The following is a 115,343-nucleotide window of genomic DNA, read 5'->3' as shown; positions in this document are numbered from 1 at the left end:
GCTCACGTAAAGAGGGTAACTTGGTGTGTGGCTGCCAAGAACCATTTTCAATAAGCAGTTTCAAGTTATGTGCTAATTGTTCTGATTTATACATAAAATAAAGTAAATCCGTATTGATGGAATAGCCCTCATCTAAAAGCTATTCCACCCATTTTTTAATAAGCAAACATCAAGAGTAATCTAAATAGACCTGCAATGATGGCGAGTGCAAAAAATCCGACTAACCATAAGATTATAAACCATTGGGTTTGATTTAAATGCAGCGATTTTATTTTCATGTCAAGCTCCTAGTGATAGCCTTTATCACCAATACGGACTTTATCCCGAAATACCCAGTACGACAGGATGGTATAGGCAATAATGATTGGAATTAAAATCACAGCACCGATTAAGGCAAATTTTTGACTTGAGTAGGGTGCTGCTGCTTCCCAAATTGTGACTGAGGGTGGAATGATATTCGGCCAAAGACTGATCACAAAACCTGTAAAAGCTAAAAACACCAAAGCTAAAGTATAGATAAAGGGTTTGAAATCTTGCCGTTGTTTACATGCTTTTAAAATAAGGAATGTAAATAATAAGACCAAGATGGGTACAGGACTAAAATAAAGAAGATTCGGCAAAGCAAACCAACGTGCTGCAATTTCAGGATGGGTGAGTGGCGTGTATAAACTGACGCCTGCAAATATTATGAACAATACAATAATCAACTTAGGCATCAAACGATACATTTTGTTTTGTAGTTCATGATCTGTTTTCATGATTAACCAACCACAGCCGAGTGCTGCATACATCGCAACTACGCCTAAACCTGTAAAAAGTGCGAAAGGTGTGAACCAATCCAAACCTGAACCTGAGAAAATACCATGAGTGGTTTGGATTCCTTGAATATAAGCACCTAAAATTACCCCTTGTAGGAAACTAGATAGAATTGAACCCCAGATAAAGGCTTGATCCCACAGGTATTTGGTACGATTGGCTTTAAAGCGAAATTCAAAAGCAACTCCACGGAAAATCAATGCAGTTACCATTAGGATAATCGGCATATATAACGCAGACAGTACGGTTGAATAAACTAAAGGAAAGGCTGCAAATAACCCTGCGCCACCCAGTACCATCCAAGTTTCATTGCCATCCCACACAGGTGCGACAGTATTCATCATCACATCACGTTCTTCACTGCTTTGAATGAAGGGGAATAGAATACCAATCCCGAGATCAAAACCATCCAAAATGACATAGATCAGGACACCAAGTCCGATGATGCTGACCCAAATCAGAGATAAATCAATCATGGTGTTTCTCCTTGTTTGAGTCTTGTTGATCAATGCTTTCATCGACTGCACTGAGTGGGCGCATCGGTGTTTTGAAATGTCCATGACCTGCGGGTTCTAGATCAATCGCTTCAATAAATTCAGGGCCTTTTTTTAGTAATTTCAACATGTAATAAATGCCGCTACCAAACACGATGGTATAGACCAGTACGAAGATAATTAAACTGATTCCGACTTGATCGGCTGTCACTGCATGGGATAAACCATCTTTAGTTCGCATCACGCCGTAAATCACCCACGGTTGACGACCGACTTCAGTCGTAACCCAACCTGTAAGCAATGCGATATAACCTGTTGGCCCCATCACCAAAGCGAATTTATGGAACCAAGATGAACCATAAAGTTTACCTGTCTTGCGTAGCCATAAAGCAAATAAAGACAGCATAACCATCAACATCCCCAGAGCAACCATGACACGGAAACTCCAAAACACAATGGTGGCATTTGGGCGGTCTTCAGGCGCAAAGTCTTTTAAACCTGTGACTTTACCTTCCATAGAATGGGTGAGTATTAGACTGCCGAGATGAGGAATTCCGACTTCATAGAGATTTTCTTCTTTATCCATGTTCGGAATGGCGAACAGCAGGAGTGGCATACCTTCATCGTGATTGGTTTTCCAATGACCTTCTATGGCTGCTAATTTTGCAGGTTGATGTTTTAAGGTATTCAAACCGTGATGATCACCAATCACCACTTGTAAACATGAAGTGGCGAGTACCATCCAAAGCCCCATTGAAAAAGATTTTTTAATGAGTTCGTCACGGCGACCTTTGATCAAATGCCATGCCGCGGTACCCACCACTAATAATGAGGAGACTAAAAATGCGGCAACTGCCATATGCGCAAAGCGATAAGGGAAGGATGGGTTAAACACGATCGCCCACCAATCAGTTGGGATGATAATGCCATTTTCGACACTGAAGCCTTGCGGCGTCTGCATCCAACTGTTGGAGGATAGAATCCAGAACATGGAAATACAGGTGCCGATTGCAACCATCAATGTGGCAAAAAAGTGTGCCTTGGGGCTGACACGCCCCCAACCGAACAACATGATGCCGAGAAATCCAGCTTCTAAAAAGAATGCACTTAAAACTTCATAGGTCAGCAAAGGGCCAGTAATACTTCCTGCAACACGGGAAAATTCACTCCAATTAGTGCCAAACTGGTAACTCATCACCACGCCAGAGACGACCCCCATCCCAAAGGCAACAGCAAAGATTTTGATCCAAAATTTGAATAAATCTTTGTAAATCGGATTTTGACTACGTAACCATTTCCATTCCAGCATGGCAAGAAAACAGGCGAGACCAATTGAGGTGGCAGGAAAGATAATGTGAAATGAAACAGTAAATGCAAACTGTATTCGAGCTAATTCTAAAGCAGTGAGACCAAGATCCATATATCCTCTCCTATAACAGACGAGCAGAAGCAGTCGCTAGGAAAATGTGAAAAATAGACTTAAATAATTGAAGGTAAATAAAATGGTGAGCTCTATCCACATCTGATCTAAAAACTATCTAAGCTAAGCAGGATTCATGATCGAATTTTATTTTGTATATGAGTAGATACAATTTCTTATTGTTTTTTTATAACAGATTGATAGAAATGAAATGATCTGTTATATGTTTTTAGCCAAACTCTGTAGCTATTCAGCTGTCTATACCTCATCCAAAATAACAGCATCAAGCAAGTGTTTCGAATCAAAACACTTGTAAATCGTTTTGCATAGAAAGATTTTGACTGGATGGCGTATGACAATGTTTGTAACCAAAGAACTTAATGCGATGACACGTCTGTTTCAAGACAGAGAGCCATCGCAATCGGTACAGGAACAACTACGTCTTGAATATGTCAATCTGGAAGCCACTTTATTAAGGGGCAAGGTTTTAAGAGATTTTTCTAAAGATAGCGTTGCTTATATTGCACAGTCTTCGATTGGCGAAAATGATAATAATCTGGGGTATTTATTTGTGCCATTTATTATTGCCAATTTGAATCAGTCAGTGATTTATACAACACCTGTCGTGCCGTCAGTATTAGCAATTCTGAATCCCTATTTTCAGGCAGAAAAAAGTGTCAATCTCAAAATTGAACAAGTGCTGCATAGCCTAAAGCTTTATATTGATCTGGTTGATTCCCCAAAGACAGAAGAAGATTTTCTGTTTCGTTGTCTAGTCAAGGCTTTGTGCCGAACTGATATCTTTCATATCTTTTTAGTCACACATTTGCCGATTGATCTGACACAGGTAAAGATATTAGAAGATTATTTTGATGTAAAAATTAATGTCATTCACGCTGATAAGACTGAAAGTATGCTGAATGATGAGTTAATCAATACACGAAAATTGTTATTTAAACACAAAGATGAGTGGCATAAAAAACTCTGTATTTTATTTGCTCAGTTGAATGCTCCACTCATCGCAGAAATTGGTCAATTTAGCCAAGCCCAAGCGGCGCATTTAATTGAGGATATGTTTTATTCAGAGCATATTTTTGAAAAGTTATCGGTCTATGCCGAATACATGCAAACCCGTATTCAAAATGGCGCCAGTTTTAAAATCTTGTCCACGATGTGATTGTATCGAATTGAATTTTAATATTTGAATAGGAGCAGACTCATGTCTCAGCAACAATCGAAATTCCCATACCTTGCAGTAGGAATCAGTATTCTATTAGGCTGTTTATTTCTTGTCTTTTTCTTTCTTGCTGTGAGCAATCAGCCTGATTATATGCCATCACAACAGAAACAGAATGCTTCGCAAGTTCAGTCATCCACAGCACCCCATAAATAATGAGCCATTATGGAAAAATATCACTTTTTTCTTACTGGTGATTAGAGCATTCACCAGTAAGTTTTTTACTTTCCATGATTATAATATTTGCGTTTAAGTGTCATAACGTCGAGGTGTAGTTGACGTCCAACGTTTGAATGCCCGAGAGAAGTTTTTAGTATTGCTATAGCCCAGATGATCTGCAATATTTTCGAGGGATAAATTGGGATTTTTCAGGAGCTGAATGGCTTTTTCACATCTGACTTTTTCGACAAGTTCCCGAAAATTTGTGCCTTCACTTTCTAGTTTTCTCTGTAAAGCACGTTCAGACATTTGTAGCTTCTTTAAAATTTCAGTTAAGGGACTAATACCCATTGCTTCGTCATAGATTAAATCTTGTACGGTGCGATTAAAACTATTTTGTTCTAATAACTTACGCAGTTGAGATTTACATTCCTCTCGTGCAAAACGTTCTGCGATCGCGTCCGAATGAAGCAAAGGAAGATCTAAAATTTCTTTTTTAAACTCCAAACGAGTAATCGGACGATTAAATCTAACTTCTCCAGGAATTAAGGGGAGTAATTTATCAAAATAATCGGGTTTGCTAAATTGAACATCTGCATAGCCTGTTAATTCATGTCCTGATATATTTTTCCCCATTTTGGCAAAGCCTAATAAAAGTGCAATTTGGATGATCTCATCTAAATAATAAGCTTCAGTCTGTTCAAATAAGATAACAGCATATTGATCTTGAATATCAAGTTTGATGGTGTGAATACTGGATTGAAGCGAAATGAATTCTTGAGCGATATTTAGTGCTTGTCTGACATTTGCAGCTAACATTGCTGCCATCCCCATCAAGCCATGACAGGTAATGGTCATTTGCATACCCAGATAAAAACCAAACTCTAAAGGTGGTACGTGGGTGAGTTCAAGTGCCCGTTTCAAAATGTTCATCACGATTTTAGCATCAGCACGCCATAAGGGCTGTACAAGTTGATCAGGATCAAGACCTGAATCCTTTAATAATTCATTCGCAGAAATATTCCAACGTGAAACCACATCAACGATGAGGGCGATATACGTACCTGGAACGGTCTTTTCTACTTCTTTTTTCATCATAATTATGCTGTCGGAAAATGATACTAAAATGGCTTGCGAAGAACTATTACAGCATTTTTTTTTATTTAAAAATAGCCGCATCAGACATCTAGCTTTGCAGTTGATAATTCTATCGTTACTGCTATTTGATATGTCTCAATAAATTAAAAAAACGGCATTAGGATTAGTATGAAAAAAGGGATTTTGATTACAGCCTTTATCTCAGTATTTTCAACTGCTGCACAAGCGAAAGTTGATATTTGTGTATTCGATTTACTGGGTAAGGCGGGCGAGTCTTATAAAATTGTAGAAGAATGGGCTTTAGCTGCAAAAATATGGAATGCAGAGCTTAATCTTATTCCTTATCAAGATGAAGCCAAAGCACAAAACGATTTTGAAGCAGGGAAATGCGATGGCGTATCCATGACTTCAATGCGCGCACGTAAATACAATAAATTCGCAGGTTCAATTGATGCATTAGGCGCGATTAATAGTAATTCAATTGCACAGAAAGCGATTAGCTATGTATTAGACCCTCGCAATAAACACAGATTAGTGACAACTGTAGCTGGAGATCAATTCGAAGTGGCTGCAATCGCTCAAATTGGTTTGGCTTATGTATTTGTCAAAGATAAAAGTATTAACACTATAGAAAAAGGCAAAGGCAAAAGATTTGCTTATTTACACTATGATCAAGCGCAAAAAATGATAGTCGATCGACTAGATTTGGTGGGCGTGCCTTCAGAAATTTCAGATTTTGCGAAGAAGTTTAATAATAACCAAGTCGATGTAATTGCAGCCCCAGCATATGCTTACAAGCCTTTAGAAATTAGTAAAGGTCTGGGAAGTAATGGCGCTATGTTTGATTTTCCCGTCATTAATTTAACAGGTGACATCATTATTCGACCTGAAAAATTTCCAGCAGGATTTGGATTGAAATCAAGAGCTTGGGCAACGAAGCAGTTATCTAAAAACTTTGCCACCATTTCCCGTTTAGAAGCTGAAATTCCAGCGAAGTATAAACAAAGTCTTTCCAGTGAAGATAAACGCCGTTATCAACAAATGTTGCGTGATGGACGAATGGAGCTGACCAAACTTGGAGTGTATGACCCAGTCATGATGGGGGTTTTAAAACGTGCACGTTGTACGGTTGAACGCACCAATTTTGAATGTTCATTGAGTGGTGAATAGCTCAAAGATTTGTTTAAACATTGAAAATGCTACAAAGAAAAGCTGAGGTTCATATGAATGCGCACACGCAGCATCACAAACTGGTTGCACGATCTGTAAAGTTTGATTTTTCCAACTCTCCAGTACAATGGATTCCAAATGATGCAATCTGTTCACACTTGATCAATGGAATTAATTTAATCTTACCTGCGGGGGAGTTTTGGTTCTGCCGTGTTTATAACAAAGCCTTACCTTATGTAAAAGATCCTATTTTAACAGATGATGTAAAAGGATTTATTCGACAAGAAGCGACCCATGCACGTGCACATCAAAGTGCTCAGGAGTTTTTGAAACATCATAACTATGATTTAGAGCCTTCATTTAAAAAAATTAATTGGATTTTTAGTGTGCTACTCGGAGAAATTCCATTAGGGATTAAGGCATTAGATATTCAAGCTTTGGCACACTTTTGGTTAATTACGCGTGTGGGCGTAGTTGCAGCGATTGAACATTTCACAGGCGCACTTGGGCAATGGTGTATGGATAACACATCATGGGACGAGGCTGATCCGGTCATTGCAGATATGTTCCGTTGGCATTTGGCTGAAGAAGTGGAACATCGTTGTGTTGCATTTGATTTATTTAAGGAAATTCTACCAAATCCTGTACTTTTTTATCTTTATCGTCAGTTTTTAATGCTGCTGGTTTTCCCTATTTTTATTTATTTGCTAGCCGATATTGCACGTGACTTAGGTAAACAAGATCCAGACATCAGTATTCGAAAAATTTTTAATCGAAATTTTTGGAGATTATTGCCGATTTATCAAAAACAGGCGAAAGCAACCGACAATGGCCCCACATTGACATTTTTAACTCAAGCAACGATGCGTTGGATTTCCCCTCGATTTCACCCAGAAACAGAAGGCGATACACAACAAGCTTTAGATTATTTAGCACGTTCAGCGGCTGTTCAGGCACTGAAATAATCGTGTTTAAGGTGGCTAAATAACCACTTCATTTAATGTTTTATAAGGAAACGAACGTATAGTTTGTTGAAGGATGGAAAAATGAAAAAGATTGTACTTGCAATCACAACTGCTTCAATTTTAAGTGTGTCAGCCTCAACCCAAGCTGCAATTGATGTCTGTGTTTTTGATATCTTAGGGAAATCAGGTGAAGCTTATAAAATGATGCAAGATTGGGCATTGGCAGCCAAAGGCTGGGGCGCTGATGTTAACCTGCTTGCCATTACGGATGAACAGGTTGCAGACAATAACTTTAAAGCAGGAAAATGCGCGGGTGTTGCAATGACCGCTATGCGTGCTCGTCCTTATAATAAATTTGTAGGTTCTATTGATTCTCTGGGTGGTGTACCAAGTGATGAGATTGCGAAACGTGCCATTACTTTTGTTTCAGATCCACGAAATGCTGCGAAAATGACGACTAATCTTGGGGGTAATAAATATGAAGTGGTCGGCATTTCGCCACTAGGTTCTGCTTACATTTTTGTCCGAGATAAAAGTATTAATTCAATTGAAAAAGCGGCAGGTAAGAAGTTTGCTGTATTGGGGTATGACGATGCACAAAAATTAATTGTACAACGTGTTGGAGCGCAAGCCGTACTTTCAGATATTTCTAACTTTGCTGCGAAATTTAACAATGGTCAGGTGGATATGATCGGCGCACCTGCTTATGCCTATAAACCATTAGAGTTGAGTAAAGGCTTAGGCACTAATGGAGTCATGTACAATTTTCCTGTACTTCAGGTGACGGCAAATCTAGTGATTCGTCCTGAAAAATTCCCAGCAGGTTTTGGTCAAAAATCTCGTGATTGGTCGGTTAAGCAACTACCTAAAATCTTTGCAACGATTAAACGTTTAGAGTCAGAGATACCAGCAAATTATAAAATGAATTTAACAGCAGAAGATAAGTTGAAATATCAAAAAATGATGCGTGATGGTCGTATTGAATTAACTCAGCGTGGCATTTACGATGCGAGCATGATGTCAGTTTTAAAGAAAGCACGTTGCTCAGTGGATAAAGCAAATTTTGAGTGCGCTTTAGCGGGTGAATGAATCTACTCATTTTAATTAATGATAAATAAAGCTTAGATCACTCTAAGCTTTATTTTTTTGTATATAAGAAAAGCTATAAAACAAATCAAGAATAGAAAAGAAATACAATTCATGTTAATTCTATTTATAGATCAAAGGTTAAAAAGTTCAGATAAAGGCAATACGATGGATAACTCAGAACAAACCATTCATAAGCAAGAAAATACCAGTTTTGCACGAATTGAACCTTATACCCAACCTGCCGGTGGATGGGGGGCATTGTTAAGTGTTGCCCGTAATCTAAAAAGGCAGGATATTTTAAAAAAAGGTTCAATTACTTTACTGAATATTAATCAACCTACAGGTTTTGATTGTCCAGGCTGTGCATGGCCTGAGAAAAAGGATGCACATGCTTTTAACTTTTGTGAGAATGGTGCCAAAGCAGTTGCTTTCGAAGCAACCAGTAAAACGGTAAGACCTGAATTTTTTGCTCAACATACGGTTAGCTGGTTATCCGAGCAGAGTGATTTTTATTTGGAAGACCTTGGACGTTTAACCGATCCAATGCGTTACGATCCTGTGACAGATAAATATGTGCCGATTTCTTGGGATGAAGCTTTCCAGTTGATTGCCAAACATCTTCAAGCACTCGATCATCCTGATCAAGCGGCATTTTATACGTCTGGTCGTGCCAGTAATGAAGCGGCTTTTTTATATCAACTTTTTGTGAGAAGCTTCGGAACCAATAACTTTCCTGATTGTTCCAATATGTGCCATGAAACTACTAGTGTCGGCTTAAAAGACGCTATTGGTTTAGGCAAAGGTACGGTTATTTTGGATGACTTCGATCAGGCTGATGCTATCTTTAGTTTCGGGCATAATCCAGGCACAAACCATCCACGTATGTTAGCAACTTTGAGAGAGGTCTCAAGACGAGGTGGTAACATTGTTGCGATTAACCCGATCAAAGAACGCGGTTTAGAGCGCTTCCAAGATCCGCAAGCACCATTGGAAATGATGACCAATGGTAGTACGCCAATCAGCCGTTACTATTTCCAACCTAAAATTGGTGGTGACTATGCATTGATGTTTGGGGTGATGAAGCATTTATTGGAATGGGATAGAAAGGCACTGGCTAAAGGAAAATCAAGTGTTTTTGATCGTAGCTTCATTGAAATGAATACGATTGGTTTTGATGAAATGTTGGCTGAGATTGATAGTACGGCATGGTCTGAAATTCATAAACATACGGGGCTTTCACCTGAGCATTTAGAGTCAATTGCCAAGATGTATTTGGAGGCAAAAACCGTCATTTTCTGTTGGGGTATGGGAATTACCCAACACAGGCATGGTACAGCCAATATTCATATGCTGGCGAATCTTATGTTAGCAAGAGGACATATCGGACGGCCAGGTTCGGGGCTTTGTCCAGTTCGTGGACATAGTAATGTGCAGGGCGACCGTACTATGGGTATCAATGAAAACCCAAGTGATAAGCTACTCGATAGTATTGATCGCGTATTTGGCATCAAGTCGCCGCGTAAACATGGTTTTGGCGTGGTCGATACCATCAAGGCGATGTACGAAGGCGATGTCAAAGTCTTTATTGGTTTAGGAGGCAACTTTGCGGTCGCAACGCCTGATACACCTTATACCCAAGAAGCTTTACGTCGTTGTAATTTAACGGTCAATATTACCACCAAGCTGAATCGTAGCCATCTGGTGTGTGGTCAAGATGCATTGATGTTACCTTGTTTAGGTCGTACCGAAGTGGATATGCAAGTGCATGGACCACAAGCGATTTCAGTAGAAGATTCGATGAGTAATGTGCATCTTTCAGCGGGACGTAATCCACCGATCTCTGAAAATATCTTGTCTGAACCCGATATTGTGGCACGTATGGCGGAAGCAGCATTGCCTGAGAGTCATGTGAAATGGCGCTGGTATATTGAAAGTTATGACCGTATTCGTGACTCGATTGCCGAGGTTTTTGATGAGTTTCATGACTTCAATCAACGGGTTTATCAACCGAGTGGTTTCCATTTAGAGCATCCAGCCAATCAGCACGTCTGGAACACACCAAGCGGCAAAGCACAATTTTTGATTACGCCATTGGCCGAAGTATATGAAGACAAAGAAAATCAGTATGCTGCAGCTTATAGTGAGCAACAAGTTTATACCTTGATGACGACACGTTCGCATGACCAATATAACACTACATTATATGGTTTGGATGACCGCTATCGTGGTGTATTCGGGCAACGTCGAGTGTTATTTATGAATCAAGCAGATATCGATGCAGCAGGCTTTGAGGCTGATCAGTGGGTCGATATCCAAAGTGTCTTCTCGGATGGGGTTAAACGGATTGTCCATAGTTTCCGTATCGTACCTTATAACATCCCGCAAGGCAGTCTGGCGGCTTATTATCCTGAAACCAATCCATTGGTAGCATTGGGCAGTCATGATAAATACGCCAAAATTCCGGCATCAAAAAGCATCCCTGTAATCCTGCATGCGGGTCAGGCGCCTGAACATTTTAACTTAGCGATTGCAGTTGATCCTGAACACGCTAATGAACGCGTTAGTGGCGCATAGTTGCACGGATAGCGAAGAGGTCAATTTTGGATACCAAAACACGTGGCTATGAAACAGTGCAAGTGCATCGTTTTCATCAGGATCATTCTGAAGATGAAATGGATTATATCGTTCAGGAGTATCCTGTTGCGCTGATTTATAATGGAATTTCTCATGCGGTCATGATGGCAACGCCATCAGACCTTGAGGTGTTTGCCAAAGGTTTTAGTCTTTCGGAAGGGATATTACATAGTCTAAGTGAGCTATATTCACTTGAGATTCGTCACAATGCATTAGGGGTTGAAGTCGATATGACGATTTCCTCTCGTGCATTTATAGCGCTCAAAGAGCATCGCCGAATGATGGTGGGACGTACAGGTTGTGGTTTATGTGGGATTGAGAGTTTAAAACAACTCTATTCCAAGCTCCCGTTGGTGAGTAGTAAAGTTTCATCTGTGTGGCTTAATCAAATTCCAAGTGCGATTGCTCAACTGAAAGCCAGACAAAAAATTAGTGAACTCACTGGTGGCGCACATGCCGCGGCTTGGGTAGTGAAAGGACAAATTGTGGCGCTCTTTGAGGATGTCGGGCGACACAATGCTTTAGATAAATTACTCGGCCATCTGGCAGAGCAAAAGTTGAATGTTGCGGAGGGTTTTGTGGTGATGACCAGCCGTGCCAGTTATGAGCTGATTCGCAAATGCGTACAATACAATATTGGACTATTGGCGACAATTTCTGCACCGACCAGTATGGCGATTGAGATGGCCAAAAAATTAAATCTGACCTTGGCCAGTTTTTGCCGTGGAGATAGCTTTGTTTTATACACGCAATAATAGTAAAAATTTGTGATTTGCTTGATTTCTAATGCATTGATTTGTGTAGGATATGAGCATTAAGTTTTTTTATTCCCAAATATTATGAATACACCTTTAAGACCTCAACCTGTGATCAACAATCTTTCAGGTGAAAATGCTTTATTTATCGTACTTGGAATCAATACCAATCCTGATCATTCAGGGGTGATAGATTTTCTCGCTAATTTCTCAGCGTTGGTCCGCAGTCTAACCAATCGTTTTCCAAACAGTAATTTTAGTGCTTCGGTGGGGATCGGCTCAAATGCTTGGGATTTGCTGTTCCCAGATTTAAATAAGCCGAAAGAACTGGCACCATTTCAAGAGATCAAAGGGCCAAGACATACTGCGGTCGCGACAACAGGCGATTTATTCTTTCATATTCGTGCCAATCAAATGGCGATTTGTTATGAACTTGCCTCAATTTTGCATGAGCAATTAAAAGAGGATACCTATCCAATTAGTGAGACCAAAGGTTTTAGATACTTTGATGGTCGCGCGATTATTGGCTTTGTGGATGGGACAGAGAACCCTGAGCATGAAATTGCCAAAGAGATTGCTTATGTCGGTCAAGAAGATGCCGAGTTTCTGGGCGGTAGTTATGTGTTTATTCAAAAGTATTTACATAACATGGAAATGTGGAAAGGCCTAAGTACTGAAGAACAAGAAAAGGTGATTGGTCGAAAGAAATATGATGACGTCGAGCTTGGCGATGATATCAAACCACAAAGCGCACATAATGTCGCAAGTAAGGCACATGATGCTGACGGGAACGAGCTTAAAATCTTAAGAGCCAATATGCCATTTTCCAATCCAACAGAAGGAGAATATGGCACGTTCTTTATCGGATATTCACGTTCTTTTAATATCACCAAAACCATGCTGGAGAATATGTTCTTGGGCAAGGAAACGGGGCATATCGATCGTTTACTCGATTTTAGTACCGCAGTTTCTGGCAGCTTATTCTTCGTTCCAACCTTTGATTTTCTCGAAGATTTAGGCGAGTAAGCTTGATCCGCTGAAATGAATACGTTTATTTCAGCGGGAAATATTTATTGGTTAATTAGATATTGTTGTAACTGAACACGGAATGGATCTGGGATACGACCTGATTTTTGCGTGCTGAAATCGAAATACACCTGAACCGCTTTGCCACGCGCAACGCAATGCTCATTTTGCCAAGCTTCATGTGCAACAACGAATGAAGAATTGCCGATATGCTCAATCCAAGTTTTGATTTCGATATCAGCGCCGTAATAGATTTGGGCAACAAAATCGACTTCAACCCGTGCCAGAATCAAAGGCAGATTTTTGATTTCCATGCTTGGGTTAAATAGACGGAAAACTGGTTCACGCGCAGTTTCAAACCAACCTGTGATGACAGTATTGTTGATATGTCCGAAAGCATCGGTTTCATAGAATCTGGGTGTAATCGAAAGTGTAAACATAGATCAATGATTATTTCCTCATTTAAACCCAAATACTATAAGGGCTGAGTGAGTAAAAATCAGCCCAAATAATCGACTTAAGCGTTTACGAAGCCCGAGATAAGCCACCACCTAAAGCTTTATAGAGTTCGATCTGGTTATTTAATTTGGTTTGTTCCAGCATCAATAGACCTTGCTGAGCTGCATAAGCAGAACGTTGCGCATCCAACACGGTCAGATAACTGTCAATGCCTGCTCTAAAGCGAGCCGTAGATAATTTATAGGTAGTATCGGTTGCTGAAACCAAACGGCGTTGAGCACTCAAGCGATCTTCAATATGGGCACGGGCAGCAAAGGCATCATTAACCTCTCGGAAAGCAGATTGAATGGCTTTTTCATAATCTGCCAGTGCAATTTGTTGCTCTGTTTCAGAAATTTTAATATTGGCTTTACGCGTTCCCCAATCAAAAATCGGAAGATCAATACTTGGCCCAACTGACCAAGAGAAACCTCCTGATTTAAATAAATCTTTGAGATCTGTCGACGCATATCCTGCTGAACCTGTCAGACTGATGGTCGGGAACATGCGTGCTTTCGCTGCACCAATATTTGCCCCAGCAGCAAGCAGCTGATATTCAGCAGCTTTTAGGTCTGGACGATTATTGAGTAAATCACTGCTTAAGCCTGTTGTAAAAGTGCTTTCAGCACTAATACTTTTCACGGCATGATTCGGTAGGAGATTTTGGGGAATAGCTTGACCAGCCAATAGATCCAGTAGGTTTTGTGCTTGTGACACTTGGGTCTTATAGGTCGCTACATCATTTCGGGCTGTTTCAACCGAAATCTGCGCCTGACGTAAAGGAACTTCACTATCAATCCCTACATCAAAGCGTTTTTTGTTGAGGTTATAGGAATCGAGTTGTGCTTTTAAGGTCTGCTCAGCCAGATTTAAATTGGCCTTTGCATAGGCATAATTCAACCATGCTTGGCTGACCTGACTCACTAAACTAATTTGAGTGGCATCTCTGGCACTTTGGGTGGCGAGGTAATTATTCAGCGCTGCGTCTTTTAAATTTTGTACACGGCCCCAAAAGTTTAACTCATAAGCAGTTACGCCAAGTCCCACCTGAAAGGTGGAATAAGGATTATTTGGATTCACAGTATGGTTGACTTGTCGTACGGCACTGCCAGTTGCTCCGATGGTCGGTAACTGGTCATTCTTGCTGATTTGATATTGTTGTTGTGCACGTTGGATATTCAGTGTTGCAGTACGTAAATCACGATTGTGATTTAAACTGATTTCGATCACTTTTAATAAACGTGAGTCAGAAAAAAATTGTTGATAACCCTGATTGGCAATCGAAGTCCCAACCGTGGTTTGAGAAAAATTTTGTGGAATATCGGATTTAATCACAGGTTTTGGTGCCTGCATATTCATACACGCTGTCAAGGCAATTGAAAGCGTAGAGACAAGTAGGCCACGAGATAAGACAGTCACATTAGACATGGTCTTCTCCAAATAAGATAAGAATGAACGCAGAGGAGGAGTTAGAGGAAATCCATTGATTCCCTCTGCTCAATGTCATTTAAGATGGTTTTTTTTGCTTCGAAGAAAACAGTTTTTCAACTGCACCCAGAATGAAAATGAAGAAGACTGGGACAAAGAAGACCGCCAGAATTGTTGCTGAAATCATGCCACCAAATACACCTGTACCTAAGGCATGCTGTGTTTCTGAACTGGCACCAGAAGCGATCACCAAAGGAATCACACCACAGGTAAATGCAAGCGAAGTCATCAAGATCGGGCGTAAACGCAGTTTAGCTGCGGCAACAGTGGCCTCGACTAAACTCATGCCTTCTTCTTTCAGCATCTTGGCAAATTCGACAATCAGAATCGCGTTCTTGGCTGATAAACCAATAATGGTAATCAGGCCAATTTTAAAGAACACATCATTCATCAAGCCTCGAGACATAATCGCAACCACTGCACCAAAGATACCCAAAGGCACGACCAGCATCACCGAAAGCGGAATTGCCCAACTTTCATAAAGTGCAGCCAGAACAAGGAATACCACCAGCATGGAAAGGGCAAGTAAGAACGCCATCTGAGATTCAGATTGCTTTTCCTGTAAGGAAATACCCGTCCATTCATAACCGATGCCTTTTGGTAATTTGGCAATCAGGTTTTCCATTTCACGCATGGCATCGCCAGATGACGTATCAAAGTTCGGGATACCTGCAATACTCAACGATGGGCGACCGTTATAGCGGTTATATTGCTGTGGTGCTTTATTCCATTGCGGTGTGACCACTTCCGATAAAGAGACCAATTGCCCATTTGAACCCATGACTTTCAGATTCAGAATATCTTTTAATTGCATCCGCGATTTGGCGTCGACCTGTACAATCACTTGTTGCATACGTCCCTGATTCGGGAAGTCATTGATATACATTGAGCCCATTGACGTTGAAATGATGTCAGAAACATCTGCGAACTTCACACCAAGAACATTCAATTTTGCACGGTCAATTTTTAAAGAAATATTGTCGCCTTGCGGTAGACCCTCATTCCAGACCATATAGAACTTTTTATTCTTGGCTGCCATTTCCATTAACTGGTCTTGTGCAGCTAAAAGTGCAGGCATCCCTAGGTTGGCACGGTCTTGTAAGCGTAAGCTGAAACCTGAAAAAGTCCCAAGTTCATCAATGGCAGGCGGAAGCACAGCCATGGTTGCGCCTTCTTTACTATGTGTCATCGTTTCATTGACAGCATTCGTCATTTCGCTTGCACTTGAAGTACGTTCTTTAAAATCTTTGAGCGTGGTAAAGGCAATACCTACGTTTTGACCTGCACCACTGAAACCCCAGCCCATAATGGTGGTGTTACTTTTGACATCCGGATTGTCTTTTAAACTGTTTTCAAACTCATTGACCACGCCTCGCGTCCTTTCGGCAGTGGCATCAGAAGGTAACTGGAACGAAGTCAAGAACCAACCTTGATCTTCCTCGGGCATAAAGGCTGTAGGCCAATACTTCATGCCTGCAAACGTAAGGCCTGTAATGACCACAAAGATCGCCATCATTGGAATGCTGTGTTTGATCACTTTCAGTAGGATCAATTCATACTTTTTGGTGACTTTATCGAAGCTACGGTCAAACCATGCAAAGAAACCTTTCTTTTGATGATGTCCATCAATCGGTTTGAGGATGGTGGCACATAGTGCGGGAGTCAAAATCAATGCCAATAATGCCGAGAACAGAATCGACACTGACATGGTTAAGGTAAATTGTTGATAGATAATGCCGACCGAACCACTGGCAAATGCCATCGGCAAGAATACTGCGGCCAAAACCAAGGTAATACCAATAATCGGGCTGGTGATTTCCTTCATCGCCTTGGAGGTTGCTTCTTTCGGTGGCAGGCCCTCAGTTGCCATAATCCGCTCGACGTTTTCCACCACCACAATCGCATCATCGACGATAATCCCAATCGCGAGCACCATACCAAACATGGTCAGTACATTAATCGAGAAGCCTGCAAGCAACATCACCGAAAAAGTACCCAACAGCGCAATTGGTGCAACAATGGCTGGAATTAAGGTATAGCGAACATTATGCAAGAATAAATACATCACAATGAACACCAGAACCATGGCTTCAAGTAAGGTATGAATTACTTTTTCGATTGAAATTTTAACGAAAGGTGCAGTGTCATAAGGAATACTAAATTGCATGCCTTCAGGTAAATTGAGTTTTAATTCTTCAATTTTGGCTCGAACACCTTCAGCCGTTTTCACCGCATTGGCACCCGGGCTGAGCTGAATTGCAGCAGCCGTTGCAGGTTTGCCATCTTCTAAAATCGCAAAGTTATAGGCCTGTGAACCCATTTCTACATTGGCAACGTCAGATAGTTTAATGACACTACCACTAGTCTTACTTTTGAGACTGATATTTTTAAATTGTTCAACATCGCCCAACTGACCTTCAGCAGACAGGGGGATTGTGATTAATTGACCTTTGGCAGCAGGCAAATCACCAAGTCGACCGGGTGCAATCTCGACGTTATTTTCGCGGATCGCATTATTGACATCACTAATCGACAGACCGTAAGATACCAGTTTGTTTGGGTCGACCCAGATACGCATGGCTTTTTCTGCACCGAAGGATTGAACTTTACCTACGCCTTCAACACGTTTCAGTTCTTCGACCACGTTACGGACCAGATAATCACTCAAGTCAACTTCAGAATATTGTCCATTTGGTGAGTTGATTCCAACCAGCATCAGGAAGCCTGATGAAGAGGTTTCAACCTGTAAGCCTTGCTGGCGAACCACTTGAGGTAGACGTGCTTCAACAGCCTTGATCTTGTTTTGTACATCAACCTGAGCCATTTCAACATCTGTACCTGGTTTAAAGGTCGCAGAAATCTGGGCTGTACCTGAGGTATCTGTAGTCGCGCTATAGTAAAGCAGGTTTTTAACTCCAGATAATTCTCGTTCGATCAAAGTCACAACACTGTCATTGATTGTCTTTGGAGTCGCACCTGGATATACCGCGCTAATGTTGACTTGAGGCGGCGCCACACTTGGAAAGCGGGCAATCGGTAATTTGGGAATACTCAGTAGCCCAAATAAAATAATGAAAATCGCAATCACCCAAGCGAACACAGGGCGGCGAATGAAGAATTGTGACATCATCATTGAGCTCCTTGTATTGCAGGGACTTTCCAGTTGCTGATTTCAAGTTTTTGATTCGGCTGAATACGGTCTACACCTTCTACAACCACTTTATCGCCTGTTTTAAGGCCTTTATTGGCGAGGTAGAACTGATCATATTGTTGTCCCAACTCAATTGGGCGAATCTCTGCTGCACCTTTGCTATTGATCACATACACTTGTGGCTCGCCATTGATGTTACGTTGTACCGCTTGTGCTGGAATCAAGAGAGCTTGTGGAACAGAAGCACGGTCAATATTGACACGTACGTACATACCGGGAAGTAACTTTCTTTCAGGGTTTTGAACTTCGATACGAATGGTGACATCGCCAGTTTCTGGATCGACATTAATGTCTTCAAATAGCATTTTGGCAGTGACGTTATACGCCTGACCATGGCTATTTGAAATACGCACCGTTTTTTCATTATTGGCGGATAGCTCACCACTTTGTAGCGCAGCTTGTAAACGTTCGTATTCACTAATTGACTGTTTTACATCGACATAGACTTTATCAATTTGTTGTACGGTTGCCATGGTATTGGCATCACCTTGGCTGACCAATGCACCTTCAGTGACAAACGATTGTCCGATCCGACCCGAGATCGGGGCACGTACCGTGGCATATTGCAGATTTAGGTTTTGACGTGTAAGTAAGGCTTTCATCTGGGCAACATCAGCTAAGGCCTGACGATATTCGGCTTGGGCATTACTGACTTCTTGCTTACTGATCGCATTGCTTGGCAATAGTTGTTCATAACGTTCTAACTGAACTTTTAAACGCGTTACTTCAGCCTCAGCCTTATTCAGAGAGGCACGATTACTGTTCACATCTGCTTGGAAGGTTTCAGCATTAATTTTATACAGCGCTTGGTCAGCTTTGACTTCACTGCCTTGTCGGAATAACACTTTTTCAATAATACCGCCGACCTGTGGGCGAATCTCGGCAGTTCTGAAAGCCTGTACACGGGCTGGCAAGTTTTCACTAAAGTTGACCGCTTGCGGTTGAAGATTTAAAACACTCACTTTCGCAGGGGGCGTTTCAGCTGGCTTTGCCTCATCAGAACCACAGCCTTGTAATACAAGCCCGATGGATAAAAATAATGGAAGTAATAGATGCTTTTGCATTCTGTCCAAACCTTGGGAGTTTTTGATGCTGGCATTATTTTCCAGCTTTGTGTAACCAACATCGGGGAAGTGTGGAAAAAGTGTGGAGATAAACAGATAAATCAGCGTATGATGAATCGATTGTTTTATTGATCTAGATCGTTATGTTTGAGCATTCCTTTTCTTTCGATTGTCACGACAAACTTATTCTTGTGGTAGAGGATGAGTATGATATTGGAGATATTATTGAGCACTATCTCAAGCGTGAAGGGATGCGTGTCATTCGGGCAATGAATGGCAAACAGGCGATTGAAATCCATGCCGCACAAACAATCGATCTCATTGTGTTGGATATAAAATTGCCTGAACTGAATGGCTGGGACGTACTCAGCAAAATTCGTCAAAAGGCGCAAACCCCCGTCATTATGCTTACGGCATTAGATCAGGAAATTGATAAGGTCATGGCATTAAGAATTGGTGCGGATGATTTTGTAGTCAAACCCTTTAATCCGAATGAAGTGGTGGCTCGTGTTCAAGCAGTGCTTCGACGAACACAGCAGAGTCAGCAGGTACTTAATAGAAATCTAAGTTATAAAAATATTGAAATTAATACCGATATTCATAGTGTTTATATTCATCAGCAACATAAAAAAGTAATGCTAAATTTAACCTTAACTGAATATAAAATCTTACTGCAAATGATTGATCACCCTCATAAAGTATTTACTCGTAGTGAGCTTTTAAATCATTGTCTGCCTGATAGTGATGCATTAGAACGTACAGTAGATAGTCATGTCAGTAAATTAAGAAAAAAATTAGAGGAGCATGGATTGCAGCAGATGTTGATCAATGTTCGTGGTGTCGGTTACCGACTAGATCATCCACAAGAAATATAGTGTAGTCAAATGATCAACAGGCAAGTTATTTGGAAAAAATGTTATGAAAAGTCACTCAGGAATCAGTAAACAGCTCTTTATTGCCTTAAGTATTGTGAACTTAAGTGTGACACTTTTTTCAGTTTTTCTGGGCTATTTCATTTATAACTATGCCATCGATGCGGGATGGATTACTTTAAGTTCATTACAAGAAGATTGGACGGAATTCCATTTTGTCGATTGGATTTGGCTATCTACGGTAATTTTTTGTGGCGGTGTCATTTCTATCATTATTGGAATGCATCTTGCCCAACGTTTTATTAAGCCAATCAATTTCTTGGCAGATGCAGCAAAAAAAATTAGTCAGGGCGATTTATCCGCGCGGGCTGATGACAGTCAAATTCATTCTACTGAAATAGCTGAGTTGATGCATAACTTTAATAGTATGGCAAAACAATTAGAAAGTTCTGTTAAAAATGCCCAACTTTGGAATGCTGCAATTGCGCATGAGTTAAGAACCCCTATTACGATTTTGCAAGGACGTTTACAAGGTGTTTTAGATGGTGTTTTTAAACCTGATGAAATCTTATTTAAAAGTCTATTAAATCAAGTTGAGGGTTTGTCTCATCTTGTTGAAGATCTTCGTACACTGAGCCTTGTTGAAAATCAACAGCTACGATTAAATCATGAATGGGTCAATATTCAGGACAGCGTTGAAAAAGTATTAAAAATATTTGAACAAAGATTCACTACAGCAAATTTAACTGCTGAACTGCGAGTAGCGACGACTCTTATTTTTTGTGACCGACGACGTATTGAACAAATATTAATTGCTTTATTTGATAATGCTGTTCGATACACAAATGCAGGCACAATTAAAATTTCTTCAAGTAGCACTGCTAAAGAATGGATTTTAAACATTGAAGATGAAGGGCCGGGCATTCCTCAAGAATATCAACAAGATTTGTTCAATCCTTTTTTTAGATTGGAACAGTCAAGGAATAAAGAATTTGGCGGTACAGGTTTAGGTTTAGCTGTTGTATATGCGATTGTAATTGCGCATAAAGGTTCAATTGAATACAGCAATCCAAATCAGAATAGTGTGTTTATCATTAAGTTACCGATAGAAAAAGATCATATATAAATTTTTTGAAAGTTTAAAATTTAGTTTGTAATTTTTCTTAATCTAAGTTGTTGATATAATTTGTATTTTACTAATGGTGAAAATGAAAATTAGAAATGAAAAAAATTTAATCAATCTTTAATCATTACCAGATTATTATTTAGACATAACATTGATCTAGAAGTTTTTTTACCACTTGGTAAAACCAAATAAAAAAATCACGTTTTTGTCAATTTATGTGTTCAAGTCGATATTTTTGTAGTATTCTTTTGTGAAAATTGTCAATAAATTCGTACAATTTGTCAATAAGAAATCTATCTTTACATTTTTTGTGGGTTCTGAAACATGATAAGCCGATTCAAGAAAAGTGCTGTCTCAAAAACTTCATTTATCGCTTTATTTGGCTTATTTGTTGGATTTCATAGTTCTATTGCATTTGCTCAACCTAAAGCAGGAAGTAGTATCACAAATATTGCAAGTGGTGACTTCTATGATGAACAAGGTAATTTGCAAGTTATTAATTCAAATGCAGTTATTTTAACTGTTCAACCAATTTACTCTTTAACTTTACAAAGTAATCAACAAAATATCGGGACTATTGGAAGCAAAGTTAACTTCCCGCATGTTTTAACCAACACTGGTAACATTGTAGACGACTATAAATTAAGCCTTACTCAGTTAACGAATGATCAATTTAATTTAGATAATGTAGCCGTTTACATCGATCGGGATCAGAATGGCGAGCCTGATGATAATAATAATTTACTGAATTCAACCACAAGTTTTCGTTTAGAAGCTGGCGAGTTTGCCTCATTAGTTGTAGTTGGAAGTATTCCAACCAACGTAACTGCAAATAACGTCGCTAATTTTACTTTAACAGCTACAAGCCAGCATGATAATGCGATCGCTATGACTGTAAGTGATACAGCAAAAGTTGTGGATGATGCTGTAATTCAAGTGACGAAATCACAAAATATCAGCACAGGTAAAACTGGCACGGAAATTACTTATACCTTAGCTTATACAAACACGGGTACTGCGGCAGCAAGACTCGTATTAAGAGATATCTTAGCTACAGATGTAACATATAAATCGGGTAGTGGTAGTTGGGGGAATGGTTCAGGATCGTTAACTGATGCTGATGATGTTGAGACGGGTGCAAATGCGCCAATAAAATATAAAGTGAGTAATGGGCAAGTAGATGTAGAGCTTGCAAGTGTGGCAGCTTTAAGTAAAGGCACAGTAAGTTTTAAAGTCACTGTGAATGCGAATGCTGCCGAAAAAGTTGCCAATACCGCCGACTATCAACAATACAATGCATCAAATGCTATTCTGAAAAATACGCTAACGAATACTGTAATTTTTAACGTTCAGCAAACCTTAGGTGTGGTACTTAACTATAGCCCAAGTAACGCGAATGATGATGGCGAGCCAAACGGTGGTTTGAATAACTTACAAATCCAAAATAATACTTTTGGTGGCGTAGCAAAAGAAGTCCAGTTTGATAATTATGTTTGGAATACAGGACAGGCGACTGATACTTATAATTTAAGCTTCGTTAAAAGTAACGTACCAAGTTGTGCTGTAGTTCGTTTATATCATGCAGATGGTCGTACATTGCTGACAGATACTAATGGCGATGGTGTAATTGATACAGGCGGATTGGCTTACGGCACTTCAAAAAGAATTAAATTAGGGGTTTATTTCCCAGCGAATTGTACTTCTACAAGTACAATGGATTTCGACATTACCGCAACTTCCGTAACAGATACTAGTGTAAAAAATAGTACGCGTGATCGATTAGTCAATACAGTTGCTGTGGGCGAAAGCGATTTGTATAACAGTAACAATTCAGGTGTGGGAGTTGGAAACGTTACTGGTTCAGGTGGGCAAGCTTTATTGGTGAAAAATGCTGTAAAAGGTGCAACAGCTGTTTTCCCACTTGTTATTCGAAATAATAGCACGGCCTCAAATAATTATAATTTGTATGCATCGAGTACAACGATTGACATTAATAGTATCAATACGACGTTACCAACAGATTGGGTAGTGAAGTTCTATAATGGTGATGCAACATGTCAAACGTTACAGGGAGAAATTACCAGTACTGGCAACATGGCGGCTGGAACAACTAAACAGTATTGTGCTGTTGTCACTGTTCCTGCGAATACGACTTTGACAAGTTTACCAATTTGGTTCGCTATGAAATCACCGATGAATGCTCAAGGTGACAGTATTAAAGATCAAGTTGATGTGGCTGTACGCAAGTTGACTTTAGCAAATGATCAACAAGGGCGGATTAATGTCGGCGGTACGGTTGTATATCTGCATACATTAAAAAATATGGGTACATTTGTTGAAGGTGATACAAGCGGAAAAGTAAGTCTTAGCGTAGTCCCTCAAAACATTAATGATGGTTTCACTTATACTTTGTATTACGATGCCAATAATAATGGTGTATTAGATACTACAGATCCGATCGCTACTGATTTGTCTATAACAGGTGGATTAAACCCTCAAAGTTCAGTTCAACTAATTTTAAAAGTTCAAGCTCCATTAACTGCAGTAAATGGTATTTCTAGTGCAGCAAATATCGTCGTCTCTGCCACGAATACAATCCAAGGTTTAACACTTACAACAATTCAAAATACAGATTTAACAACAGTTGATCCTACGCAACTTCGTCTGACCAAAGAACAGTCTAAAGATGAAGCATGTGCACTTATGAATGTTGCCACTGCGACCTATGCAAGTAACCCATTGACGATTAAGCCAAATCAATGCGTTACCTATCGTTTAACAATTAAAAATGATGGTTCAACACCAGCAGCGAATGTTGTGATTAATGACGTTGTACCTGCTTATAGTATTTTGCGAAATGCATTGCCGCCGTCAGTGAGTAAGGGTTCTGTAGCTGTGAGTGGAGATCAAATATCTGGAAATATTGGAGCACTTGCACCACAGGAGCAAGCAGCGTTGTATTTTTCTATTCAGGTTACACCTTAAGTTGGTCGGATGCTAAAAGATGAATATAATCAATACATTAGAAAATATCCGCAACAGCAAGATCACTTTAGGGATTTTGTTGGTTACTTTGTTGGGAGTGCATCAGTCTAGCTCTGCTGCTGTTCCTACACGCCAAATCATTAGTAATATGGCGATCGGTGAATACACTGAAGAAGGTTCAACCGTTGTCCAAGTCAGCCGTTCGAATTTAGTTCAAACAACGATTCTTCCAGTTTATTCTGTTAATTTAACGGCAAATAATACTAAAAATGTCGTAGCGGGTCAGACTGTATATTTTAACCATACTTTGACTAACACGGGTAATGAAGTCGACCAGTATACCTTTGCAGTGACAAATAATACTGGAGATAGCTATGACTACAGTAATCTATCTGTATTTTTAGATAAAGATAATGATGGCGTGCCTGATGGTGCAGCGATTACTTCTTATTCTTTAAGTGCGGGCGAGTCAGTTGGTCTTATTGTGGCGGCAAATGTACCGAGTGGAGCAACGGTTAGTCAAAATGGATCATTAACATTAACTGTAAATTCTTTAAATAGTGCATCTGAAACAAAGACCAATGTCGATACAGCAACTGTTACGAATCAGTCTGCTTTAGTTGTTCGTAAAAAGTTTTCTCAAACAAGCGTGGCAAATGGAGACGTTGTTACCGTTCGTTTAGATTATCAAAATTTAGGTAGTACAGCGACAGGCTCTGTAACTTTAACAGATACACTCAATTCAAATTTGGTTTATCAACTAAATGCTGGTGAGAATTGGAACGGTACAACTGTAAATCCAAGTACTGGGAGTAACGATCCAGCAGGAATCAATTACAGTGTGACATCAAATACTGTAACTGCAGTCATTAGCTCAGTACCAGCAAATACAACTGGCTATATTGAATTTAAAGTTAAAGTAAATAAAACAACTGCTGGACCAATTAATAATACCGTTAATTTTGGGTATGATCATGATAATAATACAACAACAGCAAATATATCTGATCTCAGTAACATAGCTGTACTTAATGTTGCTTCAATTTATGATGTCAAAATTAATGGTAGTGCAACTGATGTAAACAATAGTGCTACGGTTGTTGCTTCTGCTGCGGCTCAAGGTGGGGAGCTTAGCTTTAATAACTATGTTTGGAATAATGGTAATAATACTGATGTATTTAATGTAACAATGACAGGTAGTACATTTCCGACAGGTAGCCAAATTGAATTTTATCGTGCAGATGGCGTAACCCCATTATTAGATAGCAATGGAGATGGTATTCCTGATACAGGTTTATTATCCGCAGGTGTAAATTTACCAATCGTTGTTAAAGTACGTTTACCTAGTAGTTATGCTGTAACGACTGATACGACATTCGAAGTTTCACCTCAAGCTCAGTCTTTAGGTGATATTAGCAAAACGAGTTCGATTAAAGATCAGGGTAATTTACTTGCCACAACGGTAGCACGTTTAGTTGATTTGACGAATAGTCCTGAAAACAATGGTTTGGGTAATGGGAATGTTGATAACGCTGGTAATCCGTGGAAAATCGTGATTGCCGCAACAAGTACTAATCCTGTTGCGGGTGGGCAAGCAATATTTCCATTAAAAGTGAGCCATACTGGTATTGGAACTGAATATTTACTTAGTGCGAACTCGACGAGTAATTTTACAAGCTTAACTTTGCCTAATGGCGTGAACCGTGTTCGTTTTTATGTTTCTGGAAATGGTTCAAACTGTAATGTCATGGGTAGCGAAACAGGTAAAACCATCTATCTGAATAATGGTGAGAGTCAGTTAATCTGTGCTGTTGTTGAAGTGGATCAATTGAACAGTAGTGTAACTACACCGATCTATTTCCGCGCTCTTTCTACAAGTTTTGTAAGTGGTAATAATAGTAGTAATCCGAGCCAAGATATTATTATGGATGCGATTACTATTCAAAGTGTCAATTCTGTAGCTAAAGTAGAATTCACGCCAAATTTTCGTGGACAAGTCTCGCCATTAGGCACCGTCATTTATAGTCATCTTTTAATCAATAATACTGATGTTGATTATACAGGGAACTATAGTTTTCTTTCGAATAACGATCAGGTTGAGTTTAACAGCACTCTTTTCTATGACGTAAATGGAAATGGTGTTTTTGATGCTGGGGATTTGGTGATGAGAAGTTTAGCTGACTTGCCGGGTGGAAAATTAGCAGCACATACACAAGTCAAATTATTGCTTCAGGTTAAAAATCTTGTAGCAAATAATATTGCCCAAGCGAATACCACCACGATTAATTTAACGAATAATGCGAATGGTCAAGTTTTGGCATCAATTACTGATGTAACTACAGTGAATCAGAGACAATTGAAGTTGAGTAAGTTGCAAGCACGTGATTTTAATTGTGATGGCACAGCTGATGAGTCCTATACAACAAATAGTCTCAATATCGGTAAACAAGCAAATGGTCAAGGTCAGTGTGTTTTGTATAAGGTGATTTTAACCAATACAAGTGCTACTGCTATGAGTACTGCATTTACCTTTAGAGACATGACGCCTGCCTATACAGTTTTATCTCAATCGCCTATCTGCACATCATGTAGTAGTATGACGGCTCCTACAGTCGGTAATGCTGGTGCGGTTTCAGGAACATTAAATAGTGTAGCTGCAAACCAAAGTTATGAATTTAATTTCGGGGTGCGCTATGTGGGGCAGTAAGCAAAAAATGAAAAAAAATATCTCTAATTACAGCATGATGAATCATAAAGTTAGTTATATATATATTTTGGTTTTGTTTATCTTAACTTGTTTGATGTGTAGTCAAGCTGTATTGGCTGCTCCACCAACTATTGAGATTTATTCAGGCTCTGGTACAGGGCAACAAGGACCAAGAGCAGATACAACACCACATACGTTTTTGCTTAATAGAAATAACCCTTCAGATAACGTAAGTGAGGCTTATACGCCGACAACAACCGTTAGCTATACTATTACAAATTCCGTTTATAATACAGCAACTTATTCTGGTCAATCTGGGGCGAATAAACCAGAGTTAACGATGGGTGCAGCTGGAGATGCTACAAATGTAACAGCAGCAGATATTCTTAGACCACTGAATGCAATTGGTGGTGGTCAAGATCAAATGTTTGCCGCAAGCTTACAAAATGCGCCAAGTGGTTGTGTAAATGGGTCAGCCTGTTCAAGTACGAATGGCGGGATTAGTGCTGCGAATAATTATGGTGTAGCTATGTTTCTAATGACTAGAGGGCTTAGACTTGCGAGTGCCTCTAGTAATAGTAGAATAAAAATGGGAACTATCCAGGTAACTTTTAATAGACCTGTTACAAATCCTATTTTGCAAGCTGCGGGGATGGGGGCAACAGTAGGTAGTCTAGGCTTTGCTGCGGAGTTTACGTTAACAGGAAGTAATCTTTCGACATTACCTGTAATGAGTCGTTTGGCTGGGAGTAAAGAGTTAACTGTAAGTGGGAATGATATTGTTAATAATGCATCCAAAATTACAGCTACCAGTGGAAGTGGTGGGGCTAGTGGCAGTGTTTATATCAAAGGTAAAGGAATTACCTCATTAACATTTGATATTTATGTGCGTGGGGATGGTGGTGGAGCATGGGCCAACAATGGTGCAGATGCTTTCTTTTTTGGCCTCTCAAGTATGGATGCTGATAGTGATATTTCAATTGTTAAGAGTCAGCGCGTTGGGACATCAGGAACATTTGTACAGACCCAATTAAACAATGTTCCTGTTAATTCAATTATGCAATATCAATTAACTATCACCAATAATACGCCATCAGGTGCAACATTGGGTGGGACAGTAGCAAACTTACCTTTTAATGACACACTTCCAGTCAGTTTAAAAAATGTTTCTCTTGTTGGAACACCTATTACGACACAGGGTACAGGGGGAACAAGTCCATCGGCTACATCTTGTACACCAAGTTTGACTGGTAATGACAATACAGGTTGGACAGTTTCGGGACTGTTTACGGGTGCAACAACAGCAACCTGTATAATCACGATTCAGGGTACAGCAACCGCAGCAGGTACGTTAACCAATACAGCAACAATAGAGTCAACCTCATCAAATACGCTAGTGAGTAGTTCTGTTAATGCCGTGATCGTTAACCCAACAGCAATTACTGGACGAGTATTTGTTGATAATAGCGGAACAACGCTAGATGCGAGTAAAGCATATAATGGCATACAAGATGCAGGTGAAGTTGGGATTGCAAATAGTACAATTCGTTTGATTGACTGTAATACTACTACACAACTAGCTTCAACAGTGACAAGTGCAAATGGTGATTATGCTTTCTCAATTGTACCAAGCTTGTTGCCATCATTATTTTGTATTGTTCAGCAGAATTTACCTGAATATATTTCTGTCAGTGGCACAACGGGCTACACCCGTTCATCAGATACAATTGCTTTAACCAAGACAAGTGCGACAAGCTATGCAGCAAATAATTTTGGTGATGTGATTATTAATGTTGTGTTGAATGAAGATGGGCAGCATACAGTTATTGCTGGAGATGTCACGGACTATCCTCACCGTTTAAGCACACAAATTCCAGTTCAACTCACTCAATTAGTACAGACTCAGACTCAGCGACCAAATGCTAGCGCCGATCAACCTTGGCAAGCATTGGTTTATCGAGATACGAACTGTAATGGTCAGGTAGATATGGGTGAAGTTGTATTTAACCCAACTGCTGCAAGTACTGTTCTATTACAGCCAAGTGCTGATATTTGTTTAGTACAGCGAGTTCATGTACCAACTAATGTTGCTGCTGGCGCACAACATATTGGAACTCTTCAAGCAAGTTACCAATTTGCTCTGACAAATCCGTCACAAACGATTTTAGGGCAAACGCTTAAACGTCAGGATGTGACACTTATTGGTAGTGCTGGTTTAACACTGACAAAAAAAGTTCGTGCAGTCGCAAGCTGTCCTTCGACTTCTTCCGATACAAATGCATTTGTAACGACTAATCAGGCTGCTAAGCAAGATTATTTAGAGTATGAAATTACCTATAAAAATAACAGTACCAAGAAATTACAGAACGTAAAAGTGAAAGATAGTTTACCAATTGGTACTAATTTTGGCAGTGTGAGTTGTAGCCTAACACCAAGTGGAAATACTTGTAATACAAGCCATTCTGGTGATTATCTTGAATGGAGCTTGACTGGATTATTAAATCCATCAGCTTCAGGTACTCTGAGATTTTGTGTGTCGCAATAGTAAATAATAGATAGAGTATGCCGAAAATATTATTTATTTGGCATACTTTGTGCGAATAGTTGGTATAGAAGTTGCTATTATTTGAACCAGTAGATGTTTTTTTTACAAAAAAGTGATTTTTTTCAACAAAAGTACATAAAAATGCTGTATTTTTGTAATGGTAAAAATTATTTGAACTTTGAGTTAAAAAACTGTTCAGAAATTTAGGATGTTGAGTTTGGAAACAATAAAGATGCATTTAAAAGATAATTGGAAAAAAGGTTTACTTGGTGCAGCTAGTTTGATTTTGGCGGTTAGTGTCTCTGCTGAAACTAAAGTTGCAAAAGATCCTGTATCTGTAGAATTAAAAACGTATCTCATTAGTGTAAGCACAGATGGGAAACCAGTAGCTAAGTTAGTGAATAAAGTGAAGCCAAACGATGTAATCGAGTATCGTGCAACGTATACAAATAATACATCAGGAAAAATTAAAAACTTAGCTGCTACGTTACCAATACCCGTAGAAACTTTATTTTTGGCTAAATCTGAGCCAGAAAACGCACAAGCAAGTACAGACGGTACAAATTTTGCCCCGATGCCTTTAAAACGCAAAGAGGGTAATCAAATGGTGAATGTTCCACTGAAAGATTATCGTGCATTACGTTGGACGATTGCAGAACTTCCTGCTGGGAAATCTGTAACGGTATCAGCACAAACGCGTATTAACAGTGACAAAACCAAAAATTAAACAAACTGACATTGAATATTCAACAGGGGTAAGTTCCGAATGTCAAATCAAACTCAACGTTTAAAACTAACGCAATTAGCAGCTTCGATTGCATTTGTTGCAGGTGGTGCAGCTTTCCTTTCTTCAGCACACGCAGCAGCTCCTAGTGCGGGCACAAACATTAGTAACATTGCATCTGCAAGCTATACTGATAGCAATGGTTCTAATAAAACTGTGACATCAAACGTAGTTACTACGACTGTATTGCAAGTAGCAAGTTTCACGTTGATCGCTGATCAAACTAAAACTGCTAACGCGAATGGTCAAGTATCTTTATCTCACACATTAACAAATACTGGTAATGGTAGCGATACCTTTAACGTAGCTGTTGCAAATAATGATACACGTGATAACACGACAGATAATTACGATTTCAGTGGTTTAAAAGTTTATCTTGATGCCAACAAAGATGGTGTTCCAGATAGCCAAACTCCTGTAACAAGCGTAACTTTAGCAGCAGGCGAATCTGTTAACTTAATCGTACAAGCAACAACAGCAAGCAACAACGTTACTGCTGGTGATCTTGGTAAGTTAACGGTTTCAGCAATCAGTGGTTTTGATGCAAGTGTAACTGCTAAAAACGTTGATACAGTTAAGATTACCAATGGCGCTGTAATTAGTCTATTAAAATCTGCTAGCGTTAGTAATGTAGATGCAACTTTATCAAACCCTGCGGCACGTGAAGTTGAATATGCTTTAGCTTATCAGAACACTGGTAACACGACTGCAACTAACGTTACAATTACAGACGTACTTCCAGCTGGTTTAACTTATGTTGCTGGTTCTGCTACTGTAAATGGTACTGCTGTAAACGATGGTACTGCTGATTCTGATGGATATAACTTCACTTCAGGAACGGCTACATTAGTTATTCCTACAGTTGTTGCAAACAGCAGTGGTGTATTGAAATTCAAAGTTCGAGTAAACCAAAATACTCCAGCTGGTATCATTACAAACATCGCTGAAGTGGATCCAGATGGTCCAGGTACAGAAGGTAAAACACCATCTAACCCGAACGATGTAACAGTGTTAGGTGTTAAAAAAGGTACAATTAACGACAGTACGACAGATGCCTTTGCTGATGGACAAGCTTCTACGGCTCCAGCTGATGACGTAATTACTAAGTCAACAACTCAAGGTACTCCAGTTACCTTTGGTGTTACTGCGGGTGGTGGTGAGCCAATCGTTGTACATAACACTGGTAATGTTACAGAAGCATTCAACATCACTGTAAACAAAAACTCTTTACCAGCTGGTAGCATTGTTGAATTATTCAAAGCTGATGGTGTAACGCCATTAACTGATACGAATGGTGATGGTGTTGCAGACACTGGTCCAATCGCAAGCGGCGCTACATACCAAGTTGTTGCTAAGGTAACTCTACCTTCTGGCTATTCTTCTACGACGCCAATCAGCACGATCTTAACTTCAACACCTGTTACTAATTCTACTGGTACAGATACAATTACTTTAGTCATTGATAAAGTCGTTGCATCTACAGTTGACTTACACAATGGTGATGCAACAAATAGTACTGGTACTGTTGTTGGCGCGTCAGGTAAAGATACTGGTCAATTTATTGATACTAAATCAACTAAACCTGGTCAAGCAACTAACTTCCCATTAACTATTGATAATAAAGGTGCAACTGGAGATAACTATAATTTATCTACATCACCTACATTACCAACGGGTTGGACAGTACAATATTACTTAGCTGATGGTGCAGGTAATCCAACAGGTGCTCCAATCACGAATACAGGTAATGTACCAAGTGGTGGTAGTGTTCAACTTGTTGCAGTTGTAACGCCTCCTGCAAATGCTCCAGCTGGTGATCAAGAAGTTATCTTTAAAGTTGCTTCTCCTGCTACTGGCTTAACAGATGTAATGTCTGATCGTGTAACAGTTGAAACTAATCGTATCCTTAGCTTGCAAAATGACCGTACTGGTCAAGTTGCACCAGGCGGTACGGTTGTTTACAAGCATACCTTAACCAACAACGGTAACATTGTTGAAGGTGCTACAGCTGGTAGCTTACCGTTTACACTTACGAATGACCAAGCTGCAAATGGTTGGGTAACAAGCTTATTCGTTGACTTAAACAACGATGGCGTGGCTGATGCTAATGAGTTAGTTACAGGTAATGATCTTGCTGCAGTATCTGGAAGTATCGCTCGTGGTGCATCTGTTAACTTACTCATCAAAGTTCAAGCTCCAACAAATGCAACTGCTGGAACACCAAGTGCAGTTGTATTGACGATCAAACCAACTGTTGTTGGTGGTCAGTCTGTTGCTGATCTAGTGAATACTGACTTAACGACTGTTACAAGTGGTCAAGTACGTTTAGTGAAAGAGCAATCTTTAGCAAACTGTTCAACAGGTGTTGCTGGTACTTATACTCAAAATACAGTTTCTGCTAAACCAGGCGAATGTGTGAAGTATAGAATTACTGCAACGAATGAAGGTAATGCTGACGTAACTAATGTTGTGATTAGCGATGCTACACCTGCATATACAACATTGAAAGTGATTGCAAGTGCATCTCCAGTAGCTACAAATGCGACATTGAGTACTTCAACTGCTGCATTAACTGATGGTTCAACAGGTACTATCGCTGCTGAGAAAACACCTCTTGTACCTAATACAAGTGCGGTATTAGAGTTTGTAATCAAAGTAAATAATTAATATTCATTAAGCAATTTCGATTGCTCAAAATGAACTGATTAAATATGTGGGCATTTGCGCAAAGCAGGTGTCCACAACAATAATTTTAAAGTTTTTTTATTTAGACTATTTAGTTGAAGGGTAGAGCGCTGTGCTACAACAGAAGCAAATTCGTGTAAGTCGAAACATGTCTTTCATGTTATCAACGTTGACAATATCGATATTGTCTGCGCAGTATGGTCACGCCGCGAATATTCCTGAAGTTGGTAGTACAATCCAAAACGTTGCTTACGCAACTTTTACAGCAGCAAATGGTAAAGAACAACAATCAGTTTCTAATACAGTCGAAGTTCATGTTTCAGCTTTATATGCTATTACTTTAACTACGCCACCAGTACTCGATGTCGAACCTAGTGTGCGAGTAATATGGGCTAATACTTTATCGAATAATAGTAATGCACCTGTTAATGTTCAGCTAGAAGCATTAACAATTAATGAATTAAACAATGTTAAAATCTACATAGATAGCAACAAAGATGGTCAATTTGATACAAATGATCAACAATTAACAACTAATGTAGCTTTACAAATTGGCCAAAGTGTCAATTTGTGGGTAGTTGCTACCACAAGTTCAAATTTAACCGAAGGTCAGCAATTTAATTTACCAATTAAAGCAACAGTTGTTGAAGATACAACAGCAATTGCAACCGCTACAGATAGTGCAATTAGCTATGGTGCAAAATTAGTTGCAACTAAAGAAGTACAACAAAAAACTTTTGAGCCTTCTGCAAGTGCAAATTATGACTTAAATTACACGCTCAATATTAGCAACGAAGGTAAAAAGCCAGCTAGACCAACCGATGTCATGGTGGATGGTCAAACACAAAAGATGGTTTTGTTGGTTGATGATTTACCGCCAAATACAACATTTAAATCTGCTTTAGTAAAAAATACTCAAGCCAAAATTTTATACAAGCTTGCCAATAATAGTTATAGCACTATTGCTCCAAGTGACGTTACACAGATCAACCAGCTTGTTGTCGGTTTCCCACAAATTGCTGCAAATACATCTGAGCAAGTTGATCTTGTTGTTAGTATGAACCGCAATATTGCAAAAACCACAGTAAAAAATACTTATAAAGTTTCATATGCTGTTACTGATAGTCAAAAAGATGTGTTATCAAACGTTGCATCTACTTTAGTTAGTGGCTCAGCAGATATTACAAATAATTCAAGTGATTTTAAGAGTATTTTGGCAACTGGTAGTGTAAATAAACCACTGAATATAGAAGCTAAGAATGCAAGTTGTAATGCTGATCGTTATAGTGCAGATCGTGTAAAAATTCGAATTAAATCAGCAAAAACAGGTGATTTAGAAGAAGTCATTGGTATTGAAACGGGACCAAATACAGGTGTATTTCGCTATACATTACCAACAACTCTTTCAGATAAAGGCATTCCATATGATGCAGTTTTGCAAACGCTTAAACGTGATAAAGTTGATATCAGTCTAACAGATTGTTTGGATGCGCAAGGCCAATCGACTGGAACGATTACCGACATTAATACAAGTGTGTTAATGGATCCGTATGGTACAGTATTTGATGCTAAAACTGGTTTACCTGTAGCCGGTGCTACAGTTACTTTATTGGATCAAAATGGTCAACCAATTGCTGATAATGTAGCATTTGAAATTGATCCTCAAACTGGTGATAAGATTTCTATTCCTGCAAAACAAGTTACTAATAGTGCTGGTGAATTTATCTACCCACTGGTGAAAGCAGGTACATATAGTTTTATTGTTGACACAAAGACTATTCCGGGTGACAAACATTATACTTTTATTAGTGATCGCAAGGTATATTCAAGTTTCCCAGCAGATAAAGCGGTTGATTTAAAGTGGTCTTATGCAGGACAGTTCACATTAAATAATGGTGACCCTGCACTCAATATTGATATTCCAATTGACCCTGAAGTGGATAATACGAATTCATCTTTATTTGTAAAAAAAGTTGCTTCAAATAAAACTGCTGAAATTGGTGAATTCGAAGAATATACAGTTAATGTTGCAAATCGTGGAACGGCAGATTCAACGAATGTTTCAATTACAGATACACTTCCTCGAGGCTTTATTTATGTTCAAGGCTCAATGCGTGTTGATGGTAAAAAGGTAAAAGATCCATTAGGTGGTAAGGGACCTTATTTAACACTTGGACTAGGTACACTCACTCCAAATAAAGAAGTTAAAGTACAGTATCGCGTTTATATTGGACCAAATGCACTCAATGGTGATGGTGTAAACCGTGTTCGTGCCAAAGATGCGAAAGGTATTGAGTCTAATGAAGCATCAGCGAAAGTAGAAGTCACACCTGGTATGATGATTTCTGACGGTTTTATTGTTGGTAAAATATTTACTGACTGTAATCGGAATGGTGTCCAAGATGCTGGTGAGATAGGTGTTCCTGGTGTTCGTATTTATCTTGAAGATGGTAGTTATGTTATTACTGATAGCGAAGGTAAGTATGATTTCTATGGAATTAGTGCAAAAACGCATGTTTTAAAAGTCGATCGTACAAGTTTACCAATTGGTTCTGAATTAGTATTAATAAATAATCGCCAAGCAGGTGATCCAAATAGCCGTTTTGTCGATTTAAAACGTGGTGAATTGCATCGTGCCGATTTTGCGATAGCTGAAGGTGTTGGTCAATGTTCAGAATCTTTAATTGAACGGGTGCTAGAGCGTAAAAAACGTATTGAACAAGATAATACAAATTTAGAGCAAATATTACGTTCTGATTTAACGATTGATCCAATTTTTTCTAAAGTTACGGATGTTCGTGGACAGCCATCTAGTGGCTGTATTTCAGCAGTTGGAGTTCAGGCGAATTGTAATCTTGATTTTTCAAAAGAACAAATTAAAGAAATCAAGCAAATACAATTTGAGCCAGAAAAGTCTGGTGTTCAACCATCTGTCGCTTTACCGAGTTCTTCAACTCTTGCTCTGCCAAATGAAGAGTCTGTAGATACTGTTAATCCTGCGAAAATGATTAATCTTGAAGCAGCTTTAGAAACGGCTGTGAATAATCAACTAGAAATTTTAAATCTTAAAGATGGGCAAGTATTGCCTTATCCTCAGACCTCTATTCAGGTTAAAGGTGCAGCAGGTACTCTGCTTGAGCTTTGGGTAAATGGAACTCGTGTTCCTGAAAAGCGCATTGGTAAACGTGCTGTATTGCCGAACATGCAGGTTTCAGGTTTAGACTTTATTGGTGTTGATTTAAGTACAGGTCACAACACCATCGAAGTACGTCAAGTGGATATGATGGGCAATACTCGAGACATTAAACGTATTAATGTTATTGCACCTGATCAGTTAGATAAGTTGCAACTTGAGCCGAGTAAAACGATTCCACAGGCAAATGGACGTGATCGTTTTAATGTTAATTTAAAAATTGTCGATCGACATGGTACGCTTGTCTCGAACCGTACACCTATCACCTTAGATAGTTCAATCGGTAAGATTGACTTAATAGACTTAGATCCAAAACAGCCGGGTATTCAAGTATTCGTTGAAGGTGGAACTTTACTTGTTCCAATTCAAGCGCCAATTGAAGCTGGTGAAGGAACATTATCGGTTGAAAGTGGTATCTTCCATTCAAGCACACCTATTCGTTTCTTACCTGATTTAAGACCGATTATCGCTGTAGGTATGGTTGAAGGTTCTTTTAATTTCAAAAAGTTTGACCCTAAAGAACTGAGTGGCATTAATTCAAATGATGGTTTTGAAGAAGAATTAAATGAGATTTCAGCTTCAAAAGATGGAAAGCGCAATATAACGGGTCGTGCTGCATTATTTTTGAAAGGTAAGGTAAAAGGTGAATACCTGCTTACACTTGCATATGATTCAGATAAAGATAAAAACCAAAGATTATTCCGTGATATTCGTCCTGATGAATACTATCCAGTTTACGGTGATTCTGCCGCCAAAGGCTTTGATGCTCAATCTACTAGTAAATTGTATGTTCGTGTCGATAAAGGACGTTCATATGCAATGTATGGTGACTACGTAACACGTACTGAAAATGATGAGGGCTTATCTTTAGGTCAATACAACCGTTCATTGACAGGTGTTCGTAGTACAGTAGAAGCTGATAAATATAAAGTTACTGCGTTTGCTGCACAGACAAATACACAACAAGTTGTGAATGAACAACGTGCTATGGGTATTTCAGGTCCTTATAGTTTAGGTAGTAGTGTTAATGCGCAAGACGTGCGTGAAAACAGTGAAAAAGTAGAAGTTATTACGCGTGATCGTAATAATTCGGGTTTAATTATTGCACGTACAAGTTTGACTCGTTTTACTGATTATGAGATTGATACTTTCAGTAATAGTATTTATTTGAAAGATCCAGTTCCAAGTGTTGATGCTGACTTAAACCCAGTATATTTACGAATTACAGTTGAATCTGATCAAGGTGGTGAAGAATATACGGTTGGTGGTGTGTCTGGTTCTGTAAAAGTCACCGATAAAGCTAAAGTCGGTGGTTCTTATGTGAAAAGTAATAACCCACTAACTCAAGATCAGTTAGCAAGTGTGAATACTGTCGTTAAATTTGCCAATGATAAAGGTAAATTCATTGCTGAGTTTGCTCGTTCAGAGAATATTAATGATGACTTAAATTCATCGACGTCAGATAATGTGAAACCAGATGCAACTGGTAAGTTATCGGGTGATGCTGCACGAGTTGAATTAAACTATTCTTATAAAGACTTGGAAATGAAAGTTTATCATAACCAAGCTGATAGAGAATTTTATAATACAGCGGCACCTATTACTGCTGGTCGTAAAGAGAGTGGCATTAAGGGACGTGTACAATTAAATAAAATCGGCTTAGCTAAGCTTGAAGCGATTCGCACAGAAGATCAGTTAAGTGGCGTAAATCAAGGTGTATCAGCAAGTATTGAACGGGCAATTAACCGTATTTTGGCTGTAGAACTTGGTTTAAAGTATTATGATGAGTCATCTAATCCAGCAACACTGAATACAACACAAGTTGCACCGTATCATGGTGTCACAGTTCGCTCTAAATTAATCAGTCAACTACCTTGGCAAGGTTCGAATGTCTTTGCTGAATATGAACAAGACATTTCTGAAGCGGATCGTCGTATTTTTGCGTTGGGTGCAAATTATCAAATTAATTCCAAACTCCGTGCTTACGCGCGTCACGAATTAGTTTCAAGTATTAACGGTCTTTATGATCTGAATAGTAATCAACGCCGAAATGTAACGGTATTTGGTTTAGATAGTAAATATAACAATAATGGAACAGCTTTCAGTGAATATCGTGTTCGGGATGGTATTAGTGCGAGAGAGGCTGAGGCAGCAATTGGTTTACGTAATCGTTGGGAACTTGAAAAAGGTTTTTATGCCAATACGAGTTTTGAGCAAACTAAATCATTATCAAATGCCAATAACTCAAATTCTGATAGCACAGCAGCATCTTTAGGTATTGAATATTTAAAGAACCCTAACTGGAAAGCAGTTGCTCGAATTGAAGCACGTTGGACAGATCAATCAGATACGATATTGAACAATTTAGGCGCTGCTTATAAATATTCGGATGATGTGACATTATTGGCAAAAAATGTCGTTAGCCTAACAGATAGTAAAAGTAATAGTGGAGGTGATCGTTTAGTAGATCGCTTCCAATTAGGATTGGCTTATCGTGATACAGAACACAATCGTTTTGATGCACTAGCTAAAGTTGAATATCGTTATGATGATAATAAAACTGATTTAAACAATCCGTATCTTAAACATGTTTATATTTTCTCGAACCATTTAAATTATCATCCAACGCGTGATCTTACATTGTCGGGTCAATATGCGGTGAAAAATGTGCAGGCTACATTCTCTGGTTTAGAGTCTACAGGTATGACACATATGTTCAGTGCAAGAGCTATGTATGACATCAATGAAAGATGGGATGCAGGAGTACACACAGGTGTATTATGGTCTGATATGAGTTCAGGGCGTCGAGTTCTCGTTGGTGGTGAGGTTGGGTATCTTGTTGCAGCAAACTTATGGTTGTCAGGTGGCTATAACTTCTCAGGTTATAAAGATGATGATCTGGTAGATAGTGATACTACAATTCAGGGCGCTTATGTTCGTTTTAGATTCAAGTTCGATGAGAATCTATTTGCTGGTAATAACGCTGGAATAAATTCTTCGAGAGAACCATAAACATGAAATATCTTCACAATAATTTATATAAAATGTGTTCTTATTTTTATATAGGGGTTTCTGCTAGTTTGCTTGCAGTAAGCACTTCTGTATTTGCTGAGTCTGCATCTGAGCAAATTATTGTTGGAGAGCAATCTAGTTCTTTGGTACAAGATGTCAATCAACAGAAGCCTTATAATCCTAAAGATAAGCAAGTTGCGGCATTACAAACACGTCTGATACCTTATTTAAAACCATCAGAAAATATTGCATATTATCAAGCGATAAAAGCCTTATCGTGGTTAAGTTACGCTGCTCACGAAGGAAGTGAAAAGAGTCCAAGTTCTGCGAGAATTGAAGCGCTGCAACAAGCAAAAATTATTATTGAGGCCTTAGAACAAGGACAAATTGAAAAATTTACGCTGACAACAGCTATTCTTTCTCAATCAAGTGTCATGCGCAGAGACCTTTGGGCAAATGCTGAATTATTAAAGCAAACCGAAGGTTTTTCATGTGCTCAGGCTGAGATTGCTCAAGCAGAAGTGATGTTGGTTTGGGCAGCAGCAGAACATTGTGAACTTGGATGGCGACATTCAAGAGAACTTTTTCTATCCGCTCAAAGTTTAATTGATCAATCAAATCTCAAAGCATCTGCGTGTAAGTCTGCAACAGTATTAGAATTACCTAAAATTAATTATCCATCTTTACAAGAATTGAATGGTGATGCTAAAGGTTGTCATGGAGTTAAAGGCAAGTGGCCAATTTGGTCGCCTGAACAGAAAGTTGTTACTGAACCATTGATAGTTAAAGTTCCATCAAATGCGCCAAATGTCGTTCACTTTGCTTTAGATCAATCAAACTTGTCAAAAGAATCGATTGATGTGTTAAATCAAGTTGTAACGTTCTTAAAAGACAATCCAACCTACACCTTGACTCTGTACGGTTTTACTGATGCTCGTGCAAGCGAACAGTATAATTTGAAACTTTCCATGAGACGAGCGCAGAGTGTGCTTGCATACCTTCAACAACAAGGGATTCATTTAGATCGAGTTGCTGTTGAGGCAAAAGGTAAAAATCAAACAATTAACGATGAAAATCAGAAATTTGGTCATGCATTAAGTCGTAGAGTCGAATTAGTCTATGTTGATCCAGAAGGTAAAGAGGTATCAACTTTCAAGCAACGTCAGGATCTTCAAGTAGAAAAATAACTCTCTATTGAACAATGAAAGTGCGTTAAAAAGAGAGCTATAAAGCTCTTTTTTAACGTTCAGCTTTAGCTAATTCTGCATCAATATAGCTAATAATCATCGTACTTAAGCCTTTGACCATTTCATCGAAACTAATTTGTGGATTAGGCAAAATGAGATGTCGTGCCACATTAAAAATACTACTATTGATACTGATATAGGCTGTAACACTCAAATTGCTCACTTTCAAATATTTAGGGTGGCGCATCATGTATTTCATTAGAACTTCCATCAATGCCATTTCAATTTGTCCAATATAGCGTTCATATTTAAGTTCAGTTGCATATCGTAGACAGATGAGATAGCGATCATTAGCACGGGTAAGTAAGTCACGGAAAGTATAGAAAATCATTTCAAATAATGGTTCTAACTCCATTTCGACAATAATAGGTGTCAGTTCTTTAACCATGTCTAGAACTTCTTTGACAAATGATTTTGCCATTGCATCGTAGATTTCTTCTTTATTTTTAAAATATTCGTATAAAGAGCCGACGCTGACGCCAGCAATATCGGCGATGTGACGTGTTGTGGTTCCACTCGTACCATTTGTTGCAACAGCGATAAAGCCTGCTTCAATAATCGTATCTACTGTTACTTTTGATCGAGTTTGACGTGGTTTTCGAGTAGCCATAAATATTGTTATATAAATCCGAACATAATGTCAGATTAGCATGCTCCACATGGAAGTAAAAGATCAGCCTACATAATCCGAACAAATAAAATTACATACTTTTAAATATCAAGTTATGTAGTGTAATAAAAATAATAATTTCTTTTATATCAGTAAAAAATATAGATTACTTAAAGTATTTTAAATAAAATAAATAATTGATATATATTATATTATTTTTATTTCAGTCCATTTTATTTTTAAATTTTAAATAAAAATGTCTAACTTTTTGTGTTGATCATTGCGTTATTAAATTGATTGTTTTACCCGAATTGAATCCGAACATAAGATCGGTTTACATTGTTTCTAGTAGGAAATTAGGTTCACAAAAATCTCCCGAATGTTTTTTCGTAACTCAAAGAATATGTAGCTATACGAAAAGAGATGAACCTGATTCAAAGAATGTAAAGGGCAAGTGACGCTCAAGTGAAGTAGGTAGGTGTAGCCATGATTAGCAACACATTAAAGAAAGGTTTAAGTTTATTTAAATCTAACCCGATAACTGAGCAAATTGATTTTGCAAGTAAAAAAAGTATTCCGATTCGACATTTGGCAATTGGTTTTGAAGGCAAACAAGTCGATTTATCATTTTATATGAACAATCAATTCGCGACCATTTTCTTTGCTACGCTATCTGTATTTTTGACCTATGGTGAAGACTTAGTTATTGAAACTGCACGTCACCATCGTGATTTATTAAAAGATCCTATTTTAAGACAGCGTGTAACGTCATTGATTGGTCAGGAGGCGATTCACTCAAAACTTCATAATGAGTTTAACGATGCAATTGTTGAGCTTGGCTATCCAGTGAGACTTTATCGTTTCTTGGGCGAGCAATTTTTTGATCATATTTTCTTAAAATTTCCACAACCATTAAAACTTTCTTTAATGGCAGGGATTGAGCATTTTACGGCTGTATTAGCTGAATACATGATGGCACATGAGCAAAACTTCTATTTCTCTGATGACGCTAAAACACGTGCGCTTTGGATGTGGCATATGTTAGAGGAGTCTGAGCATAAAGATGTCGCTTACGATGTTTATCAAACATTAAATGGTAATTATGCACTCCGGGTTTCTGGCTTTTTCCTCGCGTATTTTACCATTCTTGGTTTAATTCCATTTGCGACAACATTTGTTCCTGTATTGCGTAAGCCTCAAGAGATGTTAACTGCAAAATTTTGGAAAGATGCAAAGCGTGGAGTCAAACTCGTTTTTAGTCCTAAAGATGGCGTTTTTGGTAGTACTCAAAGCCGTATTTTTGATTATCTACGTACTGATTTTCATCCTAATGACCATGATGCATCTGCGTATTTTGAATATTACGAAAAGAAATTATTGTCTGAAGGTGGTGCATTACATCCTTTCTTTCTTAAGGAATTTACACCTAAAGTTCAAGCTGCTTAATTTTGTTGGATAACTGATTGGTGCACAGCAATAGTGATGATATGAGTTGGCATAAAAGCTCAGATTCTTATGAGCGATTTGGTTCTTGTTGCCCATATTTTGCTCGTGCACTATGCAAACAAGTTTTTCAGGAAATATCAATTTCAAAATTTTCTGAGATAAAAAAGAGTTTTCATTGAACTTAAGTGTTTAACAATTGAAGTGTTAAATGTTGCAGAAATAATTTTATAGACAACTTTATCGTTTTAATTGCTATGTAACTCTTTGATTTTTTATTTACTCTCGTCATGGGGATCACATTATGGTCGCTCAAGTTATTCGAAGTGTCTTTTCAGACAAATTAAGTACTAAATATCAGGGAATTATTCAGAACTTTGCGAATAAATCACCGATTCCTATTCGCCATTTTGATTTTAAATTTAACCCAAGTGAATTAGATGAAAAATTTTTCTTAAACAAAGAATTGGCTACATCTTATTTTCATGCTTTATCAATTTTTCTAACTTTTGGTGAAGATGTCGTAATTGAAACAGCGCGTCATCACCGTGACTTTATTCATGATCCAATTTTGAAGCAAAGACTCACTTCTTTGATTGGGCAGGAAGCGATTCATTCAAAAATTCATAATCAGTTCAATGATGAAGTTTTGAAAGAGAATGGTTATCCCGTTCAGCTGCTTCGTGCAATTGCCGCAAAAGTTTTTGATTACGGTATTTACAAATTACCACAGTCATTACAACTGTCATTGATGGCAGGAATTGAACATTACACGGCAGTGCTTGCTGAATTCATGATGCAGCATGAAGACTATTTACTTGGCTCACAGGATGAAAGACAACGTGCTATGTGGATGTGGCACATGTTGGAAGAGTCTGAACACAAAGATATTGCCTATGATGTATTCCTTGAATTATCGGGGGATTATTGGCTCAGAATTACGGGTTTTCTTTTAGCTAGTTTGACAATTTTAGGTGGTGTATCACTTGGTGGTTATTTGATGCCATTCTTACGTAAGCCAAGCAATTTGGTCAATCCACGCTATATGAAAGATGTATTAGAAAGTACCGCATTATTGTTTGGTAGTGAGCGTGGCGTGTTTGGTAGTAGCTTTATGCATATCTTGGAATACTTACGTCCAAGCTTTCATCCAAATGACCACGATACTACTGCGTATATGGCGTATTACAAAGAGCGGTTACTTAATCCTGAAACGGGATTATTGTCACCATATTTCCTTAAAGAATTTGTACCACCTGTACGTGCAACTCACGCATAACTTGGGCCAAGTAAATACGAAATTACTGGAAAAACAAATATGAAATTATTTGGTAAAAAGGTCAAACCGAGCCAAAAAGCATTTGCTGTGGTGACTGGTGCGGGAAGTGGAATTGGTCGTAGTTTTGCACTTGAATTGGCAAAGCGGGGCGGCACAATTGTGTGTTCTGACATCAATCTTGATGCGGCAAAAGAAACCGTAGCTTTAGTTGAGGCGCTAGGTGCAAAAGCCTTTGCGGTACAATGTGATGTTGCGAAAGAAGAGCAGGTTAATCAATTGGCTGAGCAAGCTGAACAATTGATGCAGAGCGCTGTTACTTTGGTGATTAATAATGCAGGTATTGGTCTTGGTGGTAAGTTCGATGAAATGTCATCAGAAGACTGGAAGTGGTGTATGGACATCAATCTATGGGGTGTGATCTATGGTTGTCGTGCTTTTGTACCGAAGTTCAAACAATTAGGTCATGGTGCAATCATTAATGTTGCTTCAGCAGCATCTTTTACCGCAGCACCAGAGATGACTGTTTATAACGTTTCTAAAGCGGGTGTACGTGCATTATCTGAAACTCTGTCAGCAGAACTTAGAAAGTCGAATATTAAGGTCAATGTACTTTGCCCAACATTGGTTCCGACCAATATCATCAAAAATGGCAAAGTACCGCATAAGGGTCTTTTAGATTATGCCTTGACCAATCTTGCATTCACGACCAGTGATAAAGTCGCAAAGTTGACATTGGACCGTTTAGACAAAGGTGAGCTTTATACCATCCCTCAAATTGACGCCAAATTATTTTGGTTGATGAAACGTACTGCACCAAATTTATATGCAAAATTTTTGGGCACATCGTACCGATTAATGAAGTAAATCCCATCGGGTAAAAGATTTTGATGACTGAAATAAGATTGAAGATACATTTATTTCAGAGCAATAGATGAAAGGATATTTAAATGACAGCTCAAGCAAAAAAATTAAATTCTGCTGACAAAAAAGCATTACCTCCACACATTTACGATACCTTTATTGTAGGTGCTGGTATTTCAGGTATTGCAACTGCAATTCGTCTTGATCAAGTGGGTTATACCAACTACAAGATCATTGAAAAAGCGACGCGTGTCGGCGGCACATGGCGTGAAAATACTTATCCTGGTTGTGGTTGTGATGTTCCATCAGCATTATATTCATACTCATTTGCACCAAGCGCTAAATGGAGTCATTTATTTGCTCGTCAGCCTGAGATCTTAAGTTATTTAGAAGAAGTTAGCGAAAAATTCAATGTAAGTTCGAAAATTGAATTCGGTACTGAACTCATAAATGCTGCTTGGGATAAAGAGCGTAATTTATGGGTGATTGATACAAATAAAGGTCAATTCCTTTCTAAAACGGTTATTTTTGCGACGGGTCCAATCACTGAAGCTCAGATTCCAAAACTTGAAGGTTTAGAAACTTTTAAAGGCGAAATGTTCCACTCAGCAAAATGGAATCACGATTACGATCTTACAGGTAAGCGTATTGCTGTTATTGGTACAGGCGCTTCGGCGATTCAGTTTGTACCGCAGATTCAGCCTTTAGCAAAAGAGTTATATGTATATCAACGTACAGCACCTTGGGTTGTTCCAAAACCTGATACTGACTTAGGTGAAGTCAGTAAAGCATTGATTGAAAAATTCCCATTTATCCAAAAAGCTTGGCGTAAAACGGTTGCACAATCACTTAATGCGATTAATTTTGGTTTACGTAATCCAGCGGTATTAAAGCCTGTTGGTGAGTTAGCGAAACTGATTTTACGTTTCCAAATTGAAGATGCTGAATTACGTAAAAATGTAACCCCTAACTTTACGATTGGCTGTAAGCGTTTATTGTTCGCTAACAACTATTATCCAGCATTACAACAACCTAATACTAAACTGATTCCACATGGTTTGGTCAAAGTGGAAGGCAACACAGTTGTATCTGCAAATGGTGAGCGTCAAGAGGTCGATGTAATTATTTGGGGTACTGGTTTTGAAGTTTCACATCCACCTATTGGTAAGCGTGTTTCAAACGAGAAAGGTGAATGTCTGAATGATTTATGGAAAAGTAGTTCTCCAGAAGCATATTTAGGTACAAGTATTGAAAATGTACCGAATGCCTTTCTAATTTTGGGTCCTAACGTATTAGTTTATGACTCATTTATTGGTTTAGCTGAAGCGCAATTGGACTATATTGTGGATGGTTTGCTTAAGATCAAAGAAAAAGGTATTAGCAAGCTAAATATCAAACCAGAAGTAATCAAAAAGCATAATGATTTGGTGCAGCAACATTTGAAAACGACAGTATTCAATGCGGGTGGCTGTAAGAGTTATTATTTAGATGCAAATGGTCGTAACTTTGCAGCTTGGCCATGGTCATTGAAGCAGTTAAAACAGCGTTTGAAACGTATGGATTTGAACGATTATCAAGTAACTTATCAAACTGAAAAAACAAACTAATCATTAGATAAGTGATAAAAGGGCAGTAAATTTTATCTAAGGATAGAATTTACTGCTTATTTTTTGCATGATAGAAATAAATTAGGAAAGAAATATGAAAGAAGGACAATCTAGCCGAACGGCGGAAGCAGCAGCAGCATTGCGCGCGAATCACTTTCAAAATGCTGAAAACCCAGTATTTTCTGATCCTTTTGCATTTGAATTAACGAGTAAAGGCTGGAAAAAATTATTAACAACGCCTCTGACCGTAAAAGTGATGAATTCCTCTGTATTTAATCGAACGCTTGGCTTATTAACGGGTCAAGTGGTAGGTCGATCACGTTATGCAGAAGATTTATTGCAGCAAGCTATCGAAGCTGGTATCCAACAATATGTATTGGTTGGGGCAGGATTAGATTCTTTTACACTGAGACAAGCAAAAAAATATCCTCATTTAAAAATTTTTGAAGTTGATCACCCTGACACTCAAGCAGAGAAACAAAAAAAGTTAACTCAGTTCGATCAGGTTTCAACCAATGTTGAGTTTGTTGCAATTGATTTTGAACAAGAGTCTATTGCTGAAGCATTAGCAAAGAGCAACTTTCAAGTAGAACAACCAGCCTTCTTTTCTTGGTTAGGTACAACCCATTATCTTGAACCGCAAACGACACTCCATACTTTAAAAAGTATTAGCAGTATTGCTGCTGCAAAAAGTGAAGTAGTAATGGATTATTCAATTGATTATCGTGAATTATCTGGAGTAGAACGTTTTGGAAGTATGTTCGTTTCCCAATTCACACGTTTTTTGAAGGAACCCTTAAAAGGACAATTTAGACCTAAAGCTTTACATCAAGCTGTAAATCAAATGGGTTATCAAGTAGCTGAAGATCTGTCTGGAGATGGTTTAAGCGAACGATATTTTAAAAATCGGGCAGATCATATTCGTCATACCATAGCGACACATATGTTGCATTTACGTTTAAAGGTATAAGTTGGCATCTCAAACTGCTTTAGCGTATTTGCTAAAGCAGAGTTAGATTATTGAAATTTTAATTCTATTTTGTATTTTTACGAATCTTAATATCAGAATTTAAGCTTAAACATTATCAGGCTATAAGTATTCTTTAATTTTATCTACCTTATATGACTGATTCAGGCGAAAACATGATGAGTTCGGGATAATGCAAGTAGAGCAAAAGCATTAAGATTTCTCTGTTTTCTATACAAAGAGATCGAAATGTATAAATCTATCGTACAACTCATGTTATCTATAATTTGTTTAGGCACTGTATTGACACATGCTGATGAGTTCCAATTAAAAAGTAATGATATTGAGCATGGCGTATTTATGAAAAATACGTTTGAATTCCAAGGTTTTGGTTGTTCAGGTGAAAATAAATCACCCCAGTTATCATGGACTGGTGCTCCAATAGCAACTAAAGCTTTTGCAATCATGGCTTATGATCCTGATGCACCAACTGGCAGTGGTTGGTGGCATTGGCAGGTGGTGAATATTCCTGCTGAAGTGACTTCAATTACATCAGGTGATGGCTTCTTAGACTATAAAGGTATCATTAATATAACTAATGATTATGGTCAGAAAGGATTTGGTGGAGCATGTCCACCTCAAGGTCATGGTGCTCATCGTTACCAATTCACTATATATGCGCTTTCAAAGAAACTAGAATTACCAGCGGATGCTTCTGGTGCTTTAACAGGTTATATGGTCAAAGCCAATGCATTAGCATCAAGTACGATTGAAGCTTTGTATAAAAGATAAAATATATCCAAAGCCTGGGCCATTGGAAATATGGCTCTTATTGGCTATTTGATAATTTAATGCGAATAGGAATAATCTGCTTTGCAGAATGAGATAAGTAAATAGGATTAGTCGTTTAATATTATTTAGAATAATGGAAGTTGGTTTATGGTATTCATAAGGTTTGATGTCAATGTTGAATAAACTCATAGATATTGCTAAGAAATCCATTAAGCATCATGCCAATTTACCTTTTTCAGTTTATTCATCATATAGAGAACAGACAATTACGAATGTTCCGATTATAAAGCCTTTACTTATTTTTATATTAAGCGGTAAAAAACAACTGGGTAAGCATGGTGTGATTGAATGCCTTTCAGGCAGTTTTGTATTCTTATCAAATAGTCCTAGAATCGATATGCGTAATATTCCGATTCAAGAAGAATATTTTGCGGTAATTATTGATTTTGAATATGAAGATTTTTTAGAACTGCCTAAAAGTCTTACGCCATATAAGAAATATGTTCAAGGTGAAATTAATCCAATACTTGCTCATGCTTTGTACCAATTTATGGAATTTGCATCAATTGCACCGACTGAAGTGATGAAATTCAGGAAAAAAGAAATCCTTGAGATTCTCTATCATTCGGGCTATACCGATATTTGCAATATTGTTGAGCCTCCAAGCGTAAGTGAGAAGGTACAGTCGATGATCTCAGAGAGTCTTTCTAATGATTGGCCTGTAGAGTTAATTGCTTCTAATTTATTTATGAGTACTTCAACTTTAAGGCGTAGGCTTAAAAGTGAGGGAAATAATATTCAAGATATTCGAAATCAGGTACGGCTAGGATATGGTTTGCACTTATTACAAACCACACAATTACATATTGGCAATATTGCTGAACAATGTGGTTATCAATCTCAGTCTCGATTTACGGATCAGTTCAAACTGCTGTTTGGCATGACACCAAGAGAACTTCGTAAAACAAAAAATATGTAATTTAAAATCATTAATTCAAGTATAGCTATGTGTTAATCGAGAGTTACAAGCTGTTAAATTCGATAAAACATGTGATTTTGTAATCACTTCGAATATATTACTGAATTATCGGATCATAAAAATCAGCATTAGGTTTATATATGCATATTGATTTAAACAGCGACTTAGGCGAAAGCTATGGTGCTTGGAAAATGGGGAATGATGAACAGATTCTTGCGATTGTGAGTAGTGCCAATATTGCATGCGGTTTTCATGCAGGCGATCCTGTCAATATGTTAAATACCTTAAAACAAGCTGCTGCTCAAAATGTCAGTGTGGGAGCACATGTCTCGTATCCAGATCGGGTTGGTTTTGGTCGCCGTAATATGGATGTATCTTATGATGAATTATACGCAGACGTGCTTTATCAGATCTCAGCTTTACAGGGATTAGCTCAAGTCGTTGGAACGAAAGTAACTTATGTTAAACCACATGGCGCCTTATATAACACCATTGCCACCAATTTAACTCAAGCTCAAGCAGTGATTGATGCAATACAGCATTCAGATAAAAAATTAGTGTTAGTTGCATTGGCGGGTTCACCATTAATTAATTTTGCTCGTAAGCAGGAACTTGGCGTTATTTCTGAAGCGTTTGCTGATCGTGCTTATCATCGTAATGGTGAACTAGTTTCACGCCGTTTAGAAGGTGCTGTTTTACATGATGCTGAAGTTGTAGCTCAGCGTGTACTGAATATGGTTTTGAAGGGTGGTATTGAGTCGATTGAGGGTGACTTCACTGCAATTCAGGCAGATACCATTTGTTTGCATGGTGATACCTTTGGGGCGGTACAAATGGCAGAAAAGATTCGCCAAGTATTGTTAGAAAATCAAATTGAAGTTCGTGCTTTTAGTCTTTGAATGAGTTTTAAACATTTTAAAAGAGCCGTTTTATGCGATTTCTATCCGTTAATTTAGATTGTTTTTTGATTGAGCTTGAAAGTTTAGAAGAAACAATGGCGGTTCATTACTGCTTAAAACAAGCACAGCATCCTCATATAAAAGAACTTATTCCTGCTGCACGTAGCATACTGATTTATTTTGATTCATTATTGGTCGAGATGCATACACTGATTCGATGGATTTCAAGCCAAAAAATCAGTCAGGATACTTTGCGTCAAGGGAAGGAAATCGTTATCGGTGTGCGCTATAACGGTATTGATTTAAATAATGTTGCTGAATATTTAGGAATGAGTACAGACCAAGTTATTCGGAAACATACCAACTCTTATTGGCAAGTTGCATTTATTGGCTTTGCTCCCGGCTTTGCTTATCTAACCAATCCTGAGCAAATATTTGGCAGTATTCCACGCTTAGCATCACCACGTAAAAAAGTTAGTGCAGGGGCAGTAGGTTTAGCAGGCGAATATAGCGGTATTTATCCTCAAGATAGTCCGGGTGGATGGCAGTTGATTGGACAGACTAATGAGATATTGTGGGATATTCATCGACAACAGCCTGCTTTATTACTGCCGAGTGATCATGTCATCTTCAAGGATGATAGTCATAATCCAACCCAAATTAGTGTGCCTGCTCAGACATTTTCTCAAGGAAAATCGATTAAAAAACCTGCTGTGCTACGCGTTAAAAATGTTGGCTTACAAGTATTGATCCAAGATGAAGGACGTAAAAATTTAGCTGAGCTAGGCGTAGGGCGGGCAGGTGCTATGGATCAAAAGGCATTTCGTCAGGCAAACTTAATTGTTGGTAATCCACAGAATGCAGCCGTCATGGAAGTTTTAAATGGTGGAGTGCGATTACAAGTTTTGGAACCGACGGTTGTGGCTGTGACAGGTGCTGAAACGGAAGTCTGGGTGAGTTATATAGGTTCGAATAAAGTCAAAGTGATGATGTACCAGCCAATCGCTTTTGATTATGGCGATGAAATTTATATTGCTGTACCTACCGCAGGCATTCGTAATTATATTGCGCTACGTGGCGGTATCGCCGTTGAGCAAGTACTAAAAAGTGCCAGTTATGACTCTTTGGCTGAATTGGGTACAAAACCAATCCAAGTGGGTGATGAGATTCATTCTGCCCAATTAAAAGCGCAGCCTGTCAGCTTAAATGTAATACCGATTAAATTACCTAAACGAGATGAGATTATTGAAATAGATCTCGTGTTAGGGCCGCGTACAGATTGGTTTACCGAAGAAAGCCTTGATTTATTGTTTAAACAAACTTGGTTAGTGAGCACAGAGAGTAATCGAATTGGATTGAGATTAATGGGTGACCAGCCTTTAACGCGACAATTTGAGCAGGAATTACCGAGCGAAGGTTGTTGTACAGGTGCTTTGCAAATTCCTCCAAATGGTCAGCCTGTATTATTTATGAATGATCATCCTATTACAGGTGGTTATCCTGTGATCGCAGCAGTTGCCTTATATCATTTGGACTTAATTGCACAGATTCCAGCTGGTTGCCATATTCAATTTCGTAAAATTTCTGATTTCATGGATGTCAAAAAAGATGCATAAGAAACATAAGCTACTGATTGCGAATCGTGGAGAAATTGCTGTACGCATTATTCACGCATGTAAGGATATGGATATTACATCAGTGGCGATTTATGCAGATGATGATATTGCCAGTTTGCATGTTCAATTTGCAGACGAAGCTTGGGCATTATCAGGACAAACAGCACAGCAAACTTATTTAGATATCAATAAGATTCTTGATATTGCGTATAAAGCCCAAGTGACCATGATTCATCCTGGTTATGGTTTTTTATCAGAACGTGCCGAATTTGCCCAAGCTGTGATGGATGCGGGGCTGATTTGGGTTGGACCATCTCCTGAAACTATCCATAAACTTGGTGACAAAATACAAGCGCGTAAGATTGCACAGTCGGTAAATGCGCCTTTAGTTCATGGTACTGAACAACCACTTCAATCAGCTCAAGAAGCCTTAGATTTTGCTAAACAATATGGTCTGCCGATTGCGATTAAAGCTGCTTATGGCGGTGGTGGACGTGGTTTGAAAGTTGCTTGGCAATTGAACGAAGTCGCCGATTTATATGAATCGGCTGTGCGAGAAGCATTAGCAGCTTTTGGTCGAGGGGAGTGTTTTGTTGAACAATATCTAGATAAGCCTCGGCATTTGGAAGCACAAATTATTGCTGATCAACAGGGACATATTGTCGTCGTAGGAACGAGAGATTGTTCTTTACAACGCCGTAATCAAAAGCTAGTCGAGGAAGCACCTGCGCCATTTATCAATGAGCATATTGAAGTTCAGATAGTGCAGTCTGCTATTGCAATTTGTCGCGCTGCTGATTATATCGGAGCGGGTACAGTCGAGTATTTACTTAGTCAAAATGGTCAACTTTCATTTTTAGAGGTTAATACACGTCTACAAGTCGAGCACACAGTTACTGAGCAAACTACGGGTCTAGACTTAGTTGTCGAACAAATTAGAATTGCTTTAGGTCAACCACTTTCGATTCAAGAAATGCCACAACCAATAGGACATGCAATTGAGTTCCGAATTAATGCGGAAGATCCAGCACGTGGTTTCATCCCAGCATTTGGACAGCTTACTCGTTTTCACCCACCATCAGGAATTGGTATTCGTCTTGATACGGGAGTGATGACTGGAAGTGTTGTTTCAAGTCATTTTGATTCTTTAATTGCGAAATTAATTGTGACTGGTGCAACTCGCGAGATTGCAATTCAACGGGCTAAAAGAGCGCTTGCCCATTTTGAAATAGAGGGCATTGCTTCAGTATTACCATTCCATCGTGCAATCCTGTCAGATGCTGACTTTATTGACGAATTTAAAGTACATACACGTTGGATTGAGCAAGATAGTCGCCATGATTATCCTCACTATTCACGCAGTAAACTGAGCAATCAAGCTGAATTACAACGTTATCCAATTGAAATAGATGGAAAGTTGCATCAGATTGGCTTACCAAATGGATTTTTTAGTTTAGTCGGGACACAGCCACCAAATCAGAAACCAAATGATTCTGATCATAACCCAAGTAATAATAGTGTCTTAGCACCGATTAGTGGTGTAATCACTATATGGAAAGTTCAAGAAAATGATCATGTAAACCAAGGTGAGGCAATTGCACTTATGGAAGCAATGAAAATGGAAGTTCCTGTTATTGCTCAGCAAACGGGGAAAATTCAAAAGTTGATAGAGATTAATCAGACTGTTGAAACGGATTCAAAAATTGCTGAGATAAATTAGAGTTTTTGTATATAAGACAGCTAAAGGATATGCCATTAAATCTCTAAAATGAGATCTAATGGCTTTGGCTAAATTAACGACGTTTATTATAAACTGCCAGAGCAGCAGGTAAATTTTTACGCATATCACCAATACGTTGACTATTTGATGGGTGAGTTGATAAGAATGATGCACCACCAGCACCATCTAGACGATCCATTTTTTCCCAAAGACTAATTGCTGCATTTGGATTATATCCCGCTTTAGCCATCAGCATTAATCCACCAAAATCAGCGCGACTTTCTAAATTACGAGAATATGGTAAACCAATACCAATTTGACTACCTAAAGCAATTGCCGCATTACCTGCTTCACCAATATTCGCACCCGCATAAGTCGTACCAATACCAATCGCTAAGTTTGTAAGTGCTTGTGCACCAATTTTACTTTTGGCATGCTCTTCTAAGGCATGGGTCATTTCGTGTCCCATAATTGCTGCGATTTCATCATTGGTCAAATTCAGCTTGTTCACAATACCCGTATAGAAAACGACTTTCCCACCTGGCGCTACATAGGCATTTACAGTATCTGATTTTAGTACTGCTAACTGCCAATCAAAACGCTGACCGGTTTGGTTCATTTGGTCAGCATACGGTTTTAAGCGCAAAAATACTGAATTAATACGTTGATAAGTACTAGAGCTCATATCCAATTGATTCTTGGCACGAGCTTCCTGTGTCATCTTTGCAAAGCTTTGAGCTGACTGAGCGTTTAATGTGGCACTGTCAGCACCTGCCATATCTGCAAATGATGCACAACCTGAAATCGTTATTACAGTCATTGCACAAAGGCTTAAAGCCAATTTTTTCATACTTATTTGCTCCAAATCAGTATCTTATAAATATACCCATGATTAACAAGAATTATAAAAAAAGTTCGCAAGGCTTTATATTCTGATTATCTCTATAATCATAGTAATTATGTAAGCAGAATTGATGAAAAGCTAAATAGTTTAGCTTTGTCTGGATAAAATTAAAGCCAGTGGTTTGCACTGGCTTTGAAATTAGCTTAAAGCTAGAGGGGGATTAATCCTCATCATCAAATTCATCTTCAGAAAATGCATTATCATCTAAAGAGGTATCGAAAATTAAAATTGCTTTACCGTCAGTTTGAATCATGCCTTGATCTTCAAGTGTTTTTAAAACACGACCAACCATTTCACGTGAACAACCCACAATACGACCAATTTCTTGACGTGTAATACGAATCTGACGACCATTCGGTAGAATCATTGCCTCAGGCTGCGCAGATAAGTCAATTAAACAACGAGCAATACGACCAGATACATCGATAAATGCTAAGTCAGTGACTTTACGCGTTGTATTCTTCAGACGGCGAACAAGCTGAGCAAATACAGCATAACTCAGGTCAGGGTATTGCTTGCTGAGTTCGTGGAAATTTTCATATGAGATTTCTGCAATTTCGCAAACATCTCGAGTACGTACTTCTGCGGTACGTTGAGGGTTATTTTCAAACAGCCCCATTTCACCAAAGAAATCACCTGGATTGAGATATGCAACAACAATCTCACGCTCATCATCTTCACGTAATATGATTGACACTGAACCTTTTAATATTAAATACAGTGATTTTGATTCCGTTCCAGCGTCAACAATCGTGGTGCGTTTAGGGTATCTATTAATATGAGCACGTTTTAGCAATGCTTTAACTGATTCAGGTAATTGACCTGGAGACAAAGCATCAGTGCTAAGATGTGAAAAATTTGAAGTCATGCTTAAAATTTCCGAATTTGGATAAAACCGATCGCACAGGCCCCATGGAGCCTTTTCTACACAGAAGAGATGAAATTCCTTATCAACTCATTTTATGTTAGTGTACAAGAACTAGAGTAAATTTATAACGTTTTTCGGGTAGTTGCAATGCAAACAAGTGTACATTGGTTAGAGAATGTTGCTTTTGAAGCGAAATCAGAAAGTGGTCACAGTGTAGTGATGGATGGTTCTGCTGAGTATGGTGGTGAAAACCGTGGACCACGTCCTATGGAGTTGATTTTAATGGGACTTGGTGGGTGTGCTTCGTTTGATATTGTGACTATTTTAAAGAAATCACGCCAAGATGTGACCGATGTTGTATGCCAGTTAAAAGCGGAGAGAGCTGATTCTATTCCTGCAGTGTTTACAAAAATTCACTTACATTTCGTGGTAACAGGTAAAGCTGTTAAAGCTAAGCAAGTTGAAAAAGCAGTTGAGCTTTCAGCAGAAAAATATTGTTCTGCGAGCAAAATGTTGTCTGATGGTGGTGTAGAAATCACACATGACTTTGAAATTGTAGAAGCTGATTAATACTTAATTATTAAGTTTAACTAAAAAGTGATCGATTTGTTTAGATCACTTTTTTATCGACATAGTTTTTATTTTAGTAATAATTGTGGGTCTACCCGTGCATCATTTAAACTCATTCCCCAGTGTAAGTGTGGACCAGTTACTCGACCTGTATTTCCCACTAAACCTAAAAGTTCACCTTGAGTAATATGTTGTCCCTTTGAAACCTCAATTTTACTGAGATGGCAGAACATACTGATTAAACCTTGACCGTGATCAATCAAAACAGTCTTACCATTGAAAAAATAATCACCAGTTTGAACGACAATGCCATCTGCTGGCGCTACAACTTTTTGGCCAATTGGTGCTGGAATGTCTAGACCTGAATGTGGGGCGCGTTCTTCATTATTAAAAAAACGTTTGCGTCCAAATGAGTTACTAAACTTGCCTGCTGTTGGTGGAATAAAAGTTGGAAATTTAGTCCAATGGCTTTGACTGAAAGAATTATAAATCTCATTTTGTTCTTTTGCTTCCGAAGCATATCGATCAAGTTGATTTTGATTCGGATTAACATAGTCTTGGTTTTTTACATTGATGTGTTGTTCAGCATATTGATATGGCAGTATTTCAATCTGTATGGGCATAGCATTAGTTGTTAGGCTTAACGTTCCCAATGGGGTAGAAAGAGGAATTCCAAAAATAGCGTATCGTTGAGTGCCTTCTTGTGCAATTAGAATTGGTTTTTTCTCATAGAAAACTTGGGTAGTCGTTGATGGAATTGGAATAACGGCTATACCGCCTGCATGTCGTGAATTCTGTGGTAATTGAGCAATAACTATCTGAATAGGGAAAAGGCAAATACTAGCTATTACAATTCTTCTTAAATGCATAATGATCATTTTTAAACGAACTAAAGTCTTAAGTTAAAAGTTTCACCCTAAAATAACAATATGGATATTGTTTAAATCAGAATAGATAGAAAATTATACAAAATATACTTGAAATAGATTGTTTATATACCCATATTATTACTGAGTTTTATAAAGTTTAATTTATACAAAATATTGAAAAATATATAAATTTTATTTGAAATTTTAAAAAGTGTTCCCATCTTAGTGATAAGTTAAAAATTTGTTGTGAGGAATAACAAGAATGCGTTTTGAAAAATTTACGAACCGTTTACAGCAAGCTCTCTCAGATGCACAATCATTGGCAATGGGTAAAGACCATACTTCTATTGCGGGTATTCATATTTTATCGACTTTGCTAGAAGAGCCTGCCAATTTAAGTTTGTTGCAGCAATCAGGTGCACGCTTGCCAGAGTTGAAACAAAAGTTAGAACAAGCGATAAGAAATGCACCGACTTTATCAAATCCAACAGGAGATATTAATCTTAATCCTGAAGCAGTAAAGATCTTAAATTTAGCTGATCGTTATGCGCAAAAAGCAGGTGATGAATTCTTATCAACGGATTGGGTGTTGTTAAGTTTAGCGGAAACAGGTGAAACTAAAACTATATTAAATAGTGCTGGGGTAACACCAGATAGTTTACGCAAAGTAATTGAAAATATTCGAGGAAATGACAAAGTCATGAGCAATAATCATGAAGATCAACGCGATTCATTGAATAAATATACCATTGATTTAACAGAGCGTGCTTTGGCAGGCAAACTGGATCCTGTAATTGGTCGTGATGATGAAATACGTCGCACAATACAGGTTTTATCACGCCGAACTAAAAATAATCCAGTCTTGATTGGTGAACCTGGCGTGGGTAAAACGGCGATTGTTGAAGGTCTAGCGCAACGAATTATTAATGGTGAAGTTCCTGAAAGTCTGAAAAGTAAACGGGTATTGTCTTTGGATCTAGGTTCGTTGCTTGCAGGTGCTAAATATCGCGGTGAGTTCGAGGAACGTTTGAAAGCCGTTCTGAATGATCTTGCAAAACAAGAAGGTGAAGTCATTCTATTTATTGATGAATTACATACACTTGTAGGTGCAGGAAAAGGCGATGGCGCAATGGATGCAGGTAATATGTTGAAACCTGCTTTAGCACGTGGTGAGTTACGTTGTGTTGGAGCAACAACTTTAGATGAATATCGTCAATATATTGAGAAAGATGCGGCACTAGAACGTCGTTTCCAAAAAGTACTCGTTGATGAACCAAGTGTGGAAGATACCATTGCGATTTTGCGTGGTCTAAAAGAAAAATATGCAACGCATCATGGCGTGCAAATTTTAGACTCAGCAATTATTGCAGCTGCAAAAATGTCGCATCGTTATATCACGGACCGTCAATTGCCTGATAAAGCCATTGATTTAATTGATGAAGCTGCTTCACGTATCAAAATGGAGATCGATTCTAAACCTGAAGCTTTAGATAAACTTGATCGCCGTTTAATCCAATTGAAAATGCAATTAGAAGCAGTGAAGAAAGATGAGGACGCTGGTAGTAAAGCTGAAGTGAATCATCTTGAACAGCAAATTGCTGAAAAGCAAAAAGAATATAATGATCTAGAGGAAATTTGGAAAGCCGAGAAGACACTCGTTGAAGGTGATAAGAAAGCTCAAGTTGAATTGGATCAAGCACGTGTTGCTTTAGAAAAAGCAAAACGTGAAGGTGATTTGGCTGAAGCAGCACGCTTACAATATGGCGTGATTCCTGAGTTGCAAAAACGCTTGGATCAAGCGGAAGTCGCTGAGGAAAATGAAGAACCGAAGCTAATTCGTACCAAAGTGACTGAAAATGAAATTGCTGAAGTAGTGAGTGCGGCAACAGGCATTCCTGTGGCGAAAATGCTACAAGGTGAACGTGAAAAACTACTGAATATGGAAGAGTTTTTACATAACCGTGTAGTCGGGCAACATGAAGCTGTGGTTGCAGTTTCCAATGCAGTCCGTCGTTCACGTGCAGGTCTATCTGATCCGAATCGTCCGAGTGGATCATTCTTATTCCTTGGACCGACAGGTGTAGGTAAAACCGAGTTAACTAAAGCATTAGCAAACTTCTTGTTTGATAGTGATGATGCCATGATTCGTATCGATATGTCTGAATTTATGGAAAAGCATTCGGTCAGCCGTTTAGTGGGTGCTCCTCCGGGATATGTGGGTTATGAAGAAGGAGGGGTTTTAACAGAAGCTGTTCGTCGTAAGCCATATAGCGTAGTGTTATTTGACGAAGTGGAAAAAGCTCATCCAGATGTATTCAATATCCTGTTACAGGTATTGGATGATGGTCGCTTAACTGATTCTCAAGGTCGTGTTATCGATTTTAAAAATACGGTCATTGTGATGACATCTAACTTAGGCTCACAAGATGTACGTGAATTAGGTGAAGGTGCAACTGATGAGGAAGTTCGAACAGTGGTAATGAGTGCTGTAACTCAGCATTTCCGTCCAGAGTTCATTAACCGTATTGATGAATTAGTCATTTTCCATTCGTTGAAGAAAGCTCAAATTCGTGGTATCGCGGATATTCAATTGAATCGTTTACGTTCACGTCTGAGCGAACGAGATATGGCCTTAACTGTTGATGATAGTGCATTTGATCTATTGATTGAAGCTGGTTTTGATCCAATCTATGGCGCACGACCACTAAAACGTGCAATACAGCAACAAGTTGAAAATAACTTGGCTCAGAAAATCTTATCTGGTGAATTCCAGCCGGGAGATAATATTCTGATTAAAGGTGATAGTGGTCAGCTTGTGTTTGATAAAATTAAACTTAGCTAAATCTAATTTGAATGATTGGCTAAAAAGATGGTGATGAAAATCACCATCTTTTTTTATATCAGTGCAATTTATCTGATTTCCTAAGGAATATTACCAATGACATTGCGATTTTATGAAAAGCTTGGTAGTTTCGGAATAAATAAGAAAAAAATTCAGGATGAATTAAAATGGAGAATAAGCAGCATTATTACACGTATATTGGTGTAATTATGTTCTTGACGGCTTTACCATTAATTGGTTCGGCTGCACAACCGATGTCAGAGGGATCTTTAGCATTACAAACAGGTGCATTAAATAGATCCTTGCCTAATATTATTGAAAAAGCTCAACGAGATGCAATGAAGCCAGAGGAAGAACGTTGGCGTTCTCAACGCATATTGAGTGATCGTAATTTGCGTGAAATAAGGATTAGTATGCTTGCTGAAGGGGCTTTATCACCATATCAAGAGCAAAAGAAAACCTCTGTAATGGATGTGCGAGAGAAGAAGAAGGCAAATATGAAGCCTCATGATGAGGCTCCTGATACTTATATGATCTATGAATTTGACTCTCCTAACGTCAGAAAAACCAAAATAACCTATAGATAAATTAAATATTAATTTAGATTGGTTGGTGTTGGATTTTCCAAGCACGATGAATTTTCTGATTACGTTTAAAGTCTAGGCCTATCGTTTCAGAAGTAATTTCTTCAACTTGATAGATTGCTTCGATTTCTTCATCTAGCTCAAACCCACGATAGTTATTTGAGAAGTACAAAGTACCATCACTGGTTAAACGGTTCATTGCACGTTTAAGCAGAGAAACATGGTCGCGCTGTACATCAAATGTGCCATAAAACTTTTTTGAGTTAGAGAAAGTTGGAGGGTCAATGAAGATGAGATCGTATTGTTCATGGCCTTCTTTCAACCACTCAAAGCAATCGCTCGAAAAGAACATATGTTGTTCATCAGCATGATCTACCGTTAAACCATTCAATACAAAATTTTCTTTTGACCAATTCAAATAAGTATTTGATAGGTCGACACTCGTGGTACTTGCTGCACCGCCAAGTGCTGCATGTAAGCTAGCAGTTGAGGTATAGCTATAAAGATTAAGAAAGTGTTTGCCACGTGCTTCTTTGGCAATTCTTAGACGAATTTGACGATGATCTAAGAATAAACCAGTATCTAAATAGTCTGTTAAATTGACGAGAATTTTAGCTTTGCCTTCCTGCACAATAAAACGTTTAGACGCAGTGCTTTGTTTTTCATATTGATTTGTTCCCGTTTGCTTTGCACGGGTTTTGATGAAAATTGCATCACGATTTAAGCCTGTTACTGCACGAATGGCAGCTAAACCCAAATTAAAACGTTTTTTTGCTTTTTCAGGATCAATCGTTTTTGGTGGTGCGTATTCCTGAACATGCAAACGATCTCCATATAAATCTACGGCAATGTTAAAATCAGGTAAATCGGCATCATACAAACGTAAGCAAAAAATATTTTCTTTCACAGCCCATTTTTTTAAGGCTTGCATATTTTTTTGCAAACGATTGGTAAAGTCTTCCGCACCTTCAATTTTTTCAAATTGTTGAGGTTGCCATGTTGCTAAGAATGGTTGAACTACGGCTGCAGGTTTTACTGTGCCGAAACGGATATAAATTGGAAGTTTACCATTCATCAAACGTAAAGTTTGAGGTTCGGTGATGGCTAGTACATCTGCTTGTTCAATTTGTGCTGCAATCACGGCAACAGGCTGATTTGGAAAATTCTTCTGTAATAATCCTGATAAACCTAAATAGAATGATCGACTAGAGGCTTTATCACCTAAACGTTCCCCATAAGGAGGGTTGGTAACAATAAAGGCTTTTTTACCTTCAGCATGGAAATCATCCCAATCTGCTAAAGTCCGCTCTTCAATTTGAATTTGATCAAGTATTTTTTCAAAACCTGCTGCAATGATGTTTTGGCGAGTGGCTTTAACCGCTTCCCAATCCGCATCGTAGGCATAAAACTTAGGTAGAGGTTGCTCTAAAGCCTTTGCATGACGTTCTGCTGCTTCTGCTTTAAGTGATAACCACAATTCACGATCATGTCCATGCCAACCATTGAAGCCAAAGCGACGTACTAAGCCTGGTGCACGATCAGTTAAAATCATTAATGATTCAATAATGAATGTTCCTGAACCACACATTGGGTCAAGAATTAAATCAGGTTGTAGTTGTTGTAATTGTGCTTTTTGTAATATTGCTGCTGCAAGATTTTCTTTGATAGGTGCATCCGTCATAAAGTGACGGTAGCCACGTTTATGTAAAGAATCACCTGATAAATCTAGGCAGTAAGTATGCTCGGTTTTACCAGCTAGTACATAAAGTGTAATTTCGGGCTGTTTAATATCAATACTTGGGCGTTTACCAACCGCCTCCATAAATGAATCAACTACACCATCTTTAACTCGTAGTGTAGCAAACTGTGTATTGACTTTAATTTCGCGTTCTACATGTAGACGAATAGCAAAGGTACTTTGTGGTGCAAAAACAAGAGACCAATCAAAGCTAATCGCACCCTCGTAGAGTTCTTCTGCAACATCACGTGCGTCATGTGTGAATTCAAGTTCATGGGTATGAATTGGTAACAACACACGAGAGGCTAAACGAGACCACATACAAACGCGATAGGCATTCTCAAGCGTGCCTTTAAATATTAAACGTCCAGCAAAACGTTGGATATTTTGAATGCCTAAATTCTCAAGTTCTTGTTGTAATAAGGTTTCAAGCCCGTCAGCACAGGTCACCCAATAGTCTGTTAGACGTGGTTTAGCGTTCATTCAAATTTCCAAAACATTTTTAGCAATCGACTATTTTAACTGATTTTGGAAGAGAAATACGGTTTTTCTTTTGGTGTTTAGCCTTAGTATATTCCATAGATTAATTCTAATTTGTGGTCTAAGGCATATTGTGAAGCTCTTTGGGTTAGTAATACTGTATTACTTATTTAGATTGAATCACTTCTTTGCTTTAAATTTTCAGCATATGATTTTTTACTTATCAGATAAGTTCACCATGTCATAAAATAATTTTTATTTGTTTTTAATGGTTGGTACATATTTTGCTTTTCTAAAACTGAATTATCAAGAAACACTTCTCCCAACGATGTGAGGACGTTATGAAAGCAAATATGAACCATGAACTTGTACTAAATGCCGAAGCCTTTTCTGTTGCAACTCAAATGTACGTGCGATTAAGACGAGTGTCTGGTCGAGTTATTGATGTTATGTATTTAGTCCACGATAAAGATTATGCAAAGTATGTCGTAGAAATCGCATTAGCAACTGAAGATACAGAGTTAGAACGTTATGCTGCACGCTTAGGTTCTTTAATTGATTTATACCCTGAGCCAATTTTAGCCCTAGATGAAGCTAAAGATAATTCAATCAATACGATTATTGATGATTTGGATACATATTCCTCAGAAGTAACTGATGAGGAAATTTACAAAGCGCAAGTTGCTCATCACTATATTGGTGCATTACGTTAATTCATTATGTTGCAACTCCCTAATTAATTGCAACATAATGGTGAAAAGTTGTTCTGCGAAAGTAGAGAAATTGGGCTACACTATGCAAGTTTTGGTGATTCGACCTATAGGAATCTTTTATGCATATTGCAGCCCTGCATCAACCAAGTCAGGTTCAATTGAATCAACAAGGAAATTTAAAGCACTTCTTAACCATTGAAGGTCTTTCTAAAGAAAGCCTGACCAAGATTTTAGATACCGCACAAAGTTTTTTAGATGATAATAATAATTTGATTAACCGTCCGTTATTAGAAGGGCTGACGGTGATGAATCTTTTCTTCGAAAACTCTACTCGAACTCGCACTACATTTGAGGCAGCTGCAAAACGTTTGTCTGCAAATGTTCTGAATATCGATATTGCACGTTCAAGTACCTCTAAAGGCGAAACCTTACGTGATACGCTTTGGAATTTAGAAGCGATGGCTGCGGATATTTTCGTAGTTCGTCATTCATCTTCTGGGGCAGCACATTTTATTGCCAAAGATGTTTGTCCTAAAGTTGCAATTATCAATGCAGGAGATGGACGCCACGCGCATCCGACTCAAGCAATGCTCGATATGTTGACCATTCGCCGTGAAACTAAAAAGCCATTTGAAGCGCTCAGTGTTGCCATTATTGGTGATATTAAGCATTCACGTGTAGCACGTTCCAATGTGGCTGCTTTACAAACATTAGGTTGCAAAGATATTCGCGTGATTGCACCAAATACGCTGTTACCAGTTGGTTTTAATGAATATGGCGAAAATGTACGCCTGTTTAATAAAATGGATGCAGGCGTGACAGACTGTGATGTGATTATTGCATTGCGAATTCAAAATGAGCGTATTGATTCACCTGCATTATCTTCACAATCTGAATTCTACAAAATGTATGGTCTAAACAAAGAACGCTTGGCGCTCGCTAAACCTGATTGTATCGTTATGCATCCTGGTCCAATGAACCGTGGTGTTGAAATTGATTCAAGCGTTGCCGATGGAGATCAATCTGTCATTTTGAAGCAAGTCACTAATGGGATTGCGGTTCGTATGGCAGTGTTGGCACTTGCGATGCAAGGGCAGTTACAAGAACAAGGTTTAATTGAAGCGATCGCACTTTAAAGGATAGATCACATGAGTATTGTAAAAATTGAAAATGTCCGTGTGCTCGATCCAATTCAAAAAACTGATCAAGTTCAAACGGTTTATATTAAGAATGGTAAATTGGTTGATAGCGCAGATCCAGTTGATGAAACGATTGACGGTCAAGGTAAATGGTTAATGCCAACCATGGTTGACTTGTGCGCACGCTTACGTGAGCCAGGGCAACAACAACATGGGACATTAAAGTCAGAAGGTAAAGCTGCGCGTGCGAATGGTATTTTGCATGTTATTACTCCACCAGACTCAAAGCCAATCGTACAAGATAATGGCGCACTCATTCATGGTCTGATTGAAAAGGCACAATTAGATGGTGGTATTTATCTACATATTATTGGTGCACAAACTCAAGGTTTGAATGGGAAGCAGCCGGCTAATATGGCAGGTTTAAAGAAAGGTGGTTGTACTGCTGTTTCTAATGCCAATGCAGCATTTGAAAATGATGATGTTGTAATTCGTACTCTTGAGTATGCTGCTGGTTTGGATTTGACCGTTGTCTTTTATGCCGAAGAGCCACAGCTTGCAAAAGATGGTTGTGCACACGAAGGTTTTATCGCTTCTCGTCAAGGTTTACCAATGATTCCTGCGATTGCGGAAACAGTTGCAATTGCTAAATACCTTTTGATGATTGAAGCAACAGGCGTGAAAGCACATTTTGGTTTATTGTCTTGCGGTGCGTCAGTTGATTTGATTCGCGCAGCTAAAGCCAAAGGTTTGCCAGTCACTGCGGATGTTGCGATGCACCAATTACATTTGACTGAACAACTCACTGAGGGTTTTAACTCACTTGCGCATGTTCGTCCACCATTACGTTCTGAGCAAGATAAAACATTGTTACGTCAAGGTGTGAAAGAAGGCGTGATAGATGCAATTTGTACTCATCATGAACCATTAAGTAGCTCAGCGAAAATGGCGCCTTTTGCAGAAACGCAACCGGGAATAACGGCTTTTGATACTTATGTAGCTTTGGGTGTGCAACTGATTCAAGAAAGTCTGTTTGAACCATTAGAATGGGTTGAAAAAGTGACTTCAATTCCCGCGCAAGTTGCAAATATGACTGAACGTTGGCAGCAAGAAGCAGGTTGGGTGTTGGTTGATCCAGAACTAGAGTGGGTAGTATCAAAAGAGACAATTTTATCTCAAGGTAAAAATACACCTTTACTAGGCCAGACCTTGAAAGGTAAAGCGCTACAGACATTCATCTAAACTTTGTTTCTGAGCAGAATAGATTTTGTGATTTATTCTGCTTAACTTTTTAGTAAGTTAATTCATTATTAGAAATTTTCCGTAAATAATTTAATAATGGATTGCTTTGCTTGTATATAGGTCGAATAAAAATGAGAATTACATTTATTGGTGCAGGTCGCGTTGCTTATCATTTAGCAAAAGTACTACATCCTGATCACCAGATTGTACAAGTTTTTAGTCGTGATTTAGAAAAAGCAAATCGTTTAGCATCTTTAGTTGAAGCCACTGGGATTAATCATTTTGATCAATTAAACCCCAATACTGATCTCGTTATTATTGCTATATCAGATCAATCCATACCTGATGTTATTCAGAAAATTAATCATTATTTACAGCAAGCATTAATTGTTCATACCTCAGGAAGTACCAGTTTAGAGGTGCTTTCAACAGTACATGAGAGATCTGGCGTATTTTATCCCTTACAAACTTTTAGTCATGAGCGTGCGATTGATTGGGCAGAAACACCTATGTTTGTCGAGGCAGTTCGGTACAATGACTTGGAGTTGCTCGCTTCATTAGCGCATAGTTTGACTCCGAAGGTTTATCAATATAGTTCTCAACAACGCCAGACATTACACATGGCTGCTGTTTTTGCATGTAATTTTAGTAACTATTGTTATGATCTTTCTAAACAAATTGTTGATGAGCAACAGGTTGATTTTTCTTTACTTTATCCATTGATTCTAGAAACTGCTCAAAAAGCAACGATCAATAATCCTAAAGAAATGCAAACAGGTCCTGCAATGCGTGGTGATGAAAATATTTTAAAAATGCATCAACAATTATTAGAAAAGAATTCAGGAAGCGATCTTGTTGATGTTTATAAACTTTTAAGTAAAAGTATTATGAAACGACATTTACACGGAAAATAATGATAGGGAAACCATTTCATTTTATTTGTGATGGACAAAATTTGAATGATTTTTAATATCAAGAGATGTTAGAACATCATGTATTTGTATTCTAGAAAATAGATCGATTATTTGTAAATATATTGAGCTGATACAATTTTTTAAATATCAGCTTAGAAAGAATGTAAGTGTGCCTTAAGCTTAATCAATTTTTCTGTTTAAAACGATGTTTACATTTGAGGCAAAGATAGTCTTGGAAAATATTCTTGTCGATCGCCACACCTGCTTTTTTTCCAAAAATATTACCCACGATTCCTCCAGTAATTCCGACACTAATTGCACCTACAAATGTTCCAATAGTCCCACCCACAATTACGCCTAATGGGCCTGCTACAGTACCAATCGTGGCACCAACTGATGCACCTGTTGCAGCTCCACCCACTGTTCCAGCAGTAGTTCCAGCCGCAGTCATTAGAACTCCGCCTGTTGTTTTTAGTAATTTGTTATGATCACGTACTTCGATTTCTGTAGAACCACATTTGGGGCATTGCAGTATTTTTTCCATAAAACCAACCTATCTTCATCATTGAGTTAAATCATTACAGTGAATAGCACTCATTGTTTATGAAATGATAATTTATTAATGGTATATAAAAATTATCTATCTCTCATTTTAGCTAAATATGAGTAAAAAATATTTATAGATCATGTAAATAGAAGAGCTTAAATTTGATCAGAATTGATTCTATAAAGTGAGTTCGATAATAACGGTTTTAGAGATATAGTTTTTATCGTCTATGGACACCAGAGAGCATTCAGTTTTTTTGTTCTTCTAAGATTTAAAAATTAATATAAGTAAGCCAATAAGAGATAAATAGCATTAAATAAATAATATTTAATGCTATTTGTATTTGAAATTTTAAGAGTCACTACTTAATTTTTTTAAAAATAAAGTCATTGATCTTGTGACCAGATTCAAGTCCGCGACGCTCAAATTTGGTTACTGGACGCCATTCGGGGCGAGGGTAACTATTACCTTTACCAGCTAAATTTTCCATGTCTGGACGATTATCTAAAATATCAAGCATCCATTCTGCGTATGGCTCCCAATCAGTAGCAGCATGGAAGGTACCTCCAAGCTCTAACTTCTGTTCAACCAGTTGCATACGTTCATGAATGACAAAGCGGCGTTTAAAGTGGCGCTTCTTCTGCCATGGATCTGGGAAGTACAATTGCACACAGTTAATGCTGTTGTCAGGCATTTCACGTAATACTTGAATCGCATCTGCATCAAGTACAAATAAGTTTTTCAAGCCAGCCATACCAGCTTCATACACGCATTGTGCAATTCCTGGTACATGTACTTCGATTCCGACAAAATTACGTTCAGGGTTGGCTTTTGCCATGAGTACCAAAGAACGCCCCATACCAAAGCCAATTTCAACAGTTAAAGGTCGTTCAGGGTGTTCAAAGTGTTGACGTAAATCACCAACGGGGTATTCCAAAATTAAATCACGATAATCTTCTAAAGCAGTCCGTTGTGATGTATTAAGCGGAGCTGAACGACGCATAAACGTCACAATTTCACGGTGCTCAGGCAAATTGTCGAGTTCCGTAATTTGCGTTTCTAACTGATCGTTTGACATGATTCTGGAGATATAAATATAGAAATGCCGTATTTTAAGTGTTCATCAGGTCAAGTCAAATCTTTAAATGATTTTATTTGATCATTTGTTTTTCCAAACGATCAAAAACTTGTAAAAAAATATTCATGTTGTTGTCACAGAGATTGAATAGCCTAATGTCGATTTAAACATTAAGTAAAAATTTATGAAAAATTTTAAATTCCATTCGATTGCAATTTGTTTAGGCTTATTGGGGGCTTCTTCGGTATTTTCTGTGGCACATGCCCAGTTGATGTTTAGCCAATATATTGATGGTAGTAATAATAAAAAAGGATTAGAAATTTATAATCCAGATCAAACAGCCGTTAATTTAGCTGATTATGAGATTCAACAGTTTAATAATGGTGGTACATCTAAGCCATTTGTCTATCCTTTAGTCGGAAACCTTGCGAGTAAGGGACGCTTTTTAGTTGGCCATACTGCCTTACAAACTGAGTTAGGGGATAAGGTCAATCAAGTCGCTGCACTTTCGTTTAATGGTGATGATGCCATTTTATTGGTCTATAAAGGCAAAGTGGTAGATCGTTTTGGAAGATTGGGTGAGCAACCTGCTTCTGTTGGCTGGGGCACAACAACAATTAGTAAAGCGAATAGTTTTACTCGCTTGCAAACGGTAAATCCTGTCACTGAGGTTGATCCTAAAACCATATTTGATCTTGATAATTCTTGGCGTGCATGGAAGGATCGGAATGATTTTTCAAATCTAACAGGCTCAACAACACCTCCTATTACTGAAATAGTCAGTTGCTCAAGTACGGAAACCCCGATTGCAGATTTAAATAATAAAGCAACTCAAGGGCAAAACTATACGCTCCGTGGTGTGATCACTGCTGATTATCGTTATGAAAATGGTTTCTCTGGTTTTTATATTCAAACTGTTGATAGCAAAGCTAAACCAAACGTGAGTAATGCGATTTTTGTTTATATTCCAGCGAGTAGCTCTGTTAAAGGCGGGCAAGTTGGGGATGAAGTGATCTTACGAGGACGTTTGACTGCATATCAAAACCAATTACAGATTGATCAGTTACAGCAAGATATTTTGACTTGTAATAGCAATATGGCAAATCAGGTACAGCCAAAAAGTGTTGATTTACCGTTTAATAGTTTGACTGACTTAACTGCAAATTCACCGCAACTTTATCAAGGGATGTTGGTAAAACTACCACAAACTTTAACCATCAGTGAAAATTATAACTATGGTCGCTTTGGTGAGCTGTCACTGAGTAAGGAGCGATTATTTATTCCAACAAACTTATATCCACCTTTATCTGCTGAGGCAAAAGCATTAGCACAGAAAAACTTATTATCGAAGATTATTTTAGATGATGGTTATAACAATCAAAACAGAACGCCTTGGTTGCCGCAGAGCTTCAGTGCAACAAATAGTTTGCGCTCTGGTGATCAACTTAAGAACATTGAAGGGATTTTGGAATATCGTTTTAATGGTTGGCGCATTCAGCCTATTCAGGGGCGTAATCTCCCAGAATTGGTCACTAAAACACCATCAAGACCAAATGTCGCCACTAAAGATACGCGGTTGATTCGTGCAGCAGCATTTAATGTCTTAAATTATGACAATGGCAAAACTGGATTTCCTACTGAGCGTGGCGCATCTAGTCAATCTGAATTTGATAAACAGCATTTGAAAATTATTAAAGCTTTAAAATCAATTGATGCTGATGTATACGGTTTGATGGAAATTGCAAACAATGGCTATGATAAAAATAGTGCAATTGCATATTTAACCCAAGCTTTAGGCGCTGATTGGAAATATGTAGTTCCTGAAAATCAGGATCGTTTAGGAACAGATGTGATTGCTGTTGCCATTATTTATAACAGCAAACGTGTAAAACCTGTGAACAAGCCAGTTGTACTTGATTTAGGTGATAAGAATAGATCGACGATTGCTCAAACTTTCCAACCGATTTCTGGAAAGCAAATGTTCACGATAATTCCTAATCACTTGAAATCTAAAGGATGTACAGGTGTTGATACGAATACAACAGATGCTGATCAAAAAGATGGGCAGGGTTGTTGGAACCCAACACGTGTGAAAGCTGTTGAACAACTCGTTCAATGGATGGCAAAAAATCCGACTCAGGTAGAAAAGCCAAACATCTTAGTTTTGGGGGATATGAATAGTTATGCCAAAGAAGATCCGATTCAGGTGTTTGAAAAGGCAAATTACAAAGTTCTATTAAATGACAAAGTTGTAGGGCAAGGTGAGCAGGCTTATAGCTATGTATTTGGTGTATCAAGTAATGCGGAAGGCTATGGGGGCGCAGGCAATTTAGATCACGCAATTGCAGATGCAAATTTATATAGTAAAGTAAAAAAAGCATTTACTTGGCATATCAATGCAGATGAACCAACAGTCTTAGATTACAACGAAGAATATAAAACCGATGCACAAAAAGCATTATTTTTCTCAGAAGATGCTTATCGCTCTTCAGATCATGATCCTGTAATTGTTGATCTTGATATGAGTGATGCCGAGAATAAACCTTCACCGTCAAATACTTCATCGGGGAGTTTTGGATGGTTATCGATCTTAGGTCTTTTGGGTCTTGCAAGTTTTTCCAAGCGCTCAAGAAAAGATCAAGTGTGATCTATGCAAAAAGAGGAGGATAGAAGTAATCTATTCTCCTCAAAAAAATGATCTATTTGAGCAGGATATATACGATGATAATAAAAAGTTGACATAAGACTACTTGCAAAATCATGTAATTTCACTAATAGTCAGATCATTCAGTATTTTTTACTTTTTTTGACAAATTTGTGGAAACACATTTTGCAAATTAACGTAAAGCATTTTAGAACATAAGAGTTAGATAACAAGGATCAATTATGAAGTTGTATTATTCACCTGGTGCTTGCTCATTGGCAGCACATATTATTTTAAATGAAATAAATGTAGATTTTGATTTAGAACGCGTTGATCTAAAAACACATAAAACCTCGAAAGGGGTAGATTATTATGAAATTAACCCAAAAGGTTATGTTCCAGCTTTAGAGATTAATCCTGGTTTAATCTTAACTGAGAACGTTGCAATTTTACCGTTTCTGGCACAACACGATCCTAAACAGGATTTAATCCCACCATCGGGCATGGGGCGTGCCAAAGTCCTTGAATGGTTAGGTTATTTAAATTCTGAGTTACATGATGCTTATGCAGTTTTCTTTAGTGGTAAGTTAACTGATGATGAAAAAACCAAAGCGTATGCTGAAGTAGATCGTTTACTGAAATATATCGACAATTATTTAGCTGAATCAGAATATGATTATTTAGTGGATGATAATTTTGGTCCAGCAGATGCGTATTTATTTGTACTTACAAATTGGTCAAATCATATTGAACACGATTTAACACCATATATTCATATTATCGCTTTGCGTAATAAAGTAGCTGAACGTCAGTCGGTACAAATTGCAATGCGTGATGAAGGATTACTCGGTTAGTTTTCTTTGCATTAAAAAAAGCCTCTGTGATCAGAGGCTTTTTTATAATCAACAGATTATTGTTGAGCTTTTTCTTTTACATCAGCAGCGCCGTTTTCAACTGCACCAGCAACTTTAGCAGTTGCATCACGTGCAGCGGCTTCAGTTTTTGCAGCAGCTTCAGCAGTTGCAGTCGCAGTATGATCAGCAGCAGCATCAATTTGATCAGCAGCAGTATCTACCGCAGTAGCAACATTGCTCGCTGCAGAATCAGCAGCATTTTTCACATCAGCACTCGCTTGATCAGCGGCATGTTCTAAGTGTTCGCCAGTAGTTGCCCCAGTTTCAGGCGCTTTATCTTTATTACAGCCTACAAGTGCAACAGTAGCAGCGAGACCTAATGCAACAAGTAATTTATTCATTTTCATGTTTCCTTTTCTTTGTGGCATCCAATAGGTATGGATAGCGAAAATATAAACATAAACTGTATGAATAATAAAGTTGAAAATTTGTTGATAACTTGTAAAAACACGCACTTACATTTTTGAAATGTAAATGCGTGCACATGTTTTTAGATTATTTTAAACACCAGAACGAATCATATAATCAAAAGCTGATAGAGAGGCTTTGGCACCTTCACCTGTCGCAATAATGATTTGCTTGTACGGTACGGTGGTACAGTCACCTGCAGCAAATACACCTTTGACATTGGTTTCATTTCGATCATTGATCACAATCTCACCACGATTGCTGAGTTCAACCGCACTGTTCTTCAAGAAATCCGTGTTTGGCAATAAACCAATCTGCACAAAGATTCCTGCAAGTTCAACTGTATGTTCAACATCAGTCGCTCGATCTTTGTATTTCAATGCGGTTACTTGTGAACCATCTCCCACAACTTCAGTACTGAGCGCATTCAAAATCACAGTGGTATTCGGCAAGCTGTTTAACTTGTCTTGCAACACTTGATCTGCACGAAGCTTGGTATCAAACTCAACCAACGTCACATGCTCAACAATCCCTGCAAGGTCAATCGCTGCTTCTACACCAGAGTTACCACCACCAATCACCGCAACACGTTTGCCTTTGAATAATGGGCCATCACAGTGTGGGCAGTACGCCACACCACGGGTACGGTATTCTGCTTCACCCGGTACATTCATTTCTCTCCAACGTGCGCCTGTTGAAAGAATAATGGTTTTAGATTCAAGCTTAGCCCCATTTTCTAATTCAACTTCAACCAGACCATTGGCTGTCTGATCTGCACCTGTGATCTTGCTGACACGTTGCAAATTCATGATGTCCACACCGTACTCACGTACATGGGCTTCCATATCTTGAGCAAACTTCGGACCTACGGTTTTTTGAACCGTCGTGAAGTTCTCAATATCCATGGTATCCATGACCTGACCACCAAAACGTTCAGCGACGATACCTGTTTTAATACCTTTACGCGCTGCGTAGATCGCTGCTGTACCACCTGCAGGACCGCCACCAATCACCAATACATCAAAAGCATCTTTGGCATTGAGTGCTGCGGCATCTTTCTCAGCTGAGTTGGTATCTAACTTCGCCACGATTTCTTCCAAAGTCATACGACCTTGTCCAATATGTTCATTGTCTTGAAACACCATCGGTACAGCTAAGATTTTGCGTTCTTCGACTTCTTCTTGAAAGAAACCACCATCAATCATGGTCGCAGTTGCATTTGGATTGTAGATTGCAATCAAGTTAAGTGCTTGAACCACATCTGGACAGTTATGACAGCTTAAAGATACAAACACATCAAAGTTTGATTTTAAGTTTAAACCTTTGATTTGAGTGAGTACTTCATCAGACACTTTAGGTGCATAACCAGATACTTGTAATAATGCCAAGATCAAAGAAGTAAACTCATGTCCCATTGGTAAGCCAGCAAAGAACACACGTGGTTGTTCACCTGCTTTAGCCACACCGAAACTAGGACGGCGAGCATTTGAACCGTCAAAACGCGCCGTAACTTGGTCAGAAAGTTCAGCAATTTCAGTCACGAGTTCTTTGATTTTTGCAGCTTTGTCGGATTCATCTAAAGCAGCAACCAACTCGATTGGACTTTCTAAACGTTCTAAGTAAGCTTTTAATTGCGTTTTAATATTTTGATCTAACATGTATTTCTCCAAATTCTAAGCAGTTCAAATCAGCTAAATTCATTCAATGAAGCTATAGTACGCAAAATATATAAATAGATAAAACAGTATGTTTTTATAAATTTAATCGGATTTTTGAATTTTAAAGTATATTTGTGGAACTTTTGTGCGTACATGAGCATAAAAATTTGAATCAAATCGAACTTGTTATATAACTGCAATTATTTCATGGCATATATAAGGAAGCAGCAAATGGTATTACAACGTGGCATTTATCAACACTACAAGGGTCAAATTTATCAGGTATTTAATGTTGCTCGACATAGCGAAACTGAGGAACAACTTGTTGTATATCAATGTTTATATGGTGATTATTCAATGTGGGTGCGTCCATTATCAATGTTTGTTGAAACAGTTGAACTTGAAGATGGGCAAGTTATTCCACGTTTTAAATTAATACAAGCGACTTAAATTTGAACTTTTGCTTTTGAGCATTACGGAGACAAGACATGACGAGCACCGTTTTTCTACAACGTATTGCTGATTTATATGATGAATTTAAGCAACATGATGCTCGGCAGTCTGATCGTTTAAGACGTTACCGAAATATTGAAGCAGAATCTGCTAAGTTACTTGGGATGTTAGTACGTACTCAGCAATCAAAGCAGATTCTAGAAATTGGAACATCGACTGGATATTCAACCTTATGGTTGGCTGAAGCTGCAAAATCGGTCGGAGGTAAAGTTCAAACCCTAGAGATCAATGCTTTCCGAAGTGCTCAAGCCAAGAAATATGCTGAAGAATTTGGATTAGAGAGTTTTATTGATTTTTGGGTGGGCGATGCCTCAGATTATTTGGCACAAGCGACTGAATCCTATGATCTAATTTTGTTAGATGCAGAGCGTGGCTGCTATGTGAGTTACTGGAATGATTTAAAACGTCTATTGCAGTTCTCGGGTAATACTTTGATCGTTGATAATATGATTTCGCATGCTGCTGAGGTCAAAGATTTTCTTGAGTTGATTAAAGCAGATGAAAATTATATGAGCACTATTTTACCTGTAGGTGCAGGTTTATGTCTGGTTGTCTTGAAGTAGATACCTCTGATCTTGATGTTTTGAGCGATAGCTCTGCGGACTACAACCTAATACTTTGTTAAATGCACGGGTAAAGTTGGCAGGGTTCGAATAGCCTAATTCGTAAGCAATATGGGTGATGGTAAAATTTGAATTTTCTAATAAATCAATTGCTCGCTCAGTACTAATTTTTTGTTTCAAAGCTTGAAATTCAACGCCTTGTTGCTGCAAATAACGTTGTAAAGTTTTTGTAGAAATATTTAGAACTTTAGCGCATTCAGTTAATGTTGGAATCTGATTGGCTTGTCTTAACATCATGCTGACCCATTCAACAATTTCACCTTGATGATAAATCTTCTGAATCTGTTCCTGACAACGTTGTTCAACCACTTTTAGGCTATGAGCATCCGCCAAAGGTAAGGGTAGTGCCAGCTGTTGTTGATCAATCACAACGCGTATACCTGATATCCATGTGTAATTAAAATGAAAATTTGCTTTAACGAGATGTATATAGCGTTCAGCATAAACAGGCTCGGGTATACTTAAATAAATTTGGTAACGTTGTAATTGTTGTCCTGCAAGTTCTAATAAGCTGTAATAAAATCCAACGGCAATTGCTTCAATATGAAATGCTAAACATTGCTTATTCATTTGCAAGATTGGTTCAAGTAATAACTCAACCTTATGTTGATTAGTTGGAAATTGAATCGATAGCTTAAAGCTCGGCATAATTAGCCGAAAATATTGTGCAATTAATCTTAATGCATGTTCTAAATTTGGACTGGTCATTAATGCATATCCAACCAAACTATGCGAACTCAGTTTTAGATTTTTACCGAGTTCAAAAGCCAAATCTTCTGTATTTGGTAGGCTCAGGCCAAGTGCAATAAATTGTTCAATTTGTTGAATTGATAAAAGCTCAGTTTTAGAAAGTTCGTTATGAAATGCGTTTAATACCTCATTATCATATTGATGAGTACCAATTAGAATTTCGATCAACCGCAAATAATAACGAGATGGGATAACAGGGATTTGCTGTTTTTGCACAATAAAAATCCAATAAAGTCTTAAAATGATAATATCAAGTCTTAAAATGATAATATAGAGTGACTGCAAAAGAACACAATCAATTCAAGCAAAACATTTTGTGTTTGATTGAGGAGTTTCTAATGAATATGCATACTCAACTGGATGTAGAGCAAGCAACAACAACTTTTAAAGATAAAAAACGTCATTTGTGGTTATTGGGTTTGGCAGTACCGACTATTGCAATGAGTGGTTTAGCGGGTTATCAATTTGGACCGAAAAAAACCAAAAAATTCTTTGCCTCTTTTGGTCCATTATTTATTCATGGTGTTATTCCTGCATTGGATAAGTTAATTGGTGAGGACACAGAAAATCCACCACTTGATGCGATTGCAGACTTAGAAGCAGATCCATATTACGCACGAATTGTTAAACTTTTTATTCCATTGCAATATGCGACCAATATTTACGGCACTTATTTGGCAAGTCGTAAAGGTACATCACTTGCAGATCAAGCGTTATTGGGTACGTTGGTGGGGATGGTGAATGGTATTGCCATCAATACGGCGCATGAATTGAGCCATAAAAGTGGTCGTCTCGAACATTATTTATCACATTTGGCATTAGCTCCATCGGGCTATAATCACTTCCGTATTGAGCATCCATATGGTCATCACCGCCGTGTTGCAACACCAGAAGATCCAGCATCATCTCGACTTGGTGAAACTTTCTGGAAATTTTTACCTCGTACAGTGATTGGTAGTTTTAAATCGGCGATCGAAATTGAGAAAAATCGTTTAGAGCGAAAAAAGTTGCCATTCTTCTGTAAAGAGAATGAATTGATTCATGGTTGGGCGATGTCTGCTGTATACCATGCTGCTATGTTTAGCAAATTTGGAGTGCGTTCAGTACCGTTCCAAGTGACACAGGCTGCTTATGCGATTACTTTGTTTGAATCAGTAAATTATATTGAGCATTATGGTTTAAAACGTGAAAAGAAAGCCAATGGTCAATATGAGCGTACTTTACCTGAGCATAGTTGGAACAATAACAATGTAGTGACTAACTTGTTCTTGTATCAATTACAGCGTCACTCAGATCATCATGCAAATCCAACACGTAGCTTCCAAACTTTACGTCATTTTGAAGATGCACCACAGTTACCAGCGGGCTATGGAGCGATGATTTTACCAGCCTTTATTCCTTCATGGTGGTCAAAAATTATGGATGATCGAGTAGTAGAGCATTACAAAGGCAATATGGAGAAAATTAATATTCATCCTGACGCAAAAGAAAAAATATTAGAGAGGTACGCTGAACAAGTTGAAGTCGAAGCTGCTTAATAAATTTAAATAAAAAACCAGCCTTAATATAGGCTGGTTTTTTATTTATGAGGCTAAAAGATAAAGTCGTTTAAAATGAAGATCAAACTCAAGGTATTTATGGACAAAAGCAGTCTTGTCGGTTGTGCGTAGCAAATTGTCATACACAAATTCTGGAACAGGGTGATAAAGCTCGGCTGTGCCATTGCTGTAAAAAATTTTTAAATAGCGTGAAGAAATATCATATTTCCAAGAGGTTACAACAACAGTTTTTTCCATATATTTGCCCCCATTTTAGTTTGATCATTTAGTACATACAAAAAACTCTTTATGTTTCATAATTTGACATTACTCCATGTAATGCAGGCTGACAATTGATAAATGAATTTCATTATAAATTTATAAGTATAAGAATTGTAAAAAATTTACTATTGAATTGAGATCGACGTATCTTAAAAAGTGACCAAATGACAAATAAAAAGAAACCACTCTTTTTAGAGTGGTTTCTTTTCAACATTGTTAAATCTAAAAATTAGATTTTACCAACGAGGTCGATCGATGGAGCAAGAGTTGCTTCACCTTCTTTCCATTTAGCAGGGCAAACTTCACCTGGGTGGCTTGCTACGAATTGAGCAGCTTTAAGCTTACGTAAAGTTTCTGAAACATCACGTGCAATTGCATTGTCATGAATTTCAGCAGTTTTAATTACGCCTTCAGGGTTGATGATGAACGTACCACGTAAAGCTAAACCAGCTTCTTCGATATGCACATCAAAAGCACGTGTTAATTGATGTGTAGGATCGCCAACTAATGGGAATTGAGCTTTACCTACAGCAGGAGAAGTTTCGTGCCATACTTTATGAGAGAAATGAGTATCAGTTGTTACGATATAAACTTCTGCACCAGCTTTTTTGAATTCTTCGTAGTTCTCAGCAGCATCTTCAACTTCAGTAGGACAGTTGAAAGTAAATGCAGCAGGCATAAAAATAAGAACAGACCATTTGCCTTTAAGATCAGCGTCAGTTACTTGAATGAATTCACCGTTACGGAATGCATCAGCTTTAAATGGTTTAACTTCAGTATTAATTAAGCTCATCATTGTCTCCATGATTGAGGTTTTATTGAGAGGCTAATGCCTTACTTGTTTACGAGGTCAAGAATAAATAATTTTTAGTTATTGGGGAAATAGTATTTTTACATGACTAAAATCGGAAAATTGAATAAATCAATATAAAACGATTTTCACCCTAAGATATAAGCCTATTTGACTCCAACAAGATGAAGTAAATATGACGAATACCTAAAACTAATTTGCATAACAACATGCAGTCGATAGTATTAAAATTCAAGGGTAAAATTGAAAAAATCTAAAAAATATAGAGAAAACCAAGATATAGATTTAAGCACACGATAACTGTAATGCGATGTTTTTATCGAGCTGAGAGCTTATATTGTTTGTTTTCTGAGCTTGTGTTAAATATTTGATCACTTTAGAATCCGCTAAATTTGATGAATGCTCAAATTTTTTATTTGAGAAAAACGAAAATTTTACCTCAGAAATTTACGTTCTCGGGTATACAGTGAAATTTATAAAAAATGACTGATCAATTAAGACAAAAATTCGAAAATTTAGAGTTGAATGTAGGCTTAGGTAAAATTAGTGCTTTTATTTCAATCTCCTTGGGCTTGTTAGCTATTTTTGGGGCTTTGTGTTTTATGTTTCCGTCAGTACTGACTATGCCTGAACTACGTCCTGTTTATGCCAAACATTATGATGTTTTTTATTTCAGTTTGATGTTTGGTATTACGCTGAGTGCTGGTTTTGGGGTTTTTAGTGCGTTATTTCGACAAAATCGTTATGGTTTTTATGGCTTATGCTTTGCTGTAGTGGCAGCGGTTTTAGGCTGTGGGTTAATTAAAGCGCCAACGTTACCCAACCTACCTTTTTATGCAGGTATTGATTATTTCATTTTAACACTAGTGCTCTTGGCTCTTATCTTCATTCCACTTGAGGGATTCTTTGCTAAAAATCCTCATCAAAAAATCTTAAGGGTAGGTTGGGTGACGGATATGAAATATTTCATGTTGAGTCATATCGGAATTCAATTGTTCACCTTTTTGACAGTAATGCCGATTCAATACTGGATTACCCACTTACCCAATAATCCAATCGTACCTTTTGTTCAAGCTCAGCCAATTTGGTTGCAGTTTATTGAGTTATTGATTGTGGTTGATTTCGTCGTGTACTGGTTGCACCGAGCTATGCATGAAATAGATCTATTATGGCGTTTCCATGCGATACATCATTCCACCGAGTATATGGATTGGTTAGCATCTTCACGACTACATATCGTAGAAGTACTAATGACGCGGTTTATTGCCACCTTACCTATTTTCCTACTGGGCTTTCATACATCGGCTGTGTTTGCTTATCTTGTTTTTATTTCGTTTCATGCCATTTTTATTCATTCAAATGTACGTTTTCGTTTTCCATATTTGCGTTGGTTAATTGCAACTCCTGAGTTTCATCATTGGCACCATTCTTCAGAGAAGCCTGCGATTGATAAAAACTATGCTGCTTTTATTCCAATCTATGATGTGATCTTTAAAAGTGTATATATGCCAAATCATCTTGCGAGTGTTTACGGCACAGTTGGATATAAGATACCGAATAGTTTTGTTAAACAATTCACATGGCCATTTAAAAAGTATATAAAGCGTTTGCGTCAACATTTTGATCATTCATCTAAATCATAAGCATAAAGACACAACTGCATTAATATTCTGAACAGATTGATGCAGTTTCTTTGCATAGCATCGCTTTAAGGCGTAAAATAGCCGATTATTTTTATTGTTAGGAAAGCTGTTCAGTGCAGAGTCATTTAAATGTAGATCAATGGGTTATGGCACGTGACCGCCACCGTTTAAATCGACTGCGCAAAGATAAAAAAACAGAAACAGCGGAAATAGAAAAACTTTTTCAACAGTCAAATGACAAAGTCAAACAACGCTTAGCGCGCATTCCCCAAATTAAGCTCAATCAAGATTTACCTGTTACTCAGTATGCAGATCGTTTGATTGACGCAATACAAAAGCATCAAGTGATTATTGTGGCGGGTGAAACGGGTTCGGGTAAAACTACGCAGTTACCACAAATTGCTATGCTTGCTGGTCGTGGTCTCACTGGGATGATTGGGCATACTCAGCCGAGACGTTTAGCTGCTCGCAGTGTCTCACAACGTATTGCAGAAGAAGTTGGGCAGAAACTAGGTGAGGCGATTGGCTTTAAAATCCGTTTTAATGAGCAGGGATCGCAGGACTCTATCGTGCGTTTGATGACGGATGGTATTTTGCTGGCTGAGTTGACTAACGACCGCTTCCTTTCAAAATACGATACCATCATTATTGATGAAGCCCATGAACGTTCACTGAATATCGATTTCATCATGGGTTATCTCAAACAGTTATTACCAAAGCGTCCTGATTTAAAAGTAATCGTGACGTCAGCGACTTTAGATGTAAATCGTTTTAGCCAATACTTTAATGATGCACCGATTTTTGAAGTAGAAGGGCGCAGCTTCCCTGTTGAAGTACGTTATCGTCCAATTTCGGAACTCAGTATTATTGGTAGCGATGATGATGAGTTTGATGATTTTGAAGAGAACTTACCACGTGCTGTTGTACAAGCGGTCGAAGAGTGTTTTGCTGATGCTGAGAGTAAAGGGCATCCAGAACATGCTGATATATTGATTTTTGCCAGCACTGAGCAAGAAATCCGAGAATTACAAGAAACCTTACAGAAGTATGGTCCTCGGCATACTGAAGTGTTGCCTTTATATGCACGTTTGGCACTCGCCGAGCAGCAAAAGATTTTCAGTCCAAGCGGTAAAGGTCGCCGTATCATTATTGCAACCAACGTTGCTGAAACAGCATTAACCGTTCCTAATATTCGTTATGTGATCGATAGCGGTTTTGCCCGTATTTCACGTTATAACTACCGTTCACGTGTGCAGCGCTTACCGATTGAAGCGATTTCACAGGCAGCAGCCAATCAGCGTAAAGGTCGTTGTGGTCGTATTGCTGCGGGTGTTTGTATTCGTTTATACAGTGAAGAAGATTTTCTAAGTCGTCCTGAGTTTACCGAACCTGAAATTAAACGAACTAACTTAGCTTCTGTTATTTTGCAGATGCAAAGTCTTGGTTTAGGTAGTTTAGAAGATTTTGACTTTATTGAGCCGCCTGATTTCCGTTTGGTTAATGATGGGCGCAAGCTTTTGATTGAGTTGGGTGCATTAAGCGAACGTAAAAATGATTTAACTAAAGTCGGTCAAATGATGGCACGCATGCCGATTGATCCACGATTAGCACGTATGCTTATTGGTGGCGCTCATTTTGGTGTTCTGAAAGAAACATTGATTATTGTCAGTGCTTTAGCGATTCAAGATCCACGAGAACGACCTGCCGATAAACAAATGCAAGCCGATCAGAAGCATGCCTTATTCAAAGAAGCGGATTCAGATTTTTTATTCTATTTAAAACTTTGGAATACGCTCCAAACTAGTCCTGATACGCAGTCTGAAAACAAGCGCCGTCAATTTGCGCGTCAACATTTTTTAAGTTGGTTACGTTTACGGGAATGGAAGCAAACTCATCAACAATTAGTTGAATTGGCTGAAGGATTAAAGTTGAGCTTTAATGAAAAGGCAGCCAATTATGAAAATTTACATCGTGCTTTGTTAACGGGTTTACTTTCATTTATCGCCAATAAAACCGATGAACGTAATACTTTTATGGCGGTACGTCAGCAGAAAGCCAAAGTATTTCCTGCCAGTACGCTGCATAAGACCAATACTGCTTGGGTGATGGCATTTGAGATGGTGGAAACTTCTCAAGTGTATTTACGCACTTTGGCAAAAATTGATCCTGAATGGATTTTATTAGCTGCACGTGACCTATTGAAATATCACTATTTCGAACCACATTGGTCGAAAAAAGCAGGCATTGTGAATGCCTATGCGCAAATTTCATTGTTTGGTTTAATTATTGAACCAAAACGTATGGTGAATTTTGAGAAAGTTGATCAAGCCGCGGCACATGAAATCTTTTTACGGGATGCCTTAACGACTGGTAATTTGGGTATTACTCCACCGTTTTTAAAGCACAATTTATTGAAGCTTGAAGAAGTTGAGCGTGTTGAAGATAAATTGCGTCGTCGTGATTTAGTGGTCGATGAAGAAACTATTTATCAATTTTATGCTGAAAAAGTGCCAGAGGAAATTGCCAGCCGCAGTAGTTTTGAAGATTGGCGTGCAACAGTAGAGCCAGATCATCCGCGTTATCTTTTTGTAGAAGACGATGCTTTATGGATGAATGATCGGCCAACCACACAGCAATTCCCAGATTATTTACATAATGGACAATTGCGTTTGGCTGCGAGTTATCGTTTTGATCCAAGTCATGATGAAGATGGTGCAACGGTTAAAATTCCTGTGCAGGCTTTGCCACAAGTAGATGAAAAGCAATGGTCATGGGGGATTCCTGGATGGCGTCAGGATTTAATTGAGGCTTTGCTCAAGGCGTTGCCTAAAGACAAACGTCGTAATTTAGTCCCGATTCCAGATACTGCGAAAAAACTGATGCAAGGTGTTGATGCAGTACATTTACGTGAGCACTTATTTAGTTATTTAGCTTTTGCTCTGCGTGGTGAGCAAATTACAGAAAAAGATTTTTCTTTTGAACGAATTGATCAATATCTTGTACCTTTTATTAAAGTTGTGGATGAAAAAGGCAAACTCATTGCGCAAGGACGTGATTTAGATGAACTCAAAGCGCGTTGTCGTGTCGAAACTCATCGTCCTGTGAAGCAGCAAAAGGGTGAGTTCCAGACTTTTCCTGAAAATTTTGTATTTGAAGCGTCTCAAAAAGTCACGGGTGTGGTCGTAAAGCAATATCAGGCTTTGGTTCCAAGTAAAGTTTTTGCTGAACTTGATGTTAAAGATGAGTCGGGTGTGGTGATTCAAACCTTTAATGATCAAGATGAAGCAATTAAACAACATCGTGAAGGTGTGATTCGTCTTTTACATATGCAATTGGGGGATTTAATCCGTCAATTGAAAAAACAGATTTCCAAACCATTAGCTTTGGCATATTCGCCTTTAGGCGATCGGGCGAAGTTGGAACAAATGCTGGTTTATGCAACTTTACAAGTTTCAATAAAAACTTTGCCTAAAGATACAGCGGAATTTAATCAGCTAATGGCTGATGTAAAAAAGCAATTCTTGGCAGATGGTCAAAAAGTTTTAATTGATATTACTGAGATTTTTACTCAATGGCAGCAAATTCGTCGCGAGTTATTGGTTTTAGATCAGGATATCTTTGGTCGAAGTGTAGATGACATAGAAGACCAACTTGATTTAATGTCATTAGCGAACTTTGTCTACAGTAAACCTGTTGAGATTTGGCAGGAATACCCACGGTTTTTAAAAGCATTGCTATTGCGTTTGGATCGTTTGCCCAATAATCTACAACGTGACCTCGCAGCAATTGACGATGTCGATCCATGGATGGACAAAGTATTTAAATTTAAAAATGATCCTAAAATCAAAGAATTGTATTTGATGTTGGAAGAACTTAGAATTTCCTTGTTTTCTCAACCAATGAAAACAAAGATGCCAATTTCACCAACTAGATTGCAAAAACTATGGGATCGATTAGCAATCGGTTAAACTGAGCAATAATGAAAGTTAGAAGCATTCTTTACAGGAGTTTTACATGGGCATTCGTATAACAGGTACAGGGTTATTTCACCCAACCGAATCTATTTCTAATGAAGAGTTGGTTGAAAGTTTAAATGCTTATGTAGAACAATTTAATCAAGAAAATGCTGAGCAAATTGCTGCTGGCGAGATCGAAGCATTACGTGGTTCAAGCCCGGAATTTATTGAAAAAGCTTCTGGTATCCAACGTCGTTATGTGGTCGAAAAATCGGGTATTCTTGATCCAAAGCGCTTACGTCCACGTTTACAAGAGCGTAGTAATGATGAACTTTCACTTCAAGCGGAGTGGGGCGTAATTGCTGCAAAACAAGCGATGGAAAATGCAGGTGTTACCGCAGAAGACATCGATGTTGTCATCTTAGCTTGTTCAAATATGCAACGTGCCTACCCAGCGGTTGCAATTGAAATTCAGTCAGCTTTGGGTATCCAAGGTTATGCTTATGACATGAATGTGGCTTGTTCTGCTGCAACTTTTGGTTTGAAGCAAGCCTATGATGCAGTGAAATGTGGCGCACGCCGTGTATTATTACTCAATGTTGAAATTACCTCAGGTCATTTAGACTACCGTACTCGTGACGCACATTTCATTTTCGGTGATGTTGCAACGGCTTCAATTATCGAAGAAACTGAAACTAAATCAGGCTATGAAATCCTAGATATTCATTTGTTTACTCAGTTCTCAAATAATATTCGTAATAACTTTGGTTTCTTAAACCGTAGTGAAGATGCTGTGGTTGATGACAAATTGTTCCGCCAAGATGGTCGTAAAGTCTTTAAAGAAGTTTGCCCATTGGTTGCAAAAATCATTACTGCACAGTTAGAAAAACTTGAATTAACTCCTGAGCAAGTTAAGCGTTTCTGGTTGCATCAAGCCAATGCGAATATGAATGAACTCATTTTAAAACTCGTTGTGGGTAAAGAAGCTGATTTAGAACGCGCACCTATTATTTTAGATGAGTTTGCTAATACATCTTCAGCAGGCGTAATTATTGCGATGCATCGTACAGGTGAGCAAGTCAATAATGGCGAATATGCTGTGATTTCTTCTTTTGGGGCTGGTTATTCTGTAGGTTCAATTATTGTACAAAAGCATATTGCTTGATTATCTGAATTTAAAAAAAACCGCATCATTTGATGCGGTTTTTTATTATCTATTTGAATAAGATTGCTAAATCGATTACAGGCGGAGTGCTATTACTTCCTATAGTCGAGGCATTTAGATTAGGTGTTCCATCCACATTAATTGCTAAACGTGCTCTTGGAGTTGTAATTGTAGTATCACTATTTAGATCAATACGATATAACACTGAAGGTCCAGAAGTACCTGAGACTGCTGCTAAAGCTAAGCCATTATCACCACCCGCAATATCAAAACCATTATCCATGCCTAGGTTGATTCCTAAGTTGCCGATGAGATTTAAAGTGCCATTGTTTGGAGGATTTTGCTTAGTTAAGGTATTACCTGTTTGATTTAAATCAAATAGTTCAGTAGCAAGCGTTGAAACTGGTGTTGCAAAACTATTGGTATATGCTGCTGCAGTGACTTTAGCATCAGCAATTCCGCCAATATTTACATCCTTGAATGTTTCACCTGTATCTACGTTAATTCTTAGATTTTGTCCAGAATCACTGATCACTCTTAGTCTGTCTGCAGTAGGGTTAAAGTCAACGGCAAAACTTGTTCCATCTAATGTTGTGAAACTACTACCCATCGCAGGTTTAAGTGAAGTGATCAGGTTAGCCATTCCTGTATCTGTATTTATAGTATACAAGTTTGCTTTATTGGTAAGACCATAAAGTTTTCCAGAATTGGTCGTAGTGGTTCTGAGTCTGTAATCAATTCCAATAAATTTCTCATCAACGAGTAAACCTGTGATGGTTTTCTCCATAACCGCATTTGGATTATTTAAAGCAAAATTCAATAATTTATTATTGGCGGTCAATCCATAAGCTTGAGCGGTGGCATCACTTGCTCTTTTTAATGCGATACCGCGAATTCCCATGCTATTAAAGTTACTATTTAGGTCACCAGATGCAAAAATGGCATCATTGCTTGTTCCTACATTTGCTAGATTGAGTTGAAAGAATTTATAAGCACCAGTATTGAGTTTTAGTGCTGCGAAACCGACGTTAGTTACAGGATCTATGTCAAATCCACCACCGCCGTTAATGTTTATATCTGTTCCCAACGCAGCAGAAACTCCTAATGTTCCAGCATTCGCATTTTGGATATAAATTCGATCACTATTTTGATCAATGCTATAGAGTTTGGTAGATCCAGTTCCTGCAAATGCATTGCTATACGCGCCAGCGACAATGGTAGGGTTGCTTTCTGATAATTTGATAGAGCCATCTGTAATCGTGGCGCCAGTATCCACATTAATTCGAAGGTTTTGTCCCGTATTTGTAATAACCCTCAAACGATCTGCAACTGGATTGAAGTTCACAGTAATCAGATTTGCATCGCCTAAAATCTTAGTAAATGCTGCATTTCCATCAGTCGTATCAGTAGGGTCAGCCATTAATTTTTTTATAAAAGTGGCTGAACCAGTTGCAGGATTCAAAGTGTAGATATTACCTAATAATCCCACCGCATAAAGTTTCCCATCTTTCGGACGATAATCTATTCCAACGAGCTCATCATCTGTTTGTAGACCTGTAATTTTAAGATTCGACACGATTTTATTCGGCATCATTCGATCAATTGAACTGATCATACCGTTGCTTGTTAAGATTAAAGTGTCACCTGTATTAGTATTTGTCGTCTCAGTGTCATTGTTTGAATCATTATTACATCCTAACAATATAAGGCTAGTGACGATCGCTGTACTCAGTACTGATATCTTGTTATTCATTTTTTAATCCTAATTTAATTTTTTGTTTATGAGAAACTCTTAAACTATCCCTTATAAATTTAGATTTGAGTTTCCTGCAAGATGAATACATTTAAAGAAAAATTTTCATCTCGATATAACAGATGATTAATCTTAATTTCTGTATTAGCTTTATTAAGAATAAGAAGACTGATATTTAAAGTAAACTAATGTTTTTAAGTGTTTTTTTGGTAATTCAGTTTTGAGTTGTAATTATTCACGTCAATTTCACGGTTAATAAGAAAGTGTGGCTTATTAAACATTTTATGAGCTTTAACTAGTAAACCATAAAATTATAGCGCAATAAAAATCGAGAGAATTATAAAAACTCTCCCGATATATTGAGGCTTATGCTTCTACAGTTTGTACTGTGATTTTCTTTGCAGGATCGACTTTACGTCGTACTGCTGGGACAGGTTCGCCGTGATATTGACGATCTGCGAAATAGCTAGAACGAACCATTGGCGCTGACCAAATATTTCTAAAACCTAATTTTCGACCATGTTCAGCGTAACGCTCGAATTCCTCTGGCGTTACAAAGCGATCAATCGGTGCATGCTGCTTTGATGGCTGTAGATATTGACCAATGGTCACGTAATCTACGTCGTGTGCACGAAGGTCATCTAGTAAAGCAATCACTTCTTCTTCTGTCTCTCCAATCCCAACCATCAAACCACATTTGGTTGGCACATCAGGACAGTATTCTTTAAACATTTTTAAAAGATTTAAAGAATGTTGATAGTCAGAACCTGGACGCATTGCTTTGTATAAGCGAGGAACAGTCTCGATATTATGATTGAAAACATCGGGTGGACATTCTGTCATGATGCGTAAAGCAATATCCATACGACCACGGAAATCAGGAACTAAAATTTCTAATAAAGTTTTTGGACTGAGTGCGCGAGCTTCTTTAATACAATCCACAAAGTGTTGAGCACCGCCATCTAAAAGATCATCACGATCTACAGAGGTGATAACTGCATATTTCAAACCCAAGTTTGAAATAGTTTCCGCCATATGACGAGGTTCATCAGGATCAAGTGCATTTGGTCGACCATGAGCAACGTCACAGAAAGGACAGCGACGAGTACAAATATCGCCCATAATCATAAAAGTCGCAGTACCACCACCAAAACACTCTGGAAGGTTAGGGCAGGCAGCTTCTTCACAAACAGTATGGAGTTTTTGCGAACGTAGAGTTGTTTTTATACGCTGAACCTCTTCAGGTGCAGTCATTTTGACGCGAATCCAGTCTGGTTTACGAGGTACTTCAACCGTAGGTATAACTTTTACAGGAATTCTAGCGACTTTTTCAGCGCCACGAAGTTTTATGCCCTGTTCAGGTTTACGGTGTTCAGACATCTTATTTTCTACAACCTATTGCTTGAGATATTCGATTATTATAGTCAAATTTATAGGTTTATAGGATGAAATAGGTATTCATTTTGAAAATGTGAATATATAAAAATATATGGTTGAGAAATACATCAACCCATAGCATATTAGTTATCATATATATAGAAGTAAACAGCTAAGAGATAAAGGAGCTTTGAATGCCACGTAAGAAAGAGGTCGTTGGTGGGAATGTTGTAAAATTTGATGCAGTCATTCTCGGTTCTGGCCCAGCTGGTGAAGGCGCGGCAATGAAGCTAGCTAAAGCAGGTAGAAAAGTAGCAATCGTCGATGTACGTGATCAACTCGGTGGTAACTGTGCACATGTAGGTACAATTCCAAGTAAAGCCTTACGTCAAACAGTTTCTAGTATCATCCGTTATCAGCGTGATCCAATGTTTCAAAAAGTAGGTGAATGGAAACAATTCACCATGAAACAAGTGTTACGCAACGCGCATAAAGTGATTCAACAGCAAGTTGATACTCATACACGTTTTTATGATCGCAATAAGATTGATGTTTTTCATGGACGTGCATATATCCAAGATAAAAATACCGTACTCATTTTTGGTCAAGATGGCATAAAAGATACCATCATCTGTAAACAAATTGTGATTGCAACGGGTAGCCGTCCTTATCAGCCACAAGGTTTGGACTTTAACCATCCTCGTGTTTTTGATTCTGACAAAATTCTTGATTTGGATTATTCAATTCAAAAAATCATTATTTACGGTGCTGGTGTGATCGGTTGCGAATACGCATCGATTTTTATTGGTCTAGATCATAAAGTTGATTTGATCAACACTCAGCAAAAGCTTTTAAGCTACCTTGATGATGAAATCGCTGATGCATTGTCATATCACTTGCGTGAGCAAGGAGTATTGATTCGTCACAATGAACAAATCGATCGCTTAGAAACTTTCGATGATCATGTGGTTTTACATTTGCTGAGCGGTAAGAAGATTAAAGCTGATGCCATTTTATGGTGCAACGGTCGTTCTGGTAATACAGATGGTCTTGGTTTGGAAAATGTCGGTTTAACACCGAATAACCGTGGCCAGTTGATGGTCAATGATCAATACCAAACTGAAGTTGATAACATCTATGCTGCAGGGGATGTTATTGGTTGGCCATCACTTGCATCGGCTGCTTATGACCAAGGTCGTTGTGCAGGTGCAAATATGGTTGGTGAAAAAAATGTTAAGCCAATTAAAGATGTACCAACAGGTATTTATACAATCCCAGAAATTTCTTCAATTGGTAAGAACGAGCAGCAATTAACTGAAGAAAAAGTACCTTATGAAGTAGGTCAGGCTTCATTCCGTCATCTAGCTCGTGCCCAAATTACGGGTGATACTGTCGGTGAATTAAAAATCTTGTTCCATCGCGATACTTTAGAAGTACTGGGTATTCACTGCTTTGGTAATAATGCGGCAGAGATTATTCACATTGGGCAAGTGGTGATGCATAGTCCAAACAATACATTGAAGTACTTCGTTGAAACGACATTCAACTATCCAACGATGGCAGAAGCATATCGTGTAGCAGCTTTGAATGGTATGAATCGTTTGTTTTAAATGGCGATTGATTTAGTTCGACAAGAACTGAAATGCCAATCAACTTGATTGGCATTTTGTTATCTGGATTTAGTCAGGAAATTTGCGATGAAAACTAAAATAAATAATCTGATTCTTGTAGTAATCATTTTGTTGCTTGCAGCCTATTTGGGTTTTGATTTTAAAGAAAAGCAAAATACTAGAATTACTAGCAGTAACACACAAACTTCAGTTTCGAATACTAATATTTCTGTCGATGATCAAGACAAGATCATGCAGGCTTATCAACAGCAAAGAAGCAATATTCAAGTTCAAGCACAGGGTATTGTGAAAGCAGTTTTGCCAGATGACAATCAAGGTTCAAAACATCAGAAAATGATTCTTAAACTTGAGAATGGTTTAACGGTTTTGATTGCACATAATATTGATTTAGCCCCAAGAATAGACGGGCTTAAAAAAGGTGATCAGCTTGAGTTTTTTGGTGAATATGAATATAGCCCAAAAGGCGGTGTGATTCATTGGACCCATCATGATCCACAAAGAAAACATATTGACGGATGGTTAAAATATAAAGGGAAAATATATCAATGATATTTTCCCTTTATCACTCATTCTATTTTTATGTTCTCAATCAGCTTGTAAGCGCTAATTTCTGACGAGATTTCCATTTAGGTAGGACTTTAGCTAAATAAGCGTCCATGCACCATACAGGGCCAATGAGGAGGAATTGTAAGTCTTTAAAGAAAGAAGGCTTTTTCCCTTCAACTTTGTGACCATAAAATTGGCCAATCCAAGCAATCACAAAGACACCAATATAGAATCCTACGCCTACGGGTAAAATAATAATGAGCCATGCCATAACGGCTAACAGTGCAGCCATTGCAACAGCGAGAACAATATCCAAACGAGCATAAAATACTAAAGTGAGTACAAGAAGCAAAGCGGTGAGTAGGGTGCTAAAATGAGCCAAAATACCAATAATTGAAAAAAGAATAGCTGGGACACAAACCCAATGAATTTTTTTATTCGTTTGATTTTGATGACTGTCACTATATTCATCAAACCACGTATCAATTGACTTCATGTTAATTCCTTTACTGTATTCATTTTTATTTGCTCAATATACCGAATTAAATAAAAAGGGTCAAAATCATTCGCGGATATGATGTTGCTCTAAAGAATAACTGTAATTTCTAAATTCTTTTGTCTCATAATAAAAAAAGCCACACTAGGTGGCTTTTTTTGGAGAGTGTAAAACTAAGTTATTAAGAACTAGGTCCATCAACTCGTTCGATGCTCACATTACCAGTACCAGAACCAGACATACCAAGTTGCTTTGCAGCACCATAAGATAAATCTAGCACTCGGTTACCATGGAATGGACCACGATCATTTACTTTTACTACAACACTCTTGCCATTGTCTTTATTTGTTACACGGATATAACAGTTTAAAGGAAGGCTACGGTGAGCTGCAGTTAATCCATTCATATCGAATGTTTCACCGCTTGCTGTTTTACGACCATGAAATTGACGTCCATACCAAGACGCAACGCCACTTTGGCTGAATTTACGAACTGTGTTCGAAGCAACAGTATTCAGTTTTTCAATCACTGAAGGCTCGTCTTCAGGAATATCGATTTTTGCAGCAATCGTCTGGCGACGGATTTGGTCACCTGAACTCTCAGTGATTGAAAGACTATTAACGTTTGAAAAACGCGAATTAAAATTTTGAGAATCTTTGCTTAGTACGCGGGCAGCTAAATTAGAACCATCCACATCATTATTCATTGATGTCGATTGTACCATTTCCGCATGTAACGGGCTTAAACTTAAGCCTGCCGTCAGCGCTAGAATATATTTTAGCGAAAACTGCATTGTATAAACTCCTAGAGAACATGCTTTTCTATTTCAAAAAACAACTTTGAAATATAGTGCACATGTCTAATTATTCACTTTTGCAATTACTTTACTTGAGTGGATAATATTCATCGCTTACGAAGTGTGTCTAGTCTTTAACGATAAATAGTTACAAAAAGGGCAAAAACTTACAGTTTGCGGTTAAAAAATAATCAATATTGTAACAAAATATATTTTTTGCTGAATATGTGACCTTTTTGCTTTATTTTTTTATTGACTTTTCAGAATGTTATAAAAAAGCTAGTCTATCGACTAGCTACTTCGGTGCCCAATAACCATACTGCTGTTGCATACATACGACTTTTATTATAGGTCGTAATTACTTGGAAATTTGGATAAGTAATATAGTAAATTGGACCAAATTGGTCTTGTAATTGAATGACATTCACTAAGTCTAAATCATCAATTTTTACCAAAGGGTCAACAGGGGAAACCCCTAATCTTTTCAACTCTCCATAAGGAATAGGTTGGGTTAAATCCTTGGAAATAATACTATCTGGGTTGTTGCCTAAGTAACGGGCTGGAAACCCAATTGGCCGATCGCGCTGCCAACCATGTTGAGCTAAATAGTTAGCAATAGAGCCAATAGCATCTGTTGCAGAATTTCTTAAATCAATGTGACCATTTCCATCATAATCTACGCCTAGCTTTTGAATATTGCTTGGCATGAATTGCGGATAACCAATAGCACCTGCATATGAGCCAACAATACTATTTGTTGGATAACCTTCTTTATAAGTCCAAGCGATCAAGGCTGCTAGTTCATCGCTAAAATAGTCTGCTCGACGAGGATAACCGAAAGCGAGTGTCGCAAGCGCATCTCTAGTGACGAAAGAGCCCTTATTTGCACCATAACCTGTTTCTACACCTAAAATGCCCAGAATGACTGTTTTAGGTACACCAAACTGCTGTTCAGCACGATTCAACGCATCTTGATATTGATTTTTAAAGTTTGCCCCGCGTTGAATAGTGCCATCAACAAGAAACATTGAACGATATTCATACCAAGGTTTACTTTCGCCTGGGCGAGTCATGATATTGAGAATATTAGGTAAATCTTTAGCGCCACTCATGGCTGCATCAATTTGTTCACTTGTTAAATTATAAGTTGACATTGCTTTCTGCTTAAAAGCAAAGTAATTCGGATGTGTATAAAATTCATTTGCTTGAGCCCAATTACTGCTGACAAATAAACTGGCACTCAAACCAAGCAATTTAAAAATTTTATTTAAATTAGGAAGAAACATATGTTTATAAAATTCCTCATTATCGATGTGTATGAATAGACATAACCAGTCCAAAAGTAGACATCAGGGTAATAATTGCCGTTCCACCATAACTCATGAAGGGTAAAGGCACACCAACTACGGGTAAAATACCACTGACCATACCTGCATTTACAAATACATAAACAAAAAATGACAAACCAAATGCGCCCGCTACCAAGCGACCATAGTTATGGAAGCTCTGCAATCCAATTTGGAATGTTCTAAAGATAATTGCACAATAAAGAATAATAAGCAGTGTGACGCCAATTAAGCCAAACTCTTCAGAATAAGCGGCAATAATAAAGTCGGTATGACCTTCAGGCAAGAAATGTAGATGAGATTGGGTGCCTTCTAAGAATCCTTTACCTGAGAATCCTCCTGAGCCAATCGCAGTTTTAGACTGAATAATGTTCCAACCTGTGCCTAGAGCATCTGCTTCAGGATCTAATAATGTAAGAACACGCTGACGTTGATAATCATGCAGTAAAAATTCCCAAGCAATTGGAATAATAATTGCTGCTAGACCTGCGGCTGCAGCGATGAGTCGCCAAGATAAACCACTTAAAAACAGTACGAAAATACCACTGGCCAGAACCAGTAGTGATGTACCTAAGTCAGGCTGTTCTGCAATAAGTAGAAAAGGTACGACAATCAACATTAATGACAGTACAACTTGTGAAAGGCTCGGAGGTAATGCTTTTCGTGATAGAAACCAAGCAATCATCATTGGCATGCCAATCTTCATAAATTCACTGGGTTGCACACTGCCGAAGCCTGGGATATCAATCCAACGTTGTGCTCCCATACGGACTTCACCAAAAATGACGACTGCCACTAAGGAAAGTACACCAAAGACATAAAAATAAGGTGAAAATGCCTGATATACCTTTGGGGGGATTTGAGCCAAACTAAACATAACAACAAAGCCAATCCCAAAGCTCATTGCTTGCTTACTGACTAGTCCGACATCTTGGGCAGAAGCACTATATAAAACAGTGAGTCCAAGTAAGGCATTTAGAACCAAAAAAGAACAAAGCCAAGGATCGATATGCAATTGTTGCCAACGAGAGGGCTGTGCAGCTGTACTTAAGCCATCACGAGGTGCTTGACGTAAAAATTTGTATTGTGAGCTTGGAGACATGTGATTCTAAATCAGGTAAATCAAGGCTTCGCGAATGCTAACATAAACGTGATCAGGACCAAAGCAAGGCTTTGTGTATCGTGTAAAAAGCAAAATAATCTTACAATTTATACGGGATAGATTATCTTGCATTTGTTATTTACGCGCATAAAAAAAAGCGATGATTTTGCAATCATCGCTTTCTCGTTATCTCGAACTTATTTTTGTACCAATAACTGATCGAAGTGTTTAGTAAATACTTCGAGTTCAACTTGGCTTAAGCTCGGGATTAATTTTTTAATAACGATATGAACAGCTGTCTCTACGCCACTTGTTGCAACGCTTGCAACACCACGTTTTACCATTCCAAGACCTAGAGTCTTGTTATATTCAGTCATAAAGTGATGAATGAGCGCATCAGCAAAAGATTTAAATTGACGTGTTAAAGCATCACGTTGTTCTTTGCCATTTCCAGCAGCGACTTCAGCAAAACTCTTTTTCATTTCAGAAACAAGTGCATCAGGTAGTGCAGTACCAATACGTTGTTTACCTTCATTATCAGTAAACAAGCTTTTTTCCATAAATGCCAATGATTCTAAAACTTGTTCATTAGAAGCTTTGCCTAATAATTGCTTCATTAATGTAGAAACAATACTACGAATCTTTTGTGCGAGTTCTTCAGTTGTATCTCGTTTATCACTTGGTGGAAATTGTTGAACCAAATGAACCAACATGGTGTCAATTAACTCATCAGTAAGCTGTAGAGAAATTTTGTCACGTAAAGGGTACTGTGGCTCTTTACTATCACGGTTGGCTTGTGCAAGTTGAATGTCCTGGCTCAACGCTGCAGATGGAAGAATACCGAAATAACTGGTCATTGAAGAACGTCCTCTATATCAAATTTATTCGTTTTATTGTCGTGCCAAGCGAATTGGCTCTGGCATCCATGACAAATCTGATACTCGACATGGGTTAATATCCAAGCCCCCTCGACGAGTATAAGTTGCATAGACCATCAGTTTTTCTGGTTGAAGCAATTGCCAAATATCAGCAAATATTTGCTCGACACATTGCTCATGGAAACCATTGTGCTGACGGTACGAGATAATATAGGCTAATATGCTGCGATAACAAGGTTTTTTACCTTGAAAACGAATAAAAATCGTACCCCAATCTGGTTGTCCTGTGACTGGACAATTACTTCTTAAAAGATGAGAGTAAAGTTCAATTTCAACACTTTCTTCGGTCGTTGCAGGATCTAACTTTAATAGAGTTGAATCTGGATGTTCAGATAGACGCTCAGGGATGAGATCATCAATACAAATCCCTTGCGGTTTAGAAATTTCTAAATCATCAACTTGGAATAATTGTAGTTCAACTTTTCCACCCGCCGTATTGGATAAGTCACGTTCAACCGTTTCGACAAAAGCTTGTTGAGACTCAAACTGAGTAAAGTTCATGCTATTGAAATAAAGTTTAAGTGACTTTGATTCAATTAAGTTGGGTGAGTTGGCGGGTAAAGTTAAACGACCAATTGCCACTTGTGGTAGCCCAAGACTATTCAACCATGAAATTTCAAATACATGCCACCAATCTTTGCCCTGAGTAATCCCTTCAACATGCAAATACTGTTGACGAGACTCAGCACGGGAAATTGGAAATAAAACATTGGGCTGATATTGAGTAGGGTATTGGGTGTCTTTGCCCAATAAAGAATGTTCAACACTCATTCACGCATTCCTGAACCACGAGCTAATAAATGATAAGCAACTGCATAGAGCACAACACAGCATAGGGTAACGATACTCAACGAGAAAGTTACATTGACGTCACTGTGTCCTAAAATGCCAAAACGGAAAGCATTGACCATATATACAATTGGATTGACTAAAGATAAATTTTGCCAAAATGGGCTAAGCGCACTAATCGCATAAAAGACGCCACCTAAATAGGTAAGTGGAGTCAATACAAAAGTCGGGATAATAGAAATATCATCAAATGACTTCGCATAAACCGCATTGATGAAACCACCAAGCGAGAATAATAGTGAAGTAATAATGACAGTATATATAGTCACGAATAGATTATAAATTTCCAAGTGAGTAAAGAATAAACTCATGATGGTTACAATTAGACCAACCAAGACACCGCGACTAACGCCGCCAATCACATAGCCCCAAAGAATTAAATGTAATGGTACGGGGCTCATAATGAGTTCTTCAATACTTTTCTGGAATTTAGCACTAAAGAAGCTTGAAGAAACGTTGGCGTAGCTATTTGTAATCACCGCCATCATAATTAAGCCTGGCACAATAAATTGCATGTAGCTAAAGCCACCCATTTCACCAATACGAGAACCAACTAAGTTGCCAAAAATTACAAAATATAGGCTCATTGTGATTGCTGGTGGTAACAAAGTTTGTGGCCATATCCGCATGAAACGGCGAATTTCTTTAACAACCAAAGTCCAAAGTGCTGTTTTTAATTGATTAAAGTTCACTGATTCGCTCCAGCAAGATTCTTCTCGACCATTTTCACGAATAATTCTTCCAAACGATTGGATTTATTACGCATACTGCTGACTTGAATATTTTGTGATTGTAATAGTAAAAACAAGTCATTCATGCTATGGGCTTTATCCATGGTGACTTCTAATGTCATTGGATCAATTAAATTAAATTTGAAGCCGATGATATCCAGTTGCAAATTTTCAATGGGTTCAGCGAGGTCACAGATGAATGATTCTTCATTCAGTTGATTAAGAAAGCCTTTCATGGTGGTATCTTCTTTAATCACACCACGATCAATAATTGCGATGCGACGACAAAGCATCTCAGCTTCTTCTAAATAATGCGTCGTTAAAATAATTGATGTGCCTTTTTCATTCATCTCAGTGAGAAAATCCCACATTGAACGACGTAACTCAATATCTACACCAGCAGTTGGTTCATCTAAAATAAGAAGTTTAGGTTCATGCATCATGGCACGTGCAATCATTAAACGACGCTTCATACCACCTGAAAGCATACGTGATTGAATATTACGTTTTTCCCATAAACCGAGTTTTTCTAAATAATATTCAGCACGTTGTTCAGCAAGTTTTTTGGGAATTCCGTAATAACCTGCTTGTGTCACTAAAATATCGAAAGTTTTTTCGAATTGACCGAAGTTAAACTCTTGAGGAACAACACCAAGACATTGTTTCGCATGGGATGGATGAGTATCTAAGTTATGCCCAAAGATTTCCACTGTACCCGATGTTTTTTTGGTTAAAGAGCTAATGATACTAATCGTTGTGGATTTACCCGCACCATTAGGACCTAATAATGCATAAAATTCACCTTCAGGTACGGTCAAATCAATACCTTTTAACGCCTGAAAACCATTACGATAAGTTTTGGACAAATCGCTCAACACCAAAGCATCAGTCATGAACGTCTCACGTTGTTAAATAGAATGACTATTTTGAGTGATATGAAAAAATAAACCAAGTAGAAAAATAGGTTTCTGGCGTTTTAGAAATAGAACGATTAATTCGAAAATGTTGCAAAATGATTTATTTTTAAATTGTTAAATATGAAAATTTTTTATTTAATATCAGAATCTTAGTCTTTAATGATTGCATCAACTATAGGTAAGATTATCAAAATAATCGTAAGCAATAGAGCGTAGTTTTTAAGACTTTTGTTGTTAGATTAAGACTTAACGATAAATTGATTTTGAAAAAGAAGAATTTTTATTAAAAAGTAATTAAATAAATACAGCTAATTAATAATAGAGAAAAGCCAACGACTTGTTTTGGCATCTTTACGGTAACTTTTTTGAGTAATTTAAGGTTTACCGCAATCTTTACCGCATCAATTACGGTAATAGTTGGGAAAGCATGGGAAGTTATGATAATAAACTTAAATTAAGAGTTCTTATTGTGCAATGGTTTTGATATGAATTGAAAAACGAATTTGGTGCGCTCAGCGGGACTCGAACCCACGCCACAGGCTTCGGAGACCTGTACTCTATCCAGTTGAGCTATGAGCGCATACATGTGTGGCACATCATAGGCAAAAAATACATAGAGGTAAACATAAAGACGTAATCAATATGATCTATTGTTTATTAAAACAACGATTTTGAACCTTAATTGCCAAAATATTTAAATCATGTTTGCAAATGCTGTACTGAATAATTAATCAACTTTAATGTTTGATTCAATTGTGCTGGAGGAATTCTTGATTCTTGTAGAAAAGTAATCCATTGCATTTGGCAAGCTTTTAATTGCTGTAGGTTCTTGATCATCTGTATTTTTTGTATCAATGGTCGCGCCATCAAACCACAGTACGTTGTTAAGGTTTGAATCATAACTTGTTGAATTTCAACAAAAGGAAGTTTTTCTAACGTAATATTTTCTGCTTCTAAATTTTCTGTTGGGTTAAATATATTTTTATTTTGATCTGGTTGAATATGTGGGATTGCTGTAGAAGTATTATTGTCTGCTGTTGTAACCTCTTCTTCAATATGTATGGATTCGGGTTGTTGATGTGCTAATAAGCCCATATCAATCAGTTGTTGAACTAATTCTGTAGGTGCTATTCTTTCTTTATATCCATGATCAAGTTCTTGAAAATCTTCATGATCAATCAAAAGCAATAAACGACGCTGCCGTGCAGTTAAAGCACTATCACGTTGTTGCAGGGCATTTTGCCCGAGTTCCGTTTTAAAAAAATTAGACATTTCTTAATCCCCACAAGCCCAAGATCTAGCATGAGGATTAAGATAAGGTTAAAAAATGACAATAATGTTAACAATTTATTAAATATCATTGTCTTGATTAAAATGATTGGAAAATAATTTAAAAGATTTTCTAAGAGGGCTTATCTAACTAATTTTGTTTCCAATGCCTTACGTAAATAGAGATCAAGATCGTCTTGGCGTAAAAGCCATTGGATATAATCCGCTGGAAGATCTTGAATCGCAGTACCTTTGTGTTTACCAAAAGTAATACTCTTCGGAATACGAGCTTCTTCTGAAGCTATATAAAGCTGTTCAATGTTTTCAATGTTTAATTGATGAATGATATGCATCAAAATATTAGCCGTTAAAATAATGTCAGCATCAGCTCTATGAGCACCTTTGAGCATTTCTCTAGCTTTATCACTCCCTTTTGAGATGAGATAAATTAAGGCTGAAATATTATGTGCTTCCGCATTTTCCCAAACACGACGTGCAAGTGCTAAGGTGCAAATTGGCTTAATTTTTGATGTATCTACGCCACACTTTGCAATAGCTGTAATATCGTAATCAACGTTATGACCAATAATATACTGGGTTTGTTCAGGCAGGCGGAACTCACTGTAAAAAGGTTGATCAGCTAGATCTGATTCTAATATGTGATGTACTGCCATCGCGGCATAAGAGATAGGTTGACCAACTTGATACAGCTGATCAAAAATCTTTTTCTTGTCTAAGCTTAGCTTTCCACGCTCAATTTCAATTGGCGCGTAAGCAATTTCTATAGGCAAACCATTTAATGTATGTGTTTCCGTATCTAAAATAATGGCTTGCATAAAGTTGAACCTAATTGGGTAGGATAGTCTCTCAGACTTTGTATCTTACAAGAAATTTAGGATGAGCTGTGCTTAATCATGCGTATATTGATTGGATTTTAAATAAATTAGTGATGTATTGCGTAAATAAAAAGCAAACATAAAAGGATATAAAAAAAATACTTGAAACAATTTCGTAATAGGCGTAATTCTTGTGGATGTAATAACCTTAATAAATTTCGTATGAATCGTTGAGAACTATGAATATCATTGATTAGCTAGTTTAAGAAATCAGTATCCAAGCTTAAAATTTAGTGATGTCTTTAATTCTCCAACAGATGAAATAGCAGCAACAGCTGAGACTTCTTCAGAAAATTCAGTTTGCTATCAGGCTTTAGGTCAGAATTTAGGTAATGCAATGGGGATTTATTTAGACAAAAATAAGACTCTTGAGGGTTACCCACGTACAAAAACTAACTTTATGTCAATTCCAAGTGTTACAAGTTTTTTAGCCACAGATTCTCAACCTTTGCAGAAAAAAGTGTCGACTCCAATTATTATTTACCAAGGGACATTAGACAAAACAGTACCTAAACCTGTGACTGATTTTTTGGTTAACTCAGCTAAATCTGTAGGAACTGCAATTCCTAGTTCTAATTACAGAGTCGGAGAATGGGATCATACAACAGCATATTCCACAAATATTGGAAATATCGTGAATGATGTTAATGTGCTCCTGCCATCCAATCAAATCATCAATCAATAAGCAATAACATACAGCTCAACCCTATTTTTTCAGGGTTTGAGCTGTGCGATTCTCAATAGAAATATTAAAATTAGATAAAAGGAATTAATTAACTCTAGGAGAATAAAATTATTAGTGAAATGTGAGTGAAATTCACGAATAATTAAATAAATATCAAGCTCTGTAACAGCAAACTTCATGCTATAATTCGCACCAATCTTTAGCACGGCTTAAAAGCCCTAATTTATAGGACCCTCCGCTAATGTTTGCCAATATCTCTATTGCTGAATTTGATCCAGAATTAGCTCAAGCGATCGCTTCTGAAGGCGACCGCCAAGAAGCTCACATCGAGTTAATTGCTTCTGAAAACTATTGCTCACCAGCTGTAATGGAAGCTCAAGGCTCAAAACTTACTAACAAATATGCAGAAGGCTATCCGGGCAAACGCTATTATGGCGGTTGTGAATATGTTGACGTTATCGAGCAACTTGCAATTGACCGTGCAAAAGAGTTGTTTGGTGCAGATTATGCAAACGTACAACCACACGCAGGCTCACAAGCAAACTCAGCAGTTTACTTAGCGCTTCTTAATCCTGGTGATACAGTATTAGGTATGAGCTTGGCTCACGGTGGTCACTTGACTCATGGTGCTAAGGTTAGCTTCTCTGGTAAAACTTATAATGCGATCCAGTACGGTTTAAACCCTGAAACAGGTGAAATCGATTATGAAGAAGTTGAGCGTTTAGCTTTAGAACATAAGCCACGTATGATCGTAGCTGGTTTCTCTGCTTATAGCCGTGTTGTAGATTGGCAACGTTTCCGTGATATCGCGGATAAAGTTGGTGCTTACCTTTTTGTTGATATGGCGCATGTTGCTGGTTTAGTTGCTGCTGGTGTGTATCCAAACCCAGTTCAAATTGCTGATGTAACGACAACGACTACACATAAAACACTTCGTGGTCCACGTTCTGGTTTAATTCTTGCGAAAGCAAACGAAGAAATCGAGAAGAAACTTCAATCAGCTGTATTCCCAGGTAACCAAGGTGGTCCTTTAATGCACGCAATTGCTGCTAAAGCAATCTGTTTTAAAGAAGCTATGGCACCTGAATATAAAACTTACCAACAGCAAGTTGTTAAGAATGCTCAAGCAATGGCTGAAGTATTCATTGCTCGTGGTTATGATGTTGTATCTGGTGGTACTGATAACCATTTATTCTTATTATCTTTAATTAAACAAGAAGATGTAACGGGTAAAGACGCTGATGCATGGTTAGGCGCTGCTCATATCACAGTAAACAAAAACGCTGTTCCAAATGATCCACGTTCTCCATTCGTGACTTCTGGTATTCGTATTGGTACGCCAGCTGTAACAACTCGTGGTTTTGGTGAAGCTGAAGTTCGTGAACTTGCAGGTTGGATCGCTGACATTATCGATAGCAAAGGTGATGAAAAAGTTATCGCTGATGTTAAAGCTAAAGTTGAAACGGTTTGTGCTAAATTCCCTGTATATGCAAATTAATTTGTATATTTAAAAAAAGCGCCGTCAGGCGCTTTTTTTTATTCAAACTTTCTAAAAATTCCCAATTAAGTATTTTCTTCCAAAGCATCATATTGGTGCTAATTTTTATCTATTTTCTTAAATCATCCCTAAAAATGATCAAATAAGTATTACGAATATGAAAAATAGTAATACTTATTTGGCATGTCTTTTGCTTCATCTAAATATAGTTAAAAGTTGTCTAGGGTTCCGATGTTGATCAACATGACTGGTCCGAGAGATAACGGTTCGATAGAACTACACGGAGGGATAAAAGCCCGGGAGATCAGGCATTTTGCCATTACGAGGTTAAATTATCCGCAAGAGGTGTGTTATGAATCAATCGTCTTATCACGACAATAAAATACTTTGGGATGAAAAATTACCGGGCGGACATCATTGGTCTGGTCGCATTCAAAGAGGGACTGTTTTACAGCTCGAAGCACTCAATGAAAATGCCAATCTTGCTTTGTTTTGCGTAAATGCGGAAGAAAAACTAGAACGTTTTAATATGCCAGACAGCTTAAAGGCACAGCACACCGCATTTTTGTCAACTGGACATGTTTTATATTCAGATTTAGGTCGGGTAATGGCATCTATTGTAAAAGATGATCACGGTTGGAATGATGTTTTTTGTGGCCCAAGTACAGCAGCACAGATTGAAAAAAAATATGGAAAGCAAAATTTCCAACAAGCACGTAATGATATGTTTCAGAATGGATTAGACAGTTTATTGGTTGAGCTAACCAAATTTGGCTTAAGACAAGCTGATTTGACAGCCACAGTTAATTTATTTTCTAAGGTTCAACCTGATGATAATGGAAAATTAACTTATCTCAAAAATGATAATAGTCATCAAATAATAGAGTTACGCTTTGAGATGGATTGTTTGGTCTTTCTTTCTGCGGCACTACATCCGTTAGATCAAGCAGAAACTTATCAACCTGCTGATATTCAGCTGCGATTATTTAAAGCCAATCCTCTAACCGAAATTGATATTTGCAAAGACTCATGTCCGCAAAATCAACGTGGTTTTGCCAACAATAAACGCTATTACGCATTATCAAATTAAGGATTGGAGAACTAAGATGTCAGCATTACAAAAACTCGAAAAAGCAGTCCTTGATGAAGTATGCCCAGCAGGTGAAGCGTGGATGTGCGAGGTTAAAAAAGGACAGTATTTTAGAATTGTAGATTTAGAAGGTAATCAAGCTGTTGATACTTTATTTATCAGCGCAGAAAATCCAGATGAACGATATAGTGCCACAGACACACTAGCGCAAAATCAACAAATTTATCTCGAAAAAGGCACAGTGCTATTTAGTAATTATGCTCGTCCCATAGCGGTTATTGTAGATGATAACTGTGGTAGACACGACACATTGGGTGGGGCGTGTTCATGTGAAAGTAATACGGTGCGCTATGCACATGATAAGTATCCAATGCATAGTTGCCGCAATAATTTTATGTATGCCTTAGCTCAGCATCCGATTGCAAAAAAACATCAACTGAACGTCAGTCATATTGGTCCAAACATTAACTTCTTTATGAATGTTCCTGTAACCACCGAAGGAAATTTAAAGTTTGAAGATGGCGTATCAGCAGCAGGGAAATATGTAGAGCTGCAAGCAGAGATGGATTTGATTGTTTTAATTTCAAATTGCCCACAATTGAATAATCCATGTAATGCCTACAATCCGACAAAAATTCAATTAATTGTACGTGAAGCTTGAGGGGCGAATTATGTTTAATAAAGTATTAATCGCCAATCGTGGAGCGATTGCGTGTCGAGTCATCCGTACATTAAAAAAATTAGGTATTCAATCTGTTGCAGTCTACTCAGAAGCAGATCGAGATTCTTTACACGTCACATTAGCAGATGAAGCGATTTTTATTGGTCCTTCATCTGCGCAAGAAAGCTATTTAAATATTGATAAGATTCTGGCTGCTGCAAAAGCATCAGATGCCGAAGCGATTCATCCGGGTTATGGTTTTTTATCAGAAAATGCGGCTTTTAGTGAATTATGTGAGAAAAATGGAATTGTTTTTATTGGACCAACTGCCCAGCAAATGCTTGATTTTGGTCTTAAACATACCGCTCGCGAATTAGCAATTCAAAACAATGTACCTTTATTGCCCGGTAGTCAATTATTGCTTGATCAAGCGGATGCGATTCAACAAGCAGATTTAATTGGTTATCCTGTTATGCTCAAGAGTACTGCTGGTGGTGGCGGTATTGGGATGCGTTTGGTTTGGAATGAAACCGAATTGAAAGATGCTTATCAAACGGTCTCCTATCTTGCACAAGCCAATTTCAAAGATGCAGGATTGTATTTAGAAAAATTTGTTCAAAATGCACGTCATATCGAAGTTCAAATTTTTGGTGATGGCAAAGGAAATGTCATTGCTCTCGGTGAGCGTGATTGTTCAGTTCAGCGTCGTAATCAAAAGGTGATTGAAGAAACGCCAGCACCCCATTTAGATGATCAGCAACGTCAATATATTCAAAATGTTGCAATTCAACTGATGGAATCTGTGCAATATCGTTCAGCGGGTACAGTTGAATTTGTCATGGACACCGATAGTCAAGCGTTTTATTTCTTGGAGGTTAATACACGCTTACAAGTTGAGCATGGTGTAACTGAACAAGTGTATGGCGTTGATTTAGTAGAATGGATGGTGACCTTAGCAAGTGGCGATTGGGAAGCACCCAAGCAAAAATTGCAATCTTCAGGGCATTCTATTCAGGTCAGATTATATGCTGAAGATCCAATTAAAAATTTCCAACCGAGTGCAGGCTTATTGACGAATGTTGCATTTGATCCAGCCGCTCGTGTAGAAACTTGGGTTGAAACGGGATCAAACGTTTCCTCTTTTTATGACCCAATGATCGCTAAAATTATTGTGACATCCAAAGACCGTGATCATGCAATATTGGCGATGCAAAATAGCCTAAGTGTTACTGAGATTGCAGGGGTTGAAACAAACCTAGAATACTTACAGGAAATTATTGATTCTGAAACGTTTAAGCAAGGCACGCAAACAACACGTTTTTTAAATACTTTTGCATGGAAAACACAAAAAATAGAAGTGTTACAGGCAGGTATTCAAACAGCCATCCAAGATGTAACGGGGCGATTAGGGTATTGGGACGTCGGTGTTCCACCTTCGGGAGCTATGGATGCATTAAGCTTGAATGTAGCCAATCAACTGCTTGGTAATGCATTTAACACGGCTGGTTTAGAGTGCACATTGCAAGGGCCGACGCTGAAATTTCATTGTAATAGCCAGATCGTATTGACGGGTGGCGACATGGAAGCCAGCTTAGATGGTCAAGCTATTCCAATGTGGTCAACGATCCATGTTTCAAAAGGACAAGTTTTAAAATGTGGTCGTGTCGTTACGGGTTGCCGAAGTTATATTGGAATAAAAGGGGGCTTTAATGTTCCTGAATATTTAGGCAGTTTAGCGACATTTACGTTAGGGCAATTTGGAGGTCATGCAGGTAGAAATTTACTTATTGGAGATATGTTGCCAATATTTGCATTGGAGCAGACAGAATCAGTCTCCTTAAACCCAGAACAAATACCGATATTTCAAACTAACTGGGAAATTGCGGTGATGTATGGCCCACATGGAGCACCTGACTTTTTTACCAAAAATGATATTTCTATGTTTTTTGAGCAAGAGTGGGAAATCCATTTCAACTCAAGTCGTACAGGGGTTCGCTTAATTGGACCTAAACCTGAATGGGCTCGTATTGATGGTGGAGAGGCAGGATTACATCCTTCGAATATCCATGATAACGCTTATGCAATCGGTGCAATTGATTTTACAGGGGATATGCCGATTATTTTAGGACCTGATGGCCCAAGTTTAGGTGGATTTGTGTGTCCTGCTGTGGTTATAAATTCTGAATTATGGAAGCTTGGACAGTTAAAAGCAGGAGATAAAGTTAAGTTTATCCCTGTGAGTTACGTGCAAGCACAACGCTTAGAACAGCGTTATCAAGCTTCAATGGCGGATGAAACTACGGCAAAGTTAAATTATCAGCCACAAATTGAATCAGAAGAAATTACATTAGCAAATGCTGTCTTGGCGACCTTAGAACAAGCTGAGGATAAACCTAAAGTAACGTATCGACCTGCTGGGAATCATTATTTATTAGTTGAATACGGAGAACTGGTTTTAGACTTAAATCTGAGATTCCGTATTCATGCTTTGATGCAGTGGGTTCAACAACAAAATATAAAAGGCATCATTGATCTAACACCGGGCATTCGATCTTTACAAATTCATTTTGATTCAACAATTTTAGATCAGCTTGAATTATTGAAATTATTGCAGGCTGCCGAAAGTGAGTTACCAGACATAGAAAACATGCAGGTTGCATCGAGAACGGTATATTTGCCACTCGCTTGGGAAGACTCTCAAACGCAACTTGCCACTGAAAAATATACGCAACTGGTAAGACCCGATGCTCCATGGTGCCCTGATAATATTGAGTTTATTCGCCGTATTAATGGTTTGGAATCGAAGCAAGCCGTTAAAGATGTGGTGTATAACACGTCATATCTCGTGATGGGGCTAGGTGATGTTTACCTTGGCGCACCTGTAGCAACACCTTTAGATCCTAGACATCGTTTGGTGACGACAAAATATAATCCAGCACGTACATGGACACCTGAAAATGCAGTTGGTATCGGTGGTGCATATATGTGTGTGTATGGCATGGAAGGACCGGGTGGTTATCAGTTTGTTGGGCGAACGACACAGGTTTGGAGCCGTTATCGTCAAAATCCTAATTTTGAACAAAATAAACCGTGGCTATTACGATTCTTTGATCAGATTCGATTCTATGAAGTATCTGAACAAGAACTGTTAGAAATGCGTGAATCATTTAAAGCGGGTCGTTTAAAGTTACGCATTGAAGAAGGTGTTTTGAACCTTAAAGATTACAATGCATTTCTAAAAGAGAATGAACAAAGTATTGGCGCGTTCAAACAAGTTCAGCAATCTAATTTTGAAGCTGAAAGACAAAGATGGCATGAAGCGGGGCTAGCTGAATATGTCTCGGATCAGATCGATATTTTGATTGATGATACTGAAATTAGTATTCCAGATGGTGGGATGCTCGTGGAATCACACATGCCGGGATCAGTTTGGAAAATTGAGTGTTCAGTGGGTGATATCATCGAGGAGGGCGAAATCCTTGCTGTGATTGAAGCTATGAAAATCGAGATTCCCATCATCGCACCAGCAAAAATGAAAGTTGATACCATTCTGATTGATAAAGCACAGACGGTAAAAACAGGGCAAGCTTTGTTTACTCTTGCGCCAGCATAAAATCACAAAATTTATGATGCAGAAAAAGCCCTATGATGAAACTTAGGGCTTTTTTTATGTGCATTTTTCATCTTTTTTAAATGATTTACTCATCAAAAACAGCGTGAAAACTGGCATGGATACTGCATTTAATATTACAAATCTTTAATTTCGTATTACTGGAGCAGTCATGAAAATCAAAAAAATTCTAGTTCAGTATTTTCACATTGCGACAAAAGTGTTGATTGAGTTGCTTTCTGTGAGAGCAGGTTTGTATGTAAAGCAAAATCAAATTCCTAAAAAATAGCAGAATGATTATGAATGTAAAACCTAAGCTAACTCGTATTAGCATTACAGTCCCTGAAAAAACGGTCGAAGCTTTAGATCAAAAAATTGTTGAAGAACATTATGAAAGTCGTTCTCAAGCGATTGTTGACATGATCAATAAGCACCTCATTCATCAATACACCACCGAAAATTCAGTGATGGTGGGCACATTGACGCTGCTCTATCAACGCAACTCAAGCAACATTCGTGTTCAGTTAAGTGATTTGCAACATCAGTTTTTAGAACAAGTGATCAGCTCTTTAAGTATTCAACTCGATCAGCAAAAGATTCTTGAAGTCATGCTTTTACAAGGAAAAAGTAATGACCTCAAACAAATAAGCCAACAGTTCATAGCACTCAAAGGTGTGATCAAAGGGCATTTAGAACTCATGGATGCCGTAATGCCACCTTTACAGCAAAACGAATAGTAAACCTATTTGGCTAGAAGCCAGATGAGTTGATTGCTACACAGATTTATCAATAGAAATTTAAAACTTTTCTGAACGTCAAATATGGGGTTATACAATGAAGCGTGCAATATCTTCTTTATCAGTTTCAATTCTTTTAGCGATGTCTATGGCGGGGTGTGACAACTCTGCCAAGGTACCTACAGCAGATAAAGCAACTGAAACAAAAAGCTCAAATACAGCCATACCGATTACGATTGGATATAGTGATTGGCCGGGTTTTGTGGCATGGCAAGTAGCGATTGAAAAAGGTTGGTTAAAAGAAGCAGGTTTAAATGTAGAGTTTAAATGGTTTGATTACTCAGCTTCGCTTTCAGCTTTTGCTGCAAATCAACTGGATGCAGTTTTAGTCACCAATGGCGATAATCTTGTCAATGCATCGGGTGGTACCAAAGGCATGATCATTATGGTCACCGATTATTCTGCGGGCAATGATGTGATTATTGCTAAAGAGGGCATTCATAACATCAATGATTTAAAAGGAAAATCGGTCGCAACTGAGAAGGGTTTGGTTGATCATTTATTATTGGCGACAGCATTAAATGATGCAAAAATTCCATCGACTGATGTGAAATTAGTAAATTCAGTGACCAATGAGTTACCTCAAGTTTTTGCGAGTAAAGATATAGCAGCAATTGCAGTTTGGCAGCCAGTGGCCAATCAAGCACTTAAAGCTGCCGCAGGTTCAAAAATTATTTATACCTCAAAAGATAAACCTGGTTTGATTTATGACACTTTAGCGGTCAATACCAGTCACTTGTCTATGCATAAAGATGAATGGACGAAACTCATCCAAGTGTGGGATAAAACCGTAAAATATATTCAAGACCCTGCTACACATGATGATGCTGTAAAAATCATAGCAAATCGCGTTGGTGTTGATCCAAAACAATATGAGCAATTTATTGATGGTACTCATTTATTAGATGTTGCTGCCAATAAAAAGGTATTTGTAAAAGGAGATGGTTTTGATTCAATTTATGGATCAACTTATCATGTCAATAAATTTAACGTCAGTAATGGTATTTATAAAAGCGAAGTGGATGTTGATGGTTTAATCTATCCTGCGCTGCTCAATGAACTGAAATAATAGATTTCGAAAATGCAAAAACCGTTCAAAAATGAACGGTTTTTTAAGGTCTTAAATATGGGTACTGTTAGAGAAAACGTTGATTACAATAATTCCACCCAGCATCAACCCAAGCCCAATGATTGCGGCTAAATCCAAATGTTGTTTAAAGAAAATCCAACCAATTGTTGAAATTAGCACAATACCTGCACCTGACCAAATCGCATAAGCAATACCAACAGGTATGGTTTTAAGTGTAAGTGATAAGAAAAATAATGCGACTGCATAACCTAATATCGTAATTATAGAAGGCATCAACACGCTAAAACCTTGTGAAGCTTTCAAAGCTGAAGTCGCAATTACTTCAGCAATAATTGCAATCGTCAAAAAGAGATAGGACATAGATCGCCTATTTAAAGTTAGAGAACATGAATTGAATTTTTTAACAAATGATCCTTCTCCTGATCGAACCATTGTTCCGACGCAGAAGTAGTTGAACTTGAATGACTAAATTCAAAATGTGGTTGATAGACATCAATAGTGAAATAAAGTCGATATTCCTCGCCATCAATCACTTTGAGCTGTGAAATGGTATTGCTATCCATTATTTCAAAATCATCCAATTCAATGGGCTGATCAATTTTGTCTGGTTGTGTACTGAAATGAATAGTTGCATCATTTAAGGCAATTGAGACTTCATAGTTTTCAATGGAGCTGTTTTTATTCTGCAAATCATAGAGCGAAGCTACATTTCCGATCTGTTGTTGATGGTGTGGCAGACGAGATTGCGCATAGGCAATATGTTGATCTGTAATAATTAAACCACCATCCATCGTGATTATTTCTTGGCTTGCTAAATGTTGCATTTGAAATAATCTGAGTCCGAGAAACAAACCTTTTTTAGCTTGTTGACGCCAATCTTCGACATAAGCATTCGAGGGCGAAAATTCTAAAATGCTATTTCCAATCTGATAAAGTTTTGCTGGCTCTGGCCACTGTATATGATTTTGATAATTGTGTTTGATATGCCATGACAAAAGTTCAGTTTTCGCCTCCCATATGGTGTCGCCAATCCATCCTTGACGTTGATAGATAGAAGTGTTGTTGCCATCAACCAGTCTTAAATCGATGCTAAAAGACTTGGATTGAAACCAATAAACAATGGTCTTTTCATCCGTCATCCCATTGAAAAAAGTAATACTTTTTCGTCTAAAACTTCCCATTAAGTATTGAGGTAATTCTATATCGCTTAAAGTAGTGGGTTGTAATTGTTCTAAAAGTTGCTCTAGATTCATTGTGTTTCTCCTTTTTCTTGGATACCGAAGGAGTAGAGTGGACGAGCATTTTCTAAAACAAGTTCACCTGTTTCGATTCTTTTTTTCAGATACATGAATGTTTGAGCAGTTTGATTAAACAAATGTTCACCACCTTTCATGGCGGAGTACTGAGGTGCTTCATTCTCTATGACTGGCTGAATGATATAGTCGTAATCACATGAGAAGAATAAAGGAAAAGAGTAACGTTCTTGTTGAACTCGTTTAACCCGATGTTTTGTTGCTAAATAACGGCCATTCGACAAAATCTCCATCATGTCACCGATATTCATCACCATGGTATTTTCTATCAATGGTATATCAATCCATTCTCCTTGTTTATTGAGAACTTGCAGTCCTTCAGCGGTCGGGAAGAGCAGGGTGAAGCATTCATAATCTGTGTGTGCGCCTATTCCAAATTGATCTTCTGCTGCTGGATTGTAGGGATAATGAATCAGTCTTAATTGGCTTGGCGCATGTTGTGTATGTTGTTCAAAAAAGTCTTCATCTCGCTCTAAGGCTAAAGCGAAAGCCTTAAATAATTGCTGACCTATTGCTCGAATATGCTGATAATAATTTAAAACGACAGCTTTAAATTGAGGATGGTCAGGCCATAAGGTAGGGCCTAATAATGGTCTTCTATAAGATGTATCTGAATAATCATAATTCACATCATAGGATTCTTTTAAATCGTAAACATTTACCTTGAATTGTTCTTCACCGATAGGAACATAGCCACTATGATTTTCAGAAAGGCCAATATAGTGGCGCATTTTGGTCGCTTCATCTTGAGCAAAATAACTTTGCGCGATCTGTTTCAATTGGTGGAATAATTCAGGTTGAAATTGATCTCCTCGAATATATAAGAAACCAATATCTTTACAGGCTTGATCAAGCGCTGTGACAACTTTGATTCGATCTTGTAAGCGATCACTTGCAAGCAGTGAAATATCAATCAGTGGCAGCGCATAAGCATCATGAGATTGGCTCATAAGGTTCACCATAGGCTGGTCGTCCAGCAATAAATGAAGCAAGTTGGGTCGTCCCAATTGCTATTTTTATTTCTATGTACTGATTTTGGTCATAAGCGGAATTTTAGGCAGATCCTCTAAAGCAGGGTCAATGTCTTCTTCCTGCGCATGGACGAGTTGATCTACTTGCTGACGTAATTGTTTAAATTCAGGGGAGTGAATTAAATCTAATGATCGTGGGCGTGGTAAATTCACTTCAATAATTTCTTTGATTTCACCTGGATTTGCTTTTAAAGCCACAATACGATCTGCCAATAAAATGGCTTCATCCATATCGTGTGTGACAAACATAATCGTGATGTCGATGTTTTGCCATAAATCCATCAGATGCTTTTGCATTTTTTGTCGGGTATAAGGGTCTAGAGCACCGAAAGGTTCATCCATTAATAAAATTTTCGGTTCATTGACCAAAGCTCTGGCAATTGCCACACGTTGCTTCATACCCCCAGATAGCTCATGCGGAAACTGATTTTCATATTTTTCTAAACCAATAATATTAATCCATTCACGCGCCATTTCTTCAGCTCGAGTCGGACTCACACCTTTCATCAATGGGCCAAACATCACATTTTCTTTAACGGTTTTCCATGGGAAAAGGGTATAACCTTGAAACACCATACCGCGTTCGGAACTTGGCCCTTGAATTTTTTGTCCTTCAACCAGTACTTCACCACTGTGAAAATCATCCAAACCTGCCACGACACGACTTAAAGTTGATTTACCACAACCTGAAGGACCGATGACACAAATAAACTCACGTTTGTGAATACTTAAATTAATGTTATTTAAAACCATACGTTCAGTTTTTCCATGCTGAAAAATTTGGCTTAAATTTTTGGTTTCAAGTATGATAGGTCGAGCATAAATAGTGTCGAAGTAACTTTTTGAATCAAAAATTTCATCCATATTCATACTCCTTTTTTCCACTTAAATAGACGTGCGCCGAGTTTCATTAAAATCAAATCACAAACGATGCCAATAACACCAATGATAAGAATTGCTGCATAGACATTATCAAAGTTTTGATAGCGAGCTTGTTGAGTGATAAACCATGTAATTCCTGAGGTTGCACCAATTAATTCCGATACAATTAAATAAGTCCAAGCCCACCCAAGTAGAACACGCTGATCTCGATAAATATCAGGAAGTGCTGCGGGGATAACGACATGGAATAAGCTTTTAATCTTATTGGTACCTAATGTATAACCCGCTTCTATAAGACCTCGGTCTACCATTCGCGTTGTATTTGCGATAATCAAGATTTGTTGGAACAAAGTACCAATTACGATAATGGCAATTTTAGGTGCATCATTGATACCTAATATAGCAACGGCCAATGCACCAAAGGCAGGTGCGGGTAAATAACGGAAGAACTCGACAAAAGGCTCTGTTAAACTTGAGATGGTTTTTGAAAAACCACATAAAATTCCAAGCGGTACACCCAGCAAAGACGATATAAAGAAAGCCGTAAATACAATCTTAATACTATGCCATAGGCTTTGATGTAACCACGGAGAGTCGGCCTGCTGTGGTGGCGTCATGAATGAAGTAAACAGTGCTTTTGCGACTTCATGTGGTGCAGGTAAATAGATCGGATTGACTAAGATGCCTGTAGGAGGACTTTTCCCTTGATCAACGATATTTTGCGCTTCAGCATAATAAGCATCTTTTGCTAAGCGAGTTCCCACTTGTAAATAGGACGCATCACCTGAATTTGTGATTTGAACTTGAGGATGCCAAATAAAAGGTAAATAACTGACACAGCTCCAAATCAGTAAAGGAATTAAAAAAGATCCTAAACTTAAAAAAAGCTTGTTCTTATTTGACGCGGATGAATGGTGCATAGGCAAACACCTGTAGTAATACTAATTGTTAAAAACGTAATACTAAAAAGCAAGTTTGATGCCAGTGTTTTGCCTAAGTCCGTAAATATTGCTTTCTTTTTAGAGATGATAATCGATGATTGATATGCGATTGAGTTATTCACTTATATTGTGTAAGCCTCTAATTACCTAATAAATTTAAGCTATTAAATTTAATTTGCAGTTGATCCTTGCTCTCTATGTGTAAAGGATCAGGTTTAATACAATCAATAGGACAAACTGCAATACATGTGGGTGCTTCATAGAAACCGACACATTCAGTGCAACGTTGTGAGTCAATTTCGTAGATTTTTGCACCTTCATAAATCGCTTGATTCGGGCATTCTGGCAAGCACATATCACAGTTGATACATGCTGTAGTAATCAATAGCGCCATATTTAGTCTGCCGAATATGCAAGTGCATCAGTTTTTAACTGTGTTTTGGCGTGTGGAAGATGACGGATTAATAAGGCATAAGCAATATCGATATCTGCTGAAAGTGGGATTTTCACAATATGTCCAGAACCTTTTGCATTGTCGATTGGATGACCTTTTAAATCATGCATTTCAGTTAAAGTGAAGACAAGATTACCTTTGGGAGTCATGAGCTCAAGTGTATCACCAACTAAAAACCGATTTTTAACTTCGACTTGAACATAGTCGCCATTGCGCTCAATTATCTCACCACAAAACTGTTGATAGTCGAAATGTGATGAACCATCCTCATAATTTTGGTAATCGCTATGCACATGGCGACGTAAAAATCCTTCTGTATAACCACGATTGGCCAGACCTTCAAGTTGATCCATTAGACTTGAGTCAAATGGTTGACCTGATAACGCATCATCAATTGCTTTACGATAAATTTGAGCTGTTCGAGCACAGTAAAAATAGGATTTTGTTCGTCCTTCAATTTTAAGTGAAGCAATTTCCATATGAGTCAAACGATCAACATGTTGAATGGCACGTAAGTCCTTCGAGTTCATGAAATAAGTACCATGTTCATCTTCTTCAGCCGCAAACATTTCTTCATCATTACGTTGTACTAAAACACTTTGAACTAGGTCATCTTGAACTTTATTGGAACAGCATTGTTTTGATTGTTCTATCTGCTGAACAGGAATCACGTCACCATTGGCATCTTCTTGTGCTTCGTGAATTTTATATTCCCAACGACAAGCGTTGGTACATGCACCTTGATTAGCATCACGTTTATTCATATATCCAGAAAGTAGGCATCGACCTGAATATGCCATGCATAGTGCGCCGTGTACAAAAACTTCAAGTTCAATTTCTGGTACATTTTTCTGTATTTCTTCAATTTCTTCTAATGCCAGTTCACGAGAAAGAATGACTCGGCTTAAACCATAGTCTTTCCAGAATTTTACAGTTGCCCAATTAATCGCATTGGCTTGTACCGAAAGGTGGATAGGCATGTCAGGAAAATGTTCGCGAACCATCATAATTAAGCCAGGATCCGACATAATTAATGCATCAGGTTGCATCGCAATAATTGGCTCGATGTCACGAATAAAATTTTTAAGTTTGCTGTTATGTGGCTGAATATTGGCAACGACATAGAATTTTTTGCCTAATGCATGTGCTTCATCAATTCCGATTTTTAAATTTTCATGATCAAATTCATTATTACGAACACGGAGACTGTAACGTGGTTGTCCTGCATAAACTGCATCTGCTCCATAAGCAAAAGCATAACGCATATTTTTAAGTGAACCAGCAGGAGAGAGTAATTCAGTAATCATGATGCAAAAGGCATATAAAAAATAAGGAATTATTTTAAAAATATAATCGCTCAGATTCAACCTAGCATTTTGCTCGGAATTATAGCTGTTTTTCTCTCACATAAAAAAAGCACCCTAAGGTGCTTTTTTAGAATGATCAATGATGACGATGCTTTTTCTTTTTCCAATGACGTTTGTTATCTTGGCGATTGTCATAATCACGATCTTGACCAACTTGACGACCTAATGCTGCACCGCCCGCTGCACCAGCAGCCGCTCCAATATATCCACCAGTGGTTCCACCTACATTTTTACCAACAGTGTAGCCACCAACACCACCTAGACCACCGCCAATCGCAGCTTCAGTACGAGTACGTTTGCTACTTGCGGCCGCCGCGCCACCAGCACCACCGACAGCAGAACCAATCATCGCACCATTATTACCACCAATTTCTTTACCAATTGCTGTACCAACAACACTACCTAAAGCAGAAGTTGCTGCAACACGTGTTGCATTATCAGCATACACGCTGGTTGCTAAAGTTGAGCTTGCTAAAATTGCGCTCAATAAGAAAATATTCGCTTTCATTTTGACTCCATGTTCCTAGTGATAGGACATCTTTTGTAATTGAGGCAAATGTAACAAAGTTTGAGAGAGGAATTGTGAAGAACACAGCTTTAATTATTGGATTTTAGTGACGAGTTTGTGGTTGTTGTGTTTCAAGGTAGATTGAAAAATGTAGGTTGGTTTTGGTTAGTGGATAAAACTATGTTCGTCAACAAAAAGTTGGTCTTTACGCTGATAGCCTACTCGTTCTTCAAGGGCACTTTAGGACTGATCTTGCCAATAAGAAGCATCTTCTCTCTAACTTGATTCTCACTGAAGCATTTTAGGCAAATTTTTGATTTTCA

93 protein-coding genes, 1 tRNA gene and 1 riboswitch (1 of these 95 cut by a window edge) are annotated in these 115,343 nt (G+C 38.1%); of the genes, 52 read left to right on the top strand and 42 right to left on the bottom strand.

The features are described 5' to 3' along the window. The 4 genes from IEV17_RS01625 to IEV17_RS01615 all read right to left on the bottom strand — a co-directional run. On the bottom strand, nt 1–94 hold the 5' end (the start) of the coding sequence (locus IEV17_RS01625) for an aminotransferase-like domain-containing protein (RefSeq protein WP_004662681.1). The gene continues 1,319 nt to the left of window position 1, outside the view; only the first 94 of its 1,413 coding nucleotides appear in the window; the start codon lies at nt 92–94; its stop codon lies off the left edge, out of view. Nucleotides 95–155: 61 nt separating this feature from the next. Next, a complete protein-coding gene (locus IEV17_RS17255; RefSeq protein WP_004662679.1) occupies nt 156–278 on the bottom strand; it encodes a hypothetical protein in 123 nt (40 codons plus the stop codon). Nucleotides 279–287: 9 nt separating this feature from the next. Further along, nucleotides 288–1,292, bottom strand: coding sequence for a cytochrome d ubiquinol oxidase subunit II (gene cydB / locus IEV17_RS01620; RefSeq protein WP_004662676.1), 1,005 nt, complete (start codon nt 1,290–1,292; stop codon nt 288–290). Further along, entirely contained in the window at nt 1,285–2,730 is a 1,446-nt protein-coding gene (locus tag IEV17_RS01615) for a cytochrome ubiquinol oxidase subunit I (RefSeq protein ID WP_004662674.1), read from the bottom strand. The genes cydB and IEV17_RS01615 overlap by 8 nt, the downstream gene beginning before the upstream one ends. A gap of 352 nt (nt 2,731–3,082) precedes the next feature. On the opposite strand from IEV17_RS01615, the gene IEV17_RS01610 reads away from it, so the two are divergent. Together IEV17_RS01610 and IEV17_RS01605 are read left to right on the top strand one after the other, a co-directional pair. Further along, on the top strand, nt 3,083–3,907 hold the full coding sequence (locus IEV17_RS01610; RefSeq protein ID WP_004662672.1) for a hypothetical protein: 825 nt from the start codon (nt 3,083–3,085) through the stop codon (nt 3,905–3,907). A 42-nt stretch (nt 3,908–3,949) separates the two neighbouring features. Beyond that, nucleotides 3,950–4,123, top strand: a complete 174-nt coding sequence (locus IEV17_RS01605) for a cbb3-type cytochrome oxidase assembly protein (RefSeq protein ID WP_004662669.1) — start codon at nt 3,950–3,952, stop codon at nt 4,121–4,123. Nucleotides 4,124–4,216: 93 nt separating this feature from the next. Here IEV17_RS01605 and IEV17_RS01600 read toward each other — a convergent pair whose 3' ends face one another. After that, nucleotides 4,217–5,224: a helix-turn-helix domain-containing protein gene (locus tag IEV17_RS01600; protein WP_004662668.1), complete on the bottom strand. Its 1,008-nt coding sequence runs from the start codon at nt 5,222–5,224 to the stop codon at nt 4,217–4,219. Between the two features lie 168 nt (nt 5,225–5,392). On the opposite strand from IEV17_RS01600, the gene IEV17_RS01595 reads away from it, so the two are divergent. From IEV17_RS01595 to IEV17_RS01570, 6 genes are all read left to right on the top strand, one after another. Further along, entirely contained in the window at nt 5,393–6,394 is a 1,002-nt protein-coding gene (locus IEV17_RS01595; RefSeq protein ID WP_004662666.1) for a putative solute-binding protein, read from the top strand. 53 nt (nt 6,395–6,447) lie between these two features. Further along, nucleotides 6,448–7,359 carry a metal-dependent hydrolase gene (locus IEV17_RS01590; RefSeq protein ID WP_004662663.1) on the top strand — a complete coding sequence of 304 codons (912 nt, stop codon included), beginning with the start codon at nt 6,448–6,450 and terminating at the stop codon, nt 7,357–7,359. Between the two features lie 81 nt (nt 7,360–7,440). After that, complete coding sequence (locus IEV17_RS01585) at nt 7,441–8,448, top strand: putative solute-binding protein (protein WP_004662661.1); 1,008 nt, start codon at nt 7,441–7,443, stop codon at nt 8,446–8,448. A 165-nt stretch (nt 8,449–8,613) separates the two neighbouring features. Continuing rightward, nucleotides 8,614–11,022, top strand: coding sequence for an FdhF/YdeP family oxidoreductase (locus tag IEV17_RS01580; RefSeq protein WP_034601484.1), 2,409 nt, complete (start codon nt 8,614–8,616; stop codon nt 11,020–11,022). 26 nt (nt 11,023–11,048) lie between these two features. Continuing rightward, on the top strand, nt 11,049–11,837 hold the full coding sequence (gene fdhD / locus IEV17_RS01575; RefSeq protein WP_004662656.1) for a formate dehydrogenase accessory sulfurtransferase FdhD: 789 nt from the start codon (nt 11,049–11,051) through the stop codon (nt 11,835–11,837). A gap of 84 nt (nt 11,838–11,921) precedes the next feature. Then, the gene (locus tag IEV17_RS01570) at nt 11,922–12,863 is read left to right on the top strand and encodes a Dyp-type peroxidase (RefSeq protein ID WP_004662654.1); all 942 of its coding nucleotides are present in this window, start codon (nt 11,922–11,924) and stop codon (nt 12,861–12,863) included. A 44-nt stretch (nt 12,864–12,907) separates the two neighbouring features. On the opposite strand, the gene IEV17_RS01565 is transcribed toward IEV17_RS01570, so the two are convergent. The 4 genes from IEV17_RS01565 to IEV17_RS01550 form a co-directional block, all read right to left on the bottom strand. After that, nucleotides 12,908–13,303, bottom strand: a complete 396-nt coding sequence (locus IEV17_RS01565) for an acyl-CoA thioesterase (RefSeq protein ID WP_004662651.1) — start codon at nt 13,301–13,303, stop codon at nt 12,908–12,910. A gap of 85 nt (nt 13,304–13,388) precedes the next feature. Next, the gene (gene adeC, locus IEV17_RS01560) at nt 13,389–14,789 is read right to left on the bottom strand and encodes an AdeC/AdeK/OprM family multidrug efflux complex outer membrane factor (protein WP_004662648.1); all 1,401 of its coding nucleotides are present in this window, start codon (nt 14,787–14,789) and stop codon (nt 13,389–13,391) included. Between the two features lie 79 nt (nt 14,790–14,868). Further along, nucleotides 14,869–17,979, bottom strand: coding sequence for an AdeB/AdeJ family multidrug efflux RND transporter permease subunit (locus IEV17_RS01555; RefSeq protein ID WP_004662646.1), 3,111 nt, complete (start codon nt 17,977–17,979; stop codon nt 14,869–14,871). Further along, nucleotides 17,979–19,124 carry an efflux RND transporter periplasmic adaptor subunit gene (locus IEV17_RS01550; protein ID WP_004662644.1) on the bottom strand — a complete coding sequence of 382 codons (1,146 nt, stop codon included), beginning with the start codon at nt 19,122–19,124 and terminating at the stop codon, nt 17,979–17,981. Before IEV17_RS01550 ends, IEV17_RS01555 begins: the two co-directional genes overlap by 1 nt. Before the next feature lie 143 nt (nt 19,125–19,267). Here IEV17_RS01550 and adeR point away from each other — a divergent pair, with 143 nt between their 5' ends. From adeR to IEV17_RS01505, 9 genes are all read left to right on the top strand, one after another. Further along, nucleotides 19,268–19,999 carry an efflux system response regulator transcription factor AdeR gene (gene adeR / locus IEV17_RS01545; RefSeq protein WP_004662643.1) on the top strand — a complete coding sequence of 244 codons (732 nt, stop codon included), beginning with the start codon at nt 19,268–19,270 and terminating at the stop codon, nt 19,997–19,999. Between the two features lie 43 nt (nt 20,000–20,042). Then, the gene (gene adeS, locus IEV17_RS01540) at nt 20,043–21,122 is read left to right on the top strand and encodes a two-component sensor histidine kinase AdeS (RefSeq protein ID WP_004662640.1); all 1,080 of its coding nucleotides are present in this window, start codon (nt 20,043–20,045) and stop codon (nt 21,120–21,122) included. Between the two features lie 324 nt (nt 21,123–21,446). Continuing rightward, entirely contained in the window at nt 21,447–24,107 is a 2,661-nt protein-coding gene (locus IEV17_RS01535) for a DUF11 domain-containing protein (protein ID WP_004662639.1), read from the top strand. Between the two features lie 19 nt (nt 24,108–24,126). Further along, nucleotides 24,127–26,814: a hypothetical protein gene (locus IEV17_RS01530; RefSeq protein ID WP_004662638.1), complete on the top strand. Its 2,688-nt coding sequence runs from the start codon at nt 24,127–24,129 to the stop codon at nt 26,812–26,814. After that, entirely contained in the window at nt 26,801–29,359 is a 2,559-nt protein-coding gene (locus IEV17_RS01525; protein ID WP_004662636.1) for an SdrD B-like domain-containing protein, read from the top strand. The genes IEV17_RS01530 and IEV17_RS01525 overlap by 14 nt, the downstream gene beginning before the upstream one ends. A 232-nt stretch (nt 29,360–29,591) precedes the next feature. Then, the gene (locus IEV17_RS01520) at nt 29,592–30,086 is read left to right on the top strand and encodes a hypothetical protein (protein WP_004662635.1); all 495 of its coding nucleotides are present in this window, start codon (nt 29,592–29,594) and stop codon (nt 30,084–30,086) included. Between the two features lie 39 nt (nt 30,087–30,125). After that, on the top strand, nt 30,126–32,810 hold the full coding sequence (locus IEV17_RS01515; protein WP_004662633.1) for a beta strand repeat-containing protein: 2,685 nt from the start codon (nt 30,126–30,128) through the stop codon (nt 32,808–32,810). A gap of 130 nt (nt 32,811–32,940) precedes the next feature. Next, on the top strand, nt 32,941–39,033 hold the full coding sequence (locus IEV17_RS01510) for an SdrD B-like domain-containing protein (protein WP_004662631.1): 6,093 nt from the start codon (nt 32,941–32,943) through the stop codon (nt 39,031–39,033). A gap of 2 nt (nt 39,034–39,035) precedes the next feature. Beyond that, nucleotides 39,036–40,220 carry an OmpA family protein gene (locus IEV17_RS01505; protein WP_004662630.1) on the top strand — a complete coding sequence of 395 codons (1,185 nt, stop codon included), beginning with the start codon at nt 39,036–39,038 and terminating at the stop codon, nt 40,218–40,220. 52 nt (nt 40,221–40,272) lie between these two features. Here the strand turns inward: IEV17_RS01505 and IEV17_RS01500 are convergent, their stop codons facing one another. After that, complete coding sequence (locus IEV17_RS01500; protein WP_004662628.1) at nt 40,273–40,890, bottom strand: TetR/AcrR family transcriptional regulator; 618 nt, start codon at nt 40,888–40,890, stop codon at nt 40,273–40,275. A gap of 486 nt (nt 40,891–41,376) precedes the next feature. On the opposite strand from IEV17_RS01500, the gene IEV17_RS01495 reads away from it, so the two are divergent. From IEV17_RS01495 to IEV17_RS01450, 10 genes are all read left to right on the top strand, one after another. After that, on the top strand, nt 41,377–42,336 hold the full coding sequence (locus tag IEV17_RS01495; RefSeq protein WP_004662626.1) for a metal-dependent hydrolase: 960 nt from the start codon (nt 41,377–41,379) through the stop codon (nt 42,334–42,336). A gap of 301 nt (nt 42,337–42,637) precedes the next feature. Further along, entirely contained in the window at nt 42,638–43,612 is a 975-nt protein-coding gene (locus IEV17_RS01490; protein ID WP_004662623.1) for a metal-dependent hydrolase, read from the top strand. 39 nt (nt 43,613–43,651) lie between these two features. Beyond that, nucleotides 43,652–44,476: an SDR family NAD(P)-dependent oxidoreductase gene (locus IEV17_RS01485; RefSeq protein WP_004662621.1), complete on the top strand. Its 825-nt coding sequence runs from the start codon at nt 43,652–43,654 to the stop codon at nt 44,474–44,476. 83 nt (nt 44,477–44,559) lie between these two features. After that, nucleotides 44,560–46,080, top strand: a complete 1,521-nt coding sequence (locus IEV17_RS01480) for a flavin-containing monooxygenase (protein WP_004662620.1) — start codon at nt 44,560–44,562, stop codon at nt 46,078–46,080. Between the two features lie 94 nt (nt 46,081–46,174). Beyond that, entirely contained in the window at nt 46,175–47,050 is an 876-nt protein-coding gene (locus IEV17_RS01475) for a class I SAM-dependent methyltransferase (protein ID WP_004662617.1), read from the top strand. Between the two features lie 246 nt (nt 47,051–47,296). After that, nucleotides 47,297–47,839 carry a YbhB/YbcL family Raf kinase inhibitor-like protein gene (locus IEV17_RS01470; RefSeq protein WP_004662616.1) on the top strand — a complete coding sequence of 181 codons (543 nt, stop codon included), beginning with the start codon at nt 47,297–47,299 and terminating at the stop codon, nt 47,837–47,839. Nucleotides 47,840–48,011: 172 nt separating this feature from the next. Continuing rightward, nucleotides 48,012–48,818 carry a helix-turn-helix transcriptional regulator gene (locus IEV17_RS01465; RefSeq protein WP_004662614.1) on the top strand — a complete coding sequence of 269 codons (807 nt, stop codon included), beginning with the start codon at nt 48,012–48,014 and terminating at the stop codon, nt 48,816–48,818. Between the two features lie 140 nt (nt 48,819–48,958). Continuing rightward, nucleotides 48,959–49,717, top strand: a complete 759-nt coding sequence (locus tag IEV17_RS01460; protein WP_004662612.1) for a LamB/YcsF family protein — start codon at nt 48,959–48,961, stop codon at nt 49,715–49,717. 32 nt (nt 49,718–49,749) lie between these two features. Continuing rightward, a complete protein-coding gene (locus tag IEV17_RS01455) occupies nt 49,750–51,333 on the top strand; it encodes a 5-oxoprolinase subunit B/C family protein (protein WP_004662611.1) in 1,584 nt (527 codons plus the stop codon). Beyond that, nucleotides 51,326–53,053, top strand: coding sequence for an acetyl/propionyl/methylcrotonyl-CoA carboxylase subunit alpha (locus tag IEV17_RS01450; RefSeq protein WP_004662608.1), 1,728 nt, complete (start codon nt 51,326–51,328; stop codon nt 53,051–53,053). The genes IEV17_RS01455 and IEV17_RS01450 overlap by 8 nt, the downstream gene beginning before the upstream one ends. 73 nt (nt 53,054–53,126) lie before the next feature. On the opposite strand, the gene IEV17_RS01445 is transcribed toward IEV17_RS01450, so the two are convergent. Both IEV17_RS01445 and crp read right to left on the bottom strand, forming a co-directional pair. Continuing rightward, nucleotides 53,127–53,903, bottom strand: a complete 777-nt coding sequence (locus IEV17_RS01445; protein ID WP_004662605.1) for a M48 family metallopeptidase — start codon at nt 53,901–53,903, stop codon at nt 53,127–53,129. 214 nt (nt 53,904–54,117) lie between these two features. Further along, the gene (crp, locus tag IEV17_RS01440) at nt 54,118–54,825 is read right to left on the bottom strand and encodes a cAMP-activated global transcriptional regulator CRP (protein ID WP_004662603.1); all 708 of its coding nucleotides are present in this window, start codon (nt 54,823–54,825) and stop codon (nt 54,118–54,120) included. Nucleotides 54,826–54,972: 147 nt separating this feature from the next. Between crp and IEV17_RS01435 the strand changes: the two genes are divergently transcribed. Beyond that, nucleotides 54,973–55,395 (top strand): OsmC family protein, encoded by a 423-nt coding sequence (locus IEV17_RS01435; protein ID WP_004662601.1) that lies wholly within the window; start codon nt 54,973–54,975, stop codon nt 55,393–55,395. 68 nt (nt 55,396–55,463) lie between these two features. Here IEV17_RS01435 and IEV17_RS01430 read toward each other — a convergent pair whose 3' ends face one another. After that, a complete protein-coding gene (locus IEV17_RS01430; RefSeq protein WP_034601476.1) occupies nt 55,464–56,264 on the bottom strand; it encodes a peptidoglycan DD-metalloendopeptidase family protein in 801 nt (266 codons plus the stop codon). A gap of 262 nt (nt 56,265–56,526) precedes the next feature. Between IEV17_RS01430 and clpB the strand changes: the two genes are divergently transcribed. Both clpB and IEV17_RS01420 read left to right on the top strand, forming a co-directional pair. Continuing rightward, nucleotides 56,527–59,106, top strand: coding sequence for an ATP-dependent chaperone ClpB (clpB, locus tag IEV17_RS01425; RefSeq protein ID WP_004662597.1), 2,580 nt, complete (start codon nt 56,527–56,529; stop codon nt 59,104–59,106). A 167-nt stretch (nt 59,107–59,273) separates the two neighbouring features. Beyond that, on the top strand, nt 59,274–59,693 hold the full coding sequence (locus IEV17_RS01420; protein ID WP_004662595.1) for a hypothetical protein: 420 nt from the start codon (nt 59,274–59,276) through the stop codon (nt 59,691–59,693). Between the two features lie 13 nt (nt 59,694–59,706). Here the strand turns inward: IEV17_RS01420 and rlmKL are convergent, their stop codons facing one another. Further along, nucleotides 59,707–61,911, bottom strand: a complete 2,205-nt coding sequence (rlmKL, locus tag IEV17_RS01415) for a bifunctional 23S rRNA (guanine(2069)-N(7))-methyltransferase RlmK/23S rRNA (guanine(2445)-N(2))-methyltransferase RlmL (RefSeq protein ID WP_004662594.1) — start codon at nt 61,909–61,911, stop codon at nt 59,707–59,709. 338 nt (nt 61,912–62,249) lie between these two features. Here rlmKL and IEV17_RS01410 point away from each other — a divergent pair, with 338 nt between their 5' ends. The 4 genes from IEV17_RS01410 (at nt 62,250) to IEV17_RS01395 (ending at nt 65,916) form a co-directional block, all read left to right on the top strand. Beyond that, nucleotides 62,250–62,621, top strand: coding sequence for a hypothetical protein (locus IEV17_RS01410; RefSeq protein ID WP_004662592.1), 372 nt, complete (start codon nt 62,250–62,252; stop codon nt 62,619–62,621). Between the two features lie 119 nt (nt 62,622–62,740). After that, nucleotides 62,741–63,757 carry an aspartate carbamoyltransferase catalytic subunit gene (locus IEV17_RS01405; RefSeq protein ID WP_004662590.1) on the top strand — a complete coding sequence of 339 codons (1,017 nt, stop codon included), beginning with the start codon at nt 62,741–62,743 and terminating at the stop codon, nt 63,755–63,757. A 12-nt stretch (nt 63,758–63,769) separates the two neighbouring features. Next, complete coding sequence (locus IEV17_RS01400; protein ID WP_004662589.1) at nt 63,770–65,002, top strand: dihydroorotase; 1,233 nt, start codon at nt 63,770–63,772, stop codon at nt 65,000–65,002. A 131-nt stretch (nt 65,003–65,133) separates the two neighbouring features. Next, nucleotides 65,134–65,916: a Rossmann-like and DUF2520 domain-containing protein gene (locus IEV17_RS01395; protein ID WP_004662587.1), complete on the top strand. Its 783-nt coding sequence runs from the start codon at nt 65,134–65,136 to the stop codon at nt 65,914–65,916. A 184-nt stretch (nt 65,917–66,100) separates the two neighbouring features. On the opposite strand, the gene IEV17_RS01390 is transcribed toward IEV17_RS01395, so the two are convergent. After that, on the bottom strand, nt 66,101–66,460 hold the full coding sequence (locus tag IEV17_RS01390; protein ID WP_004662586.1) for a PTS sugar transporter subunit IIABC family protein: 360 nt from the start codon (nt 66,458–66,460) through the stop codon (nt 66,101–66,103). Nucleotides 66,461–66,824: 364 nt separating this feature from the next. Further along, entirely contained in the window at nt 66,825–67,541 is a 717-nt protein-coding gene (gene trmB / locus IEV17_RS01385; protein WP_004662584.1) for a tRNA (guanosine(46)-N7)-methyltransferase TrmB, read from the bottom strand. A 184-nt stretch (nt 67,542–67,725) separates the two neighbouring features. Between trmB and IEV17_RS01380 the strand changes: the two genes are divergently transcribed. Further along, a complete protein-coding gene (locus IEV17_RS01380) occupies nt 67,726–70,188 on the top strand; it encodes an ExeM/NucH family extracellular endonuclease (protein ID WP_004662581.1) in 2,463 nt (820 codons plus the stop codon). A gap of 239 nt (nt 70,189–70,427) precedes the next feature. Continuing rightward, complete coding sequence (locus IEV17_RS01375; protein ID WP_004662579.1) at nt 70,428–71,039, top strand: glutathione binding-like protein; 612 nt, start codon at nt 70,428–70,430, stop codon at nt 71,037–71,039. Nucleotides 71,040–71,095: 56 nt separating this feature from the next. On the opposite strand, the gene IEV17_RS01370 is transcribed toward IEV17_RS01375, so the two are convergent. Both IEV17_RS01370 and ahpF read right to left on the bottom strand, forming a co-directional pair. Beyond that, nucleotides 71,096–71,440, bottom strand: coding sequence for a hypothetical protein (locus tag IEV17_RS01370; protein WP_004662578.1), 345 nt, complete (start codon nt 71,438–71,440; stop codon nt 71,096–71,098). 159 nt (nt 71,441–71,599) lie between these two features. Continuing rightward, entirely contained in the window at nt 71,600–73,165 is a 1,566-nt protein-coding gene (ahpF, locus tag IEV17_RS01365) for an alkyl hydroperoxide reductase subunit F (protein ID WP_004662576.1), read from the bottom strand. A gap of 231 nt (nt 73,166–73,396) precedes the next feature. Between ahpF and IEV17_RS01360 the strand changes: the two genes are divergently transcribed. Both IEV17_RS01360 and IEV17_RS01355 read left to right on the top strand, forming a co-directional pair. Next, a complete protein-coding gene (locus tag IEV17_RS01360; RefSeq protein WP_004662574.1) occupies nt 73,397–73,615 on the top strand; it encodes a DUF1653 domain-containing protein in 219 nt (72 codons plus the stop codon). 38 nt (nt 73,616–73,653) lie between these two features. After that, nucleotides 73,654–74,241: an O-methyltransferase gene (locus IEV17_RS01355; protein ID WP_004662573.1), complete on the top strand. Its 588-nt coding sequence runs from the start codon at nt 73,654–73,656 to the stop codon at nt 74,239–74,241. On the opposite strand, the gene IEV17_RS01350 is transcribed toward IEV17_RS01355, so the two are convergent. After that, nucleotides 74,218–75,267, bottom strand: a complete 1,050-nt coding sequence (locus IEV17_RS01350; protein WP_004662570.1) for an AraC family transcriptional regulator — start codon at nt 75,265–75,267, stop codon at nt 74,218–74,220. The two genes, IEV17_RS01355 and IEV17_RS01350, sit on opposite strands and share 24 nt — an antisense overlap. Before the next feature lie 122 nt (nt 75,268–75,389). Here IEV17_RS01350 and IEV17_RS01345 point away from each other — a divergent pair, with 122 nt between their 5' ends. Further along, on the top strand, nt 75,390–76,589 hold the full coding sequence (locus IEV17_RS01345) for an alkane 1-monooxygenase (protein WP_004662568.1): 1,200 nt from the start codon (nt 75,390–75,392) through the stop codon (nt 76,587–76,589). Nucleotides 76,590–76,634: 45 nt separating this feature from the next. On the opposite strand, the gene IEV17_RS01340 is transcribed toward IEV17_RS01345, so the two are convergent. Together IEV17_RS01340 and ahpC are read right to left on the bottom strand one after the other, a co-directional pair. Next, the gene (locus IEV17_RS01340) at nt 76,635–76,847 is read right to left on the bottom strand and encodes a KTSC domain-containing protein (protein ID WP_004662566.1); all 213 of its coding nucleotides are present in this window, start codon (nt 76,845–76,847) and stop codon (nt 76,635–76,637) included. 253 nt (nt 76,848–77,100) lie between these two features. Next, on the bottom strand, nt 77,101–77,664 hold the full coding sequence (gene ahpC / locus IEV17_RS01335) for an alkyl hydroperoxide reductase subunit C (protein WP_004662563.1): 564 nt from the start codon (nt 77,662–77,664) through the stop codon (nt 77,101–77,103). A 500-nt stretch (nt 77,665–78,164) separates the two neighbouring features. Here ahpC and IEV17_RS01330 point away from each other — a divergent pair, with 500 nt between their 5' ends. The 3 genes from IEV17_RS01330 (at nt 78,165) to IEV17_RS01320 (ending at nt 84,446) form a co-directional block, all read left to right on the top strand. Then, the gene (locus IEV17_RS01330) at nt 78,165–79,325 is read left to right on the top strand and encodes a sterol desaturase family protein (RefSeq protein ID WP_004662562.1); all 1,161 of its coding nucleotides are present in this window, start codon (nt 78,165–78,167) and stop codon (nt 79,323–79,325) included. Nucleotides 79,326–79,438: 113 nt separating this feature from the next. Next, a complete protein-coding gene (hrpA, locus tag IEV17_RS01325) occupies nt 79,439–83,293 on the top strand; it encodes an ATP-dependent RNA helicase HrpA (RefSeq protein WP_004662560.1) in 3,855 nt (1,284 codons plus the stop codon). Nucleotides 83,294–83,339: 46 nt separating this feature from the next. Continuing rightward, nucleotides 83,340–84,446 carry a beta-ketoacyl-ACP synthase III gene (locus IEV17_RS01320; RefSeq protein ID WP_004662558.1) on the top strand — a complete coding sequence of 369 codons (1,107 nt, stop codon included), beginning with the start codon at nt 83,340–83,342 and terminating at the stop codon, nt 84,444–84,446. A gap of 49 nt (nt 84,447–84,495) precedes the next feature. Here the strand turns inward: IEV17_RS01320 and IEV17_RS01315 are convergent, their stop codons facing one another. Together IEV17_RS01315 and lipA are read right to left on the bottom strand one after the other, a co-directional pair. Continuing rightward, a complete protein-coding gene (locus IEV17_RS01315; RefSeq protein WP_004662556.1) occupies nt 84,496–86,199 on the bottom strand; it encodes a DUF4394 domain-containing protein in 1,704 nt (567 codons plus the stop codon). A gap of 366 nt (nt 86,200–86,565) precedes the next feature. Continuing rightward, entirely contained in the window at nt 86,566–87,579 is a 1,014-nt protein-coding gene (lipA, locus tag IEV17_RS01310; RefSeq protein ID WP_004662555.1) for a lipoyl synthase, read from the bottom strand. 191 nt (nt 87,580–87,770) lie between these two features. On the opposite strand from lipA, the gene sthA reads away from it, so the two are divergent. Both sthA and IEV17_RS01300 read left to right on the top strand, forming a co-directional pair. Then, nucleotides 87,771–89,186, top strand: coding sequence for a Si-specific NAD(P)(+) transhydrogenase (gene sthA, locus IEV17_RS01305; protein WP_004662553.1), 1,416 nt, complete (start codon nt 87,771–87,773; stop codon nt 89,184–89,186). Between the two features lie 87 nt (nt 89,187–89,273). After that, nucleotides 89,274–89,756, top strand: coding sequence for a DUF3465 domain-containing protein (locus IEV17_RS01300; protein ID WP_004662551.1), 483 nt, complete (start codon nt 89,274–89,276; stop codon nt 89,754–89,756). 40 nt (nt 89,757–89,796) lie between these two features. On the opposite strand, the gene IEV17_RS01295 is transcribed toward IEV17_RS01300, so the two are convergent. From IEV17_RS01295 to IEV17_RS01245, 11 genes are all read right to left on the bottom strand, one after another. After that, nucleotides 89,797–90,249, bottom strand: coding sequence for an Mpo1 family 2-hydroxy fatty acid dioxygenase (locus tag IEV17_RS01295; protein ID WP_004662548.1), 453 nt, complete (start codon nt 90,247–90,249; stop codon nt 89,797–89,799). A 181-nt stretch (nt 90,250–90,430) separates the two neighbouring features. Further along, nucleotides 90,431–91,042, bottom strand: coding sequence for a septal ring lytic transglycosylase RlpA family protein (locus IEV17_RS01290; protein WP_004662546.1), 612 nt, complete (start codon nt 91,040–91,042; stop codon nt 90,431–90,433). A gap of 287 nt (nt 91,043–91,329) precedes the next feature. Continuing rightward, nucleotides 91,330–92,331 (bottom strand): lytic murein transglycosylase B, encoded by a 1,002-nt coding sequence (gene mltB / locus IEV17_RS01285; protein WP_004662544.1) that lies wholly within the window; start codon nt 92,329–92,331, stop codon nt 91,330–91,332. Nucleotides 92,332–92,350: 19 nt separating this feature from the next. Next, complete coding sequence (rodA, locus tag IEV17_RS01280; protein WP_004662543.1) at nt 92,351–93,493, bottom strand: rod shape-determining protein RodA; 1,143 nt, start codon at nt 93,491–93,493, stop codon at nt 92,351–92,353. Nucleotides 93,494–93,690: 197 nt separating this feature from the next. Further along, on the bottom strand, nt 93,691–94,350 hold the full coding sequence (locus IEV17_RS01275; RefSeq protein ID WP_004662541.1) for a hypothetical protein: 660 nt from the start codon (nt 94,348–94,350) through the stop codon (nt 93,691–93,693). Nucleotides 94,351–94,383: 33 nt separating this feature from the next. Further along, the gene (gene queF, locus IEV17_RS01270) at nt 94,384–95,202 is read right to left on the bottom strand and encodes an NADPH-dependent 7-cyano-7-deazaguanine reductase QueF (RefSeq protein ID WP_004662540.1); all 819 of its coding nucleotides are present in this window, start codon (nt 95,200–95,202) and stop codon (nt 94,384–94,386) included. Beyond that, complete coding sequence (locus tag IEV17_RS01265; RefSeq protein WP_004662537.1) at nt 95,199–95,972, bottom strand: ABC transporter permease; 774 nt, start codon at nt 95,970–95,972, stop codon at nt 95,199–95,201. The genes queF and IEV17_RS01265 overlap by 4 nt, the downstream gene beginning before the upstream one ends. Further along, nucleotides 95,969–96,904, bottom strand: coding sequence for an ABC transporter ATP-binding protein (locus IEV17_RS01260; protein WP_004662535.1), 936 nt, complete (start codon nt 96,902–96,904; stop codon nt 95,969–95,971). Before IEV17_RS01260 ends, IEV17_RS01265 begins: the two co-directional genes overlap by 4 nt. Before the next feature lie 528 nt (nt 96,905–97,432). Continuing rightward, nucleotides 97,433–97,508 (bottom strand) — tRNA-Arg (locus tag IEV17_RS01255). A 119-nt stretch (nt 97,509–97,627) separates the two neighbouring features. Then, complete coding sequence (locus IEV17_RS01250) at nt 97,628–98,200, bottom strand: hypothetical protein (RefSeq protein WP_004662533.1); 573 nt, start codon at nt 98,198–98,200, stop codon at nt 97,628–97,630. 140 nt (nt 98,201–98,340) lie between these two features. Then, nucleotides 98,341–99,033, bottom strand: a complete 693-nt coding sequence (locus tag IEV17_RS01245) for a 3'-5' exonuclease (protein ID WP_004662531.1) — start codon at nt 99,031–99,033, stop codon at nt 98,341–98,343. A 397-nt stretch (nt 99,034–99,430) separates the two neighbouring features. On the opposite strand from IEV17_RS01245, the gene IEV17_RS01240 reads away from it, so the two are divergent. From IEV17_RS01240 to IEV17_RS01210, 8 genes are all read left to right on the top strand, one after another. Then, nucleotides 99,431–99,778 carry a hypothetical protein gene (locus tag IEV17_RS01240; RefSeq protein WP_004662530.1) on the top strand — a complete coding sequence of 116 codons (348 nt, stop codon included), beginning with the start codon at nt 99,431–99,433 and terminating at the stop codon, nt 99,776–99,778. Between the two features lie 241 nt (nt 99,779–100,019). Further along, nucleotides 100,020–101,276, top strand: coding sequence for a serine hydroxymethyltransferase (gene glyA / locus IEV17_RS01235; protein WP_004662528.1), 1,257 nt, complete (start codon nt 100,020–100,022; stop codon nt 101,274–101,276). Between the two features lie 209 nt (nt 101,277–101,485). Continuing rightward, nucleotides 101,486–101,581, top strand: a riboswitch (guanidine-I (ykkC/yxkD leader). Between the two features lie 47 nt (nt 101,582–101,628). Then, complete coding sequence (locus IEV17_RS01230) at nt 101,629–102,366, top strand: urea amidolyase associated protein UAAP1 (protein ID WP_004662526.1); 738 nt, start codon at nt 101,629–101,631, stop codon at nt 102,364–102,366. A 16-nt stretch (nt 102,367–102,382) separates the two neighbouring features. Continuing rightward, nucleotides 102,383–103,027 carry an urea amidolyase associated protein UAAP2 gene (locus tag IEV17_RS01225; protein ID WP_004662524.1) on the top strand — a complete coding sequence of 215 codons (645 nt, stop codon included), beginning with the start codon at nt 102,383–102,385 and terminating at the stop codon, nt 103,025–103,027. Nucleotides 103,028–103,037: 10 nt separating this feature from the next. Then, nucleotides 103,038–106,640: an urea carboxylase gene (gene uca, locus IEV17_RS01220; RefSeq protein ID WP_004662523.1), complete on the top strand. Its 3,603-nt coding sequence runs from the start codon at nt 103,038–103,040 to the stop codon at nt 106,638–106,640. A 169-nt stretch (nt 106,641–106,809) separates the two neighbouring features. Continuing rightward, nucleotides 106,810–106,926, top strand: a complete 117-nt coding sequence (locus IEV17_RS17320) for a hypothetical protein (protein ID WP_004662521.1) — start codon at nt 106,810–106,812, stop codon at nt 106,924–106,926. Between the two features lie 10 nt (nt 106,927–106,936). Beyond that, nucleotides 106,937–107,374: a nickel-responsive transcriptional regulator NikR gene (gene nikR / locus IEV17_RS01215; RefSeq protein WP_004662519.1), complete on the top strand. Its 438-nt coding sequence runs from the start codon at nt 106,937–106,939 to the stop codon at nt 107,372–107,374. 97 nt (nt 107,375–107,471) lie between these two features. Further along, nucleotides 107,472–108,503 carry an ABC transporter substrate-binding protein gene (locus IEV17_RS01210; protein WP_004662517.1) on the top strand — a complete coding sequence of 344 codons (1,032 nt, stop codon included), beginning with the start codon at nt 107,472–107,474 and terminating at the stop codon, nt 108,501–108,503. A 51-nt stretch (nt 108,504–108,554) separates the two neighbouring features. On the opposite strand, the gene IEV17_RS01205 is transcribed toward IEV17_RS01210, so the two are convergent. From IEV17_RS01205 to IEV17_RS01170, 8 genes are all read right to left on the bottom strand, one after another. Next, entirely contained in the window at nt 108,555–108,884 is a 330-nt protein-coding gene (locus IEV17_RS01205) for a DMT family transporter (protein ID WP_004662515.1), read from the bottom strand. Between the two features lie 17 nt (nt 108,885–108,901). Further along, nucleotides 108,902–109,777 (bottom strand): hypothetical protein, encoded by an 876-nt coding sequence (locus IEV17_RS01200; protein WP_004662513.1) that lies wholly within the window; start codon nt 109,775–109,777, stop codon nt 108,902–108,904. Then, nucleotides 109,774–110,799, bottom strand: coding sequence for an isopenicillin N synthase family dioxygenase (locus tag IEV17_RS01195; RefSeq protein ID WP_004662511.1), 1,026 nt, complete (start codon nt 110,797–110,799; stop codon nt 109,774–109,776). The genes IEV17_RS01200 and IEV17_RS01195 overlap by 4 nt, the downstream gene beginning before the upstream one ends. A 60-nt stretch (nt 110,800–110,859) precedes the next feature. Further along, on the bottom strand, nt 110,860–111,738 hold the full coding sequence (locus tag IEV17_RS01190; protein WP_171062415.1) for an ABC transporter ATP-binding protein: 879 nt from the start codon (nt 111,736–111,738) through the stop codon (nt 110,860–110,862). Then, nucleotides 111,735–112,670, bottom strand: a complete 936-nt coding sequence (locus IEV17_RS01185; RefSeq protein ID WP_004662507.1) for an ABC transporter permease — start codon at nt 112,668–112,670, stop codon at nt 111,735–111,737. The genes IEV17_RS01190 and IEV17_RS01185 overlap by 4 nt, the downstream gene beginning before the upstream one ends. Before the next feature lie 160 nt (nt 112,671–112,830). Next, complete coding sequence (locus tag IEV17_RS01180; RefSeq protein WP_004662505.1) at nt 112,831–113,085, bottom strand: YfhL family 4Fe-4S dicluster ferredoxin; 255 nt, start codon at nt 113,083–113,085, stop codon at nt 112,831–112,833. A 2-nt stretch (nt 113,086–113,087) separates the two neighbouring features. Next, nucleotides 113,088–114,452, bottom strand: coding sequence for a prephenate-dependent tRNA uridine(34) hydroxylase TrhP (gene trhP, locus IEV17_RS01175; RefSeq protein ID WP_004662502.1), 1,365 nt, complete (start codon nt 114,450–114,452; stop codon nt 113,088–113,090). Between the two features lie 136 nt (nt 114,453–114,588). Further along, complete coding sequence (locus IEV17_RS01170) at nt 114,589–115,020, bottom strand: YMGG-like glycine zipper-containing protein (RefSeq protein ID WP_004662500.1); 432 nt, start codon at nt 115,018–115,020, stop codon at nt 114,589–114,591. Nucleotides 115,021–115,343 lie beyond the last annotated feature (323 nt).

Source organism: Acinetobacter modestus (genome assembly GCF_014636095.1).
GTDB lineage: Bacteria > Pseudomonadota > Gammaproteobacteria > Pseudomonadales > Moraxellaceae > Acinetobacter > Acinetobacter modestus.
The sequence above is the reverse complement of the archived record's forward strand: the minus strand, read 5'-3'. Positions and strand labels throughout refer to the sequence as shown.

What these genes read in the sequence shown, in the direction of transcription:
- IEV17_RS17255 (WP_004662679.1), bottom strand. Translation starts at nt 278, where the DNA reads ATGAAAATAAAATCGCTGCATTTAAATCAAACCCAATGGTTTATAATC.
- cydB (WP_004662676.1), bottom strand. Translation starts at nt 1,292, where the DNA reads ATGATTGATTTATCTCTGATTTGGGTCAGCATCATCGGACTTGGTGTC.
- IEV17_RS01615 (WP_004662674.1), bottom strand. Translation starts at nt 2,730, where the DNA reads ATGGATCTTGGTCTCACTGCTTTAGAATTAGCTCGAATACAGTTTGCA.
- IEV17_RS01610 (WP_004662672.1), top strand. Translation starts at nt 3,083, where the DNA reads ATGACAATGTTTGTAACCAAAGAACTTAATGCGATGACACGTCTGTTT.
- IEV17_RS01605 (WP_004662669.1), top strand. Translation starts at nt 3,950, where the DNA reads ATGTCTCAGCAACAATCGAAATTCCCATACCTTGCAGTAGGAATCAGT.
- IEV17_RS01600 (WP_004662668.1), bottom strand. Translation starts at nt 5,224, where the DNA reads ATGATGAAAAAAGAAGTAGAAAAGACCGTTCCAGGTACGTATATCGCC.
- IEV17_RS01595 (WP_004662666.1), top strand. Translation starts at nt 5,393, where the DNA reads ATGAAAAAAGGGATTTTGATTACAGCCTTTATCTCAGTATTTTCAACT.
- IEV17_RS01590 (WP_004662663.1), top strand. Translation starts at nt 6,448, where the DNA reads ATGAATGCGCACACGCAGCATCACAAACTGGTTGCACGATCTGTAAAG.
- IEV17_RS01585 (WP_004662661.1), top strand. Translation starts at nt 7,441, where the DNA reads ATGAAAAAGATTGTACTTGCAATCACAACTGCTTCAATTTTAAGTGTG.
- IEV17_RS01580 (WP_034601484.1), top strand. Translation starts at nt 8,614, where the DNA reads ATGGATAACTCAGAACAAACCATTCATAAGCAAGAAAATACCAGTTTT.
- IEV17_RS01570 (WP_004662654.1), top strand. Translation starts at nt 11,922, where the DNA reads ATGAATACACCTTTAAGACCTCAACCTGTGATCAACAATCTTTCAGGT.
- IEV17_RS01565 (WP_004662651.1), bottom strand. Translation starts at nt 13,303, where the DNA reads ATGTTTACACTTTCGATTACACCCAGATTCTATGAAACCGATGCTTTC.
- adeC (WP_004662648.1), bottom strand. Translation starts at nt 14,789, where the DNA reads ATGTCTAATGTGACTGTCTTATCTCGTGGCCTACTTGTCTCTACGCTT.
- IEV17_RS01555 (WP_004662646.1), bottom strand. Translation starts at nt 17,979, where the DNA reads ATGATGTCACAATTCTTCATTCGCCGCCCTGTGTTCGCTTGGGTGATT.
- IEV17_RS01550 (WP_004662644.1), bottom strand. Translation starts at nt 19,124, where the DNA reads ATGCAAAAGCATCTATTACTTCCATTATTTTTATCCATCGGGCTTGTA.
- adeR (WP_004662643.1), top strand. Translation starts at nt 19,268, where the DNA reads ATGTTTGAGCATTCCTTTTCTTTCGATTGTCACGACAAACTTATTCTT.
- adeS (WP_004662640.1), top strand. Translation starts at nt 20,043, where the DNA reads ATGAAAAGTCACTCAGGAATCAGTAAACAGCTCTTTATTGCCTTAAGT.
- IEV17_RS01535 (WP_004662639.1), top strand. Translation starts at nt 21,447, where the DNA reads ATGATAAGCCGATTCAAGAAAAGTGCTGTCTCAAAAACTTCATTTATC.
- IEV17_RS01530 (WP_004662638.1), top strand. Translation starts at nt 24,127, where the DNA reads ATGAATATAATCAATACATTAGAAAATATCCGCAACAGCAAGATCACT.
- IEV17_RS01525 (WP_004662636.1), top strand. Translation starts at nt 26,801, where the DNA reads ATGTGGGGCAGTAAGCAAAAAATGAAAAAAAATATCTCTAATTACAGC.
- IEV17_RS01520 (WP_004662635.1), top strand. Translation starts at nt 29,592, where the DNA reads ATGCATTTAAAAGATAATTGGAAAAAAGGTTTACTTGGTGCAGCTAGT.
- IEV17_RS01515 (WP_004662633.1), top strand. Translation starts at nt 30,126, where the DNA reads ATGTCAAATCAAACTCAACGTTTAAAACTAACGCAATTAGCAGCTTCG.
- IEV17_RS01505 (WP_004662630.1), top strand. Translation starts at nt 39,036, where the DNA reads ATGAAATATCTTCACAATAATTTATATAAAATGTGTTCTTATTTTTAT.
- IEV17_RS01500 (WP_004662628.1), bottom strand. Translation starts at nt 40,890, where the DNA reads ATGGCTACTCGAAAACCACGTCAAACTCGATCAAAAGTAACAGTAGAT.
- IEV17_RS01495 (WP_004662626.1), top strand. Translation starts at nt 41,377, where the DNA reads ATGATTAGCAACACATTAAAGAAAGGTTTAAGTTTATTTAAATCTAAC.
- IEV17_RS01490 (WP_004662623.1), top strand. Translation starts at nt 42,638, where the DNA reads ATGGTCGCTCAAGTTATTCGAAGTGTCTTTTCAGACAAATTAAGTACT.
- IEV17_RS01485 (WP_004662621.1), top strand. Translation starts at nt 43,652, where the DNA reads ATGAAATTATTTGGTAAAAAGGTCAAACCGAGCCAAAAAGCATTTGCT.
- IEV17_RS01480 (WP_004662620.1), top strand. Translation starts at nt 44,560, where the DNA reads ATGACAGCTCAAGCAAAAAAATTAAATTCTGCTGACAAAAAAGCATTA.
- IEV17_RS01475 (WP_004662617.1), top strand. Translation starts at nt 46,175, where the DNA reads ATGAAAGAAGGACAATCTAGCCGAACGGCGGAAGCAGCAGCAGCATTG.
- IEV17_RS01470 (WP_004662616.1), top strand. Translation starts at nt 47,297, where the DNA reads ATGTATAAATCTATCGTACAACTCATGTTATCTATAATTTGTTTAGGC.
- IEV17_RS01465 (WP_004662614.1), top strand. Translation starts at nt 48,012, where the DNA reads ATGTTGAATAAACTCATAGATATTGCTAAGAAATCCATTAAGCATCAT.
- IEV17_RS01460 (WP_004662612.1), top strand. Translation starts at nt 48,959, where the DNA reads ATGCATATTGATTTAAACAGCGACTTAGGCGAAAGCTATGGTGCTTGG.
- IEV17_RS01455 (WP_004662611.1), top strand. Translation starts at nt 49,750, where the DNA reads ATGCGATTTCTATCCGTTAATTTAGATTGTTTTTTGATTGAGCTTGAA.
- IEV17_RS01450 (WP_004662608.1), top strand. Translation starts at nt 51,326, where the DNA reads ATGCATAAGAAACATAAGCTACTGATTGCGAATCGTGGAGAAATTGCT.
- IEV17_RS01445 (WP_004662605.1), bottom strand. Translation starts at nt 53,903, where the DNA reads ATGAAAAAATTGGCTTTAAGCCTTTGTGCAATGACTGTAATAACGATT.
- crp (WP_004662603.1), bottom strand. Translation starts at nt 54,825, where the DNA reads ATGACTTCAAATTTTTCACATCTTAGCACTGATGCTTTGTCTCCAGGT.
- IEV17_RS01435 (WP_004662601.1), top strand. Translation starts at nt 54,973, where the DNA reads ATGCAAACAAGTGTACATTGGTTAGAGAATGTTGCTTTTGAAGCGAAA.
- IEV17_RS01430 (WP_034601476.1), bottom strand. Translation starts at nt 56,264, where the DNA reads ATGCATTTAAGAAGAATTGTAATAGCTAGTATTTGCCTTTTCCCTATT.
- clpB (WP_004662597.1), top strand. Translation starts at nt 56,527, where the DNA reads ATGCGTTTTGAAAAATTTACGAACCGTTTACAGCAAGCTCTCTCAGAT.
- IEV17_RS01420 (WP_004662595.1), top strand. Translation starts at nt 59,274, where the DNA reads ATGGAGAATAAGCAGCATTATTACACGTATATTGGTGTAATTATGTTC.
- rlmKL (WP_004662594.1), bottom strand. Translation starts at nt 61,911, where the DNA reads ATGAACGCTAAACCACGTCTAACAGACTATTGGGTGACCTGTGCTGAC.
- IEV17_RS01410 (WP_004662592.1), top strand. Translation starts at nt 62,250, where the DNA reads ATGAAAGCAAATATGAACCATGAACTTGTACTAAATGCCGAAGCCTTT.
- IEV17_RS01405 (WP_004662590.1), top strand. Translation starts at nt 62,741, where the DNA reads ATGCATATTGCAGCCCTGCATCAACCAAGTCAGGTTCAATTGAATCAA.
- IEV17_RS01400 (WP_004662589.1), top strand. Translation starts at nt 63,770, where the DNA reads ATGAGTATTGTAAAAATTGAAAATGTCCGTGTGCTCGATCCAATTCAA.
- IEV17_RS01395 (WP_004662587.1), top strand. Translation starts at nt 65,134, where the DNA reads ATGAGAATTACATTTATTGGTGCAGGTCGCGTTGCTTATCATTTAGCA.
- IEV17_RS01390 (WP_004662586.1), bottom strand. Translation starts at nt 66,460, where the DNA reads ATGGAAAAAATACTGCAATGCCCCAAATGTGGTTCTACAGAAATCGAA.
- trmB (WP_004662584.1), bottom strand. Translation starts at nt 67,541, where the DNA reads ATGTCAAACGATCAGTTAGAAACGCAAATTACGGAACTCGACAATTTG.
- IEV17_RS01380 (WP_004662581.1), top strand. Translation starts at nt 67,726, where the DNA reads ATGAAAAATTTTAAATTCCATTCGATTGCAATTTGTTTAGGCTTATTG.
- IEV17_RS01375 (WP_004662579.1), top strand. Translation starts at nt 70,428, where the DNA reads ATGAAGTTGTATTATTCACCTGGTGCTTGCTCATTGGCAGCACATATT.
- IEV17_RS01370 (WP_004662578.1), bottom strand. Translation starts at nt 71,440, where the DNA reads ATGAATAAATTACTTGTTGCATTAGGTCTCGCTGCTACTGTTGCACTT.
- ahpF (WP_004662576.1), bottom strand. Translation starts at nt 73,165, where the DNA reads ATGTTAGATCAAAATATTAAAACGCAATTAAAAGCTTACTTAGAACGT.
- IEV17_RS01360 (WP_004662574.1), top strand. Translation starts at nt 73,397, where the DNA reads ATGGTATTACAACGTGGCATTTATCAACACTACAAGGGTCAAATTTAT.
- IEV17_RS01355 (WP_004662573.1), top strand. Translation starts at nt 73,654, where the DNA reads ATGACGAGCACCGTTTTTCTACAACGTATTGCTGATTTATATGATGAA.
- IEV17_RS01345 (WP_004662568.1), top strand. Translation starts at nt 75,390, where the DNA reads ATGAATATGCATACTCAACTGGATGTAGAGCAAGCAACAACAACTTTT.
- IEV17_RS01340 (WP_004662566.1), bottom strand. Translation starts at nt 76,847, where the DNA reads ATGGAAAAAACTGTTGTTGTAACCTCTTGGAAATATGATATTTCTTCA.
- ahpC (WP_004662563.1), bottom strand. Translation starts at nt 77,664, where the DNA reads ATGAGCTTAATTAATACTGAAGTTAAACCATTTAAAGCTGATGCATTC.
- IEV17_RS01330 (WP_004662562.1), top strand. Translation starts at nt 78,165, where the DNA reads ATGACTGATCAATTAAGACAAAAATTCGAAAATTTAGAGTTGAATGTA.
- IEV17_RS01320 (WP_004662558.1), top strand. Translation starts at nt 83,340, where the DNA reads ATGGGCATTCGTATAACAGGTACAGGGTTATTTCACCCAACCGAATCT.
- IEV17_RS01315 (WP_004662556.1), bottom strand. Translation starts at nt 86,199, where the DNA reads ATGAATAACAAGATATCAGTACTGAGTACAGCGATCGTCACTAGCCTT.
- lipA (WP_004662555.1), bottom strand. Translation starts at nt 87,579, where the DNA reads ATGTCTGAACACCGTAAACCTGAACAGGGCATAAAACTTCGTGGCGCT.
- sthA (WP_004662553.1), top strand. Translation starts at nt 87,771, where the DNA reads ATGCCACGTAAGAAAGAGGTCGTTGGTGGGAATGTTGTAAAATTTGAT.
- IEV17_RS01300 (WP_004662551.1), top strand. Translation starts at nt 89,274, where the DNA reads ATGAAAACTAAAATAAATAATCTGATTCTTGTAGTAATCATTTTGTTG.
- IEV17_RS01295 (WP_004662548.1), bottom strand. Translation starts at nt 90,249, where the DNA reads ATGAAGTCAATTGATACGTGGTTTGATGAATATAGTGACAGTCATCAA.
- IEV17_RS01290 (WP_004662546.1), bottom strand. Translation starts at nt 91,042, where the DNA reads ATGCAGTTTTCGCTAAAATATATTCTAGCGCTGACGGCAGGCTTAAGT.
- mltB (WP_004662544.1), bottom strand. Translation starts at nt 92,331, where the DNA reads ATGTTTCTTCCTAATTTAAATAAAATTTTTAAATTGCTTGGTTTGAGT.
- rodA (WP_004662543.1), bottom strand. Translation starts at nt 93,493, where the DNA reads ATGTCTCCAAGCTCACAATACAAATTTTTACGTCAAGCACCTCGTGAT.
- IEV17_RS01275 (WP_004662541.1), bottom strand. Translation starts at nt 94,350, where the DNA reads ATGACCAGTTATTTCGGTATTCTTCCATCTGCAGCGTTGAGCCAGGAC.
- queF (WP_004662540.1), bottom strand. Translation starts at nt 95,202, where the DNA reads ATGAGTGTTGAACATTCTTTATTGGGCAAAGACACCCAATACCCTACT.
- IEV17_RS01260 (WP_004662535.1), bottom strand. Translation starts at nt 96,904, where the DNA reads ATGACTGATGCTTTGGTGTTGAGCGATTTGTCCAAAACTTATCGTAAT.
- IEV17_RS01250 (WP_004662533.1), bottom strand. Translation starts at nt 98,200, where the DNA reads ATGTCTAATTTTTTTAAAACGGAACTCGGGCAAAATGCCCTGCAACAA.
- IEV17_RS01245 (WP_004662531.1), bottom strand. Translation starts at nt 99,033, where the DNA reads ATGCAAGCCATTATTTTAGATACGGAAACACATACATTAAATGGTTTG.
- IEV17_RS01240 (WP_004662530.1), top strand. Translation starts at nt 99,431, where the DNA reads ATGGGGATTTATTTAGACAAAAATAAGACTCTTGAGGGTTACCCACGT.
- glyA (WP_004662528.1), top strand. Translation starts at nt 100,020, where the DNA reads ATGTTTGCCAATATCTCTATTGCTGAATTTGATCCAGAATTAGCTCAA.
- IEV17_RS01230 (WP_004662526.1), top strand. Translation starts at nt 101,629, where the DNA reads ATGAATCAATCGTCTTATCACGACAATAAAATACTTTGGGATGAAAAA.
- IEV17_RS01225 (WP_004662524.1), top strand. Translation starts at nt 102,383, where the DNA reads ATGTCAGCATTACAAAAACTCGAAAAAGCAGTCCTTGATGAAGTATGC.
- uca (WP_004662523.1), top strand. Translation starts at nt 103,038, where the DNA reads ATGTTTAATAAAGTATTAATCGCCAATCGTGGAGCGATTGCGTGTCGA.
- IEV17_RS17320 (WP_004662521.1), top strand. Translation starts at nt 106,810, where the DNA reads ATGAAAATCAAAAAAATTCTAGTTCAGTATTTTCACATTGCGACAAAA.
- nikR (WP_004662519.1), top strand. Translation starts at nt 106,937, where the DNA reads ATGAATGTAAAACCTAAGCTAACTCGTATTAGCATTACAGTCCCTGAA.
- IEV17_RS01210 (WP_004662517.1), top strand. Translation starts at nt 107,472, where the DNA reads ATGAAGCGTGCAATATCTTCTTTATCAGTTTCAATTCTTTTAGCGATG.
- IEV17_RS01205 (WP_004662515.1), bottom strand. Translation starts at nt 108,884, where the DNA reads ATGTCCTATCTCTTTTTGACGATTGCAATTATTGCTGAAGTAATTGCG.
- IEV17_RS01200 (WP_004662513.1), bottom strand. Translation starts at nt 109,777, where the DNA reads ATGAATCTAGAGCAACTTTTAGAACAATTACAACCCACTACTTTAAGC.
- IEV17_RS01195 (WP_004662511.1), bottom strand. Translation starts at nt 110,799, where the DNA reads ATGGTGAACCTTATGAGCCAATCTCATGATGCTTATGCGCTGCCACTG.
- IEV17_RS01190 (WP_171062415.1), bottom strand. Translation starts at nt 111,738, where the DNA reads ATGAATATGGATGAAATTTTTGATTCAAAAAGTTACTTCGACACTATT.
- IEV17_RS01185 (WP_004662507.1), bottom strand. Translation starts at nt 112,670, where the DNA reads ATGCACCATTCATCCGCGTCAAATAAGAACAAGCTTTTTTTAAGTTTA.
- IEV17_RS01180 (WP_004662505.1), bottom strand. Translation starts at nt 113,085, where the DNA reads ATGGCGCTATTGATTACTACAGCATGTATCAACTGTGATATGTGCTTG.
- trhP (WP_004662502.1), bottom strand. Translation starts at nt 114,452, where the DNA reads ATGATTACTGAATTACTCTCTCCTGCTGGTTCACTTAAAAATATGCGT.
- IEV17_RS01170 (WP_004662500.1), bottom strand. Translation starts at nt 115,020, where the DNA reads ATGAAAGCGAATATTTTCTTATTGAGCGCAATTTTAGCAAGCTCAACT.